The organism is Pseudomonas typographi (genome assembly GCF_014694385.1).
Lineage (GTDB): Bacteria > Pseudomonadota > Gammaproteobacteria > Pseudomonadales > Pseudomonadaceae > Aquipseudomonas > Aquipseudomonas typographi.
Window position 1 is genome coordinate 171,254 of sequence record NZ_JAAOCA010000001.1, and the last position, 115,343, is coordinate 286,596.

Sequence of the window (115,343 nt, forward strand, 5' to 3'; positions counted from 1 at the left end):
GCCGCCCTGGTGGGCGCCGACGGCCTCGGCAAGCCGGTGGTCAACGCGCTGAACACCGCCGACATCGCCCTGGGCTTCGAGGCGGGCCTGGCCATCGTGTTGCTGGCGATCATGCTCGACCGCATCTGCAAACAGCGGGATGCCAAGATAGGAGGTGACGCATGAGCATCATCCGCTTCGAAGATGTCGACGTCATCTTCTCCGACCGCCCCAAACCCGCGCTGGAGCTGCTCGACAAGGGCTTGTCGCGGCCCGAGATCCTCAAGCAAACCGGCCTGGTGGTTGGGGTCGAAAAGGCCAACCTGGAAGTTAACAAGGGGGAGATCTGCGTACTCATGGGCCTATCCGGCTCGGGTAAGTCCAGCCTGCTGCGCTGCATCAACGGCCTGAACACCGTGAGCCGGGGCAAGTTGTTCGTCGAGCACGAAGGCTCGCAAATCGACATCGCCAATTGCTCGCCGGCCCAGTTGAAGATGATGCGCACCAAGCGCATCGCCATGGTGTTTCAGAAGTTCGCCCTGATGCCTTGGCTGACCGTACGCGAGAACATCAGCTTCGGCCTGGAGATGCAGGGCCGCCCGACCGAGGAACGGCGCAAGCTGGTCGACGAAAAACTCGAGCTGGTGGGCCTGACCCAGTGGCGCAACAAAAAACCCGACGAACTCTCTGGCGGCATGCAGCAGCGGGTGGGCTTGGCCCGGGCATTGGCCATGGATGCCGACATCCTGCTGATGGACGAGCCGTTCTCCGCGCTCGACCCGTTAATCCGCCAGGGCCTGCAAGACGAGTTGCTGGCCCTGCAGAAGCAGCTGAACAAAACCATCGTGTTCGTCAGCCACGACTTGGACGAGGCCCTCAAGCTCGGCACTCGCATCGCCATCATGAAAGACGGCAAGATCATCCAGTACAGCAAACCTGAAGACATCGTGCTAACCCCGGCCGATGACTACGTGCGCACCTTCGTGGCCCACACCAACCCGCTCAACGTGTTGCGCGGCCGCAGTTTGATGCGCCCGCTGGCAGCGTGCACCGGCTCCGGAGGCGATGCACAACTGGACCCTGGCTCCGACAGCTGGTTGACGCTCTCGGAAAACGGCTACCTGCAAGGCGCCCGCCAAGGCACTGCACCGTTGGACATCCAAAGTTGGGCCAGCGGCCAAGCGGTGGAAGGCCTGGCTCGCCGGCCAACCCTGGTACAGGCCGATGTGTCCATGCGCGATGCCCTGGCTATCCGTTACCACACCGGCCACAAGCTGGTGCTGCACGACGACAACCGGGTGGTGGGCATACTCGGCGACAGCGAGCTATACCACGCACTGCTGGGCAAGAACATCGGCCAGGCAGCACCTGACGCCCCGGCCGAGTCGGTCGTGCCCCTGCGCAAGGTCAACTGACCCTCTATTGGCCTGCCCCGTCGCCCAGCCCCGCTGGGTGACAGGGCCCTTCTTCGGGCCATAACACGTGCGATGTTTCAGGCGTTCGCACGCGAATTGACGTCTGAATTTGCTGCCGGCGGTGGCCCTCGGCGGCAACAATCGCCCACCTATGCTTGTGCGGCCAACGGCCGCCACACCACACTAGCGCCCGCTTCGCAAAACGACATGCCGTGTCGTTTTTGTTATTTGAACGATCAATCAAAATAAATTAGACTGGCCCTCGCCAGTGCAAAGGCGCGCGCTTTTGCCAGGGCCACAGGAGAGCCCCATGCCAAAAGTTGGAATGCAACCGATCCGCCGCCAACAACTGATCGACGCCACCTTGCAGGCGGTGGACCGGGTAGGTATGGCCGAAGCGAGCATCGGGGTGATCGCCAAGACCGCCGGCGTGTCCAATGGCATCATCAGCCATTACTTCCAAGACAAGAACGGCCTGCTGTTCGCCACCATGAGCCATCTGCTCACGGAACTGGCGACCAAAACCGCCGAACGCCGCCGCGCCCTCAGCAGTGACAGCCCACGGGCCCACTTGCAGGCGATCATTGAAGGCAACTTCGACGCCAGCCAAGTGAACACCGCGGCCATGAAAACCTGGCTGGCCTTCTGGGCAGCCAGCATGCATCAGCCGGCGCTACACCGGCTGCAGCGGGTCAACGACCACCGTTTGTATTCGAACCTGTGTTGCCAGTTCCGCCGCGTGCTGTCTACCGAACACGCACGCAGCAGCGCCCGTGGCTTGGCCGCACTGATCGACGGCCTATGGCTGCGCGGAGCGCTGTCCGGTGACGCCTTCGACACCGCCCAGGCGCAGCGTATCGCCCTGGACTACACAGACCAACAATTAGCCAAGCGTCCCGCCTAGGCATCGCGACGGGCAGGCTTGGCCCAGTATCCACCGCCTAGCCCCCGCGGCCGGGCACCGACGCCTTGGGAGAACCACACATGGCCCGTTTCGGACTGCAAAAACTCTATATCGATGGCGGTTATACCGACGCCAGCGGCAGCGACACCTTCGACGCGATCAACCCAGCCACTGGCGAAGTACTCGCCAAGGTGCAGCGGGCGACCTCGGCGGATGTCGAGCGTGCGGTCAAGAGTGCCGAAAAGGGCCAAAAAGTCTGGGCCGCGATGACCGCCATGGAGCGCTCGCGGGTATTGCGCCGGGCCGTGGATATCCTGCGTGAGCGCAACGACGAGTTGGCCCAGCTTGAAACCCTCGACACCGGCAAGGCCTACTCCGAAACCCGCTACGTCGACATCGTGACCGGTGCCGATGTGCTTGAGTACTACGCGGGGTTGGCGGTGGCCATCGAGGGCGAGCAAATACCGCTGCGCGACACCTCTTTCGTTTATACCCGCCGTGAACCGCTGGGCATCACCGCCGGTATCGGCGCCTGGAACTACCCGATCCAGATCGCCCTGTGGAAGTCCGCGCCCGCCCTGGCGGCCGGTAACGCGATGATCTTCAAGCCCAGCGAAGTCACCTCGTTGACCACCCTGAAGCTGGCCGAGGTCTACACCGCCGCCGGGCTACCCGCCGGCGTATTCAACGTACTGACCGGCAGCGGCCGCGAAGTCGGCACCTGGCTGACCGAACACCCGCAGATCGAGAAAGTCTCGTTCACCGGCGGCACCGACACGGGCAAGAAAGTGATGGCCAGCGCCTCGAGCTCGACCCTCAAGGAAGTGACCATGGAGCTGGGCGGCAAATCGCCGCTGATTATTTTCGATGATGCCGACCTCGACCGGGCCGCCGACATCGCCATGATGGCCAACTTTTACAGCTCCGGGCAGGTGTGCACAAACGGTACCCGTGTGTTCGTGCCGGCGGCCCTGAAAGCGACCTTCGAAGCCAAGCTGCTGGAACGGGTGCAGCGTATTCGGGTAGGCGACCCACTCGATGAAAACACCAATTTCGGCCCCTTGGTGAGCTTTGCGCATATGGAAAGCGTGCTGGGCTACATCGCCAAGGGCCAGCAAGAAGGCGCGCGCCTGCTGTGTGGTGGCGAACGCCTGACCGCCGGCGCCCTCGGCCATGGCGCCTACGTGGCACCTACCGTGTTCACCGACTGCCGGGACGAGATGACCATCGTGCGCGAGGAAATCTTCGGCCCGGTGATGAGCATCCTCAGCTATGAAACCGAGGCCGAGGCCATCGCCCGCGCCAACGCCACCGACTACGGCCTGGCCGCTGGCATCGTTACGCAAAACCTTACCCGCGCCCACCGCGCGATCCACCAGCTTGAGGCGGGTATCTGCTGGATCAACGCCTGGGGCGAGTCGCCCGCGCAAATGCCGGTGGGCGGCTACAAGCAGTCGGGGGTGGGGCGCGAGAACGGCATCGTGTCGCTGGCGCAGTACACCCGGGTCAAGTCGATCCAGGTCGAGTTGGGCGATTACGCGTCGGTGTTCTAGCCAGCCACCGGCGGCGCACTGAATTCACCTCGTTAACCGGGGCCCCGCGCTAGGGCTCCGAGGGAGCCCTTATGCCTGAAGAATACGATTACATCATCGTCGGTGCCGGTTCGGCCGGTAACGTGCTCGCCACGCGCCTGACGGAAGACCCCGACGTGACCGTGTTGCTGCTCGAAGCGGGCGGGCCGGATTACCGCGCGGACTTTCGCACCCAGATGCCAGCGGCGTTGGCCTTCCCGCTACAGGGCCGGCGCTACAACTGGGCCTACGAAACCGAACCCGAACCGCACATGAACAACCGCCGCATGGAATGCGGGCGCGGCAAGGGCCTGGGCGGCTCATCGCTGATCAACGGCATGTGTTACATCCGCGGCAACGCCATGGACTACGACGGCTGGGCCAAACTGCCAGGGCTGGACGACTGGACGTACCTGGACTGCCTGCCTTACTTTCGCAAGGCCGAAAGCCGCGACATCGGCCCCAACGATTGGCACGGCGGCGATGGCCCGGTCAGCGTTACCACGCCCAAACCCGGCAACAACCCGTTGTTCAACGCCATGATCGAGGCCGGCGTGCAGGCGGGTTACCCCCGCACCGACGACCTTAACGGCTACCAGCAAGAGGGTTTTGGCCCCATGGACCGCACGGTCACCCCCGCTGGCCGGCGCGCCAGTACCGCACGGGGCTACCTGGACCAAGCCAAGCAACGCAGCACGCTGACCATCGTGACCCACGCCCTGGCCGATCGCATTCTATTCGACGGCAAGCGTGCCGTGGGGGTGAGCTACCTGGTGGGCACCAGCAACATGCCCCAGCAGGCCCATGCGCGCCGGGAAGTGATCGTGTCCAGCGGCGCCATCGCCTCACCACAACTGCTGCAGCGCTCCGGGGTGGGCCCGGCGGCCTTGCTCGAAAGCCTGGACGTGCCGGTGGTGCACCACTTGCCGGGGGTCGGCGAGAACCTGCAAGACCATCTGGAAATGTACCTGCAGTACGCCTGCACACAACCGGTGTCGCTGTACCCATCGCTGCAGTGGTGGAACCAGCCGCCAATCGGCGCCCGCTGGCTGTTTCTCGGCAAGGGCATCGGTGCCAGCAACCAGTTCGAGGCCGGCGGGTTCATCCGCACCCGCGAGGCGTTCGAATGGCCAAACATCCAGTTCCACTTCCTCCCGGTAGCGATCAATTACAACGGCACCAAGGGCGTACAGGAGCATGGTTTTCAGGCCCACGTCGGCTCGATGCGCTCGCCCAGCCGTGGCCGTGTGCAGATCACATCCAAAGATCCGCGCCAGCACCCGAGCATTTTGTTCAACTACATGGCCACCGAACAGGACTGGCAAGAATTTCGCGACGCCATCCGCATCACCCGCGAAATCATGGCGCAACCGGCCCTGGACGCTTACCGGGGTCGCGAGATCAGCCCGGGGCTGGAATGCCAGAGCGATGCGCAGTTGGATGCATTCGTGCGCAACCATGCCGAAACCGCCTACCACCCGTCTTGCTCCTGCAAAATGGGCACCGACGAGATGGCCGTGGTCGACGGCCAGGGCCGGGTGCACGGTATGGAAGGGCTACGGGTGGTCGACGCGTCGATCATGCCGATCATCGTGACCGGCAACCTGAATGCGCCGACTATCATGTTGGCCGAAAAGATCGCCGACCGCATTCGCGGCCGCCAACCGTTGCCGCGCAGCACCGCCCGCTACTACGTGGCGGGTGACGACCCGGTGCGCAGCAAGCCGCAGCGCGAGGCCGCGGCCTGACCCAGCCACTCAGGCATCCTTCACCCCGAGCAGGTACAGCACACCATCGAGCCCCAGGGTCGAGATGGCCTGCTGTGCTGACTGGCGAACCAGGGGCTTGGCGCGAAACGCCACGCCCAACCCGGCCAGGCCCAGCATCGGCAGGTCGTTGGCACCGTCGCCCACAGCGATGGTTTGTTCCAATGACACCCCCTCCTTGGCCGCCAGCTCACGCAGCAAATCGGCTTTACGCTGGGCATCGACGATCGGCTCGATGGCCACGCCGGTGCATTTGCCGTCGACCACTTCCAACTCGTTGGCGAACACATAGTCGATGCCCAGGCGCGCCTGGACCTGCCTGGCAAAGTAGCTGAACCCCCCGGACAAGATCGCGGTCTTGTAGCCCAGCCGATGCAGGCCGGCGAACAGTTGTTCGGCACCCTCGGTCAGGCGCAGCGAGGCGCCAATCGCATCGAGCACGCTCACGTCCAGCCCTTTGAGCAGGGCCAGGCGCTCCTTGAAACTGGCGCGAAAATCCAATTCACCGCGCATGGCACGCTCGGTGATCGCCGACACCTGCTCGCCAACCCCAGCCGCCTTGGCCAGTTCGTCAATGACTTCGGCCTGGATCAGCGTGGAATCCATGTCGAAAACCGCCAGCCGGCGGTGGCGGCGCTGCAGGGTGTCGGCTTGCAGGGCGATGTCCATCCCCAGTTCGCTGGCCGCGGCCAGCAGTTCGGCACGCAGCGCTTCGGCATTTTCGATATCGCCAGCCAGGGCCAGTTCTAGGCAGGCCTTCTCGCCCCCCTGCGCAGGCGGCACAGCCGACAACCGCTCGATGCCTTCTAACTGCAAGCCGTGGGCGTGCACGATGGCCACGGCCTTGGCCAGTTGCGCGGCCGACACCCGCCGCGACAACAGGCTAAGCACATGCTTGGGCGCGGTTTGCTCGGCCGCCCAGGCGGCATAGGCGCCACCATCCAGTTCACGGGCGTGTACCTGCGCCGTGGGGGCGGCGGCCTGCAATGCCGCCACCAATGGCCGCTCGTCGCCCTGTTCGAATTGCACCACCAGGCCCACGACGCTGTCGCCGAACACGCAGGCACTGCGTGCGTCGAGCACGCTGGCCGGCGCCGCAGCCAACGCCATGGCCACGTTGCCGGCCAACGCACCACACTGGCTGGCCATGATGTTGATCTGGACGATTCGAGCCAAGACGCACCTCATTTGCTAAAAAAACCGCATTCTACCCAGATTCAATGCCCGGCGGCGCTTTGACGCCCCCAGGGCGGTCGTTATACTGCGCAGCACATTCCGGCCAGAGAACCGCGCAGTGAATCGGCCCACACCTGTCAAAAACGATAATTTCTTCCTGCTGATCTTCCGCGCCCTGCGGCACCGCCGCACTCCGATCGCACTGCGAGTGGCCAGCCACAACGTCATCCTGGTGGCGGTGGCTTTGCTGATCTACGCCTGCGTGATGGGCCTGCAGTTCAAGCAAGCCATGCACGACCAGGCCGATGCGGTGGGCGAGAGCCTGACCGCGCAAACGGCGAACTCGGCCACCGAGCTGCTGGTGTCCAACGATATCCTCAGCCTCAACGTGCTGCTCGGCAACTTGGCGAAGAATCCCCTGGTGGCCCACGCAGCCATCTACAGTGCCGATGGCCGCACCATCGCCGAAGCCGGGCAAAAGCCACGGCCCGGGCTGTTGACCATGGCCGGGGGGGTATACGAAACCAAGATCAACTTCCAGGACGTGAACACCGGCGTGCTGCGCGTGAGCCTGAACATGGACCAGTTCCAGCAGCCGATGACCATCAGCCTGCAAAGCATGGGCATCCTCAGCGTGATACTGCTGGCCCTGTCGCTGGCCTTCAGCCTGCGCATCGGGCGCAACATCACCTTGCCGTTGCTGCAACTGCGGGTATGGCTGCGCGACCTGGACCCGTATACGCCAGGGGTCGACCGCCAGGACGAAATCGGCGACCTGGCCCGCCATCTGCAAAGCAAATTCGCCGCGCCCATGCCAGAACCAGAACCAGAACCAGAACCGGTACCAGAACCAGAGCTGGAGCAAGACGACGAAGACGGTGCCGCCCCCCCGGCCAACGCCAAGCCGGCATTTGGCAGTAAGCCGCCGGTGCAACGGCAGGTGCGCGCCGAGGAAGACGATGAAGACGATGCGGCGTTCGCAGACCTTGGCAGCTTCGACGACGATACGCCGCCGCCCCTGCCCCTGCCCCGTGCCGCCAGCGCTGCCCCCGCTATGGCCAAGGCGCCGCAGCATACGGCGGTATTGGCCGTGCAACTGGGCGGCCAGGAGCAACTGCGGCGTTTGCCGCGTACGCGCCTGGTGGAATTGCTCGAGCGTTACCGCGACGTGCTGGACCAGGCTGCGTCGTTGTACCAAGGCGTAGTCCACACCCTCAGTGATGGCAGTTCCCTGGTGCTGTTCCACAGCGACGACAGCGGCGATGATTACCTCACCAATGGCCTGTGCTGCGGCGAGCTGCTGCGTGCACTGGGCCACCAGCTGCAAATCGATGTGGCCGACAGCGGCATCACCTTGCAGTTGCAACTGGGGCTGATGCTGGCCGGCGACCTGCATGGCATCAACCAGGCCGACTTGCTACTCACGGAGCCTGCACAGGCGGCGCTGGCCCTGTCCCAGCACAGCCGCAACCTGTTACTGGTCGAGCGCCAAGTCGGCGAAGACAGCCTGATCCGCCAGCGCGCGCGTATCCGGCCCATCGCCAGCCCCGAGGGCGCCTGCTGCGTGGAACGGCTGTTGGAGCCCTACCCCTCGCTGCTGGAACGGCAACTGGCACGGATGTCGGATCGGCGGTAGCTAAGGGGGGTGCGCCAGCGCCGCCATGGCGCAGGGCGTTTAAGGATGGTCTGAAATAGCCCGATGTTTCTGACCGCTTTCAGCATCTGCTGATTTAAAAAATTGCGAATCGCCCCAGAAACGTTCAAACCATTCGCATGTCTGCTGTCTTCAGCCGCCATGAGTGAACCATGGCGGCCATTTCCCGCATTACGGACGCACCTCTCCTGCTGTGGCCAGTAACTGTCGGCGCGCCATCCACAGGTTCGACAGGGCGAACAGCGTGATCATCTGCACCGTGTTCTTCACCAACCCATGAAAGCGAACCTTGGTGTAACCGAACTGGCGTTTTATCACTCGAAACGGGTGCTCAACCTTGGATCGTGTCTGAGCCTTGGCCTTCTCGATCTTGCGGAGTGTTTTGTACAAGATGGTGTGTTTCCCATGCTTCTCGTACGTACTATGCCGCGCGGCAATCTGCCAAATGACTTGTCGGCCTTCATGCTCGGAGCGCTTTTCAACGCCTGTATAGCCCGCATCTGCTGACACCATGTTCTCTTCGCCGTGCAGCAATTTGTCGACCTGGTGACGTCCGCGACATTCGCAGCGGTGACGTGTACGTGGTGCACCAGGCCTGACTCGACATCGACGCCAATGTGAGCTTTGGCGCCGAAGTAGTACTGGTTGCCCTTCTTGGTCTGGCGCATCTCGGGGTCGCGCTTGGCGTCCTTGTTCTTGGTCGAACTCGGGGCATGGATCAGTGTGGCGTCGACGATGGTGCCCTGGCGCAGCGACAGGCCCTTGTCACCCAGGTAGCCGTTTATCACACCCAGAATCCCGGCGGCCAGCTCATGCCTCTCCAGCAGCCGACGGAAGTTGAGAATGGTGGTTTCGTCCGGAATGCGCTCCAGGCTCAGTCCGGCAAACTGGCGCAGGATGGTCGTCTCGTACAGCGCTTCTTCCATCGCCGGATCGCTGTAGCCGAACCAATTCTGCATCAAGTGCACCCGCAGCATCGCCATCAACGGATACGCCGAATGGCCACCTTCGCCCTTCGGATAATGCGGCTCGATCAATGCGAGCAACCCCTTCCATGGCACAACCTGATCCATCTCGATCAGGAACAGCTCTTTACGGGTCTGCTTGCGCCTGCCGGCGTACTCGGCGTCGACGAAGGTCATCTGCTTCATCGGGATACTCGGCAACAGGTCGTGCTGTGGATTTTGGCAAAACCAGGAAGCCCTTTTCAGAGTTTCTCCTTATGGGTGTGCCAAATTATCAGTAAATTCAGTATTATATGTTTTTTGGATTTCTTAGTTCGGCGTACTCCTGCCGCTCCTGACTTGTTAGTGCATGTCTGGCGTTGTGCAGCATCCTTGCCTTGGCCGGTGTTTTGACCATTCAGATAACAAGACCAAAGCGAACAACGATGGCAGCCAGTCGTCTGTCCATGTGAAGAGTCAGGATGCCAACAGCAAAAAATAGGCTACGGCCTGCGGCGGCACGACAGCAGGTCTACTGACTGTCGCTTCTGTCAACAACGTGCCTGCCGCTGGGTTGACGTGTGCCCCTTTACTTTCACGCCTTCGCAATCTCCGGCGCCAGCAGCCATTCAGCGCTGTCATTCCAAACGTCCATGTGGGTGATCTTGCCGTCACGCACTTCGAACCGATCCAGATAACGATTCCCCGAGAAACTGCGGCCGTCCGGCCATTCGCCGAACAGTGTTCCATTGGAATACACCACCGTGTGGTCGCCCCGGTCCATCCAGTCGAAATTCCCAAGGGCCTTCTTGACCCAGGCGTAGCGCGAGCCGTTGAAGGCGGTGACCGCCTGGGGAGTGGGCATCGCCCGGCCTCCGGTAAACGTAATCTTCACATCCTCACTCATGAACGTCGCGGCGCGGACCGGATCCGGCGCCATGGAAGCCTCGAGGAAACTGCTAACAATCTGTACGTCTTTATTGATATCAACCATCGTATTAACTCCTGACTCGAAGGATGTCCGGTGACCGTGAATGCCTCTGCTTGGTGCAAACCGCTTCGTTTTGGCGCGCAAAACTGGGTCTTTTACGGCGAAATCAGCGGTTTCAAAGGTGCATATGACTGGCATCCTACTTGCTAGCAATAAATATGCAACTGCTAGCAATCAGGAGAATAAATATGGCCACCCGGCTTCCAAACCTGCAACGTCTGCTGTTCCCCGTGGCTGCGGCAGTCACACTTTCTCTCGCGATGTTCGGTGGCGCGCAAGCGGTCGAACCTCCGATCAAAGTCGGTCTGGTCGCCGCATTGTCGGGTCAGTCGGCCAAATCCGGCGAAGCCCTGACGCGCGGCCTGACCATGGCCATCAATGAAGTCAACGCCAGCGGTGGCGTGCTGGGGCGTCAACTGGAGCTGGTGCGTCGCGATGACGAAAGCAACCCGTCCAAGGGCATGCTTGCCGCCCGCGAGCTGGTCCAGCGAGAAAAAGTCACCGTGCTGTTTGGTGGTCTGGATACGCCGGTATCGCTGGCCATCGTACCGCTGGCCAATCAGATGAAAGTCCCGTTCATGGCTATTTGGGCGGCGGGGACGAAAATCACCGAGAACGGCGCAGCCGATAATTACGTCTTCCGGGTGTCCGCTGTCGATGAACTGGTGGACGAAGCGCTGGTGAAATACGGCGTCGACAACGGCATGAAGAAGCCGGGGATGATCCTCATCAACAACCCATGGGGCGAATCCAACGAGGCGGGCTTCAAGCGTGCGCTGGAAAAACGTGGCCTGGCCAATGCCGGGGTCGAACGCATTCAAGACAGCGATCTGGATGTCGTGCCACAACTGACCCGCCTGAAAAACGCTGGCGCCGACACCCTGCTGATGGTCGGCAACGTCGGGCCTTCGGCGCAGGTGGTCAAATCCCTCGACCGCATGGGCTGGGACGTGCCGGTGGTTTCCCACTGGGGCCCGGCCGGTGGCCGATTCGGTGAACTGGCAGGTCCGAGCGCTGCCCGGGTGCATTTCATCCAGACCTACGTGTTCACCGAGCACAACAGCGCCAAGGGCGACGCACTGCTGGCGGCCTTGAAAACGGCTTATCCGCAGATCAAGACCCTGGCTGACGTCACGCCGGCCGTGGGCATTGCCAATGCTTACGACGCGCTGCATCTGGCCGTTCAAGCCATCGAAAAAGCTGGCAGCACCGAAGGCCCGGCCGTACGCGACGGGTTCTACGCCATCAGCGACTACGACGGCTTGATCAAGCACTACCAGCAGCCGTTCAGCGCAACGAAACATGATGCGTTGGGCCCTGACGACTACATCTTCACGCATTTCGTCAACGACCAGATCGTACCGCTCAAGCCGCAGGAATAAGCCATGTTCACCGCCGCCATCATCACCGGGCTCGGCCTGGGCAGTATGTACGCGTTACTGGCGTTGGGTTTTCACCTGACCTACGTCGTGTCGCGCACCGTCAACTTTGCCCAGGGCAGCGCCATGATGGTCGGCGCGGTGCTGGGCTACACGTTCTGCATCACGTGGGGCTGGTCATTCTGGCTGGCCCTGCCGCTGACGCTAATTCTCTGCGCGCTGTATGGCCTGGCGATCGAGCGTTGGCTGGTGCGGCCGTTTCACAGCCGGGGTTCGCAGGCCTGGCTGATGGCAACGGTAGCCGGCGGCATTCTGGTGGACAATCTGGCGCTGTTCACCTTCGGCAAGGAGCCTCGCCAGTTCGAGAGCAGCCTGCTGAGCATGAACGTCGAGCTGTTCGGCAGCAATGTCGGCGCCCTCCAATTGTTGATTCCGCTGGCTGGCGCGGCCATTGCCCTGGCGTTGTACCTGGTACGGCGCTATACCCGGCTGGGCAAGGTGCTGGAAGCCTGCGTGCAGAATCCCCGCGCAGCGATGCTGATGGGCATCAACGTCAACCGTGTGGTGGCCATCGCCTTTGCCGTGTCCACGGCATTCGCGGCTGTCGCGGGCCTGCTGATTGCGCCGCTGTTCAGCGTGAACGCGGAGATGGGCATGTTGTTCGGCCTCAAAGCCTTCGCGGTTGCGATTCTCGGCGGCATCAGCAGCGCAGGCGGTGTGTTCGCCGCCGGGCTGCTGTTCGGCCTGGCCGAAGCGTTGATCACCTTGTACTTCGGCTCTGCATTCACCCAGATATTCACGTTCGCGCTTGTCATTCTGGCGCTGGCGATTCGTCCCAACGGTCTGTTCGGCAGCCAGGCACTGGTGAAAGTATGAACAACCTTAAAACCCTGGCCGCTCCGGTTTTCATTGCCCTTCTCGCAATCGTCTGTGGCGTCATGGCGTTCACGCTGGACAGCTACTCGTTGCTGGTCTTCACCCTCTGCGCCCTGGCGGCGGTGGTGGGCGTGGGCCTGAATATCCTGATTGGCCTGAGTGGGCAGATTTCCTTCGGGCATATCGCCTTCTACGCCATCGGCGCCTACGTCTCGGCGCTGTTGACCATGGCTGGCTGGCCGTTGTGGCTGGCCCTGCCCATCGCCGGTGTTGTCGCGGGCCTGATTGGCGCGCTGTTGGCGATCCCCGCCCTTCGGGTCAGCGGCCCGTACCTGGCGATGATCACCATCGCCTTTGCCTTCGTGGTGCATCACAGTCTAATCGAATGGCGGGGTGTCACGGGCGGGTCCAATGGCTTGATGGGTATCCCGCTGCCGGAATTCGCCGGGGTCGATCCGACGATTCTGCTGGCCCTGTCGGCCGCCGCGCTGATGATCGGCGCGCTGTTGTTCTACCAGCGCCTGAGCCACAGCCGTTGGGGCAAGGCCATGCGCGCCGTGAAAGCCTCGGAAATCGCTGCGCGCTCACTGGGCTTCAACCCGGTCATCAGCAAAACCCTGGCGTTCGCCTTGTCGGCGGCCCTGACTGGGCTGGCGGGCGGTTTGCTCGCACCGCTGCTAATGTTCATCAACCCTGAATCCTTTCCATTCTCCCAGTCCATTCTGTTTGTGCTGGCGGTGATTGTCGGCGGCAGCGGCATCCTCTTCGCGCCGCTGATCGGCGCACTGCTGATCGTACTGGTGCCGGAACTGTTGTCGGATTTTGCCGAATACCGCTTGCTGATTTTTTCCGTGCTCCTGCTGTTGGTGCTGTGGATCGCGCCCAACGGCTTGCTGGGCGCCCTCGCCCGGCGCTGGATCAAACCGGAACGCTTGCTGCCCCCGACACAGATCAATCAGGCACTTATCGCCGCGCATTTACGCAGCCGTGGCCCGTCTTCTGGGTTGCGGGTCACCGATATCGGCATTCGCTTCGGCGGCGTGCAGGCCGCGCAAAATGTCAGCCTGCATGCACCCGCGGGCAGTATCACCAGCATCATCGGCCCCAACGGTGCGGGGAAAACCACGGTGCTGAACATGATCAGCGGGTTTTACGCGCCGGACAGCGGCCAGATCGAGCTGCAACAGCCGCTGGCCGGCCTGCCCGCCTGGAAAAGCGCCCGGGCCGGGATCGCCCGCACGTATCAAACCACCCTGCTGTTCGGCGAAATGTCGGTGCTCGACAACCTGCTGGTGGCGATGCAGAAGGGTCGCCTCGGTCTGCCGTTCAGCCGTGCAACCGAGGCGCAGCGCAGCCTGGCGCTGGACTTGCTGGCACTGGTGGGCTATCGCGGCGAAGTGAACATTGCCGCCGAGGATTTGCCCCACGTGGATCGCCGCCTGGTCGAAATCGCGCGGGCACTGGCGACGGCGCCTGCGGTGTTGTTGCTGGATGAACCGGCAGCGGGCCTCAGCCGTCGCGACACCGATGATCTGGCCGTACTGCTGCGCACGCTGGCGGATTTTGGTCTCACGGTGATTCTGGTCGAGCACGACATGGCGATGGTGATGGCGGTGTCCGAGCATTTGTTGGTGCTGGACGCGGGCAAGCCGATTGCGTCCGGGCCACCGGCTGAAATACGCCAGAACCCGCAGGTGATCGCCGCGTACCTGGGCGGCACCGACTATCAGGCTACGCCCCGTGCGCAGGACTGGGACGGCAGCCGCGATGCGCGTCTGTACGTCAAGGATCTGGTCATCGATTACGGCGCATCGGCGGTGGTCGACAAAGTCAGCCTGCTGGTCAATCCGGGCGAGTTGGTGGCGATTCTCGGGGCAAACGGCGCGGGTAAATCCAGCATCCTGCAATGCCTGGCGGGCCTGCATCGCGCCAGCGGCGGCGGCATCCTGCTGGACAACGAAAACATCGAACACGCCAACGCCGGCACCATTGCCGCAAAAGGCCTGGCACTGGTCCCGGAAGGCCGTCAGGTTTTCCCTTATTTGAACGTGCGCGACAACCTGTTGCTCGGGGGTTATTCACGCCGTGAAGCCTTCGATGCCGACGCTGAAATCGAGGCGATCCTCACACGCTTCCCGCGCCTGCGGGACCGCATCGACAACCCGGCCGGGCTGCTTTCCGGTGGCGAGCAACAAATGGTCGCGGTGGGTCGAGGCCTGATGGCCAAACCCAAAATCCTATTGCTCGATGAGCCGTCGCTCGGCTTGTCGCCCGCCATGATCGGCGAGCTGTACGACGCGCTGGCCGCGCTGCGGGACGAAGGCGTGACCATCCTGCTGGTGGATCAGATGGCCAACCTGGCGCTGCAAGTGGCAGACCGCGCTTATGTGCTGGAAACCGGGACCATCGTCAAAGCCGCCAGTGCCGCAGAATTGCGCGACGACAAAGAACTCGCTGCGGCTTACCTCGGTGAAGGAGTCAGCGTATGAACGCTTTGAAGATCATTAATGCGCGGTTTGGCGACGACGATGGCCACTGCGAGTTGTACGTCGAGAACGGCCACTTCGTTGCGGCCTTGAGCGCGGCCGCCAGCCACTGTGAAACCCTCGATCTGCATGGCCAGCTCGTCATGCCCGGCCTGATCGAAACCCACATCCATCTGGACAAGGCCTGCATCATGCAGCGCTGCCACCTGCAGGAAGGCACGCTGGCTGAAGCGGTGGCCCAGACCCGAGCAGCGAAAGCCGGGTTCACCGAAGAGGATGTTTATCGGCGCGGCGCTCAGGTGCTGGACAAGGCGATCGTACAAGGCACGACGCACATGCGCACCCACGTCGAACTGGACCCGCAGATCGGCCTGACCGGCTTCAACGCCATTCGCCGTTTGCAGGCCGATTATGCGTGGGCGATCAGCCTGGAAATCTGTGTCTTCCCGCAGGAAGGTTTGCTGAACAATCCGGGGACTGAAGTGCTGTTGTGTCAGGCACTGGAAAGCGGCGCCACGGTTCTCGGCGGCTGCCCGTACATGGACAGCGACCCGCACGGGCAGATCCAGCGCCTGTTCGAACTGGCGACGCGTTACGACTGCGACCTGGACCTGCACCTGGATTTCGATCTGAACCCCGAAGGCATGACCGTCATGGAAGTCGCACGCTGTACGCAGCTGCATGGCTGGGGCGGACGCGTGACCATCGGCCATGTGACCAAGCTCTCCACTTTGCCCAAGGCGCCGCTGACGGTATTGGCCCTGCATCTGGCCAAGGTAGGCGTGCAGGTCACCTGCCTGCCGAGCACCGATTTGTTTCTGATGGGGCGCGAGGCGTTCCACAACAAACCCCGAGGGCTGGCGCCACTTGCGCATCTGCAGGCGTGCGGCGTGACCTGTTCGGTGTCCACCAACAACATCGGCAACCCGTTCACGCCCTATGGCGATGCTTCGCTGATCCGTCAGGCCAACCTGTTCGCCAACGTCAGTCAGATGGGCACGGTGTCGGAGCTGCTGCAATGCCTGGCCTGGGTCTCCAGCGAATCGGCACGCCTGCTGAGGCTGACCAATTACGGCCTGCTGCCAGGCTGCCGCGCCGACTTCATCGTTTTCGACGCGCCCTCGCCTGCCGCCGTGATCGCCGAGATCAGCGCGCCGTTGATGGGATTCAAGGGGGGGAGGCAGACGTTTAGTCGCCCGGTGGGGAAGTTGTTAAAACCCTAGCAGAAGGGAATTTCGCCTTTGATTCTGGCCGGAGACTTGGCAACCGTGCCCCTGAGCCGAACGCCGTCTTAGTGTAGAAGCGCGCTTGCCCGCGATTGCGTTGTAGCAGCGGATGCATCAGTGACAGGACGATTGCCATCGCGGGCAAGCGCGCTCCTACACCAGCAGCAAGCTTCAAGCTGAGAGCCGCAAGTCCGTACAGCATCGCGAGCAAGCCCCCTCCCACAAGCTCATGCCGCGCAATTGTGGGAGGGAGCTTACTCGCGAAAAGGCAATCAGGCGACCCAGATCACACAGCCCTCGACGCCGGGGTCAGCCTGCTGCTTCTGCCGAAGGCGTGGAAGCGTGGCTTGTGCCGCGATCTGCCGGTACCGGCAGCAAACCTGTCAACGCCGTATCACCTGACACACCGCGATCGAAGTCTCGCGCTGTATCAATCACTCAACGCCTCCTTGAGGTTGAACTCCCCGGACACGCGTTCTTCCAGCGCCAGCTGCCGTTCCAGTTCGTCCAGGTGTTCCAGCATGACCGCGACGGCCTTGGCGTTATCGCCTTTTTCAAGCGCGGTGATGATGTCCTGATGTTCATCCGAAGCACAGGACGGCACGTCGTTACGCTGATACAGCGCCACGATCAACGAGCTGCGCACCATCAGGTTGCCGAGGATATCGCTGAGCACGGTATTGCCGCTGATCTCGCCGAGCAGCAGGTGAAATTCACTCAGCTCGCGGACGATGGCGCGGCGGTCGGTACCGCTGGTGGCTTTGCGCTCGTTGTTCATATGGGTGGTGATGCGCGACCGCTGTTTGCGCATGACGGCCGGGGTGATGGCCTCTACAATCGCCCGTTCGATGGCGCGACGGGCACTGAAAATATCTCGCGCTTCCTTGGCCGTTGGCTGGGCAACCATGGCGCCGCGATTGGCTTCGATGGTCACCACTTTCTGCATCGCCAGCCGCTGTAGCGCTGCCTGCACATGATTGCGGTTGGCCTGCAAGGTTTCGACAATCTGGGCTTCGACCAACCGGGTGCCAGGCGGCAGGCGATGCTGCGCGATAGCCTTGAACAGCGCATCGGCGATACGTTGCACCTCAAGCTGCTTGGCGGTGACAGTGCTCAACCCCATCCTTTCCTCTGTTGTCCAGAAAGCCTCATGCCAACACACACGGCTGCGGGTGGCGGGCAATCGGCGGCATTATCCGCCAGCCGCCCGCACGCGGCAAATACACGGTTCATGATCAGCCCGCCTGCCCAACGCCGGTGCCCTCGCCGCGCGGATCATGCATGGCTCGGCGCACACCGTCGGTATCGATGGCGATGACCCCGGCGTGGCCCGTCATGGGGCTGCGGGCAGGAATGATTTCCACCTCATGCCCCAGCGCCGCAAGGCCCTCAATCGTCGTGGCGCTCATGTCGCCCTCCAGCTTTAGATTGTCGGTGCTGTCGAAAAAGCTGCGGCCCAACAGAAAGCGCGGGGTCTGCAGGGCCAGATCGATGGGCTGCTGATAGTCGATCAGCTGGGTCGCCAGCACTATCTGCGTCTGCGGCTGGCCATCGCCCCCCTGCGTGCCGAAGAACCAGCGCCGACCATCGTCCGCAAGGTAGCAGGACGGATTGAGCGTGTGCGCCGGACGCTTGCCGGGCGCCCAGCCGTTGACGTGCTCAGGTTTGGCGTTGAAACCTGCCGCGCGGTTCTGCCACAGCACACCGGTATCACCGAGGATGCAGCCCGAACCGAAGTCGTGAAAAAGGCTCTGGATCAAGCAGGCCGTCCGACCCTGGGCATCCGTCGCGGCCATCCACACCGTATCGGCGGAACGCCCCGGCTCGTTCCACGGCGCGGCACGCTGATCATCGATGGCATCGGCGTAATGCCGGATCTGCGCGTCGTCGAGACTGGCGGCAAAATCCCAGGGATTGATCAGCGGGTCGCACAACTGCTCATTACGTCGCAGCAGGCCCTGTTTGATGGCTTCAACCAGATAGTGGTAGTAAAGCGCGCTTCCGTTGCCGACCTGCGCCAGTGGCTTGTGCTGCAGCGCGGCCATGGCCTGCAACGTGTAAAGGCCCTGGCACGGCGGCGCGACGTTGTAGAGTCGGCCTTCGCGGTAACGTACCGAAATCGGTGCGATTTCGTGGGCCTGCGTGGCGGCGAGATCGGCCGTCGTCAAACCGCAACCGAGCTGATCGAATGCCTCGCCGAACGCCTGGGCAAGTTTGCCGGTGTAGAAATCCTCGACACCGTGCTTTGCCAGATGACGGAGGGTGTTGGCCAACTCTGGCTGACGCAGCGTATCGCCCTCGCCTAGCCAGCGCCCATCGGTCTTGCACAGACGGTGCAGGTCCGGTAATTGCTCGATCAGTGGCCGACGCAGGGTTTGCCAGAACAGTTGCGACTGCGAAATCGGGACGCCCGCATCTGCCACGCTCGCGGCGTCTTCCAATAGGTCGGCCCAACCCAGCCTTGAGTTCCACTCGTGGCGACTGATGTTCGCCGCCGTCTGCCAACTCGCCATCGCACCCGCCGTGCTGGCGACCGACGCCGGACCCCGCACGCTGATGGCGCCGCACTCAGGCAAACGCTGCCCGGCCTGGCCGATCCCCACGATGGTGCGCACCTTGCTGTCGTGGATCATCCAAAGGGCATCCCCGCCCAGACCGGTCATGTGGGGGAACACCGCTGCCAGCATGGCACTGGCCGCCAGCATCGCATCGATGGCGGTGCCGCCCGCGTCGAGAACCCGCATCCCTGCGGTACTTGCCTGGGCATGGGGCGTGCAAATCACGGCACGAGTGGACGTAGCGATCATGGTATTGAGGCCTTTCCTTTGCTAGCTATCTGGATGTTAATTGTTAGCAAAGCAAAAAATATGCCTCCTCCCGCACGTCAGCCTGGAGACCATGCCCCGGGGGCCCGCGACTACTCACCCTCGATCCGCCGGCGCCAAGTGGCAGCTGCCGTTACGTCAGTGCGTCGAACGCTTCGGGCTGAATTGCTCCCTGCAGAGTCCGAACAAGCAGCTAGGGATGGTCTGAAGTAACGGCCTATTTTTCGGCGACTGGGCCATCGGCGCTTTCAAAAACCACAGCTGCTCAAAATCGGTCAAATCTGCCGACCACTTCATGTTTTTTGCTGCTGCGAGTGCCTCGTAGCAGCCATTTTCCCCATTACGGATGCACCTCTCCCACGCCGCAGAGCAAATGTCGACGCGCCATCCACAGGTTTGACAAGGCGAACAGCGTCACCATTTGAGCTGTGTTCTTCACCAAGCCCCGGAAGCACACTTTGGTATAACCAAACTGGCGCTTGATCACCCGAAATGGATGCTCAACCTTGGCGCGAACCTGAGCTTTGGCTTTCTCGATCTTGCGTATCGCTTTGTACAATACGCTGCGTTTTCCATGTTTTTTGTGGCTGCTGCGCCTGGCAGCAACCTGCCAGATGACTTTGCGTCCCGCATGTTCTTTGCGCTTCTCGACACCGGTATAGCCCGCATCAGCGCAGACCACGTTCTCGGTGCCGTGTAGCAGTTTGTCGACGTGGGTTACATCCGCGACGTTGGCCGCAGTGACCACCACACTGTGCACCAGCCCTGAGTCCTCGTCGACTCCAATGTGAGCTTTGGCGCGGAAGTAGTACTGGTTGCCCTTCTTGGTCTGATGCATCTCGGGGTCGCGCTTGGCGTCCTTGTTCTTGGTCGAACTCGGGGCATGCATCAGTGTGGCGTCGACGATGGTGCCCTGGCGCAGCGACAGGCCCTTGTCACCCAGGTAGCCGTTTATCACACCCAGAATCCCGGCGGCCAGCTCATGCCTCTCCAGCAGCCGACGGAAGTTGAGAATGGTGGTTTCGTCCGGAATGCGCTCCAGGCTCAGTCCGGCAAACTGGCGCAGGATGGTCGTCTCGTACAGCGCTTCTTCCATCGCCGGATCGCTGTAACCGGACCAGTTCTGCATGAGGTGAACCCGCAGCATCGCCATCAACGGATACGCCGGACGGCCGCCTTCGCCCATCAGGTAATGCGGCTCGATCAATGCGAGCAACCCCTTCCATGGCACAACCCGGTCCATCTCGATCAGGCACAGCTCTTTGCGGATCTGCTTGCGCTTACTGGCTTACTCGGCATCGGCGAAGGTCATTTGCTTCATCATCGAAAAGCTCGGCGATTGATGTCCCGGGATTTTGCCAAATCGGGAAGTCTTTTTCAGGATTTCCTTAAGAGAAGAGAGCCAACGTGCTCATGGCTGTGTAAGCACGGCCCTGCGCGCTATTTAACGTTCGACAGGCGCCGCTGCGTGAATGGTCTGTTGCCGGCCGAGGCGAGCCGCGGCAGCAAAAGGCACCGTCAACATTGTGCAGCTAACTTCTGGACCACCACACTAGAACCTGAACACTTCCATATCCGTCCTGATCGGCGTGGCCAGGGGGATTTTGGGTTTTTCCGGCGTATCACCCTTGCGCGCTTGCGCCTGGGCCTTACGCGAACCGTCGGCCACGGCCGGTTGGTTGGCCAACGGCTTCAAGGCAGCGCTCAATTGCTCGGCCAGGCGTTGCAACAGCACACCCTGCGCCTGTACTTGCGCCGCCGTGCCGCCGGCGTGCTTCTCTTCCAGGTGGACAATCTTGTTGTCACGCACCTGGCCGCGGCGGTCGATCAGGCGCCACTGTGCATCCAGCACCGCAGGCTGGCCCTTGCCGGAGTCCAGGCGGGTAATCGACAGCAGCACTTGTACGTCAGGTGTGAAGTTGCTGGCGGTGGGCGCCAGCATCACCCGCTGGCTGTCGAGCCGCCAAGCGAGTTGGCGCAGCAGTAGCTGGTCGATGTCCGCCGACAGGCTACCGGCCCAACGGCCATCGGCCGAGGCGGTCAGGCTACCGTCGTTCTGGCGCTGCAGCAGGGTTTCCCGCTGTAGGTAATCGGCCACCGAAACCGGGCCCAGTAGCACGGCCATGCCGGCCTGCTTGGGTTGGCCGGGGTTACCGGAGTCGAGCTGGTAGAGCGCGGCAGGCTGGCGAACGCTGCAACCGGCAAGCCCCAGAACCCCTGTGAGCAACAAAGCGATTGGAAGGCGCAAGAAAGTCATCATTCCATCCAGGCGGCCAATACGAGAATGCCGCGGTAACATGCACAGATTAAAACTACACAGCGAGACGATACGCCGCGACAGTGGCATATTGTCCGTGAATGTACCGCATTTCTCCAGTACCAGACGCCGATTAGGCCGCGCGAAAGATTATTTTCGTGCAGCCCAGGGGCGCAGGCTATCCATTTGCCGGTTCGACCGCCATTGCATCGACGCGCTGGAAACCCCGCGGCAGTTTATTGCCACGGCGGCCACGCTCACCTTTGTAATGTTCAAGGTCGGCGGGTTTCAACGATAGGGTACGCTTCCCAGCTTGCAATACAAGGCTCGCACCTTCGGCGATTACCGTAAGGTCGGTCATGTATTCCTCACGGCTGGCGACGCGCTCACCGGCGATGCCGATGATCTTGTTGCCCTTGCCCTTGGCGAGTTGGGGCAGGTCGGCAATGCGAAAAACCAGCAGTCGCCCTTCGCTGGTTACCGCGGCGAGCCAGTCTTGCTCGCGGTTGGCCAATGGCCGCGGCGGCATCACCTTGGCGCCGCTGGGCAGGCTCACCAAGGCTTTGCCTGCCTTGTTCTTGGCTTGCAGGTCTTCGCCTTTGGCTACGAAGCCATAGCCGGCGTCGGAGGCAACCACATACAGGCCATCGTCATCGGGCATCAATACGCATTCGAACTGCGCGCCCGGCGGCGGCGCCAGCCGGCCCGTCAATGGCTCGCCCTGGCCACGGGCAGACGGCAACGTGTGCGCGGCCACCGAATAGCTACGCCCGGTCGAGTCGATGAACACCGCAAACTGATTGGAGCGGCCCTGGGCGGCGGTCTTGAAGCCATCCCCGGCCTTGTAGGACAGCCCGGTGGCGTCGATGTCATGGCCCTTGGCGCAGCGCACCCAGCCTTTTTCCGAGAGCACCACGGTCACAGGCTCAGTGGGCATCAGCTCGTTGTCGGCCAGGGCCTTGGCCTCGGCACGCTCGACGATCGGCGAGCGACGGGCGTCGCCGTAGGTCTTGGCATCAGCCAGCAGCTCGTTGCGCATCAGTTTTTTCAGCTTCGGTTCACTGGCCAGCAACGCCAGCAACTGATCGCGCTCCCGGGCCAGCGCCGCTTGCTCGTCGCGGATTCGCATTTCCTCAAGCCGCGCCAATTGCCGCAGGCGGGTGTCGAGGATGTAGTCGGCTTGCACCTCGGACAAGGCGAAACGCTCGATGAGCTTGGCCTTGGGATGCTCCTCGGTACGGATGATATGGATCACTTCATCCAGGTTGAGGTAGGCCACCAGCAAACCTTCGAGCAGGTGCAGGCGGCGCTCGACCTTGTCGAGGCGGAACTGCAGGCGCCGGCGCACCGTGCGCATGCGGAACTCAAGCCACTCCTGCAGCAGCGCGCGCAGGTTCTTCACCTGCGGCCGGCCGTCCAGGCCGATAATGTTGATATTGACCCGGTAGCTGGTTTCCAGGTCCGTGGTGGCGAACAGGTGTTGCATCAGCCCATCGACGTCAACCCGGTTCGAGCGCGCGATGATCACGATGCGGCAGGGGTTTTCGTGGTCCGATTCATCCCGCAGGTCGGCCACCATCGGCAGCTTCTTGGCCTGCATCTGCGCGGCGATCTGCTCGAGCACCTTGGCCCCGGACACCTGATGCGGCAACGCGGTGATCACGATATCGCCGTCTTCGACGCGGTACACCGCGCGCATACGCACCGAACCGCGTCCGTTTTCGTAGAGTTTCAGCAGTTCGCTGCGCGGCGTGATGATCTCCGCTTCGGTCGGGTAGTCCGGGCCGGGGATGTGCTCGCACAGTTGTTCGACCGTGGCCTTGGGCTCGTCGAGCAGGCGCACGCACGCGGCAGCCACTTCACGCAGGTTATGCGGCGGTACGTCGGTCGCCATGCCCACGGCGATGCCGGTGGTACCGTTGAGCAATATGTTGGGCAAGCGTGCCGGCAGCACCGCCGGTTCGTCCAGCGTGCCATCGAAGTTCGGCACCCAATCCGCCGTGCCCTGGCCCAGTTCGCTGAGCAGCACCTCGGAATAACGCGACAGCCGTGCTTCGGTGTAGCGCATGGCGGCGAACGATTTCGGATCGTCCGGCGCACCCCAGTTGCCTTGGCCGTCGACCAGCGTATAGCGATAGCTGAACGGCTGGGCCATCAACACCATGGCCTCGTAGCAAGCCGAATCGCCGTGGGGGTGGAACTTACCGAGCACATCACCCACGGTACGGGCCGATTTCTTATGCTTGGCGTCGGCATCCAGGCCCAGTTCGCTCATGGCGTACACAATGCGGCGCTGCACGGGCTTGAGGCCATCGCCGATGTGCGGCAATGCCCGGTCCATGATCACGTACATCGAATAGTTGAGGTAGGCCTGTTCGGTGAAGTCAGCCAGCGAGCGGCGTTCCACACCGTCCAGGCTGAGATCCAGGGAGTTGCTCATGCAAGCCTCATTGGTTCAGGTTCTGGCGCAGCAGCAGTGTGCCGCCGCGCTGGGTAAATTCAAGTCGTTTCAACGCGCTCATGCCCAGCAGCACCGTATCGTCGCCCAGGCCGGGAATCACTACCGCGCTCACCCCAGCCAGGTGGATGTCGCCTACTTGCAGCTCGCGCAAGCGGCTGCGAAAGCCTTCGACCCGGCCATTGGCCGTGCTCAACACCACGGGCAGGCCCTTGGCCAAGCCAAGTTCACGGGCTACCCCCTCGGGCACCGCCACCTCGGTGGCGCCGGTATCGAGCATCAACATCACCGGGCGGCCGTCTATCCGCCCGCTGGCAACAAAATGCCCCTGGCGATTGGCTTGCAGGCTGACCTGCACATACCCCTGGCCGTGGGTAGACGCTACCACAGGGTTGGGGTTTTCCTGGTGCCGTTCCCACTGGCCAAAGAACCGCGTGGCCAGGAACAGCCCCGCGCCCCAGGCGATAACCAGCAGCAAACGGCCCGCGCGCCGGCCCGGCGGGGCGGCCGTCATGGCGAGGCCATCCAGCCACCCGGCGGGGCGGCGAAACGCCAGACCACCGGGCGCTGCTCACCATCGTTACGCGGCTGTTCGTTGTTGTCGGTACCCACCCAGGCGCCCTCGGCGTCCACCGCCAGCGCTTCGGTCAGGCCGTAGGGCTGATGGTACTGCCGTGCCGGCACCCGCGCCGTGGCGGCGAACGACCAACAGGCCTCGACGTCGCTGCTAGTGGTATCCCGCCGGCAGATACGGTAGGCATTGCGTTCGAGGGTGAACAACTTACCGCGGTACAGCGCCAAGTCGGAAAAATCCAGGTGCAACGGGAAACGTTGCGCCAGGCCCGTGGGCGCAAGCTGCTCGCCATCCTCGCTGAGCAACACGCATGGCCCGTCGCACCCCCAGCGTTCGCCGTGGCGCACCAGGCCGACCAGGCCCCGGCGCTCACGTTCGGCGGCTAGCCACAGGCGGTCACCGCCAGGCGCCACCGCCAACCCTTCGAAAATAGCGTTGAAGTTTTGCAAAAGGCCGGCGTGGCGGGCTTGTTGCACCACCTGGGGGTCGATGGCAAGCCAACGCGCAGGCCCGCTGGGCGGCACCTGCAACACCGCGGCATGCGCCTCGCTGACCAGGTAGGCGTTTTCGGCCTGGTCGCAACTGATGCCCTCGAAGTCGTGCGCGCCGCCGCGCACGAAACCGGCCGCCCAGGCAGCGAGGCGTATGTTCCAGGCCAAGCCGCTGGACGGCGGTTCGGGCACCTCGAAGCGCCGCGGCTCGGCTTGCCATACGGCGTGGGTGCGGTCGAAGCGGTAGATGCGGTCATCGTCGCGGTCCGACTCGCCCCACAACTGGCCGCCACACAGCGCAAGGCCCGACAGGTTGCCGCTGGGCATGCCATCGATCGGGTGCTCCGCCACCAGCTCAAGCTCCAGCGGCTCTGCCCGGGCCAACGGCACCAGGGCGAGCAACGCGCACAGCAGGGCGACCCATGGCGTCAAACGAGCACCTCGGCCAGGTTGCCCTTGGATTCCAGCCAGTTCTTACGATCACCCGCGCGTTTTTTGGCCAGCATCATGTCCATGATCTCGCGCGTGGGTTCGGGGTTATCCAGCGCCAACTGCACCAGGCGCCGAGTGTTCGGGTCCATGGTGGTTTCACGAAGTTGCGGCGGGTTCATCTCGCCCAAACCCTTGAAGCGCGTTACCTGGGGTTTGCCGCGCTTTTTCTCGGCCACCAGGCGGTCGAGAATGCCATCGCGCTCGGCTTCGTCCAGCGCGTAATAGATGTCCTTGCCCAAATCGATGCGGTACAGCGGCGGCATGGCGACATACACATGCCCCGCCTCTACCAAAGGCCGGAAGTGCTGCAGGAACAGCGCGCATAACAGCGTTGCGATGTGCAGGCCATCGGAGTCGGCGTCGGCGAGGATACAGATTTTACCGTAGCGCAACTGGCCGAGGTCCGCGGCGCCTGGGTCCACGCCGATGGCCACGGCGATGTTGTGCACTTCCTGGCTGGCCAATACTTCGTTGCCATCGACTTCCCAGGTGTTGAGGATTTTCCCGCGCAGCGGCAGGATGGCCTGGAATTCTTTGTCGCGGGCCTGCTTGGCCGAACCGCCGGCCGAATCGCCCTCGACCAGGAACAGCTCAGCCCGGGCCGGGTCCTGGCCAGCGCAGTCCGCCAGTTTGCCGGGCAGTGCCGGCCCCTGGGTGATGCGCTTGCGCTCGACCTTTTTGCTCGCTTTCAGCCGCCTGCCGGCGTTGCTGATCGCCAGCTCCGCCAGTTGCAAGCCCAACTCAGGGTGCTCGTTGAGCCACAGGCTGAAGGCATCCTTGACCACGCCGGCGACGAACGCCGCCGCCTGGCGTGACGACAGCCGTTCCTTGGTTTGGCCGGAGAATTGTGGGTCTTGCATCTTGGCCGACAGCACGAAGGCGATGCGCTCCCATACATCTTCCGGGGCCAGCTTCAACCCCCGCGGCAGCAAGTTGCGAAATTCGCAGAACTCGCGCATGGCATCGAGCAGGCCCTGGCGCAGGCCGTTCACATGGGTGCCGCCCTGGGCCGTGGGGATCAGGTTAACGTAGCTTTCCTGCACGCTCTCGCCGCCTTCGGGCAGCCACAGCAGGGCCCAATCGACCGCCTCTTGGTTGCCGGCCAAGCTGCCGCAGAACGGTGCCAGCGGCAACCGGGGGTAGTCGGCCACCGAATCGGCCAAGTAGGAGCGCAGGCCGTCTTCGTAGTGCCACTCGACTTTTTCGCCGGTGCCTTTGTCTTCGAAGCTTACCGCCAGGCCCGGGCACAGCACCGCCTTGGCCTTGAGCACGTGCTTGAGGCGGCTCACGGAAAACTTGGGCGAATCGAAATACTTTGGGTCCGGCGCAAAATACACGCTGGTGCCGGTATTACGCTTGCCCACGGTGCCGATCACTTCGAGGTCGGTAGCCTTGAAGCCATCGGCAAAAGTCATTTGGTACTCGTTGCCATCACGCTTGACGCGTACCCGCACCTGGGTGGACAACGCATTGACCACCGAGATGCCGACCCCATGCAGGCCCCCGGAGAACTGGTAGTTCTTGTTGGAGAACTTACCGCCGGCGTGCAGCTTGGTCAGAATCAGCTCTACCCCCGATACGCCCTCCTCGGGGTGGATATCCACCGGCATGCCGCGGCCGTCGTCGGTCACTTCCAGGGAGTGGTCGGCATGCAGGACCACCTCGATCGCACGGGCGTGCCCGGCCAGGGCTTCGTCGACACTGTTGTCGATCACTTCCTGGGCCAAGTGGTTGGGCCGGCTGGTATCGGTGTACATGCCCGGGCGTTTGCGTACCGGGTCGAGGCCCGAGAGGACTTCGATGGCGTCTGCGTTATAGGCGCTAGCGCTGGGGTTGGCCATGGGTCTCGTCGTCATAAGGTTTAAATCATTGAAAAGTCAATGCCCCGGCAGCGTTCCGGAGCGATACCGGCCATGGCCAGCAGCTCGGGTAAACGCTGGCCGAAGCCTTGGTAGCCATGGTCCCCGCCCGCTTGCACGTCGACCACGCAGCCTTGGTAAAAGCGCTCGGCATGGCGATAGTCAAGGGTTTCGTCGCCCGCCTGCAACCATACGCGGATCCGCCCGCCACAGGCCGGTGGTGCGACTTCCAGTTCGGCCAAGGCGGTAATGTGATCACGGGTAAGCTCCCAGGTTTCGCCGCTGTAGAGGTTGCGCTGGGTGCCCAAGGCGCCGTCGAACAAGCGGTGGGGGTTGACCGCCGGGTTGACCAGCAGCGCCTGCAAGCCATGCCGTTGCGCCAAGTGGGTGGCATAGTAGCCCCCCAGCGAACTGCCGACCAGCAATGGCGCACCACCCAATGTTTCAATGGCGTGCTCAAGCTGGCCCATGGCCTGGCGCGGGTGGTGATGCAACGCCGGCACCTGAACCTGCCCGGCCATGCCCAACAGGGCCATGGCGGTGCTGAGCTGCTGCGCCTTGCGCGAGGCTGGCGAACTGTTAAGGCCGTGGATGTACAGTATGCCCATCAGTGGCCACTGCCGCCGGGGTGTTGGCTGAACTCGAACCCCGGCAGCCGCACCACGCCTGTTTCCAGGTTGCCATCAGGGTGCAGGCGCAACCAACGGTAGCCTGGTGCAATGCGGTCCAGGGCGAAAGCCTCGGCGCGCGGGGCGAACTGAATGCAGGTCGAGGGCGAGGCAAGCAGGCGCACGCCGTTGCGCAGGGTGTCCCATTCCTGGTGGACGTGCCCCCAGAGGATGGCCCGTACTTGCGGGTACCGGTCGGTCACCTCGAAAAATTCCCCGGCGTTGCGAAGGCCGATGGGCTCCATCCAGGCGCAGCCGATTGAGACCGGGTGGTGATGCAGGCAAACCAGGTGGTGGCGGCTGGGCTCGTCGGCCAGGGCATCCTCCAGCAAGCGCAGTTGGTCGGTGGACAATACCCCCGGTATCGAGCCCGGCACCGTCGAGTCGAGCATCACCACGCGCCAGTTACCCATATCGGTCACTGGGTCGAGCAGTTCGCGTTCGCCGTAGAGCTGCTGCATCACTGCGGGTTCATCGTGGTTACCAGCAAGCCAGCGTTTCGGGGCCTTGATGCACGCGGTCGTCTGGGCAAAGCGCTGGTACGACGCCGCCGTGCCATCCTGGGACAGGTCGCCGGTGGCAAGCAGCAGGTCGATGGCGGGCAGTTCGGCGAGCGCCTGGCGCACCACCTGTTCGAGGCTGGCAGCGGTGTTCATGCCGTGCAACGTGCCGTCTTCTTCAGCGAACAGATGGCTGTCGGTCAGTTGTAGCAACAACACCGAGTCATCGGGGGTCGCGTAAACGTTCGGCAAGGCCGTCTCCCATGGGCGAATGTGCTGCGATTATGGTGCGCACAGGCGAAACCGGCAAATGCTTGGGTGGTAGCCTGCGGCGCGGCCCGGCCCGGGTGTGCGGCGTTTGCCGTGTTGGCCAGGTGCTACCTGACCGTTTCGTACTCGTGGCCGCAGGCCAGGCAGTGGCTGAGCCATTCGCCGAGGAACAGGTTGAGCTGGGCTTTTTCGTCGGGCTGGTGCATGGCCGCATTGGGGTACGGGTAGATGCTGCGAAAGCGCCGAGTATGCTCGGCGCCGATAACCTCGGCCATGCGCGCATCGTGGTAAACCTGCACTTCCATATGGGGTACCGGCAACCACGGCAGGCCGTGTTGCTGGCTCACCCACAAGGTACTGGTATAGGGGCCAGCCTGGGCGACCTCGATCACCAGCACGCCGAGCATCTGGTCGGCTTGGCTGATGGCGATACGGCGCGAACGCTGATCGACGCGCATGCCGGGCAGCAGGCGCATCAAACGTGCGTAATTGGCCTCGCAGGCCGCTTGCAACCCGGCCAGGTCGACCCGGTAGCGTTCGCGCAACAGATTCACTTCCACATCCCCCTTACTTCGTCGCGGTTAAGGGCCAACCATTGGATGGCAATGATGGCCGCCGCGTTGATGATCTTGCCGTCGCGCACGGCCTGCAGCGCGTCCTCGAACGGCCAAACCTTCACGCGGATGTCTTCGCCTTCTTCTTCGAGGCCGTGCAGGCCGCCAGCCTGGCTACTGTCGCATTGCCCCAAGTACAAATGCACGTATTCATCGCTACCGCCGGGCGACGGAAAATACGAAGTGATGGGCCACAACCGCTTCAGTGCAAGCCCAGCTTCCTCTTCCGCTTCGCGGTGCGCAACCTCCTCGGGTGGCTCGCCGGGCTTGTCGATCAGCCCGGCGACCATCTCGATCAACCACGGGTTGGCGACCTTCTTCATAGCACCGACGCGAAACTGCTCGATCAGTACCACCGCATCGGCAGCCGGATCATAAGGCAGCACACACACCGCGTCGTGGCGCACGAATAGTTCACGGCTGACCTGCCGGCCCATACCGCCCGCGAACAGCTCGTGGCGCAGGTACAGCCTATCGACCTTGTAAAACCCCGTGAAGCAGTTTTCGCGCTTGTCGATCTCGACCTTGCTCGGTACGGAGTGGGTCGCGTCTGTCATGGCATTCCTCGTATCTCGCATGGGGTTTGGCATCCTATCGCGCCCGCCGGCCTTACGCAGCACCTGGGCGGCAAACGGCAGGTTAGACAGTGTGTGTAGGGCAGGTGCGCGGATAATTCAAGCGCGAGTGTGGTGTTTCAGCCATTGGCTACACCCTTTTTAACGCATCAGCGCTTGTGCGAACGGTTGGGCCACCATACAAGGCTGGTCGCGAACTGAGGGTGCCGTTTATAGTCCAACCACGATCTTTGAAGCCGAAGGACTACCATGTCGCTGTCGAAATGCTTTGCCCTGGCCCTTATTGCCTTGGCCCTGGGTGCTTGCCAGAGCCTGTTCCAACCCGACTACGACAAGCCGCTACCGGCGCAACGTGACGCTTGGGAACACATCAAGCCTGGCTGCGACAGCGCCGACTGCCCACTGGTGAACGTCGACGCCGTGCGCTTTCCCAGCGAGCCAGCGCTGGATGGGCAGATACAACAGCGCCTGCTCGGCATGGCTGGCGTACACCCCACGCCACCAAGCCTGCAGGCATTCGAACAGCAGTTTCTGGCCAGCGCCCCGCCCCGCTCTGCCACCTACTTGCAGGCCAAGGTACGCGAACAGCATGACGGCTTGGTGATCGTGGAGCTTTCGAGCTACCTCGACCAAGGCGGCGCCCATGGCGCGCCTGGGCGCGGGTTTATTAATTATTCACGGGCCCAACACAAAGCGCTGGGCCTGGGCGATATGCTCGTACCCGGGCAAGAAACCGCCTTTTGGCTGGCCGCGCAAGAGGCCCACCGGGGTTGGCTGATCAACACGAAATTGGACCAAGATGCCGGTTTCGTCAAGCAGTGGCCGTTCCAGAAAACCGAGAACATCGCCTTGACCCAGGCGGCCGTGGTGCTCAAATACGATGTGAGCACGCTGGCGCCCTATGCACTGGGCCACATCGAACTGGCCATCCCCTACGCACGCCTAAGTGGCGTCATCAAACCCGAGCTGGTGCCGGCGCGCGGTTGAAAGCGCGGCCCAGCAAGGCGTAAAGCACGCCGGCAAGCAGCAGCGAGGGCAGCGTAGCTCCTACGTCGGGGTAAACGTTGGCCAACACCTGGTAGGTGGCCACCCCGCCCGCCCACGCCAGCAACGCCGGCCAGCCGAAGGCCCGCAGGGCTTCACCGGCTTGGCGCCGGCGCAGCATGAAGTGGTCCACCAGCACCACGCCGAACAGCGGTGCGAACACCGAGCCGATCAGTAGCAAGAAGTTCTGGTATTGGGCCAGCGGCGCGAAGGCGGCGATCAGGGTGCACAACACACCAATACCCAGTGCCAGGTGGCGTACCGCCAGTTTGGCCAACAGGCCTACCGACACGGCAGCCGAATGAATATCGGCAAACGCGTTTTCAGATTCATCGAGCAGGATCAACAACAACGGCACGCCCAGGCCAGCACCGGCCAGTGCCAGTAACAAGGCGTTGGCCTCGCCGCTGGGGGCGAACGCCAGGGTGTAGGCGACGCCCAAGCCCATCAGCCACAGGTTGCCGAAGAAGAACCCCAGAGCGGTGCCACCAAAGGTGCTGCGCGCGCTACGGCCGAAGCGCGAATAGTCAGCGATCAGCGGTAGCCACGACAGCGGCATGGCGATGGCAATGTCGAAGCCGACCGCCAGCGGCAGCGAGCCATCGCCCCCCTGTTGCCACAGGGTGTGAAGGTCGGCCCGGTACAGCAGGTTGCCCGTCAGCCACAGGCATGCCGCCAGCAGCAGCCAAATCCCCCATTTGCGCAATACCCGGCGCACGAAGGTCAAGGGCCCGGCCACCGCCAGCCAGGTGACCAGGGCACCGAATAGCAGCGTCCAGGCCAGTGGCTGGGCCAGTACCGAATGCTCGCCGAAAGCCTTGGCGCCCAACAGGCTGGCGGCATCGCGCATCACGATGATTTCGAAGGCGCCCCAACCCACCAGTTGCAGCAGGTTGAGCAGCGCCGGCAGTGCCGCACCGTGCCGGCCCAGGCTCTGGCGCAGCGCGGCCATGGCCGACAGGCCGGTATCGGTGCCGACGGTGCCAGCGCTGGCCAGCAGCAGCACACCCACCAGGGTACCGAGCACGATGGCCAACAACCCTTGCGCCAGGCCCAGGCCCGGCGCCAACAGCGCGCCGGTTTGCAACACCATCAGGCCAACGCCCAAGGAAAACCAGAGGGAAAACAGGTCGCGCCCGCCCAGCACACGCTGGTCGGTGCCAATCACGGCATTGGGTGAATAGGAAACTGGGTTCATGGCGGTCTCTTGAAAAAATGAACAAGGCGGCCGGGCAGGCGGGGTCCCCTGCCCGGTGGGCGTCATACCTTGCGATACAACTGGCTGCCTTCCTGCTTGAAGCGCTGCGCCTGTTCACGCAAGCCTTCCTGCACGGTGACGTCGACACTGTCGATGTGCAGGGTGGCGGCGTACTCCCGCACCTGCTGGGTGATTTTCATCGAGCAGAACTTCGGCCCGCACATCGAGCAAAAGTGCGCCACCTTAGCCGACTCCTTGGGCAAGGTTTCATCGTGGTAGGCCCGCGCGGTGTCAGGGTCCAGGCCCAGGTTGAATTGGTCTTCCCAACGAAATTCGAAGCGCGCCTTCGACAGGGCGTTGTCGCGGATTTGCGCGCCGGGGTGGCCCTTGGCGAGGTCGGCGGCATGGGCCGCGATCTTGTAGGTGATGATCCCGGTTTTCACGTCGTCTTTGTTCGGCAAGCCCAGGTGCTCCTTGGGCGTGACGTAACAGAGCATGGCGCAGCCAAACCAGCCGATCATCGCCGCCCCGATGCCCGAGGTGATGTGGTCGTAGCCCGGCGCGATGTCGGTGGTCAGCGGGCCGAGGGTGTAGAACGGCGCCTCGTCGCAGCACTCGAGCTGTTTGTCCATGTTCTCTTTGATCAACTGCATGGGCACATGGCCTGGGCCCTCGATCATGGTTTGCACATCGTGTTTCCACGCCACCTGGGTGAGTTCGCCGAGGGTTTCCAGCTCACCGAACTGCGCCGCGTCGTTGGCATCGGCAATCGCCCCAGGGCGCAAGCCATCACCCAGCGAGAAGCTCACGTCGTAAGCCTTCATGATTTCGCACATCTCATCGAAGTGCGTGTACAAAAAGTTTTCTTGGTGGTGCGCCAAGCACCACTTGGCCATGATCGAGCCGCCACGGCTGACGATACCGGTCACCCGCTTCGCGGTCAGTGGCACATAGCGCAACAACACGCCGGCGTGCACCGTGAAGTAGTCCACGCCTTGCTCGGCTTGTTCGATCAGGGTGTCGCGGAACAGCTCCCAGGTCAGGTCTTCGGCAGCCCCGCCGACTCTTTCCAGCGCTTGGTAGATCGGCACGGTGCCGATCGGCACCGGTGAGTTACGGATGATCCACTCGCGGGTTTCGTGAATGTGCTTGCCGGTAGACAAGTCCATCACCGTATCCGAGCCCCAGCGAATGCCCCAGGTCAGCTTGGCCACTTCTTCTTCGATCGAAGAGCCCAGCGCACTGTTGCCGATGTTGCCGTTGACCTTCACCAAAAAATTGCGGCCAATGATCATCGGCTCAAGTTCGGTGTGGTTGATGTTGGCCGGAAGGATCGCGCGGCCACGGGCGATCTCCTGGCGCACGAACTCGGCGGTGATTTCTTTGGGCAGGCTGGCGCCGAAGTTATGCCCGGGGTGTTGCTCGGCCAGCAGGCCGGCGGCGCGGGCTTCCTGTAGCTTCATGTTCTCGCGGATGGCAACGTACTCCATCTCGGCGGTGATGATGCCTTTGCGGGCATAGTGCATTTGCGTCACGTTGGCACCGGCCTTGGCCCGGCGTGGGTTGTTCATATGGGCGAAACGCAGCGCCGCCAAGGCCGGGTCGGCCAGGCGCTGCAGGCCAAAATGGGACGACAACCCGGCCAGGCGCTCGGTGTCGCCGCGGCTTTCGAGCCAGCCCGAACGCACATCGGCCAAGCCCTTGCGCACGTCGATGGTCACGCTTGGGTCGGTGTAGGGGCCGGAGGTGTCGTACACCAGCACCGGCGCGTTGATTTCACCGCCAAAGTCGGTGGGGGTAACATCCAGGCTGATGGCCCGCATAGGTACGCGGATATCGGGGCGAGAGCCCTGTACGTAGATTTTTTCCGAACGCGGAAACGGCTGCACCGATTGCCGATCGACCTCGGCCGACTCGCTCAGGGCGGCAACGTATTGTTTTTGACTCATTTCAGGCTCTCCAAACAGCACCAGCAGGTGGGCCGGGGTGAACCTGAACGGAGTGTGGCGCTAGGCAGCAGCGTGCCGGGCCGGATGGAGCGCGTGCACGCATCCGGGGCCCAACACAAGAGGGCTCGCCGGAAAACGAGCAATCTTGTTCCCTACGCAGGCATCAACCTGATCAGGTTCAACGGGATCCGGAATCATCCGATCTCAGCCTCTTACCCAAGGCACCCCGACAAGAACAACCGGCAGTGTAGTCAACCCTGGGCGATAACGCCATCGGCCGGGATAGATCCGCCGCGCCCGTGGTCGGACACAACGGCGCCACGTATATTCGGGCCAGCATTGGCATTGGGGATCAAAGGAATGTTCAAGTTTCGCGGCGTGTTATTGGCTATGGGCCTGCTGGGCAACGGCTTACCGTCGGCGTACGCTGCCCCTGCCCCGCCAATGGCTAGCCAAACCGACCTGATGAGCGTGTATCGCCAAGCCGCCGACAATAATGCCGACCTTGCCGCCTCCCGGGCCGATTATGCCGCGCAGGTCGAAGCCGTGCCGCAGGCCCGCGCCGGGCTGCTGCCGAACCTATCGGCCGGGGCCGACGTGAACGACACCCGGCAAAAGGTACCGATCAACAGCGACGACTACATCGCCAACCGCAGCGGCACCAGTTGGCGCGCTACCCTGAGCCAGCCTTTGTTCCGTGCCGACCGCTGGTTTCAGTTGAAGGCTGCCGAAGCCAGCAATGAGCAGGCCGCGCTGCAGCTCTCGGCCACGGAGCAGAACCTGATACTGCAAAGCGCCGAGGGCTACTTCTCGGTATTGCGCGCGCAAGATGACCTGGCCACCGCGCGGGCCGAGGAAGAAGCCTTCAAACGCCAATTCGATCAGGCCAGCGAGCGCTTCAACGTCGGGCTGACCGACAAGACCGACATGCTGCAGTCACAGGCCAGCTATGACACTGCCCGGGCCAACCGGTTGATCGCCGAGCGCCAGGTGCAGGATGCCTTCCAGGCCCTGACCACCCTGACCAACCGCGACTACACGGCCCTGCAAGGCATCGTCCATACGCTGCCGGTGCTGCCACCGGTGCCCAACGATGCCCGCGCCTGGGTCGACACCGCCTCCCAGCAAAACCTCAACCTGTTGGCGACCCGCGCGGCCATCGACGCGGCCGAGCAGACCCTGCGCCAGCGCAAGGCCGGGCATGCGCCCACCCTCGACGCCGTGGCCGAATACCAGCGCGGCGACAACGATAACCTCGGCATGAGCAACCCGGCCCCGCGCGATGGCGAAGTGTACGGTAGCGACGTGACCCAGCAGACCATTGGCCTGCGCTTGAACATCCCGCTGTACAGCGGCGGCATGACCAGCTCGCAGGTGCGCGAAGCCAGCCAACGCTTGAACCAGGCCGAATACCAGCGCGAAGGCATGCGCCGCCAGGTAGTGGAGAACACCCGCAACCTGCACCGTGCGGTGAACACCGACGTGGAACAGGTTAAGGCCAGGCGCCAGTCGATCGTGTCGAACCAGAGCGCCGTGGAGGCCACCGAAATCGGCTACCAGGTAGGCACCCGCAATATCGTCGACGTGCTCGATGCCCAGCGCCAGTTATTCGCTTCGGTGCGCGACTACAACAACAGCCGCTATGACTACATCCTCGACAACCTGCGCCTGAAGCAGGCCGCCGGCACCCTCAGCCCGGGCGACCTGCAACAACTCGGGCAGTTTTTAAAGCCCGACTACAACCCGGATAAAGACTTTTTACCGCCCGACTTGGCGCAAGCGGCGCGGGCGTTGTTGCAACCCGTCACGCCAAGCAAGGCCGGCCCAGTGCCGGGGGCCGCGCCAACGCGCAAGTAGGCGGGTATGTCGCAGGCGCCGGGTTGAACGCTTGTGGCAACGCAGCGGGGGGCAGCCCCGTACCCTGCGTTACAGCAACTGGGCAAGCGCCCCCAACAGCCGCCGTAACGCCCCCTGGTTGGCCCGCATCACCGCAAGCCCCGCCGCGCTCATGCGCTCGGCAACCTGCGGCAGTTCGATAAGCTCACGCACGGCGCTTGCCAACTCGTCGGCGTTATCCACCACCTTCAGCCCATGGGCCTGCTGCAGTTGCGCGGCGATGTCGAGGAAGTTGAACAGGTGCGGGCCGGTGAGCACCGGCCGCGACAGCGCCGCAGGCTCAAGCAGGTTATGCCCGCCCGTGGCGACCAAACTGCCACCGACGAAGGCGATGTCGGCCAGTGCGTAGTAGAACAACAACTCCCCCATGGTATCGCCCACCAGCACCTGGGTAGCGGCCGTAACCGGCTGGTTGGCCGAACGGCGCACCTGTGCCAGGCCTGCTTGGGCCACTTGCCTGGCCACAGCCTCGAAACGCTCAGGGTGGCGCGGCACCAGTATCAGCAGCGCGTCGCTGTGGGTCACCAATAGCTGGCGGTGCGCCGCCAGGACCACGGCGTCTTCGCCCTCGTGGGTGCTGGCGGCTATCCATACCGGCCGCGCCCCAGCGTGCCATTGCTCGCGCAATTCGGCGGCGCGGGCGGGCAAGGCGGGGTCGATGGCCAAGTCGAACTTGATCGAGCCCGTCACCTGCACAGCGCTGGGCCGCGCGCCCAGAGCCAGGAAGCGCTCCGCCTCGGCTTGGGTTTGCGCGGCGATCAAGCTTAAGCTTGCCAGCATCGGCCGGGTCAATTGGGGAAAGCGCGCATACCCCTTGGCCGAGCGCGCCGACAGCCGACCATTGGCCAGCGCTATGGCAATGCCACGGCGCGCGCACTGGTGGATGTAGTTCGGCCACAGTTCGGTTTCCATCACCACGGCCAAGGCCGGTTTGGCCTGGTCGAGGAACCGTCGCGCGGCCCAAGGAAGGTCGTAGGGCAGGTAACAATGCTGCACGCGCGGTTCATCGGCGAACATCGCTTGGATGCGTTGCGAACCGGTCGGGGTCATGCAGGTGATCAGCACCGTGCGCTGCGGGTATTCAGCCAGCAATGCCCGCACCAAGGGCGCCGCGGCGATGCTTTCACCCACCGACACGGCATGCAGCCACACCCCGCCCGGGCGCAGCAGGGGTAACCCAAAACCGAAGCGCTCGCCCACCCGCAGGCGATAGGCCGGCGCCTTGCGCCCCCGCCACCACAGGCGCAGGGCGATAAACGGCAAGCCCAGGTGAAACAGCAAGGTATAGAGGCATCTGTTCATGGCGCCGGAGTGTACCCGAACGGCTGAGTGTGGGGCGAACCCGCTGGGGATTAGCCGATCACTTCCAGGTGCGCCGCGAACCGTTGCGCCAGCCAACTGGCAACCGGGCCCAATGGCTCGTCGCGGCGCCACAGCAGCTCGACCACCAAGGCAGGGGGCAAGCAGTCGCTACGCAGTTCGACCATGCGCCCGGCGTAGGCCGGGTACTGCACCACATGCCGCGGCAGCCAAGCCCAACCCAGCCCACGAATCAACCACTCGGCCATGGCATAGAAGCTGTCGGCACGCCACACCTGGGGGCTGGCCGGCTCACCGCCGGCATAGCCACTGCTGGGCAGGGTAATCAGCAACTGGCGGTGCTGGGCCAATTCGCGGTAGCCCACGTGCTGCAGGGCAGCCAGCGGGTGCCCCACGGGGCAGGCTGTGACCATTTCCACACGGCCTACGGCGCGCCGTTCCAGGGCCTGCGGCATGCGCTCATGGCTGAAGGCCAGGCCCAGGTCGACCTCCCGCGCCAAAAGCTTCGCCACCACGGCGCCCTGCGCCGCACTGGTGAGCCGCACCTCCAGCAATGGGTGGCGCGCGGCCAACTCTTCGAGGCTGTCGAGCACCGGTTGGTAGGGCATGGCTTCGTCGTGGGCCAGGCGCAGGCGCGATTCATGCCCTCGCGTCAGGGCCAGGGCACGGCCATCCAGGCGCTCGCATTGGCGAAGCAGCTCACGGGCCTCCTCGAGCAAGCTACTGCCGGCATCGGTCAGTTGTGGATGGCGGCCACTACTGCGGTCGAACAGGGTCACGCCAAGGTCCGTTTCCAAGGCCGCCACGGCGCCGCTGATGGCCGATTGAGCCTTGCGCCGCGCACGCGCCACGGCCGAGAAGGAGCGCCGTTCGGCCACCTCGACGAAGAGGCTGATGTGTTCCAGGTTCCACGGCCGGTTGCCCATATGGCCTATCTCCCTAACAGATAGGTAATGACTTTACCCCACCTGGCGGCCCGGTAGAATCATGGCCTTATTCGCGAGGGCACTACCATGACCGCTTACCTCTACCTGGCCATCGCCATTGTTGCCGAAGTCATTGCCACCTTGTCGATGAAAGCCATCAAAGGCCTGAGCACGCCCGTACCGCTGCTGCTGGTGGTACTGGGCTATGGCACGGCGTTCTTCATGCTGACCTTGGTGATGCGCGCAATCCCGGTGGGTGTCACCTATGCGATATGGTCGGGCATGGGCATCGTACTGGTGAGCCTCGCCGCGGTGTTCATCTACGGGCAAAGGCTCGACCTGCCGGCGATGCTAGGGCTCGCCATGATCGTGGCGGGGGTGCTGGTGATCCAGGTGTTCTCACGAACGGCCGGACATTGACCATTAGCTTGGTATACTCGCCCCTGGCAAAACTGATCGAGATTGCTCCATGGCATCGGCTGTAACCACAGATGTGCTGATCGTCGGCGCCGGCGTGGCGGGGCTTTGGCTCAACGCGCGCTTGCGCCAGGCCGGCTATTCGACCGTGCTGGTGGAGCACGCCAGCCTGGGTGGCGGGCAAACGCTGAAATCACAGGGGATCATCCACGGCGGCACAAAATACGCCCTGCACGGGGCCCTCACCGGTGCCTCGGAGGCGATCGCCGATATGCCTCGGCGCTGGCGCCAAGCCCTGGCAGGCACCGGCGAGTTGGACCTAACCGGCGTTCGTGTGCTGTCCGAGGCCCATTACTTGTGGTCGCCAGGCACCTTGGCCGGCAACCTCAGCAGCTTTTTCGCTAGCAAGGCCGTGCGTGGCCGTGTCGATGCGGTCAAGGGTGAACAGTTACCGCCGGCGCTACAGCACTCGCGTTTCAAGGGCAAGGTTTACCGGCTGGCCGAACTGGTGGTCGATGTACCCAGCCTGGTGGCCCGCTTGGCCGAGCTGGCGGGCCCCAGCCTGTTGGCCGGGCAACAACTGGCGCCGCTGTACGAGGGCCAGCGGTTGGCCGGCCTGGTGGTCGATGGCCGGCCTATCCGGGCCCAGCGCGTGGTGCTCAGCGCCGGTGCCGGCAGCGCCGCACTGCTGGCGGCCCTCGGCGTGGTAGAGCCTGCCATGCAGCGGCGGCCGCTGCATATGGTCATGGCCAAGGGCGCCGCGCTCAAGCCGCTGTACGCACACTGCCTGGGCGGTGGGCCCAAGCCACGCCTTACCGTGACCACCCACCCGGCGGCCGATGGCCAGTGGGTGTGGTACCTCGGCGGCGATATCGCCGAAGCCGACGGCGTAGCCCGTGAACCGGCCGCGCAGATCGCGGCCGCACAGCGTGAGGTGGGCCAACTGCTGCCCTGGCTCGACATTCACGCGCTGCACTGGGCCACCTTGCGGGTCGATCGCGCCGAACCCGCGCAGTCGGGCCTGGTGCGCCCAGACAACGCTTTTCTGGCCGAGCAAGGCACCTTACTGGTTGGTTGGCCGACCAAGCTGGCCCTCGCACCGGACTTCGCCGACCGGGTATTCGCCAGCCTTGAACGCGGTGCCATCACCCCGCAACAACACCCGCCGCTGCCCGAATGGCGTCGCCCAGCGCTAGGGCAAACGCCGTGGGAGCAATTACTGCCATGAGCCTGCCAACCCTGCACGATCACTACCGCCGCCTCGGCGCCCAAGGCCCGCGGGTATCGCCGCTGGGCCTGGGCACGGTCAAGCTGGGCCGTAATCAGGGGGTGAAATACCCCAGCGGCTTCACGCTACCCACCGACGACGAAGCACGGATGCTATTGCGCCAGGCCCGTGAGCTGGGCATCAACCTGCTCGACACCGCACCGGCCTATGGCACCAGCGAAGCGCGGCTGGGCCCGCTGCTGCGTGGCCAGCGGGATGCCTGGGTGCTGGTGAGCAAGGTGGGCGAAGAGTTCGCCGGTGGGCAGTCGAGTTTCAACTTCAGTGCTGCCCACACCCGTTTCTCCGTGGAGCGGAGCCTGCAAAACCTTGAAACAGACCGGCTAGACTTGGTGTTGGTACATTCCGATGGCCATGATTTGCGTATCCTCGAACAAGAAGGTGTGTACGAGGCACTGGCCGAACTCAAGCGCGAGGGCAAGCTCCTCGCCTTCGGGTTTTCCGGCAAAACCGTAGCCGGCGGCATCAAGGCGTTGGAACGCGGCGATTGCGCCATGGTCACTTACAATCTGAACGAACAAGCCGAACGGCCGGTGATCCAACATGCACTGGCACAGGGCAAGGGGATTCTGGTGAAAAAGGCGCTGGCCAGCGGCCATGCCTGCCTGGCCGGGCAAGACCCGGTAAAAGCCAGTTTTCAATTGCTGTTTGGCGAGCCGGGGGTCACCAGTGCTATCGTCGGGACCATCAACCCCGTGCACCTTGCCCATAATGTAGCCACGGCCGCCGCCGTGCTGGCCGGTTAGCGCAGGCTGGCACGGCGCGCTTAGCCGCCGCGCCGGTACCCCGCACGCCCACCGAGCGCAGCCACTTTTCGTATAAGCCCGAAGGTGCGCGGCTCTACAAGGAACCCTTATGCCGCGTACCCTCAGCCGCAAGAACCCTGGCAACTTCAAAACACTGCCCCTGTTCGTCGAAGCCACCCCCGAAGCCCTCACCTATCAAAGCATCGGCATGCCGATCAATTTCAGCCAGACCCTGGAGCGGCGCCAACAGATCGACGTCGATGACCCGGAACATTTTTCGGTAGAACTGGCCAACCTCGGCGTTTCAGTACGCCTGACGCTGGCCTGGCAAGGCAACGACTACTGGGTGCTGGTTCGCCAACGCCGCGAAGACCGCGGCGACGTGGTGCTAAAACTGATTTCGGGCTACGTGCCGGCCCATGAGTTGAACCTGCCGCTGCACACCGCCGTGCAAGAGGTGGCCGAGGAGTGCTTGTTGCAAACGCCGGAGGGGTGGCTCAATGGCCGCTTCAAAGACACCTGGCTGCCGACCCCCTACGCCCAGACCCTGCGCTACCGCGAAAGCCCCGCCTTCGACCTCAGCCCCCGCGCGGGGGCGGCACGCACCGTGCGTTGCGGCGGCCTGACGCTGATCGAAAAGCCCCGCGCCTACGTGCACCTGCCCACCGCGTCGCTGCAGGTGGTTTACGACCTTCGCCTGGAAGTGCCCCGTGAGGCTCGTGTGCTGAGCCTCTACCATGTCGATGAGCGCCTCGAAAAAGACCAACTGGTGACACGCCTGAACCCCAACCGCCCCGATCTTTACCTGGTCCCGCTCAAGGACGGCAAGCCCGTGCCTGAGCTCTACACCTTGAAAAAGGGGGAACTGCACCCGGCGCCCACGCGCGGCCTGTATTTGGCCGAAAGCTTCGCGGCACAAGACGGCTGGGTCGTGCGCGAAGAACGTATCAAATGGCGCGATTGGCTACACCGCCAAGGGCTGGCAGTGCAGAGCCCGCAAAAAAGTGGGTTGAAGAAAATCACCCACCGTGCGCGAGCGTTGATACGCTTGGCGCGGCATAAAATGTGATGCCGGCAAAGATAACATCGTGAATTCGTTAACCAAAGGCTTGGCCATATCAGGCTGTTTTGCCATACCCGCGCTTTTATTCGCCTATGCCGCGTTGGGTGCTGAACGGCCCGGGTACCCGGAAGACCCCGAGGCCATACCCGCAGCGTTCACTGCCACGTTGCTGCTAGCTACCTGCGGGCTGGGCGCATGGCTATGCCTGGTGCTCCGCGCAGCGGTTCACCCACGGGCGCCGAAGCCGGGCTGGGCGAAAATGCTCCGCAAGGTGCTGTATGCACCTGGGTTGCTCCAGCCACTTTTGGGGGCGGTGCTGGCGTACGACTTGGTATTGGATACAACGACCGGCCACTTGGCCCTGGTTGCATTCGCGCTGGCCTTCTGCGTGCTCGCTCGCCTTTGGATCAGTGCCTCCACGGCGGGCCCTTAGTTTTCCGGGGGCAATTGCTTATCCACCCAGGTGCGCGCCCGGGCAAAAAAATGGAAGTAGCGGTTCTCTCGCTTGCCCATCCCGCGTTTGGGCGAGAACGACTCCTGGGCAAACCCCCCATGAATCCGCACCCTCGACGCCGTCGTCGGCATGGTGCACACCTTGGCACCGGCTTGTTGCAGCACGAACTTGAGTAACCGCTCCGAGTGCAACTTGCGCCCGGTGGCTTCACAAAAGCGAAAAATATGTTCAATGCGGTTGCCATAGGCTTCGTAAACGTCCTGCCCGCAAATGGCGAAACGATCGTTAAGCCCACCCCACCATTGCCAATCGGGAATATACACATTCGCGCGGCGGCCCCGCGGGCGGCCGAATACGTAGCCCGGCAGTGGCGTGTGGTAAAAATTGTCTGGCCTTACGAACACCACGAAATCCGGGGCGAAGCGCGCCACCCGCTGCGTCACGCAGCGTAACGAGTGAAGTTGGTAGATCAGGTTTCGAATAGACGCATGCTGGTCGCCCCAGGTATCCCCTTGGGCCTTGATCCGCTCGAAATCCCACCGTTCCAACACGCCATCAGTGGTTTCAAGCACGCCCTCCATGCTTTGGAACACCGCATAGTTATCGGGGCTAAGCTGCCCGGCCTCGCCCGAGCGGGGGTTTTGAATTTCGTCGATTTTATAAAGGTGATAAAACTGCGCTACCTGGCTGTTGGCCGGCAACTGGGCCAGCACGTTGCGCTCGATCGACGGGAAGCAAATATCCGAGTTACGGGGGATTCCAAAAAAAGCTACGGCGACCTTCAGCACGAGTCAGATCCTGAGCAGTTGATTAACGGCCGCTACCGGCCCATACCGGGCTGGCCTATCGGCGCCGCCATAGCTGCCACCAGCGCTTTTGGCGCTGGAGCCCGACCCTGATGATGTTGGCACTGCGCAGCCACGCCCGTTCGTAATCCCACGCATGGCCGCCCCATAGTTTTCCCGCCTCGTCGGAAAACCCCAAGGCCATCAATGCATAATCGTACCCGGGCAGGCTACGCAGTGCATCGAACAGCACCAGGGCGTTGAACCCGGTGGAGGGGCCCACATAGCGCTTGCCGCCTGGCCGCTCTACCGGGTAGTTCCATAACGGTGGCAGCGGAATACGCTCGCGGAACACGCTAACACCCGGTAACGGGCAAAGGGCTTCGGTACAGCCTACCAGGATGCTGAAGCAACGATCGCTACGGGGGTGAAACCAGGGTTGGATAGCGCCAGGCAGCGGTAAGCCAAAGAAGTAATGATCCGGCGCGTTGAAGCCATGCACCACAACATTGACACTGTGCGGCGTCAGCAATTCGGCCTTCAGGCATTTGTTGAAACTCACCACCACATCATCGCTGCCGATACCCAGCGCTTGCAGGTCCGCAGCGGTGATGGCCGGGTTATTGGCGACCAACACCACGCGGGGCGCCTTGAGCAAGCACGCCTTCAGCGCTGGGGAAAAACAGTTGAAAACATCCTGGTCGCCGCCCGGCAGCGCGCCAGCTGGCATGCCAGCGTGGTCCGTGGTCATGGTGACTCCGGCACGCTCATGCCGTAGCGCAGCTTTACCCACAGCCTGGTGGCCAGCGACGGCCGCCGCCAGGCCCGCAATGGGCGCTGTATGTGCTCGGCCAGGTCACGCCCGACACGGGCAAAGCAATAATGCGCTTGGGCAAACGCCTGGCCATTGGCGGCAATGGCCGCGGCCTTTTCAGGCTGACTTTGCAACCATTGCAGTTTTTCCAGTGCCTCTTGCTCGCTGCGGTAAAACACAACGTTGTGCAAATCTTCGAAGCCCAAAAGCGCGTCTTCTTCACCTTGGCTCCATGCCAGCAACACACAACCGCACGCCATGGCCTCGAAGTTCTTGATCATGAACTCGCCCATGCCGATATCGGCGCTGACGAATACCTTGATGCGGTTCAAGGTCTGAAGATACTCCGCGCCTGATTCGGTGCGCGTGACCAACATACCGGTGTGCCGCGCCAACGACTCCAGCAATGCTTTACGTTGGGCGTATTCCTTGCTTTTCAGGCTGCCCAGAAAACCGATGGGAATATCCCGGGTTAATTGAAGGTTGCGCAGCAGGTGCTCGTCGTACCCTTTGGAAACGAATACGGCATCGATACCTTCAGCCTGCATCCGGCGCGCCACCAGCGCACCGGAAACCAATGCCCGGCAGTTGGGAAGGCGCTTATATACCCGGGAATACACCTGGCGGTATTTGCTGCCGGCCATGTAGTTCTGATAAGCATCATGCTCCAAGAACACCAGCCCGGGTATGCAGCTAAGCGCCGCCATTTGTGGGGCAAGCCGCTTGATCCGGGAAAAAATCACCACACGGTCGAATTGTTCGTAATGAGCGGCCGCCAGAAAAGCCCCCAGGCGCATCTGCTGCGCCTTGCTCAGGCGGTGGATAACGCACGCGTCGCAATGCTGCTGCACGATTTCGTACAAGCGGTCCAGAATGACGCGTTGCTCATCCATCACCAGTAGCATGACTTTCATGGGTTTACGTGCCACCTACTGCCCGTGCCGATCAAGGTTCGGTCACCCTGCATCAATGGTTGCGAATCTTCTCGACGATCGACGTCGTCGAGCTGTTTTCCACCAGCCCCAGCACCTTCACCGTGCCGCCATAGCCGGTGACGATGTCGGCACCCACCACCTGTTCCATCGAATAATCGCCGCCTTTTACCAGCACGTCGGGGCGCACATGGGCCAGCAGGTTCTCTGGGGTATCTTCCGAAAAGCTGATCACCCAATCCACCGCCCCCAGGCCCGCCAGTACGGCCATGCGCCGGTCAACGCTGTTGATTGGCCGGCCCGGGCCTTTCAGGCGGCTGACCGAGGCGTCGTCGTTCACCGCGACGATCAGCCGGTCACCTTGCGCGCGGGCCTGCTCCAGGTAGGTGACATGCCCGGCATGCAAGATATCGAAGCAGCCGTTGGTGAACACGATGCTTTCGTTGTGCGCACGGGCATCGTCGATGGCCAGCAGCAATTGCCCAAGGCTGAGTACACCGCGCTCGGAGCCCTCTTCGCGCTGGATCGCACGGCGCAGCTCCGGTGCGCTGATGGCCGCAGTGCCAAGCTTGCCCACCACGATACCGGCTGCCAGGTTGGCCAGGGCTACCGCGTGCGGCAACTCCTCACCGGCCGCCAAGGCCGCCGCCAAGGTGGAAATCACCGTGTCACCGGCACCGGTGACGTCGAATACTTCACGGGCGCGGGCCGGTAAGTGCAGGGCGGGCTGGTCGGGGCGCAGTAGGGTCATGCCGTGCTCACCGCGGGTCACCAACAACGCGCCCATGTCCAGTTCGCTCATCAACCGCGCGCCCTTTTCCACCAGCTCCGCTTCGTCGGCGCAGCTGCCGACGATGGCTTCGAACTCGGTGAGGTTAGGGGTAATCAAGCTGGCACCGCGGTAGATGGTAAAGTCCTTACCCTTGGGGTCGGCCAGCACGGGAATGTTCTTCGCCCGGGCGGCAGCGATCAGTTTCTGGTGGTTCTTCAAGGCGCCCTTGCCGTAATCCGACAGGACCATGACCTTGACACCTTCCAGCAGGCCGTCCACTTGGCTGGCCAAGGCCAAGGGGTCGGTGGCGAACGCCTCTTCGAAGTCGATGCGCAGCAATTGCTGGTGGCGGCTCATCACCCGTAGTTTGACCACGGTCGGCTGGTGAGCAATGCGCTGGAATACGGCCTTTACGCCCGCGGCCTTGAGGCTGTCAGCCAGGCTGTCGGCGGCCTCGTCCGCGCCCGTAACACCGACCAGGGAAGCAGGGGCGCCCAGCGCGGCGATGTTCAATGCCACGTTGGCCGCGCCACCGGGCCGGTCCTCGATCTGCTCCACCTTGACCACGGGCACCGGTGCCTCTGGGGAGATACGCGAAGTACCGCCATGCCAGTATCGGTCGAGCATGACATCGCCGACCACCAGAACCGGAGCCGAGTCGAATCGCGGCATGGATAACTTCATGGGCAACCCACATACAAAATGAACAGAGCGCGCGATATTAACACAGCGTTTGCCGCAAGCTGCGCCCAGCGCGCGGCAACCACGGCGCTGGGCTTACCGGGGTAGATCGCGCACCCAAAAAAGCTCGTGCCGACGCACCGCCTTGCGGAAAAACTCATCTTCGCCGGTCGCCGGCCAGCGGCGCCCCGCCAGCGCCCACTGCACCCAACGGCGAAGGCGCCGCTTGAACGGCAGCGGGCCCTGCAGGTCATGTTGCATACGCAGCGCCATAGCCTTGTCCAACTGCACCTGCGCCGCCAGCAGCGGGCTCCACAAGTGACCGGCGGCAGGCTCGTCGATGGCCGGCGGCAAAGTGATCCCGGCACCCGCGGGGCCCATCGGCCAACGGTCGTTGTCATGCAAATGGTTGGCATACAACAGCGCGACGCTCGGTTTCCATGCGCTCAAGGCCATGGCCTGGGTCAGGGCCTGGGTGGTACAGACATGGTCGGCGTGGGGGTCGAATCGGGGGTGCGGGGTAACCACCACCTCCGGCTGAAAGTGTTCCAGCAGCCCTTGCAGGTCGGCGACCAGGTTATTCCACGTGGGCTGCCCGTCGGCGTCGGCCGCCAGCCGTACCGGGTTATGCTGGCGGGCGCCGCGTACGTCGAACTCGCCCGACTCCATTGAACCGAACGGCGTGGCAGGTGCTTGCGCCATCGCCGGCAAGCGCAAGCAAAAGTAACCCAGTTGCACGCAGCGCTCGGCCGGCACACCGCCCCACAACGGCACTGCCAGGCTGTCCCAGGTGCGCAAGCGCCCTTTGAGGCGGGCCGCCTGCTGCGCATTCAAACCCAAGCCCCGATAGGCCTGCGCCTCGATCTCGCCTTGGGTCACGGTGACGATGCAGGCGTGCGCGCAGCGGCTATAGAGCCCAAAGGCTGCCAGTTCGGCGTCGTCGGCATGGGGGGCCAAGACCATCACCCGTCGCGTCGCATAGTCGGGGTTGCTAAACACGTACAGCAACCCCTGCGCCGGTAACCGGCAAAAGCGCCCGCGCAGGCTCAACGCCCCGGCTTGCAGTGCTTCGCGCTGGCCAGACAGGTTGAGATAACGCCGGCCCGTCACCCCCCGTTCAAACGTTTGTGGGTCATCGCCTATCCGTACATAAGGGTCCAGCCAGCGCCCTAACCATGTGGCCTTGAGGGTAACCTCCAGCACCAGGGTTTCACCTGGCGCCAGGGGCTCACTGAGGGTGAGCTTCGGGCCTAACGTGACGGTTTGCTTGGCCGCTGTGTGCGAAAAGTCATAGGTATAGTCGTCGCCGGGCCGGTAAAATAGGTGGTCGGCAAACCACGCCTCATGCGCGAGCCAGCCCAGCGCCGCGAGCAAGGGCGCTGCCCACCAGGCTACCAGCACACCTACCGCCACCAGCACCAGCACAGCGGCAACCAGGTACAAGCGCTTGCTGCGCCGGTGGGCTTTAAGCAGTAACTGTTTACGTTCGGCCATGGTTGGCTACACCTGATATACCGGTACGCTGTGGCACCAGCGGCCTTTATATTCACGGTCGGCCCGGCCAAACGAATAGCGCAGCGGTTTGCCCAGGGCGCGCGCCGCCTCCCATTCGCTTTGGGTATTGACGAAGCTCAGCACACTGCCGGGGCTGAACTGGCGGCTTTGCGGGTCGACACCGCCGTTGACATATTCCAACGAAACCCAGCGTGGGGCTTGAACCTTGTACAGAATTTGAATCGCGACCGGCTCCGAATCGATCTCGGCCATAAAGCCAGTCATGAACTCACGCAATAGCGCGAAAACCTCGGCCAATCGCTCCTTTCCAGGGGCGGCACACTGCCAACGCCTGAAGAATAACTCGGCGTACATGTCAGCCAGTTGCTCGGCAGAAAAATCATGCACCGGGCGCAACACGCCACCGGCCTCTTCGAGCATACGCTGCTCGCGCCGTTGGTTATAACGGAACTTCTTGGTGTAGTCCTCAGGCGCGCGGGCCAGCGCCAAGCCATCGCGTTGCTGGGTAAGGGTTGTGAAACACGTGGCATTGAGCTGCGAGACATAACGCGCCCGCTGGCGCATTGGCACCTGCGTGCCTTCGGCCACCGGCAGGATGACTTCGGCATTACCCAAGTCGAAAAGCCCACGCCGCCCTTGGCGCTTCAATACCTGTTTAGACAGCGCGAGGTGGCGGCCCCAACACGGCAGGGCGGCGACCACCCTACCCTCGGCCTCCCACCCCAAATACCGCACTGGGATCTCGGCCAGCGCGGCCAGGCGCTCCACCACGTGGGGGTGGGTCGCCACACTGCCACCGTATTGGCTCCAGGCGTGCGTATAGGCCGCGGCGTCGATAACCACCCACCCCCTTTCGCGCCATGCCCGTAACGCATTCAACATAGGTCGGCGGCCCGGCCCGGTACGGCCTCAGGGGCCTCTTCGAATTGTTTGGCGTGCAACCGTGCGTAATACCCATTCATCGCCAAGAGCTCTGCATGGGTACCGCGCTCGACAATCCGGCCCTCATCCATCACCAGGATCTGGTCGGCTTTTTCGATGGTGCTCAAGCGGTGTGCAATCACCAAGGTGGTCCGGTTCTTCATCACTTCATCCAGAGCGCTCTGGATATGCCGCTCCGACTCGGTGTCCAGGGCCGACGTCGCCTCGTCGAGAATCAACAAGGGCGCATCCTTGAGCAACGCCCGAGCAATGGCCAGCCGCTGGCGTTGGCCGCCGGACAACAGCACGCCATTTTCGCCTACCAGGGTCTGGTAGCCCTGGGGCATTTTTTCGATGAATTCGTCGGCATAGGCAGCGGCGGCGGCACGCTGTATATCGGCAAGCGGTGCGCCCGCCAGGTCGCCATAGGCGATGTTGTTCGCCACGGTATCGTTGAACAGCGTAACCGCCTGGGTGACCAATGCGATATGGCGGCGCAGGTTGCGCAGGCGATAATCCTGGATCTCTATGCCATCGAGCAGTATCTGGCCCTCGCTGTGCTGGTAAAAGCGCGGCACCAGGTTAGCCAGGGTCGACTTGCCGCTGCCCGAGCGCCCCACGAGCGCAACCAATTGCCCGACCTCTGCCACAAAGCTGATATCGCTCAGCACGGGTTTTTCCGTGCCAGGGTATGTGAAGCTCAAACCGCGCACTTCGAGCCGGCCAGACACCCGCTCCCGCTCGGCTGTTCCGGCGTCGGGCTCCGGCGGCTCGTCCAACTGCTCAAAGATGCTTTCAGCCCCGGCCACGCCTTTTTGGATAGTCGAACTGACCTCGGACAACTGCCGGATAGGCTTGGGTAAAAGCCCCGCCATGGTGATATAGGCAACCAGGTCGCCCGGCGACGAATCACCACGTAAATACAGCACCAGAAACATCACCACCGCCATGGCCGAATAGGTGACCAACTGCAGCATTGGCGTATAGACCGCACCCGTTTTGGTCAACTTCAGTTGTTTGTCCGAATTGCTCTGGCTGGCGTTTCGAAAGCGTGTTTGCTCGTACTGTTCGCCGCCAAAACTGCGGACCACGCGAAACCCTTGAATCGTTTCCGAGGCCACGTGGGTCACATCGCCCATGGCCACCTGGATTTTCTTGCTCTGCTTGCGAAACTTGCGGCTGGTGCTGGTGACCATCAGGCCAATCACCGGCAAGATAGCCAGCATCACCAAGGTTAACTTCCAGTTCATCCACAGCAGCGAGACGAACAGAAAAACCACGGTCATGCCCTCGCGAATCACCACTTTGATCGCATCGGTCGCGGCACCGGTGACCATGGTGACATTAAAGGTGATTCTAGAAATCAGATGGCCCGAGTTGTGGTTATCAAAGTACCGCGTGGGCAACTTCAGTATCTTATTGAATAGCAGCACGCGCAGGTCATGCACCAAGCCCAGCGACACACGCGCCAGAAAGAAATTACCCAGGTAAGAACCCACCCCCTGCCAGGCGGCAATCAGGATGATCATCAGGGGAACGGCCTGCAATAGCTGCAAGTTCGGCAAGTAGGGGGTATCGGCGAACAGCTTGGCGCCTGGGTTGGCCAGGCCGTCGACGAAGTACTTCAAAATATACGCCAGCATCGGCTGGGTGGAGGCGAAAATAAGAAAGCCGACGATGCTCAGCAGGAACAGGCCAATGTAAGGGCGAACGTAGGTTAGCAGGCGCAGGTAAATCTTGAGCGTGGATGGAGCACGGGGTGTGGGGCTGCTCATGGGTTTCCGTTACATGACGTCTTGAAACGGCGATGGTAACACACCCCGCAGGGCGCCCAAATGGGGGGGCCGGCAGCCCCGCGCCGGCCAATTCGGGTAAGATGGGCGGCTAATTACGGGAACGATCAATGCAACCACTCAACCATAGCGCTTACCTTGCCCTGCGCGAAGGGGCAACCGTCATCGAGGCCGACGGTACGGGTGAAAAGGTGCTGCAATTGCCCGATGGCCGTTTTCTGAAACTGTTCCGACGCAAGCGCCTGGTGACTTCGGCGGCACTGTTTCCTTATGCCCAGCGCTTTGCTGACAATGCAAGGCGCCTCGGTGATATGGGGATCGCTACCCCACAGGTGGTGGCGGTTTATCGGGTCAAGAGCATCGAGCGAGACGCGGTTTATTATGAGCCGCTGCCCGGCAAAACCGTTCGCCAACTGATGCACAGCCCTGGCCAGGCCGAACCGTTGCGCCGGCAATTCGGGGCGTTCGTTGCGCAGTTACATACCCACGGGGTGTACTTTCGCTCGCTTCACCTGGGCAATGTCATCCTCACACCGCAAGGCGGCATGGGCTTGATCGACATCGCCGACCTGAATTGCCAATGGCGCACGCTCAGCGCCAGCAAGCGCCTGCGCAACTTCCAGCATATGCTGCGTTATGCCCATGACCGCGAATGGTTGCGAGGCACCAATGCCGGGCATACCTTCCTCGAAGCCTACCAGCAGGCACTGCCCAGCAGCCGCCCGTATACCCGTTTACTCAGCACGCTCGGTGCGCTGTTTGCGCCCAGCGCTTAGTGCCCGATCACCACCACGGCGTCGCCCTTGCGGTTGGCAAAGTGGGCAAGCACCTTTTGCTGATGCTCGACCAACCAGGCGCGCAGCCATGGCTCGTTGCCGCTAGCCTCGATAACGAAGTACTGGTACCCCTGGGCCTGGTCGGTATTCATGACCGCCTCGGGGGTGGCTTCGTCCACCTTATAGCCTCGGCCGGCATAATAGGCGATGCGCCCGTCCTGGTAATAAATAGACGCCTCGCGGGGTGTGTGGCCCGCTACCCAGTGGCCGGCTTCAACGTAGTGGGTTTTCTGCGCGCTCAATGAAATCACGTTACCTATCATCACCAACACACCTAACCCAATAAGGGCCTTGCCCAAGCGTGGGTAATGGCTGGCAAACATACTCATCGCCACTGCGAGCAGCGGCACGGCCAGCAAAATTAAAAAGCTCAGGTAACGGCCGTTGACAAACTGCATGCGAATAAAAAACAGCATCAGGATACACAGATACAGCAGGCCGGTAATGGCCGCGACCCTGAAGTCCCGCCAGTACACCTTGAACGCGTACCAAGGGCGCGGGCTCAAGAAGGCCAGGGCGAAGGGGCCCATCAAGCCTATGCATTTGATCAACAACGACCCGCTAAGGCCGATGAAGATAATTCGGCCGGCTTCGTTGGCCGAGTACTTGTTGATCAGCGACGCTGCAAACTGCTCAGACAACTGATGGAACGCGCCGAACATGGCCGCCGGCCGTACCAGCTCTACGTAATACTCCCACCGGCGTACCGGTACGTCGCCCAATGCCAGCACCAGCAGGCCGCCCATAAGCGCAGCCGCCGCGGGCGCCCATAGCATCTGCAACAAAAGGCGCCGCTGCCGTGGCTCAATAACATCGGGAAGGCGCCACAGCACCATGGCCAGCACCAGCACCAGCGCCTCAAGGCGAAACAGGCTGGCCAACGCAATGGCGAGGTAGATAGAGCCGGCCAACCACCAGCCGCCGTGTTTCTGCCAGCGCATCGCCAGCCATAAGGCAAGCACGCAAAAGAACCAGAAGCCGGACTCACGGATGATATCGCCACGGAACTGATTGACCGCGGGCATCGCCAACACCACCAGGCAAGCCCAATAAGCGGCCTGCCGAACCCGCTGGCGCACACCATCGACCACCAGGGCGCAAGTGCCCGCCAAAAACAGCGTCGACCAAAGATAAGCACAGGCTTCCAATGGCAAGCGAAGCACCCTATGGGTGCCGGCCAGCAGCAGGGAATACCAAGGCCAATCGAACACGCCCCACGCGGCGCTGGCGTCGTGATCGATAACCTGCTGCGCGATGTCCAGGTAAAAAGCGCCGTCTCGGCCAACCGTTACAACGCCCATGATCGCAACAAACGAGAGGAAGACGCTGCCAAAGAAAGCTAAAGGCACCGGCTGCAGGCGCCTCGCCAGCGGCCGCGCACAGCGGCCCATCCCGTTCGCCATACCGGCTAAGCGCATAAAATCAAACCTTGGGTAAATGGCACCAAACGCTGTGCGAACTGGCCCGCCTCAACGCGGCGGGCGCTGCGGGAGGGGGCCCAGGGGAATCGAACCGGGCACCCGTGCTTCACTTGAACAGGCACCGGATGGCTTTGCGGGTGTAAGACCAACGCTTGGCCGAGTACAGGTCGGCACGCAGCGCCTGAATATAGAACGCTTTGGCCTTCTCATATTCGCCCGCGCTGTAGCAATCGCGAAACAGCGACAGGTAGCGTTGCGCGATGAAGGCCTTGCGCAGGTCATGAAACTCTGCCGGCATGCGCATGGCGTGAAACACTTCGTCAACCATGCCTATGCCGGCGGCGAGGCTTTGCTTGAGGTCGTGGCGCATGCTGCCTGGGTGTTTGTATATCAATGCCAGCGGTTGGTCGAGTACGGTGCACGGAAAGCGCGCCAGCACTTGAGCGAACACCGGGATATCTTCAACGTTGCGCAGGTGCTCCGGATAGTTGCCCGGCACAAATACGTCACGATGCATCGCGCAGGCACCATTGGCCAGCGAAACGGTTTTGTCTATCAGGTAACCGCGCACCCGCTCCCTGGGCGTTGCCGGTAACGGCTTCACGGTATGCAGTATCCGGGTGTGGTTCTCCAGCACCGACCAATGGCTACCGATGATCAGCCGGCTATTGGGGTTGGCTTGAATATGCGAGGCCAGCACACCCAGCGCGCCGGGCGCCATTTCGTCATCGGCGTCTAAAAATACCAAGTACCGGCCACGGGTTTCGGCTATTCCGCGATTGCGCACCGAAGACAAACCACCGTTGGGCTTGTGAAGCATGCGAAAGCGCCCCCCATGCTCAGCCCATAGCTGCTGCAGTACACGGGGAGTAGCATCGGTGGAGCCATCATCGATGACCAGAAGCTCGGTGCCGGCATCCAGTTGCGCCAGCACCGAGTTCACCGCCCGGGGTAATAGATCGGCGTAGTTATAAGCAGGTATAACGACGCTGATCAGCACGCTAGCCGAGCTCATACCCATCCGCACCATCCTTGACCACCAGGATGTCTTCCATTATCAGATACTGAAGGTCCGAACCAAAGAACATATTCAACGCGTCGGTGGGCGAGCAAATCATTGGCTCGCCGCGGCGGTTGAGCGAGGTGTTGAGCGATACACCATTGCCGGTGAGGTCTTCAAGTGCCTTCATCATGTCATAGTAGCGCGGGTTGTACTCACGCTTGAGCACTTGTGCGCGGGAGGTGCCATCTTCATGGACCACTTCCGGCACCCGGGTTTTCCATTCGTCGTTCACCTCGAACGTGAAGGTCATGAACGGTGCCGGGTGGTCGACCCTGATCATCTGCGGCGCCACGGTGTCGAGCATCGATGGGCAGAAAGGCCGCCAGCGTTCGCGGAACTTGATCTGCTCGTTGATGCGATCAGCCACGCCCGGCACGCTCGGGCAACCGATGATCGAGCGGCCGCCCAGCGCACGCGGGCCAAACTCCATGCGCCCTTGGAACCAGGCCACCGGGTTGCCATCGACCATGATCTGGGCGATGCGCCGCGGCACGTCATCGAGCTTGCGCCAGGCCGGTGCGTTAGGGTGGCGGGCGCAGGCGGCGATCACATCTTCGTTGGAGTAGGCAGGGCCCAGGTACACATGTTCCATCTTCTCGACCGGCACGCCGCGGGCGTGGGAGGCATAAGCCGCCGCACCCACCGCGGTACCGGCGTCGCCAGACGCCGGCTGCACGAATAATTCCTTTACGTCGGGGCGGGCGATGATCTTCTGGTTAAGCTTCACGTTCAGCGCGCAGCCACCGGCGAAGGCCAGCTTGCCGGTTTCCCTGAGAATGTCGCCCAGGTAGTGGTCGATCATCTGCAGCGCGAGTTTCTCGAACAGCGCCTGCATGCTGGCCGCGTAATGCACGTAGGGCTCGTCGGCGATGTCACCTTCGCGCTTGGGGCCCAACCATTCGATGAGCTTGGGCGAAAAGTAAAAGCCCTTGCCGTTTTCCTTGTAACGGCGAAGGCCGATGACGTTGGCGTAGTCGGTGTTGATCACCAATTCGCCATTCTCGAAACTGGCCAGGCGCGAGAAGTCATACTGGCTGGCATCGCCGTAGGGCGCCATGCCCATGACTTTGAACTCGCCATCGAGCATTTCGAAACCGAGAAATTCGGTAATCGCGCCGTACAGGCCGCCCAGCGAATCCGGGTCGAAGAACTCCTTGATTTTATGGATCCGGCCGTTCTCACCGTAGCCAAAAAAGGTGGTGGCGTACTCGCCCTTGCCGTCGATGCCCAGGATCGCGGTTTTTTCCGTGAAACCCGAGCAATGGTAGGCACTGGAGGCGTGGGCAAGGTGGTGCTCGACCGGCTCGATCTTCACTTTTTTCGCATCGAAACCCAGTTGTTCCAGGCACCATACGATTTTGCTGCGGTAGCGCTTGTAGCGGCGGTTGCCCATCAACAGCGCGTCAAGCGCGCGATCCGGGGCGTACCAATAACGTTTGGCATAATGCCAACGGGCCTTGCCAAACAGGCTGACAGGCGCGAAAGGGATCGCGACCACATCGACATCGCTGGGCTTGATGCCTGCGTGTTCCAGGCAGAACTTCGCTGACTCATAAGGCATGCGGTTCTTTGCGTGTTTATCCCTTACGAAACGCTCTTCTTCGGCGGCGGCGATGAGCTTGCCGTCGATGTACAGCGCAGCGGAGGGGTCGTGGCTCAGGGCGCCGGACAGGCCAAGGATCGTCAATGCCAAGGTTAAGCCTCTTCGAACACAGATCGGTTTGAATCGAAAACGGGCGAGTATACCAACTCGGGCAGGCCCGCACACGTCAACGCCGTAACCTAACTTTAAACCCGTGCAATCGCAGGTAGTAGTTATCGCATACCTTCAGCCCGGCTGGCTGTGAGACAGAAGCACTTTAGCCACGGAGCCATCCGCCATGCCCTACACCGAAGCCCTTGAGCAACTATATGCGCTGGACAGAGCCCTAGCCGCCGGCCTAAACGCCGCGCCGGATCTATGGGCCACGCTGGCGCAGCGGCTGGCCGATGCGGTGCCCGCTGAGCTGGCCCAAACACCGCCCGATGGCCTGTACCTGGCCGATGAGCCGCTGACCGCCTGGGTGGCCCGGCGCATCGCCGACCCCGGCGCGATACTCCCCGCACAGAGCACACGGCTGACGGCTCAAGGTTTCATAGCGGTCAACGAGGGAGGCCACCATGCCCTGGTGCGCTTTATCGAGGTGTTCTGCCCTGATGCGCGCCAGCTTTGGCTAGACAACCTGACCCGCTACTGGGCCTACCAGCCAGTGGCAGGGCGGCCACGCCAGCAGTGGTTGGCCGAGCGGCTGCGCCAGCAGTGGCAGGCCCAACTGGAGCTGCGCGAAACCGCGCAAACGCTGGCAACGCCGGCATTGGCGCTGGCGCGCCGCGCCATGGATGGCATCGAGCCCTGGAAGGGCCAAATTGAACTCGGGCGCCATCGCCACAGGGTTGCACTGCCCGGCGCATTCGTGCTGGCCGCCACGGACCCGGCCGTTACCGCCGCGCAGCCTTGCTTGTTGTCTACCCTGGCGTGGGGCTGGGAGGCCTTCGACAGTTGGCCGGCGCTGTGGCAGGAACTGGCCGAGCGGCTCGAAGATGACCTGCAGGGCCCGGCACTGGTGAGCAGCCTGGCGCCGGACGATTACCCTATTGGGCGTGCCGCCGAACACCTCGGTTTGGCGCCACGCAGCCGGCCGCTGTTCACCGAGTTGGCGGCCTCGCTCATCCGCCGCCAGTACGCCGCGGCTCAGGCTGCCTGGCCGCAGGCGCTTGAGCCGCTCGGCCGGGGGGACATGGTCGAGGCCAACCAACGCTTGGCCGATGCCTTGCCGTTGGCGCCGCTGTTGTCTAGCCAGGCCATTCGGCAAACCCATTTCGTGACCTTGGTGGAAAAAAAGGCCCCGGCCTGGCTAACTCGGTTGAACCAGGACGAGCGGGTCATACTGCTGCGTAGCATGCTTGAGCTGCGGGTCGCGACAATGAACGCCTTGGGGCCCCGAATGCTTACACTGGACCAGTTCAACGACCCGGTTCACTTGGAGCAATTCACCCGTGAACAGCTGCGCACGGCATTGCGCAGCCACGGCATCACCCACGCGCCGGATGCCATTTGGATCACCACGGTGGCTGCCCGCGCAGTGGGGCCGATCATCAACCCTGGCCAGCCGACCGGCTCTTCGTATATCCCCGGCGCGGTGCTGGAAAGCGCTGGCGGTACGGTGGAACTGGTGCCTACCCGGCAGAGCCTGATGCAGCTTGCCCTGACCAACATAAGCCCCGCGAATTGGGACTACCTGCTGACCGCCACCGTGCAGGATGAACAAGGCCAGGCCATCCCCGGGTTGCGCGGGTCCACGGCGCGCAAGATCGTTCGCCAGATCAATGTAGCCCAGCGTTATGGCGCGTACCTAACCAGCCAACTGCGTACCGGCCCCCTAGGGCAGTGGCGGCGCACGACCTATGCCCGCCTGTTGAAGGCCAAAATGCGCTATGAAGGGTTGCGCGCAGGCTTTCGCCGCCACCTGCCATCGCGGGCACTGCACCCTTGGATTACCGCGCTGCTCCATTACCCCTGGCGCCCTCATGGCACCACCGAGGCCAGCCGGCCGCTGCACAGTTGGCAATTGGTGCTACGCGGCACCCCCGTGCACGGCGTGTACCTGATAGGCCCGGAACCGGACAACACCCCCACGCCGGTCTTGCTGTATGCGCCTGACAACCCCACCCGGCGGCATTGGATGCTGTTTGCCGACCGCCAGACCTTCACCCGCCAATGGCTGGGCGATGAGCGTGTGAAAGAGTACCTGATACGGCGCACCGCACTGGCCGAGCACCCAGCGCTGCGCCGCCTATTCAACGGCCGCGGCGTCCATAGCCACATCGAAGCCGTCCTCACCCGCGGCAGTTTTTTCGGCCACGCCTACCAGTCGGAAACGCGCCTGATCATCGCCAACGCCGATGCCATGTCGGTGAGCAATGCCGAGGTGAACCAGGAAGTGATCACCGAAGCGACCCTGACCTTGATAGAACTGTTGTCTGCGGTATTACCGGCCAAGGTTACCGGGCCGCTGTCGCTGGCGCGCGCCGCATGGGCCGGGGTGCAGTTCTGGCAGAGCGTGCAGGCCGAAGAAAGCATCGACATGCAGCTTGCGCATGTGGCGGACATGCACGCGCACCTGCTCGAAGGCGCCATTGCGCTCAGCTCAAACCCCCTGATGAGCAAAGTGATGCGCAGGCTGCCACTGAATGTGGGTGTTCCAATCCACAGCCATTACGCGGCCAAGCACAGCAATACTCAACTTAAATACAAACTCAGCTCGGCCAGCCAGGCTGCCAGCGGAAGCCGACAGACACGTCATGGCACCAGCGACTATTACATCGAGGATGTGTTCGGGCGCAGGTACGAGGTATTGAACGACGGCGAACACTGGCGCGTGGTCGATGCACGCAACCCTGGCGCCCCTTTCAAACCGGTGATCCAGCAAGGGCCCGGCGGTGAATGGGAGATCGTGGACTTCTCGCTATGGAAAGGCGCGCTGCCGCATATTCCAGCGCTGCTGGATCGGTTGGCGAGCCCCGCAAGCATAGGCAATTTGCCCAATGGGCAGGTGAGCCCATTGGCGAACGGGCATTACCTGCGGCTGGGCCAACGGTTGATCGAGGTGCGCCCTAGCGTGTTGCCCGGCCGGTATACGACGGTCATTCCCCCGGCCAAACGCAGCGAAGCCACATTGACGGTGCTGTGGCGCTGGTCGGCCTCCACGGCGACCTGGCAAGCCAAAGCACGGCTACACGCAATGAGCACGCGGTGGTTCGACCTACCGCACTAGTGTGGTGTTTCAGAAGTTCGCACCAGAATTGACGCGTGAACTTTGTGGTCGGGCAAGGCGCCGTGACGCGTCATAGCAGGGCTATGGCGAGGAGCGGCAACGCAGCCCGGCAGCAAAAAGCATCGTCAAGATTGTGCAACGAACGTCTGAAACGCCACACTAGCTTACCCCAGCACTTGCTCCAGGCGCTGGCGCAGGGCGCTGCCTTCGGGCCAGTTGCGCAAAAAGCGCTCGACGTCGCGGCGGTGCGCCTTGGCGAACGCTGCCGCACGGGTGTGATACTGCAGCGCATCCAAGTCGATGAGTGCCCATTGCCCACGGTGCCAGAACAGGTTATGCCCCTTCAGGTCGCCATGGCTGATGCGTTCGCCCGCCAACCTGGCAAACAGCGCCTGCATCGCTACCCATTCGGCTTCAGGCACGTCGCCGGTTTGCTCGTAGGGCGCCCACTGTTCGAGGATGTCGGGCCCTTCGAGGTATTCGGTGACCAACCATGCGCGCCCGCGCAGGCCCAACACTCGGGCCTCGCGGACCGCCAGGGGCATCGGCGTGGCAAACCCCAAAAACGCCAGGCGATGCCCGGCCAACCACGAATGCCACGCGCGGCTGGGCCGCCAAAAGCGCTTGAGCCAGTGGGCCAACCCTTTGATGTTGTACCGCTTGATGATCAGCGGCCGGGTACCGGCCTGCACGCGGGCGACCGTGGCGGCGCCTCCGGTTTTGTACAGGTGCCCCTGTTCGATCAACGTATCTGCGCCTTCGAGCACCGGCAGCAAGGCGGCCTGTTCGGTGCGCCGTATTGCCTGCAGCCCGGCCAGGCCACGGCTCACGCTGAACAGCGTACAATCGCGGCCAGCTTTGCCCAGGTAGTCCCGCAGCCGCCAGCGGCGGACGCTGGCAATGTGCTTGTGCAAGGCCTCCAGCGGCAAGGCGTGTTCGCTGTTGGCCAGCAGATAATGAACGAGCAGTTCTTCTGTGAACGGCTCCAGCGCTGGCGGTAACTGGGCGAAGAACACCCCGAGGTTTGCCAGCACGCGCTCGCGCGACAGCGGCTGGCCGGGCTGTTCGGCACGGATGCCGGCGCCGTCGATCACGTACAATTGGCCGCCGCTGCGCAACAGGTTGTCTAGGTGTAGGTCTTGCTGCCAAAGGCCCTTCAGGTGCATGCGCGCCATGGCGCCCAACGCTTCGGCCAGTACATCGATTTGTGCATCGGCCAACAAGGGCAGGCTGGCCACCTCGGCCCAGGCATCGCCCAAACTTTGCACCGGGTCGAGCAGTTCGAACAACAGCCAGCCGCCCTGCCCCTCTTGCAAACCGTCGGCGACCAGCGCTGGGGTGGCCAAGCCCTGCGCCTGCAGCAGCCGCACCCCGTCGCGCTCGCGTTGGAAGTGCCGCGCCGCCTTCGGCCCTACCAACAGCTTGGCCAGCACCGGCTTGCCGCGCCACACCGCCGCGCCCACGTAGCGCTGGCCGGGCAACACCCGCAGCAGGTTCAGCAGTTGCAACGGCGCGCTGCCGGCACCGTCGGCCAGTTCCACGGCCAGGGGCAACTCCGGCTCGCGCCCGGCCCGTTGCAGTTCGCCCAAGCGCATCAACGTGCCTCCTTGTGCTGGCGCCGACGCGTCAACCGGGCGAGCCAGGCGCCTACGTCCGGGCCTGGCGCGGGGCGTTGCAGGTAGGCCGCCAGCAACAGGCGCACATCCGCCTCAGCCCACATTGGCGCGCGGCGCAGCAAGGGCTCCAGGTCACGCACGCGGTCGCGCTGGCCGAACAGCAAGGGCCGTGTTTTTTCCAGGTCGATCAAGCAAGCATCGAAGCGCCCGGCCTGCTCGCGCAGGAAAATATGCTTGGGATAAAAGCAATTGTGCACCTGCCCCGCACCGTGCAGGGTGCGCGCCAGCTCGCCTACGGCCTGGAGGATGGCGGCGCGCCCCTCGGCCGCCAAATGCTGCCAACGTTCGTTGTACCATTCCAGGTCAGCCCTGCCATCCAAGGCACGGGTCATCAGCATGGCCTCGGTGCCACCGGCGGCCGCGCGCTGCCCAAAGAACACCGCATCGAGCGCCGGAATGCCACGCTCATGGTAAAGCCGGATATTACGAAACTCGCGGGCGAACGTGGGCTCGCCCCATGGGCGGCGCAAAGTGCGGGTGAGGTAGCCGCTCTGGCGCTTGAGAAAAAACCCGTGCCCTTCCAGCTCCAGGCGGCATACGCTGCTCCAGCCTCCGCGGCCGGTGTTGGGCTCATCGACGGCGGCCAGTTCCAGCCCCCACAATGCCTGGAACGTGTCCAGCCGATGGCGGGCCAGCAGCTCGCGGTCGCCCGGGCCGATAAAAACCTTCATTCCCGCCCCTCGAAGAAACTCACGATGTGCCGTATCCGTTTTTTGTCAGAAGGATTCAGCCGGCGGCGCCGCCGATACTGCAGGTAAAACCGCAGACGCTGGGTACGCGACAGGTGATACTTGGCCACCTTGTCGAGGCAGGCCAGGTCCTTGGTGATGCGGTAACGCAGCATGAAGCCCCACCAGAACGCCCCATTGGGGCAATCGATGAAATGCACCACGTCTTCGTCATCGACCAGCAGGTTGCGCCACTTCAGGTCGTTGTGGGTGAAATGATGATCGTGCATCACCCGGGTGTAGCGCGCCACCTGCTCGCTTACACGGCGTAGCCAAGTGCGGTTGCGCAAGCGCACATCATGCTGGCGGGCGAGGTGTTCGAGGTCTTCGGTGCGCGGCAATTCACGGGTGATCAACGCCCCACGGCCAAAGGCCATGCCGTCCCGCTCCAAGCCCCAGGCGACGATTTCGGCGGTGGGGATGCCCCACTTGGCAAAACGCTTGAGGTTCTGCCATTCAGCACGCACCCGCGGGTGCCCAAGGTAGCGGCGCAGGCCACGGCCAGCGCCGACGTAGCGCTTGACGTAATAGGTTACGCCGGCCAATTGCAGGCGAATCACCTGGGACAGCGCGTCGCGGGTCAGTTGCTCGCCCTGCAGTGCGAACACCGCCTCGAGGCTGCCAAAGGCCTCGGCCAAGTGCGCGTAGCCCGGCTCCAGCGTCCAACCTGCCATCAGAGCGCATCCCCGTAACGCTGTTTACGCGCATACAGCTTGGCCGCCCGGCGCTCGAGCCGCGCCAGCAGGCGGCCCTCCTCAGCCAAAACCTGGCGCAGCGGCTGGCGGAAGTACCCGCGCAAAAAGCGCAGCTTGTCGCGGCGGGTCAGGCCAATGTCGAGCGCCGAGAAATACAGCGCCGCCAAGTCTTTGTCGCGCCAGCGGCGCGGCGTGGCGGCGCGGGTCTGGGCACGGTGCAAGTCGATCACCGACAGCCTGAACCCGTCGGCGCGCACGGGCGTATCGGTGTGCAGCAAAAAGTGGCAGATGTAGCAGTCACGATGGTTCACCCCGGCGCGGTGCATGCCGCCCACCATCCGCGCCACCTCGGCGACCAGCGCGTGCTTGAGCGCCAGCGGCGGCGGCGACGTGCGCCAGTGCAGGCTGTAGTCTTCCAGGCTGATGGTCGGTGCCAGCTCTTCGGTAATGATGAACGAATGCTGGCGCGCCGGGTTGTACCCGCGTTCGCCATACGCCACGGCGGTCATGGTGGCGATGCCGGCTTCGGTCAAGCGGGCGATGGCGACGTACTCCTGCCTTGCGCCCAGGACCGGCGCCTTGACGCTGGCGAGGTTCTTGGCCACCTCGGCCCAGCCGATGCCACGGTGGATCTTGACGAAATAGCCCTTGCCGGCCACCTCGGTGCGCAGCGTGCGGCGGCCTTCGAGTTCGCGGTACACCTCACCCTGCAGGCCCTCCACCGCCACGAATGGGTCGCGCCCGGCCCACAGCGCGGCGAACGGCTCGGCCAGCATCAGTTTCATTGGCCCGGCCCCGCAAGGATCACATCGGCGGCCCGCTGGGGCATGCTGTACAAGTCGGCGCTGGCCGCAAAAGCCAAGCCGTTGCGCGCCCAACGTGCGCGCGCGGCGTCATCCTCGAGCATCTGTGCCAGGTCACGGTTCAGTTGAGCCTGTTCGAAAGGCTCTGCGAGCACCCGGCCGCTGTCGGCCTCGGCGATGTAATGGGCATAGCCGCATACGGCGCTGGCGAGCACCGGCAAACCCGCTACCAACGCCTCGAGCAATACGGTGCCGGTGTTTTCGTTATAGGCCGGGTGCAGCAGCAGGTCGGCACCGAGCAGAAAGCGCGGGATGTCCGGGCGGCCCTTCATGAACGTCACCTGCTCGCCCACCCCCAGTGCCGTGGCCTGTAACTGGAACACCTTGGGGTCGTCCTGGCCGATCACGAACAGCCGGGTACGCGCGCGCAACGGGGCCGGTAACGCTGCCAGCGCCTTGAGGGTGCGGTCGGTGCCCTTGGTCTTGAAGCCCGAGCCGATCTGCACGATGAGGCGGTCTTGCTCGCGCAGTTTGAATTCTCGGCGAAATTCTTCACGGATCGCTTCGGCGTCAGCCGGGCGCCGGCGATCTTGGGCGATACCCGGCGGCAACAGGTGAAAGCGCCCTGCCGGGGTACCGTAATGCTTCACGAACAACGGTTGCTGCACTTGGGAGATCATTAGAATCTGTGTTTTCGAGGTGGGGGCGAATACCGCCCGCTCATACTCGGCAAAGTGCTTGTAGCGGCCGAAGTAGCGGTAAAGCGGGTTACGCAGTGTTTGCGCCTTGTCTTCGAAGCAACCATCGGCGGCGTAATACACGTCGAGGTTGGGCATTTTGTTGAAGCCTACCACGCGGTCGACCGGCTCGCGCGACAGGTCGCGGGCTATCCATTGGGTAAGCTTCTGGTTACGGCGGTGGTTGAACAAGGCCCTGACCGGGACGATGCGCACGTCGAAGCCCGGCGGTATGTCGCCTTGCCAGATCGGCGTGTAAACGCGAATGCAGTGGCGACGGCGCTGGCACTCCAGGGCAATGCGCATGAAGTCACGCTGCAAGCCGCCAAAGGGGAAATACTTGTAAAGCACGAACGCCAATTGCATCAACGCGGGCCCTCTGCCAGCAAAAGCGTGCTCAGGCGGCCGGCCACACGCTCGGGGTTCACGCGGGTGAAGCACAGCGGCCATTCGCGCTTGGGGTCATGCCGCGCGAGGTCGTCAGGCGTGGCCATGTAGGTGCACTGCTTCTGCAGGCAGGGTGCACAGGGTTTCCAGTCACTGGCCAAGTGCACCTGGGTTTTGCCATAGGCGCCGGTAAGGCCCGGGTTGGTCGGCCCATACACCGACACCGTAGGCACATCCAGGGCGGCGGCCAAGTGGCCAAGGCCGGTATCCACCGCCACGCATGCCCGCGCCTGCACCAATACGCCAGCGACACCCGCCAGGTTGAGCTTGGGCAGCACCTGTACGTTGTTCATACCCGCTGCGATGCGGTGGGCCCGGCGGAACTCTTCTTCGTTGCCCCACGGCAAGCGCACGCCGATGTTCGCCAGGCGCAAGCGCTCGGCCAATTCGCGCCAGTACACCTCTGGCCAATGTTTGGTGGCCCAGGTGGTGCCGTGGAGGAACACCACGAACGGCGCAGGGTTGGGGATGGCCAACAAGCGCGACCGGTTGAGCCCATACTGGCCCGGGCCCGGTGGCAGGTCGTAACCCAGCGCCAGCGCGAACAACAAGCGCAGGCGCTCCACTGCATGTTGGCCACGCGCCACCGGCACCTTGCGATCGTAGAAGCGTGCGGCAATCGGTTCGCGCGCCGAGCGCGCGTCCATCCCCGCCACCGGGGTGTGGCCCCCCCGGGCCCGGAACGCCGGGCCGTTCACGTAGCAGGTCAGCCAAGCGCTTTTGAACAAACCCTGGGCGTCGAGCACCAGGTCGTACCGGCGCTCGCGCAGGCTGGCCTTGAACGCTTTCCATTCACCGCTTTTGTAGGTTTGCCAGAGGTGCTTGCGCCACCGGCGGATGGCCACCGGTATGACCTTGTCGACCGCCGGGTGCCAGGTAGGCAGCTCGGCAAAGCCCTCTTCGACCACCCAATCGAAACGGATACCTGGGATGGCGCGGGCGGCGTCGGTCAGGGCCGGCATGGCATGTATCACATCGCCGAGCGATGAGGTTTTTATCAACAGTACCCGCAATTTCAATCGACCCCGGCCAAGAGGTTGACGGGTACCGGCCCTTCGGCTTGGCGCAACGCCTCGATGACCCGTTGCGGGTCGAGCAGGCGCAGGCAGTTGTAGTGGCCAAAGCGGCAGGTTCGGTCGAAGCAGGGGCTGCAATCCAAGCCCAAGCGCACAACGCTGACCTGATCGGCCAGCGGCGGGGTGAAGGCCGGCGAGGTAGAGCCATATACCGCCACCAGCGGGCGGTTGAGCGCCGCGGCCACATGCATCAGGCCCGAATCGTTCGCGACCACCGCCTGGGCGCAGGCCATGAGGTCAATGGCCTCGGCCAGGGCGGTTTCGCCACACAGGTTCACCGACTCTTCGCGCAGCCCAGGGATCAGCCGCTCACGAATAGCCTCACCGACCGGGTGATCTTTTTTCGAGCCGAAGATCCATACCTGCCAGCCCTGGCGGATGCGCTCCTCGGCTACCGTGGCGTAATGCTCGGCGGGCCAGCGCTTGGCCTCGCCGAACTCGGCTCCCGGGCACAGCGCCAGTACCGGGCGGTCCAGTACCAGGCCGAACGTACCCAGGGCGGCGGCTTGGCTGTGGGCGTCGATCTGCAAGCGCGGCGGCGGGTACGGCTGGGGCAGTTGCACCCCCGGCGGGTAGGCCAGGGCCATGAAGCGCTCGATCATCAGTGGGTAGCGCTGTTTGTCGAGCTGGCGCAGGTCGTTGAGCAGCCCATAGCGGTACTCACCGCGCCAGCCGGTGCGTTTGGCGATGCCGGCAAAGAACGGCACCAGCGCCGACTTGAACGAATTGGGCAGCACGATCGCTTGGTCGTACTGGCCCTTGAGCTGGCGGCCGATGCGTCGACGGCTGGCCAGGTCGAACACGCCATGACCCAGCGGAAAACTCAACGCAGCGCGCACCTGCGGCATGCGTTCGAGGATCGGGCGGCTCCAATCAGGGGCGAGCACGTCGATGTGGCACTCGGGGTGCACCTGTTTCAGGCACTGGAACAGTGTCTGGGCCATCACCATGTCGCCGACCCAACTGGGCCCGATGATCAAAATTCTCATAGGTTTCCAGAAATACCCGCGCTAGCCGAGCCCAAGCCCGGCCCAGATTCGCATCACCGTGCGCCGCTCGGCCGCGAACTGGTCGCCCGGCACTTTCGACGGCTGCTTTTGCAGGGCCTGCCGGTGCGCGGCGGCACGGTAGGCCTTATACGCCTCGCGCAGTTGTTCGGCATCACCGCCTGGCAACAACCCGGCCTGCTCCAGGCCTTCGAGGATGCGGATGTTGTCGGTGTAGCGCAGCAACGCCGGATGCGCGCCGGACCACGCCAAGGCCGCGTATTGCACCATAAATTCGATATCGACGATACCTCCGGCGTCCTGCTTGAGGTCGAAAGCGGCCTGCGCCTCGAACGCATGGGCACCGCGCCCGGCCTCGGTCGCGCGGGTGCCGAGGTTGGCGCGCATCTTCGCACGCATCTGGCTCACCTGCTCGCGCAGCGCCGCCTGATCGCGGGGCTGGCCCAGCACCTGGGCGCGGACCCGCTCGAACCCGCTGGCCACCTCGCTGTCGCCCACCAACACACGGGCGCGCACCAGCGCCTGGTGCTCCCAGGTCCAGGCATCGTGCAACTGGTAGCGCTCGAAGGCACCCAGCGAGCTCACCAACAGCCCCGCGGCGCCGGAGGGGCGCAGGCGCATGTCGACGTCGTAAAGCTGCCCGGAGTTGGTTTGCGCAGTAAGCAGGTGAATGATGCGCTGGCCCAGGCGGGTAAAGAACTGCGCACCATCGATGGGCTTGGCGCCATCGGTTTCGGCTTGGGGGTCGCCCTCGTGGATGAACACCAGGTCCAGGTCCGAACCGTGACCCAGCTCGACGCCACCGACCTTGCCATAACCCACGATCACGAACGCCGGCGCACACAAGCTGCCGTCGGCCCGCAACGGTGTGCCGTGGCGGGCCGTGGTCTGGCGCCAGGCCAACGCCAGCACCTGTTCCAGAATAGCTTCGGCCAGCCAGGTGAGGTAATCGCTGACCTTCATCAAGGGCAATGTGCCGGAGATTTCCGAGGCCGCCACCCGCAGGCTGTGGGCCAACTTGAAGTGGCGCAGCGCCTCCATTTGCTGCTCCAGGTCGTCTTCTGGAATGCGCGCCAGGCGTTCGCGCAATTCGGCCTTCAGTTCCGGCGCCTGCGGCGGGTTGAGCAAACGCCCTTCATTGAGCAGTTCATCGAGCAACAGCGGGAACCGCGCGATCTGCTCGGCGATCCAGGGGCTGGCGGCGCACAGCGCCAGCAGTTGGCGCAGCGCACCGGGGTTTTCACTGAGCAGCACCAGGTAAGCCGAGCGCCGCGCCACCGCCTCGACCAAAGGCAGTACCCGGTCCAGCACCCGGTTCGGGTCTGGGTGTTCCGCCGCCTGGGCCAGCAAGCGTGGAATGAACGCATCCAGGCGTTCGCGGCCGATCCGTTGCATCGCGCGCAACACGCCACTGCCGCGCAGCTCCGCCAATTGCCGGAATGCCCGCTGTGGGTCGGCAAAGCCGGCTTGTTGCAACTGCCGGCAGGCCGCTTCTTCGCCTGGGCTGTCTTCCCACAGCGGTAGCCACCCACCGCCAGCGACCTCTTCGCAGCGGCCCCCGGCCTCGTCGCCGGGGTCGGCGATCACCTGGTGAAAATGCCAGGCAATGCGCTCGCGCCAATGCATCAACTGTTCGTGGAAAGCCTCCCAGGTCTCGTAACCCAGCATTACCGCCACCCGCGCTTGGTCCCTGGCACCTTCCGGGAGCATTTGCGTCTGGCGGTCGGCGATGGCTTGGATGGCATGCTCGGTGTAGCGCAAAAATTGGTAACCCTCGCGCAATTCAGCCACCACGGCCGCCGGCAGGTAACCTTGGCCCTCCAGGGTGGCCAACACGCTAAGCAGCGGCCGTTGTTGCAGGCTCAGGTCGCGCCCGCCGTGAATCAACTGGTACGCCTGGGCGATGAATTCGACTTCGCGAATACCACCCGAGCCCAGTTTGATATTCCCGGCCATGCCCTTGCGCCGTACTTCTTGCTGGATCAACTGCTTCATGGTGCGCAGCGCTTCGATCGCCGAGAAGTCCAGGTAACGCCTGTACACGAACGGGCGCAGCATCTGCAGCAATTGCTCGCCTTGCTCGGCAGCACCGGCCACGACCCGGGCCTTGATCATGGCGTAACGCTCCCAGTCGCGGCCCTGGTCCTGGTAGTACTGCTCAAGCGCGTTGAAACTCAGCACCAGCGCCCCGGCAGAACCATACGGGCGCAGGCGCATATCCACACGGAATACGAAGCCGTCGACGGTCACCGGGTCCAGCGCCTTGATCAAGCGCTGGCCCAGGCGGATGAAGAATGCCTGGTTGTCGAGCGCGCGCTTGGCGCCCACGGTTTCGCCCCCCTCTGGGTAGGCGAAGATCAAGTCGATGTCGGACGACAAATTCAGCTCACCGGCACCCAGCTTGCCCATCCCCAGCACCACCATGGGTTGGGCTGTACCGCTGCGCTGGCCAGTGGGTACACCGTATTGTTCGCAGTGGCGCGGGTATAACCAACGATACGCCTCATCTATACAAGCATCGGCAAGTTCAGACAGGTCACGGCAGGTTTGCGCAAGGTCGGCCTGGCGGGTGAGGTCGCGCCAGATGATCCGTACCTGCTGGCGGTTGCGCTGCTGGCGCAAGGCGCGGCCCAATTCCTCCTCATTGGCGGCTTGGGCAACCGCCGTAGCCACTTGCGCGCGCAACTCACCGGGGGCCATAGGCCGGTCCAGGTCGCCACTGCCGACCAAGCCCAGCAGCAGTTCGGGGCTGCGCCGGACCTGCTCGGCAACGAAATCGCTCAGGGCCAGCACCCGGTCGAACGCCGCCCAACGTGCCGCGCTCCACCCCGCCACCGCGGGCCCGTCGCTTGCGTTGGACGCCTCGCGGGACGCCTCGCGGAACGCCTCGCGCTGGCTATTGACCAACCCGTTGAGTGAAGGGGGAACGGCTATCAGCGCTGGGAGGCTCATGGTCTATCCTTGAAGCCGCGAACCCCGGCGTTTTGAGACGAAAAATGCACCGCAACAGCGAACCCGACTGTCGAACAAAAATTAAAGATTGCGCAAAATGAATGAAATTTGGCAGTACGCATCAATAACGACCTTATAGAGACTTATTTTTAACCCACAGGATCGATTATGCTCACAACCCGCCGATGCCCGAGAGGCAATCGCCTGTAGTTTTACTACTGCCCCCGCCATCCGGATGCATGAAAAGCGAATTGATTTGTAGTAAAACTACAGCCCCGCCGGGCCAACCTCCGGTAATCCAAGAATTCATGTCGTCTGCCCACAAGGCCAGTCGCAAACTCAGGTCATCGATTCTGGTGGCCTTTCCGCCCTGGAGCAAGCCATGCAAGACCTCGATCCCGTCGAAACCCAGGAATGGCTGGACGCGCTGGAGTCGGTTCTCGATAAAGAAGGCGAAGACCGTGCTCACTATCTGATGACCCGTATGGGCGAGTTGGCAACCCGCAGCGGTTCCCAGTTGCCTTACGCCATCACCACGCCATACCGCAATACCATCCCCGTCACCCACGAAGCACGCATGCCTGGCGACCTGTTCATGGAACGCCGCATCCGTTCGCTGGTGCGCTGGAATGCCTTGGCCATGGTCGTTCGCACCAACCTCAGGGACTCGGACCTGGGCGGACACATCTCCAGCTTCGCGTCCAGTGCGACGCTGTACGACATCGGGTTCAACTACTTTTTCCAAGCCCCGACCGAGGAGCATGGCGGCGACCTGGTGTTCTTCCAAGGCCACGCTTCGCCCGGCATCTATGCGCGCGCCTTCATGGAAGGCCGTATCAGCGAAGGGCAAATGGACAACTTCCGCCAGGAAGTCGGCGGCAACGGTTTGTCGTCCTACCCACACCCTTGGCTGATGCCCGATTTCTGGCAGTTCCCGACCGTGTCGATGGGCTTGGGGCCGATCCAGGCGATCTACCAGGCCCGCTTTATGAAGTACCTGGAAAGCCGAGGCTTCATCCCTGCCGGCAAGCAAAAGGTTTGGTGCTTCCTGGGCGATGGCGAATGCGACGAACCGGAATCGCTGGGTGCCATCTCCCTGGCTGGCCGCGAAAAGCTCGACAACCTGATTTTTGTCATCAACTGCAACCTGCAGCGCCTCGATGGCCCGGTTCGCGGCAATGGCAAGATCATCCAGGAACTGGAGGGGGTCTTCCGCGGCGCCCAGTGGAACGTCAACAAGGTGGTCTGGGGGCGCTTCTGGGACCCGTTGCTGGCCAAGGACACCGACGGCCTGCTGCAGCGGCGCATGGACGAAGTGGTCGACGGCGAGTACCAGAACTATAAGGCCAAGGACGGTGCGTTCGTGCGCGAGCACTTCTTCAACTCGCCCGAGCTGAAGAAAATGGTCGAAGACCTCTCCGACGACGAAATCTGGAAGCTCAACCGCGGCGGCCACGACCCGTACAAGGTCTATGCGGCCTATCACGAGGCGGTCCACCATAGCGGCCAGCCGACAGTGATCCTGGCCAAGACCATCAAGGGTTACGGTACCGGTGCCGGTGAAGCGAAGAACACCGCGCATAACACCAAAAAGGTCGATGTAGACAGCCTGCGCAAATTCCGCGACCGTTTCGACATCCCGGTGCGCGACGAAGACCTGGAAAAACTGCCGTTCTTCAAGCCCGAACAAGGCAGCGCCGAGGCCCGTTACCTGGCTGAGCGCCGCGCCGCGCTGGGCGGCTTCGTGCCGCAACGCCGCGCCAAGAGTTTCAGCGTGCCCACCCCACCGCTGGACACCCTCAAGGCTATTCTCGACGGCTCTGGCGACCGCGAAATCTCCACGACCATGGCCTTCGTGCGGGTGCTGTCGCAGTTGGTCAAAGATAAAGACATCGGCCCGCGCATCGTGCCGATCATCCCGGACGAAGCCCGTACCTTCGGCATGGAAGGCATGTTCCGCCAGTTGGGCATCTATTCCTCGGTCGGGCAACTTTACGACCCGGTCGATAAAGACCAGGTGATGTTCTACCGCGAAGACAAAAAAGGCCAGATCCTCGAAGAGGGCATCAACGAAGCGGGCGCCATGTCGTCGTTCATCGCCGCCGGCACCTCCTACAGCACCCACAATCAGCCGATGCTGCCGTTCTACATCTTCTATTCGATGTTCGGCTTCCAACGTATCGGCGATTTGGCTTGGGCGGCCGGCGACAGCCGTACCCGCGGCTTCCTGATCGGTGGCACCTCCGGGCGTACCACGCTCAATGGTGAAGGCCTGCAGCACGAAGACGGCCACAGCCACCTGATGGCGGCGACCATTCCGAACTGCCGCACGTATGATCCCACCTACGGCTATGAACTGGCGGTGATCATCCGCGAAGGCATGCGCCAGATGACCGAAGAGCAGCAGGACGTCTTTTACTACATCACCGTGATGAACGAGGCGTATCACCAACCTGCCCTGCCCGAAGGCGCCGAAGACGGCATCATCCGCGGCATGTACCTGCTTGAGGAAGACACCCGCGAAGCCTCGCACCACGTGCAGTTGCTCGGTTCCGGCACCATCCTGCGGGAAGTGCGCGAAGCGGCGAAAATCCTGCGCGAGCAATACAATGTCGGTGCCGACGTATGGAGCGTCACCAGCTTCAACGAACTGCGCCGTGACGGCCTCGCCGTGGAGCGCGCCAACCGCCTGCACCCAGGCGAGAAACCCGCGCAAACCTATGTAGAACAGTGCTTGGACGGGCGCAAGGGCCCTGTCGTCGCCTCTACCGACTACATGAAGCTGTACGCCGAGCAAATCCGCCAGTGGGTACCGACCCGCGAGTACAAAGTGCTGGGCACCGACGGTTTCGGCCGCAGCGACAGCCGCAAGAAACTGCGTCACTTCTTCGAGGTAGACCGCCACTTCGTGGTTCTGGCAGCCCTGGAAGCGTTGGCCGACCGCGGTGATATCGAACGCAAGGTGGTGGCCGAGGCCATCGCCAAGTTCGGCATCGACCCCGACAAACGCAACCCGCTGGACTGCTAAGGAGAACCTTCATGAGCGAACTCATTCGCGTACCCGACATCGGTGGTGAAGGCGAGGTCATCGAGATCCAGGTTAAAGTTGGCGACCGTATCGAAGCCGAACAAAGCCTGGTGACGTTGGAATCCGACAAAGCCAGCATGGAAGTGCCGGCACCCAAGGCCGGTGTAGTCAAGGCAATCAAGGTCAAGGTGGGCGACCGCCTCAAGGAAGGCGACGAACTGATCGAGTTGGACGCCGAAGGTGGCAGCGCCACCACCGACGCCCCCCCTGCCGCCACGCCCAATGCGTCCAACGGCGTGGACGAAGCCGACCAAACGCGCCCCTCCGCACCGGCATCGGCGCCGGCCAGCGCCCCGTCGGCCGGCGGCGCGGCACAAGAGGTCAAGGTTCCCGACATCGGCTCGGCGGGCAAGGCGCAGGTGATCGAGGTCCAGGTCAAGGTGGGCGACCGTGTCGAAGCCGACCAGTCGCTGATCACCCTGGAATCGGACAAAGCCAGCATGGAGATCCCCTCCCCTGCCGCCGGCGTTGTTGAAAGCATCAGCGTTAAGCTCAATGACGAAGTGGGCACCGGCGACCTGATCCTGGTGCTCAAGGGCGAGGGCGCCGCCGGCGCCCCGGCAGCGGCCGAAACGCCCCAACCGGCCGCGCAAGAGCAGGCCACTGCTACCCAGGCGGCCGCGCCGGCAGGCGATAGCGTCCAGGAGATCAAGGTTCCGGACATCGGCTCGGCGGGCAAGGCGAAGATCATCGAAGTGTTGGTCAAGCCCGGCGACACCGTCGAAACCGACCAATCGCTGATTACCCTGGAATCGGACAAGGCCAGCATGGAGATCCCTTCGCCGGCGGCAGGTACTGTCGAAAGCGTTGTGGTCAAGCTCGAAGACGAAGTAGGCACCGGTGACCTGATCCTCACCCTCAAGGTCGCCGGCGCAGCGCCCGCTGCCACTGCCGCCCCCGCTGCGCCGGCGGCTGCCGCGCCAGCACCAGCCACGGCGCAAGCAGCCAAACCTGCCGCGGCAGCCCCAGCTACCGCCCCGGCCGCTTCCGGCGCCAAGGTGCACGCCGGCCCCGCGGTGCGCCAATTGGCGCGCGAGTTCGGCGTGGACCTGGCGCAAGTCAGCGCCACCGGGCCCCATGGCCGCGTGTTGAAAGAAGACGTGCAAGCCTACGTCAAGTCGGTCATGACCCAAGCCAAGGACGCCCCGGCCACAACTGCGGGCGCCGCAGGTGGCGCGGGCATCCCGCCGGTCCCAACCATCGACTTCAGCCGCTTTGGTGAAATCGAAGAAGTGCCGATGACCCGCTTGATGCAAGTGGGCGCCGCCAACCTGCATCGCAGCTGGCTGAACGTGCCGCACGTGACCCAGTTCGACCAGGCCGACATCACCGAACTCGAGGCCTTCCGCGTGGCCCAGAAGGCCGTGGCGGAAAAAGCCGGGGTGAAGTTGACCGTACTGCCACTGCTGCTCAAGGCCAGCGCTTATCTGCTCAAGGAACTGCCGGACTTCAACAGTTCGCTGGCCCCAAGCGGCAAAGCCTTGATCCGCAAAAAGTACGTGCACATCGGTTTTGCCGTGGACACCCCCGATGGCCTGTTGGTGCCGGTGATCAAGAACGTCGACCAGAAGAGCTTGTTGCAACTGGCGGCTGAGGCGGCTGCATTGGCCGAGAAGGCACGCAATAAAAAGCTTTCCTCCGACGACATGCAAGGTGCCTGCTTCACGATTTCCAGCCTCGGGCACATTGGCGGTACCGGCTTCACGCCGATCGTCAACGCGCCGGAAGTCGCGATCCTCGGCGTTTCCAAGGCTACCCTGCAGCCGGTTTGGGACGGCAAGGCATTCCAACCACGCCTGATGTTGCCGCTGTCGTTGTCGTATGACCACCGGGTAATCAACGGTGCCGCCGCCGCACGCTTCACCAAGCGCTTGGGTGATGTGTTGGCCGACATCCGTACGATGCTGCTGTAAGCCCCCGCCGGGGTGCTGCGCAAGGCACCCCGGCACTGTGTTGAGCGGCTACGCTCACACCTCTAACCGCCCTTCCCCGGGCGGTTTTTTACTTACCACCGCCACTACAAGGGATCAGATGCCTGGAAACCCTTTGGCCGCCGTTGTTTTTGCGCAAGCGTGCCGCGCTGTTGCGCATCAGCGCACCGCACGTCGGCTAAACTCACCCCAGAAGCGCAACCGTGGGTGAAGAAAACCCTGTAGCCGCCGATAGAGTACAGGCACTACGCCACCGTATTGCTTGTCAGCGCCCGCGCCATGATGCAACCTTGACCAATGCGGTGCCCAAACAACCCGCCGGTTAGCGACCCGTACTTTTGAAGTGAGCACTCGATGAAAAGCCAGCCGGATGCGGCCACGCGCATGGCCGCCGAGGTAGTGACGCAGTTACCGGCGCCCTCGCGCCTGGGTATGCTGCGTTTCGAGCGCCTTCATGAGCCCAATTGGGCGCTGCTGTATCTGGACCCGAACTGCGAACGCGAATTTGGCTTACCCGCCTCGGAACTGTGTGCACTGATAGGCTCACCCTATGCGAGCCTGATGGAACCGCAAGCGCGCTACCAACTACACGACGCCATCGAGCAACAACTGGGCGCCCGTGGCTATTATTCGGTGCGTTATACCCTACATGCCGCCGCAGGCCCACTGACCCTCTTGGAGCTGGGCGAAACCTATCGCCAGCATAATCGCCAACTGCTGCGCGGCTACCTGGTGGTGGTGGACGATGCGCTGGGCACAAGCCTGGGCGCCGAAGCAGCGCCGGCCGACAGCCATGCCGGGCGCCTACAGTTGGCCCTGGCGCTGAACCAGCGCGCCCAGCAAGCGCAACTGCAGCATTTGGAACGTGTGCGGGCCCAACAAGATCTGATCCTGCGCCTGGCCCGCCAGCGCTATGTTACCCAATCCCCGTTGCTTGAAGCGGCCGAGTTGATCACCCGCAACGCCTGTGAAATCTACGGGATCGACTGCGCCAGCCTTTGGCATCTGGAGGGCAAGTGGTTACTGCCGATCACCAGTTGGTCGGCCGAGCAGCAGCAGTACAGCGTACCTGAGGCGATCGATGGGTCGCTGTTTCCCGACTACCTCAGCACGCTGCACAGCAGCCGCGCCATCGACGCTGACAATACCCCTGGCGACCCGCGCACCCATGAGCTGGCCGAATGCCTGGCGCGGCGCAACATAACCGCCATTCTCGATGCCAGTGTGCGGGTCGACGGCCAAGTCGTAGGGGTACTGTGCCTGGAGCAGCATGGTGTGGCTCGGCCCTGGCAATCCGATGAAGTGGCCTTCGCCGGCGAACTGGCTGACCAATTCGCCCAGGTGATCACCAGCCAGACCCGCCGGGCCGCCACCAGCGCCCTGCACCTGTTCCAACGGGCCGTGGAGCAAAGTGCCAATGCCTTCTTGCTGGTCAATTGCGAGGGCATCGTCGAATACGTCAACCCCAGTTTCACCGCTATCACGCAGTACAACACCGACGAAGTACAAGGCCACCGGCTGGCAGAATTGCCCGCCCTGGAGAACCTCAGCGAGCTGTTGTTCGAGGCGCCCTCGGCGCTGGACAAAAGCAACAGTTGGCAAGGTGAGTTCAAGAGCCGGCGGAAAAACCTGGAGCCCTATTGGGGGCAGTTGTCGATCTCCAAGGTATTCAACGAACAGCGCGAGCTCACCCACTATATCGGCATCTACGAAGACATCACCCAGGCCAAGTTGGCCCAACAGCGCATTGAGCGGCTGGCCTACACCGACAACCTCACCAATTTGGGCAACCGCCCGGCGTTCATCCGCACCCTCGACGAGCGCTTCGGCCGTGAGGGTAGCCCACCGCTGGCGCTGATGTTGGTAGACATCGACAATTTCAAGCGCATTAACGATAGCCTTGGCCACCAGACGGGCGACAAACTGCTGATCAGCCTGGCCCGGCGCTTACGCAACAGCCTCAGCCCCTCCGGCAGCCTGGCCCGTTTCGCCAGCAACGAGTTCGCGGTGCTGCTGGACGACACCAGCCTTGAGGCAGGCCAGGAAATCGCGACCCAGGTACTCAAAACCCTCGACAAACCGATGTTCGTCGATAACCAACTGATCAACGTCACCGCTTCGGTGGGTTTGGCCTGTGCACCACTGCATGGCCTGGACCCGCAAACCCTGATGAAAAACGCAGGGCTGGCGCTGCATAAGGCCAAGGCCAACGGTAAGCACCAGGTGCAGGTCTTTACCGAGGCCCTGCACGCCGAGGCGAACTACAAGCTGTTCGTTGAAAACAACCTGCGCCGCGCCCTGGCCCAGAACGAATTGGAAGTGTTCTACCAACCCAAGCTGTGCCTACGCAGCGGGCGCCTGCTTGGCATGGAGGCGCTACTGCGCTGGAACCACCCCGAACGCGGTATGATCCGCCCGGACCAGTTCATCAGCGTGGCCGAGGAAACCGGGCTGATCGTGCCCATCGGCAAGTGGGTGGTGCGCCAGGCCTGCCGCATGGGCAAGCAGCTCACTGCCGCGGGGTTTGGCCCGTTGCAGGTGGCGATCAACCTCTCCCCCAAGCAGTTTTCCGACCCGGACCTGGTGGCCTCGGTACGCACTGTGCTCGAAGAAGAAGAACTGCCGCCACACCTGCTGGAACTGGAGCTGACCGAGGGGCTGCTGTTGGAAGCCACCGAAGGCACCCGCCTGCTGCTCGGGCAGCTCAAGGGCCTGGGGCTATCGCTGGCCATGGATGATTTCGGTACCGGTTACTCTTCGCTCAGTTACCTGAAAAAATTCCCAATCGATATCATCAAGATCGACCGCAGCTTCATCCGCGACATCCCGGATAACCAGGATGATATGGAAATCACCTCCGCGGTGATCGCCATGGCGCATAACCTCAAGCTAAAAGTGGTCGCCGAAGGCATCGAGACGGCGGAACAACTGGCCTTTTTACGCCGACACCGTTGTGACGTGGGCCAGGGTTACCTATTCGACCGCCCTATCCCCTCCCAAGATCTGGTAACCGCGCTGCGCCGCTACCCCAAGGGCCCAAACGGCTGATAACCCAGCGCGGTGTTTCACAAGTTCGCACTCTAGCGCACACTAGGCGTCTATCGTTTCAGACTGCATGCTTCAAAGGAGAAGGCCATGGTCCTGCGTTCGGAAATCCTGGTGAATAAACACCAACTGCCCACCGCGCAACAAGCCTTGCCCGGCCGCGACACCCCGATGGCCGTGCCGGCCGAACACTTCGTCAACGGCCATCGGCTGCAAGCACCGTTCCCCGAGGGCACCGAGGTGGCTTATTTTGGCTTGGGGTGTTTTTGGGGCGCAGAGCGCCGCTTGTGGCAGCAACCCGGCGTATACAGCACTGCCGTGGGTTATGCCGGCGGCTTTACCCCAAACCCCACCTATGAAGAAGTGTGTTCAGGGCTCACCGGCCACACCGAGGTGGTGCTGGTGGCCTTCAACCCTGCGCAAACGAGCTACGAGCAACTGCTGAAAGTGTTCTGGGAATCCCATAACCCTACCCAGGGCATGCGCCAGGGCAACGACATCGGCACCCAGTACCGCTCGGTCGTTTACTGCGCCAACGAAGCTCAACTGCACGCCGCCTTGGCCAGCCGTGAGCTATACCAAGCGGAGCTTACCAAGGCCGGGGAAGGCACCATCACCACCGATGTGGAGATGGCGCCAAGGTTTTATTACGCTGAAACCTACCACCAGCAGTACTTGGCCAAGAACCCCGCAGGGTACTGCGGCATCGGTGGCACTGGGGTTTGCCTGCCAGCGTGAGGGTCGCCAGCCGGTAGCGGCTAGCCGTTTTCGGCTATCACCCATTCCATATGCCAACTTGCGCCGGTTTGCCCAAGCGTGGCAACCAGCCACGGCATCAGTTGCTGCAGTTCGCCTTCAAGCCCCCACGGGGGGTTGGCGATGGCCAGGCCAGAACCATTGAGGCTTTGCGGCGTGTCCCGCGGGTGCACCAGCAGCTCAACCGTCAGCAGCTTGGGCGCGCCGGTGCTGGTCAACGCCTGGTGGAAGCGGCGCAACGGGCGTACGTCGTCCTTGATGGGGTACCAGATCGCGACGATGGTCTGGCGCATTCGCGCGATCGCTTCTTTCATCGCCGTGGCACAGCGGGTAAGGTCGTCCACCTGCTCGAACGGCGGGTCGATCAGCAGGATCGCGCGCTTTTCGGCCACCGGCAGCAGGGCCCGCGGCACATGCCAGCCTTCACCCAGGTGCACGGTCACTCGTGGGTCGCGCTGGTAGTTTTCCTTGAGCAAGCGCCCGTCTTCAGGGTGTTTTTCATTGAGCAGCACGCGGTCTTGCTGGCGCGCCAGGCGCCGCGCCAATTCCGGTGAGCCCGGGTAGTAACGTAGCTGGCCATCGGGGTTGAGTTTACGCACCAGATGTAGGTAACCGGCGGCGGCCTCGGGCACCTGTTCGCATGGCCAAAGCCTGCCAATACCCTCCAGGTATTCGCCCGTGCGGGCCGCTTGGCCTGCCTGTAGGTCATACAGCCCCAGGCCGGCGTGGCTGTCGAGGTAGGCGAACGGCTGTTCCTTGCGTGAAAACAGGGTGATCAGCCGGGTCAGCAGGATATGTTTGAAAACATCGGCATGGTTGCCGGCGTGAAACGCATGACGGTAGTTCATGAAGCCTTCTATCGGCCCGGCGTTGCCGGATGGGGAAGTAAACGGTGCAGGTGCGCCAGTTTACCCTCGCCAAGGGCCCGCACCAATGGCCGCGGGCCCACCGGTATCAACGGCTGGCTTGGCGCCAGGCCTTGTCGGCCGCTTCGAAGCGTGCCACCAGCGCAGGGCTGCGCCCTTCGAGCAGGCTGCCCACCACAATGGCCAACGTAGCGGCAATGAAGCCCGGGATGATTTCATACAAGCCCAGGCCAAAGCCGCCTTGCTCTTTCCAGGCCAGCACGGTTACCGCGCCGCATACCATCCCCGCCAGGGCGCCGTAGCGGGTCATGCCCTTCCACAGCAGCGACAGCACCACCACCGGCCCGAACGCGGCACCGAAGCCGGCCCAAGCATAGCCAACCAGTTCCAACACCTGGCTGTTCGGGTTGGCCGCCAAGGCGATGGCGATAAGGGCCACCAACAGCACCATGCTGCGCCCTACCCACACCAGCTCACGCTGGGAAGCGTCCTTGCGCACGAACTGGCGGTAGAAATCCTCGGTGAGCGCGCTGGAGCACACCAACAACTGGCAGCTCAGGGTACTCATCACCGCGGCGAAGATCGCCGACAGGATCACGCCGGCCACCCAAGGGTTGAACAGCAACCGCGACAGCTCCATGAACACCCGCTCCGGGTTCGCCGCCACCGCGTCGCCCAGGTGCGGGTTGGCGGTAAAGTACGCGACCCCGAAGAAGCCCGCCGCACAGGTACCGATCAGGCACAGGCTCATCCAGGTCATGGAAATGCGCCGGGCCTGAGTGATCGACTTCACCGATGCGGCAGCCATGAACCGGGCCAGGATATGCGGCTGGCCAAAGTAGCCCAAGCCCCAGGCCAGCAGCGAGATGATACCGATGAAGGTCGCCCCTTGCAGCACGTCGAAGTGCCCAGGTTGCGCCTCTTTGATCAGCGCCAGGGAGGTTTCCGTGCCGCCGGTCGCCAGCACCACCACCACCGGCGTAAGGATGAGCGCGAAGATCATCAGGGTCGCCTGCACGGTGTCGGTCCAGCTCACCGCCAAGAAGCCGCCCAACAGGGTGTAGGCAATGGTAGCGGCGGCGCCGGCCCACACGGCGTACTCATACGGCATGCCGAAGGTGGTTTCGAACAAGCGGGCACCGGCGACGATGCCCGACGCGCAATAGATGGTGAAGAACACCAGGATGACCAGCGCTGAGATCACGCGCAACAGGCCGCTGTGGTCGTTGAAGCGGCTGGCGAAATAGTCCGGGAGCGTCAAGGCGTCGCCGTTATGTTCGGTATGCACCCGCAACCGCCCCGCCACGATCAGCCAGTTCAGGTAGGCACCGGCTATCAACCCCACGGCGATCCAGCCTTCGGACAGCCCCGACATGTAGATGGCACCGGGCAGGCCCATCAGCAGCCAGCCGCTCATGTCCGAAGCACCCGCGGACAATGCTGTGACCACCCCGCCCAGGCGGCGCCCACCGAGGATGTAATCCGAGAGGTTGCGCGTGGACCGATAGGCTACCAGGCCAATCAGCACCATCACCGCGATGTACACCATAAAGGTGATCAATGTTGGATTGCTAAAACTCATGTAGCGGCACCCTCTTGTTATAGGCAGGGTGCGGCTAAGGTTGCACCCGAGGGTGGCCATCCTAGGGAATGAGACAAATCCAAGACAACCGCTTAAGGGCTAAAACATCCCTTTCCTACAAACAATTCAGATCTTTCCCATAACAAATTGTGTCTAATCGGCGGATTTTGTCGCCAACTTAGCGTCCAGTTGCCGCACATCGGCCTGCGACCCAAACTCAATACCGCTTGAAAATAACGGTTGCACCTAGTTGCACCCGGCGTGTCACACCGCTACTCTTTTGCCACGAAGTAGCCAGTGCCTGCATGAGGATAACGATATGGCGACCACCACCCTTGGGGTCAAACTTGACGACCCGACCCGCGAGCGCCTCAAAGCTGCCGCGCAATCCATCGACCGCACGCCCCATTGGCTGATCAAGCAAGCCATCTTCAGCTACCTGGAGCGTATCGAAGGTGGCGCCAGCCTCGACGAATTGGGCCGCAGCGCCCCGCGCGAGGCCGATGACAGCGCCGAAGCGCCAGCGGACGCCGGGCACCAGCCGTTCCTGGAGTTTGCCGAAAGCATCCTCCCGCAATCGGTACTGCGCGCAGCCATCACCGCGGCCTACCGCCGCCCCGAGCAAGAAATGCTGCCTATGCTGCTGGAGCAGGCACGCCTGCCGCAGCCCATGGCCGCGGCGGCCAGCAAAATGGCAGCGGGCCTGGCCGAGAAACTGCGCAATCAAAAGAGCGCCGGTGGCCGTGCCGGGCTGGTGCAGGGGCTGTTGCAGGAGTTCTCGCTGTCATCCCAGGAGGGCGTGGCGCTGATGTGCCTGGCTGAAGCACTGTTGCGCATCCCAGACAAAGCCACCCGTGACGCGCTGATCCGCGACAAGGTCAGCAACGGCAATTGGAAACAGCACCTGGGCCAAAGCCCATCGATGTTCGTCAACGCCGCCTCGTGGGGGCTGCTGATCACTGGCAAGCTGGTGTCGACCCACAGCGAAGCGAACCTGACCTCCTCGCTCAGCCGGCTGATCGGCAAAAGCGGCGAGCCGGTGATACGCAAAGGCGTAGACATGGCCATGCGCCTGATGGGCGAGCAGTTCGTGACCGGTGAAACCATTGGCGAAGCGCTGGCCAATGCCGCGCGTTTCGAAAGCAAGGGGTTCCGCTACTCCTACGACATGCTCGGCGAGGCGGCCTTGACCGAAGCCGACGCGCAAAAGTACCTGGCGTCCTACGACCAAGCCATCCACTCGATTGGTAAAGCTTCCCACGGCCGCGGTATCTACGAAGGCCCAGGCATCTCGATCAAGCTGTCGGCCTTGCACCCGCGCTATAGCCGCGCACAATACGAGCGGGTAATGGACGAGCTTTACCCACGCCTGCTGTCGCTGACCTTGTTGGCCAAGCACTACGACATCGGCCTGAACATAGACGCTGAGGAAGCCGACCGCCTGGAGCTGTCGCTCGACCTGCTCGAGCGCCTATGCTTCGAGCCCGCGTTGGCGGGCTGGAACGGCATCGGCTTCGTGATCCAGGCCTACCAGAAGCGCTGCCCCTACGTAATTGACTACGTGATCGACCTGGCCCGGCGCAGCCGCCACCGCTTGATGATCCGCCTGGTGAAAGGCGCGTACTGGGACAGCGAAATCAAACGCGCCCAAGTTGAGGGCCTGGAGGGCTACCCGGTGTACACCCGCAAGGTGTATACCGATGTCTCTTACATCGCATGCGCCCGCAAGCTGCTGGCCGTGCCCGAAGCGATTTACCCGCAGTTCGCCACCCACAACGCCCATACACTTTCAGCCATCTACCAACTCGCCGGGCAGAACTACTACCCTGGCCAATACGAGTTCCAGTGCCTGCACGGCATGGGCGAGCCGCTGTACGAGCAAGTGGTGGGCAAGGTCGGTGAAGGCAAGCTGGGCCGACCGTGCCGGGTCTATGCGCCGGTGGGTACCCATGAAACGCTGCTGGCCTATCTGGTGCGGCGCCTGCTCGAGAACGGCGCGAACACGTCTTTCGTCAATCGGGTCGCCGATCACTCGTTGTCGATCCAAGAACTGGTCGAGGACCCTGTACTGGCCATCGAACGCCTCAGCTCCCAGGAAGGCGCCGTGGGCCTGCCACACCCCCGCATTGCGCAACCGCGCGAACTTTATGGCAGTGAGCGGGCCAATTCGGCCGGTATCGACCTTGCCAATGAGCACCGGCTGGCTTCACTTTCCAGTGCGCTGCTGGCTACCGCCCACAACGACTGGCAAGCAGGCCCGCTACTCGGCTGCGAGGTATCGCCCGGCACCGCCATGGCGGTACTGAACCCCGCAGACCACCGCGACGTCGTGGGCCATGTCCAAGAGGCGAGCCTCGACGATGTGAGCAACGCGTTGCAGGCCGCGCAAATCAATGGCGCCATATGGCAAGCTACGCCACCTGCCGAGCGGGCCGCGATCCTCGACCGCGCCGCGGACCTGATGGAAGCACAAATCCAACCGCTGATGGGCTTGTTGGTACGCGAAGCCGGCAAAACCTTTGCCAACGCCATCGCCGAGGTGCGCGAGGCGGTGGATTTCCTGCGCTACTATGCCGCCCAGGTGCGCGATGATTTCACCAATGACAGCCACCGCCCATTAGGCCCGGTGGTGTGCATCAGCCCGTGGAACTTCCCCCTGGCGATTTTCAGCGGCCAGGTGGCTGCGGCCCTTGCCGCCGGCAACCCGGTATTGGCAAAGCCCGCCGAACAAACCCCGCTAGTGGCGGCGCAAGCGGTGCGTATTCTTCTGGAAGCGGGCATTCCTGCAGGCGTATTGCAGTTGCTGCCAGGCCGGGGCGAAACCGTTGGCGCTGCCCTGGTGGGCGATGAACGGGTCAAGGGTGTGATGTTCACCGGGTCCACCGAAGTGGCGCGCCTGCTGCAACGCAATATTGCTGGGCGCCTCGATGCCCATGGCCGGCCGATTCCGCTGATCGCCGAAACCGGCGGCCAGAACGCAATGATCGTCGACTCCTCGGCGCTGACCGAACAGGTGGTGATCGATGTGGTGTCCTCGGCCTTCGACAGCGCCGGGCAGCGCTGCTCGGCCTTGCGGGTACTGTGCCTGCAGGAGGACAGCGCCGACCGCGTGATCGAAATGCTCAAGGGGGCGATGGCCGAGGCGCGGCTGGGCAACCCGGAGAACCTGGCCGTGGACATCGGCCCGGTGATCGACACCGAAGCCAAGGCGGGCATCGAAAAGCACATCCAGGGCATGCGCGACAAAGGCCGTAAAGTGCACACATTGGCCCGGGTGGTAGGCGAAGAGAGCAAACGCGGCACCTTCATTGCCCCAACGCTGATCGAACTGGACAGCCTGGATGAGCTTAAGCGGGAAATTTTCGGCCCGGTGTTGCATGTGCTGCGCTACGCCCGCAAAGACCTGGATGCGCTGATCGAGCAGATCAACGCCACTGGCTACGGGCTTACGCTGGGCGTGCACACCCGCATCGACGAAACCATCGCCAAGGTGGTGGAGAACATCAACGCGGGTAACGCCTACGTCAACCGCAACATCGTCGGTGCGGTGGTCGGGGTGCAACCCTTCGGTGGGGAGGGGCTGTCCGGTACCGGGCCAAAAGCCGGTGGCCCGCTGTATCTCTACCGTTTGCTGGCCACCTGCCCTGGCGCGGCGGCCAGCCGTTCGCTGGCGCGGCGCGACCACGGCCAACCCGACGCCCGCTTGCAACAACGCCTGCTGGCGCCGCTGGAAGCCTTCAAAGATTGGGCGGCCAGCCAGCAGAACGATGCGCTGGTGGCGCTGTGCGAGCGCTTCGCGGCCCAGTCGCAAGCGGGCTTGAGCCGGCTGTTGCCGGGGCCGACCGGCGAGCGCAACAGCTACACCATCCTGCCCCGTGAGCACGTACTGTGCCTGGCCGACAACGAAAACGACCTGCTGGCGCAATTGGCGGCGGTACTGGCGGTGGGAAGCCAGGCGGTGCTGCCGAACGACGAGTTGGCCCACGCGGTACGCCGCCGGCTGCCGCAGGAGGCCGCGGCACGCATCCACCTGGCGAGCGATTGGAACAAGGGCGACACAGCGTTCGATGCGGTACTGCACCACGGCGATTCCGACCAAGTGCGCGCCGTATGCGAACAGGTGGCGCAGCGCAGCGGCCCGATCGTTGGCGTACAAGGGCTGCCCCGCGGCGAAACCGACATCGCCCTGGAGCGGCTGGTGATCGAGCGGGCCCTGAGCGTCAATACCGCAGCGGCTGGGGGCAATGCGAGCCTGATGACCATCGGCTAACGCCCGCGCCGTGGCTTGGCTATGCCGGGCCACGGCGACAATGGGGCGACCATTCGGCAGCCGGAAACAAGCGTTCCAGCAAGGCTGGGTTGCCCAGCCGTTCGGCATACGCCGCGCGGTCGAACAGGCTCCCGGTGCGCAGGTCGTAAATCGGCCTGAACCCAGGCTTGGCCGCCGGCCCCCTGCAACCGGCGAGTCACCCACTTCAGCATCGCGCGGTGGTCGGCAAAGCCGTGAAAGGCCGGGGCGGCCGAGGGCGTGTAGAGGATGACGCGGCCGCCTCCGGCTTGGAGGGTAAACAGCCAAGCGGCACCGCCCAGGTTGAACTGCGTCACGGCCACCGGGGTTGCCGGCGCCGAGGCTGCCAGGGCGGGAGCCTTCACCGGCAAGTTTGGCCCGGTGCCCACGTATTGGCGTAAGAACTGGCGGTCGCCCTCAGCCAGCTCGCCCTGCTGGGTCGCCCGTTCGGCCTCGGCTAAAAAGGCCACCTTGGCCAGCAGCCTGAAGTCTGCCGCGTGCCCCGCCCAGACAAACAATCGTAGGCGGCTCGGCGCGCCATATCGTGCAGGTCTGGCCACGCCTTCATGTACCGCCGGGCGACCGCGGCAACCTTACGGGCATCACCAAACGGGCGATGCTGTTCTCGAACTCGAGGTGGCTGGCCGTCATTTTTCACATCGTGTGGATTTTCAAATGGATGTTCATTGAGCAACAGCAGCACGGCCCGGGGGCGTAATTAGGTCTGGCCCCGGCACCGCCCGAGGGCCGTTGGGGCAGGAGTATCTACCACCGCCCACCGTTACAGCCGGCGTTCAATGAGCACCTATTGACCGGAAAGGAAGCCTTGCAATGACGACTGGCCTTGAACATCTACAGCACAGCCTCTTGTGCCTGGGCGATGCCCGCGCGGTTTCGGATATCGCCCGGCGCTACCTCGACGCTTGGCCCGACATGCACACACTGGCCCGCAAGGCAGCGGCCGGCTGCCTGCGCAAGCACACCGGCCAGCGGTTGAACCCCGATAAGGTCTGGTGGCACCGTTTCGAGGGCGCGAGTACCAGCTCACACAGTTTCACCGGTTGGCAACATGCTGGGCCGCCAGCAGCGTCCATGCGCTTCACCGAGTTGCTGTTGCGGCGTTTCGACGAAGGCTTCCAGGCCGCGCCGGATACCCTTGACCTGTACAACGGGTTCTATTATCAAGGCCCAGGCGCCCGGCTGTACAACGAACATAACGAAGTGGCGCTGCTGCCGAGCACAGTGATGGCCGACCTATGGGCGCTGGATTTCGCCACCCTGGTCAGGGCGCGCACGCAGCGGTTCTGGGCCGAACGGCGGGGCGACTTTCTGTTGCTGGCTAAAGTGCAGATGCTGGCTGCGATCACCCAGGCGCTGCGCCAAGGCCACCTGCAAGCTATTGATCGCGAGCATCTATACCGTTACATCGGCCTGGACCCGCACCAACCGTTAACACTTGCAACGTTAAAAACGGCCACGCCCAGCGAGCCGCTGGCCATCAAGCACTACGTGCTGGGCAACCACGGGCATATGTTCACCTTGCAGGCGCCAGGCGGCCGCGTGGTGCTTTACACCCCCACTGCAAGCCCTGTGCTGCGCGCCTTCGCAAGCCCCGCCCACCTGGTGCGTGGGGTGGCCGTACATTTGGCCTCGCCCCAGGGGCAGGCTTGGGTAGACGCGCTCTATCGGTTCGACGACGCCAGCACTGCCCAAATGCGAAGCCACACGCTGGAGGAACTGCGTGCCCACATCGGTACGCCCCACGCGCCCACCTGGCCGTTCGGTATAGCCACGGCACTCACGCAGGATGTGTTCGCCGAGCTTGCAGTGGTCAGCCAGCAAGACATGCAGACCAGCCAAACCGCATTGGTCAGTAACGCCGACCTGCGTAAAGCGCTGTGGCGCGGCTACCTGGGCGCATTCATGCAAGTGGTCGGCGGCCTGGCACCGGCCGCGTGGCCCTTTAGCTTGGCGTTGGTCGGCGCCGGGGTGGCCCGCTTGGCGCTGGATCTCGACGCACGGGGGCGGGCCCGCTCGGCCGGCGCGCGCAGCGATGCACTGCTGGCGGCCGTCACCGACGCGATCGCCATCGCGTTCGGGATGGCAGACATTGCTTTCGGGGTTCAGGCATTGCGTTTGCGCGCGCCGCCCCATGAACGTTTGACTTCGATTGCCCACTGGCAACCCGTCGAGTGGCCCGCCGAGGGCGCGGTCGAGGTCGAAGCCACCGGCCACCCGGCCTTGCCCTCACCGCAGCGAGGCCCAGGGCTGCTGGGGGGCATTAGCGTCTCGGCCAAAGGCCAAACCTGGATAGAACTGGCGGGCCGGCCCTATCGGGTGCGCTACAGCGCGGAACTTCATACATGGCTGGTGGTGCGGGCCGATGCACCCTTCGCCTTCGCGCCGCTGCGCCCGGTGCGGCTGAATGAAGCCGGGCAGTGGCAATGGCTGGGGGTACCGCGGCTTGCCGGTGGCGTGCCCGGCGGCCTGGAACAGGCCACTTCGCCGTTCTGGGACTTCTACATGCAACCCGACCCTGAGCTGAGCGAGCAGATTTCATGCTGGGTTGCAGAACGCCAACGGGCGGTACTGGATGCCGCGAGCATAGCGGAAATCGCCCCCGAAGCGGACCCGCTGTTCGACGAGCACGACTATGAATATGTGCTGGCTGGCGGTGCCCGGCACTATACCTATCGCCAGGGCGGCCAGTATTACAACAACCTGCTGCACATCTACAGCGATGAAATGACCCAGGCCAACCACCTGTTTCGCTTTGGCATTACCTCAGCGTTCGAAGTAGGCGACGGCGACATGCACGCTTACATCGAACGGTTGTGCGATTCGTTGGCGCAGTTGCCGCGCAGCAATACCGCCTCGCTCTGGCGCGGCGGGCATGCCAGCCGCAACACCTCTGGCCTGCACCTGCGCAACGGCGCAAGGGTTGCCGGCGACATCATGGTCAGCACCGATCTCACGTCATTCACCGAAAACCCGTACGCCCTGCGGGACTTCGTCGCACCCCGCCAAGTGGTTGGCATCGAGCGTGTCGAGAACGTGTTCGACGAAACCTCGGTGATCTACGAGCTGCCATACCAGGGCTATCAGAGCGGCGTTCCGATAGCCCCGTTGTCGCAGCAGGAGGGCGAAGCCGAAACGCTGTTTTTGCCAGGCCATTGCTTCCGGATCGAATCGGTCCAGGAAATCCACCAACCGGCGTATAGGTTTATCTGGGTCAAACTGCGTGAAGTGAGCCACCCCGGCACCGGCCCGATTTACGACCTGCGTACCGGCGCGTTATTCGACCGTGCGATCTATGCGGCACGCATCAATAACGAGGCGCTGGTAGAGCGTTTGTTCCCGCAGTCGTTGTGGAGCGGCCAGAGCCTTTGACAGAGGCAGCAATACACAGGTTAGAATCGGTTGGCACGATCCATGCTGGTTTGCCCTTCAGGAGTTTCCTCTTTTGACCGCCACCGCCATCAACAGTCTGTTCCTGATCGGTGCGTTGCTGGTCGGCGCAAGCATTTTGGTCAGTTCGCTGTCCTCGCGCTTGGGCATTCCGATCCTGGTGATCATCCTCGCCGTCGGCATGGCCGCCGGCGTGGATGGCGGCGGGATCATTTTCGATAATTTCCCGCAGGCCTACCTGGTGGGTAACCTGGCCTTGGCGGTGATTTTGCTCGACGGTGGCCTGCGCACCCGCGTGGCCAGCTTCCGCGTGGCACTGTGGCCGGCGCTGTCACTGGCCACTATCGGCGTGCTGATCACCACCGCCCTGACCGGCTTGCTGGCGGCATGGCTGTTCAATCTGAACCTGATCCAAGGCTTGCTCATCGGTGCCATCGTCGGCTCCACCGACGCTGCCGCGGTGTTCTCGCTGCTGGGCGGCAAAGGCCTGAATGAACGGGTGACGGCCACGCTGGAAATCGAATCGGGCAGCAATGACCCGATGGCGGTGTTTCTCACCGTGACCCTGATCGACATGCTCGCTACCCACCAAACGGGCCTGCATTGGAGCTTGCTCGGGCATTTGCTGCGCGAGTTCGGCATCGGCGCGGTACTCGGCCTAGGCGGCGGTTGGCTGTTGCTGCAATTGGTCAACCGCATCAACCTGGCCCATGGGCTGTACCCGCTCTTGGTGATCGCTGGCGGGCTGGTGGTGTTCGCCCTGACCAACACCCTGCACGGCAGTGGTTTTCTCGCGGTATATTTGGCCGGTTTGGTCTTGGGTAACCGCCCGATTCGCAGCCGCCACGGCATCCTGCACATGCTCGACGGCATGGCGTGGCTCGCCCAGATCGGCATGTTCCTGGTGCTCGGGCTGCTGGTCACCCCCCACGACCTGCTGCCCATCGCCCTGCCGGCCCTGGGGCTGGCGCTGTGGATGATTCTCTTTGCGCGGCCGCTGTCGGTGTTCGTCGGGCTGCTGCCGTTCAAGGCCTTCCATGGCCGCGAGAAAGCCTTTATTTCCTGGGTGGGGCTGCGCGGCGCGGTGCCGATCATCCTCGCGGTGTTCCCGCTAATGGCGGGGCTGCCGCAAGCGCAACTGTATTTCAACCTGGCGTTTTTCATCGTGTTGGTGTCGTTGTTACTGCAGGGCACCAGCCTGCCATGGATGGCCAAGTGGTTGAAGGTCACTGTACCGCCAGACCCAACACCGATTTCCCGTTCGGCCTTGGAGGTTCACCCCACCAGTGAATGGGAGCTGTTCGTGTACCGGCTGGGCGCCGAAAAATGGTGCATCGGTGCCGCGCTGCGGGAACTGAAAATGCCCCATGGCACGCGTATCGCCGCGTTGTTTCGCCAGCAACAATTGCTGCACCCCTCAGGCAGTACGGTGCTGGAAGTGGGCGATGTGCTCTGCGTGATTGGCCATGAGCACGACCTGCCGGCGCTGGGCAAGTTGTTCAGCCAGGCACCCCAGCGCGGCCTGGACCTGCGCTTTTTCGGCGATTTCGTGCTCGAAGGCGATGCCGAACTGGGTGCGGTATCGGCGTTATATGGGCTGCAGCTCGACGGCCTCGATGCACAAATGCCGCTGTCGCGCTTCATCGCCCAGAAAGTCGGCGGGGCGCCGGTGGTAGGCGACCAAATCGAATGGAACAAGACAGTGTGGACCGTGGCGATGATGGACGGGAACAAGATCGCCAAGGTGGGCGTCAGATTCCCGGAAGGAACCCGACCGGGCCCCGGCTTGTTCCTTTAAGATGCCCTTATTTCGAGCCCTGCCGCCCATACCATGCCTACTTTGCGCTCTTTGTTCGGCGCAGCCCTGTTGGGGCTGTGCCTGACCAGCCACACCGCCCAAGCGGCTGACCCGCCCAGCGCCGGTGCCGTTCAGCAAAACCTTGATCACATCGCCGATCGCAAGCTCTCCGACACGGACCAGAAGGCGCTGGAACAGGTGCTGGAACAAACCCTATCGTTTTTAGGCAGTGCCGACGACTACACCAAACAACTGGCCAGCACCAAGCAACAAATCGCCGATGCCCCGCGCCAAACCGATGATAACCAGCGCGAACTGGCCCGGCTGAGGGCCAGCAGGCCAGTGCCGGTGGCCCAGCGTTATGCCAACCTGAACGTGCCACAGCTCGAACAGGTGCTGGCTGACCATGGTACCGAACAGGGCAACCTGCAAAAGCAACTCGCCGATGCCAACAGCCTGATCATCACCGCGCAAACACGCCCGGAGCGCGCGCAAAACGAGATCAGTAACGCGCAAACCCGCATCCAACAGATCAACGGCACCCTCAAGAGTGGTAAAGACGGCGGTAAAACGCTCTCGGCCGACCAACGCAACCAGTACCTGGCCGAGCTGGCGTCGATCAACGCACAGATCGCCCTGCGCCGCCAGGAGCTCTCGGGCAACAGCCTGCTGCAAGACTTAGGTAACAGCCAGCATGACCTACTGCTCGAGAAGGTCGGCCGGCTTGCCCAGGAAATCCAAGACCTGCAGTCGTTGATCAACCAAAAACGCTTGGCGCAGTCGCAGCAAACCGTTACCGAGCAAGCCGCCGAAGCACAGAAGGCCGGCGGCAGCAGCCTGTTGGCCACAGAAAGCGCCACCAATGTGCAATTGTCCGATTACCTGTTGCGCAGCACCGACCACCTCAATGAGCTGACCCAACAGAACTTGAAGGTACGCCAGCAGCTCGACGCCCTCAACCAAACCGACCAGGCGCTCGATGAGCAGATCGACGTGCTCAAGGGCAGCCTGCTGTTGTCGAAAATCCTCTACACCCAAAAGCAAGCGCTACCGCACCTGAAAGTCGACCGCAACCTTGCCGACCAGATCGCCGACATTCGCCTGTACCAATTCGATGTGAGCCAACAACGCGAGGCCCTGAACAGCCCGGCAGGCTATGTAGACAACCTGATTGCCAACCACCCGGCCGAGCAACTGACACCAGCCTTGCGCAAAAGCCTGATAGACCTGGCTGCGACCCGCGTGGACCTGCTCGAACGGCTGAACCGCGAGCTGGCGGCGCTGCTCAACGAGTCGATCAACCTGCAACTGAACCAAAAGCAGTTGCTCGATACCGCCCAAAGCCTGCGCACCACCCTCGACGAGCAGATGTTCTGGATCCCCAGCAATAAACCACTGGACTTCGAATGGTGGGCGGCGGCGCCCAAGCGGCTGGCGGCGCAGTTGGCCACCCTGCCGTGGCAGGCGAGCGTGGCCCAATTAAGCGACGGCCTGGCGCAGCGGCCGTTGTTTTTCTTGCCGCTGTTATTATTGATCGGTGGCTTGTTGTGGCGGCGCAAGTACCTTTACGGCAAGCTCAACCAAGTGCACAGGGACGTAGGCCACTTCAAGCGCGACAGCCAATGGCACACGTTACTGGCGATTCTCATCAATATTTTGCTCGCGCTGCCAGTGGCGCTGGCCCTGGCGCTGTGTGGCCTGGCCTTGCAGATCGACGCCCGCGGCCAGAACGCGAGCCTGGGGGCGGCCTTGCTGCAGGTCGCCCAGGCTTGGCTGGTGTTCTACACCGCCTACCGCATCCTGGCCCCGGGCGGCGTGGCCGAATTGCATTTTCGGTGGGAAAAGGCCCAAGTCGAGTTCCTGCGTAATTGGGTGCGCCGGCTGGGGTTCGTGGTGCTGGCGCTGGTGTCGGTGGTGGCGGTCGCGGAACTACAACCGGCTGCCTTGGCCGACGATGTGCTCGGCATCGCCGTGGTGCTGGCGTGTTTCGCCCTGATGGCCTGGCTGCTCAGCCGGCTGCTGCTGATCAGCCCCACCCACGGCAGCGCCTCGCTGTTCCGACGCTTGGTCGGCATCGCCTTTACACTGCTGCCGGTGGCACTGTTCGTGGGCGTGTGCTTTGGCTATTACTACACCGCGCTCAAGCTCACCGACCGGTTGATCGCCACGCTCTACCTGCTGATGGCCTGGTTGGTGATCGAGGCCATGTTCGTACGCGGCCTGAGCGTGGCGGCGCGGCGCCTGGCCTACCAGCGGGCCCTGAGCAAGCGCCAGGCGGCCAAGGAGAACGGCGACGGCGACCTGGTAGCCGAGGAACCCAAGCTGGACATCGAGCAGGTCAACCAGCAATCGTTGCGGCTGATTCGCCTGGCGCTGCTGGGTACCTTCATCGCTGCGCTGTATTGGGTGTGGGCCGACCTGATCACGGTGTTCGCGTACCTGGACAACATCACCCTGTACGAATACACCAGCGGCACCGGGACCAATATGAGCAGGGTGCCAATCAGCCTGGGCGACATGTTTGGCGCATTGGTGGTGGTGGCCATTACCTTCGTATTGGCCGGCAACCTGCCGGGCTTGCTCGAAGTCTTCGTGCTGTCCAAACTCAACCTCAAGCAAGGCAGCGCCTACGCCACCACTACCCTGCTGTCCTATGTGATCGCTGGCGTCGGTTTCGTGTCCACCCTTTCGACCTTGGGCGTGAGCTGGGACAAACTGCAATGGCTGGTGGCGGCGTTGTCGGTGGGCCTGGGGTTCGGTATGCAGGAAATCTTCGCCAATTTCATTTCGGGCATCATGATCCTGTTCGAGCGGCCCGTGCGTATCGGCGACATCATCACCATCGGCAACCTCTCCGGCACCGTGAGCAAGATCCGCATCCGCGCGACCACGATCACCGACTTCGACCGCAAAGACATCATCGTCCCGAACAAAACGTTTATCACCGGGCAATTGATCAACTGGTCACTGACCGACACCATCACCCGCGTAACGCTCAAGCTGGGGGTGGATTACGGCTCGGACCTGGACTTGGTACGCAAGCTACTGCTGCAGGCCGCCCATGAAAACCCCAGGGTGCTCAAAGACCCTGGGCCGATCGTGTACTTCCTGAACTTCGGCGAAAGTAGCCTGGACCATGAGCTGCGCATGCACGTGCGCGATCTGGGCGACCGCAACCCGGTGCTGGATGAGATCAACCGCTTCATCAACAGGGAGTTCAAGGCCAACGGCGTGCACATCTCGTTCCGCCAGGTGGAGGTGTACCTGAAGAACACCCAAGGTGGCGAGTATAGGCTCACACCCGTAGACAAAGGCCCCCAAGCCGATCCATCCTGACCGCTGACCCGAACCCCGGCGCCGCCATGAAATCGCTCGACGAACTGACCTTCGACAACCGCTTCGCCCGCCTGGGCGATGCCTTCTCCACCGAGGTGCTGCCCGACCCGGTCGATGCACCGCGGCTGGTGGTGGCCAGCGAAGCGGCCATGGCCTTGCTCGACCTGGCCCCCAGCGAGGCCGCCACGCCGCTGTTCGCCGACGTGTTCAGTGGCCATAAGCTTTGGGACCACGCCGCGCCCCGGGCGATGGTCTATTCCGGGCATCAATTCGGCAGCTACAACCCGCGCCTGGGCGATGGCCGTGGCTTGCTGTTGGGCGAAGTGGTCAACGACGCCGGCGAGCATTGGGACCTGCATCTGAAAGGCGCCGGGCTCACCCCCTACTCCCGCATGGGCGATGGCCGCGCGGTGCTGCGCTCGTCGATACGCGAGTTCCTCGCCAGTGAAGCCCTGCATGCGCTGGGCATACCCACCACGCGTGCATTGTGCGTAACGGCCTCCGACACCCCGGTGTGGCGCGAGAAACAAGAACGCGCCGCCATGTTGCTGCGCCTGGCGCCCAGTCATGTGCGCTTTGGCCACTTCGAGTATTTTTACTACACCCGCCAGCATGAGCAACTCTCGGCGCTGGCCGACCATGTGCTGGCGGCGCACTTCGCGCCCTGCCTGGAACAGAACAACCCGCACCAAGCGATGTTCACCGCCGTGGTAGAGCGCACGGCCGAACTGGTTGCCGGGTGGCAAGCCTATGGTTTCAACCACGGCGTGATGAACACCGACAACATGTCGATCCTGGGCTTGACCTTCGACTTTGGCCCCTATGCGTTTCTCGATGACTTCGATGCACACTTTATCTGCAACCATTCCGATAGCACCGGCCGCTATTCATTCAGTAACCAGGTGCCGATTGCCCACTGGAACCTCAGCGCACTGGCGCAGGCGTTGAGCCCGTTCGTAGAGGTCGATGCGCTGCGCGCGGCGCTGGAGCTGTTCTTGCCGATCTACCAAGCCAAGTATCACGACCTGATGCGCAAGCGCCTGGGCCTGAGCACGGCTGAAAGCGACGACCCTGAACTGTTCGGGCGCCTGCTGCAGTTGATGCAAAACAGCGCCGTAGACTACACGCTGTTCTTCCGCCGCCTCGGCGAGCTGCCGGCCGAGCAGGCCCTGCACGCATTGCGCGACGACTTCATCGACCGGCCAGGTTTCGACCAGTGGGGCGCCGCGTTGCTGGCCAGGCTCGCGCGCCAGCCGAACGAGACCCAACCGGCGCGCCAGGCACGGATGCAGGCGGCCAACCCGCTGTACATCCTGCGCAACTACTTAGCGCAAACCGCCATCGAGGCGGCCGAACAGGGTGATTACACTGAAGTTCGGCGCCTGCACGCGGTGCTCACACGCCCCTTCGAAGAACAATCGGGCATGCAGCACTACGCCCAACGGCCCCCGGACTGGGGCAAACATCTGGAAATCAGTTGCTCCTCCTGACACAGTTGCCACCCGGTTACGCCACTGGGCTATGATCGCGACATCGACGAACCCGGGTGTTTGCGCTTCATGGCCACGAAGTCTTTGCGGCAAACCCTGCGCCGGCTATGGGCGCGGGACAAATTCAGCTACAGCATCCGTGTATTCATCGCCCTGACCGGCAGCATGGCTTTATGCTGGTGGCAAAACGAGATGCACCTGCTGATTTCGTTGTTCCTCGGCATTATCGCCAGTGCGTTGGCCGAAACCGACGATAACTGGCAAGGCCGCCTCACCGCGCTGCTGGTCACATTGCTGTGCTTCAGCATCGCGGCGCTGTCGGTAGAGCTGCTGTTCCCCTACCCCTGGTTGTTCGTGGTCGCCCTGGCCCTGGCAGCCTTTTGCCTGACCATGCTCGGTGCCCTGGGCGAGCGCTATAATGCTATCGCCTATGCCACATTGATTTTGTCGGTGTACACCATGATCGGCGTGGACCAACGTGGCGGCGAGGTCGCTGATTTTTGGCGAGAGCCCATGGTGCTGGTGGCCGGTGCCGCCTGGTACGGCCTGCTGTCGGTGCTGTGGCAGGCGCTGTTTGCCAACCAACCGGTACAACAAGGCCTGGCACGGGTGTTTCGTGAACTGGGCTTGTACCTGAAAATCAAATCGTCGCTGTTCGAGCCGATTCATGGGCTCGACGTCGAAGGCCGCCGCCTGGAACTGGCCAAGCAAAATGGCCGGGTGGTGGCGGCGTTGAACGCTTCGAAGGAGATCATTCTGAACCGCGTGGGCAGCAGCCGCGCCGGCGCCAAAACCAGCCGCTACCTGAAGCTGTACTTCCTGGCGCAGGATATCCATGAACGCGCCAGCTCCTCGCATTACCCGTACAACGCCTTGGCAGAGGCGTTCTTTCACAGCGATGTGCTGTTCCGCTGCCAGCGCCTGCTTCGCCAACAAGGCAACGCCTGCCAGCGCCTGTGCGAAAGCCTGCAATTGCGCCAGCCGTTCGTTTACGACGAAAGCTTCGCCGAAGCACTGGGCGATTTGCATGCTTCGCTCGAACACTTGCGCATCCAAAGCAACCCTGCCTGGAAAGGTTTGTTACGCTCGCTACGGGCGTTGGCCAATAATTTGGCGACCCTCGACCGCCTGCTCAGCGACGCCAGCAACCCCGACGCGCTGGCCGAAGCCAGCGACAGCAGCCTGCTCAACCGCGCACCGCAAAACCTTAAAGAGATCCGTGCACGCATCCGGCAGAACCTTACGCCGACCTCGCTGCTATTTCGCCATGCGTTGCGCCTGCCGCTGGCGCTGGTAGTGGGCTATGGCGTGCTGCACCTGATCCACCCCACCCAGGGTTACTGGATCATGCTCACCACCCTGTTCGTATGCCAACCTAGCTACGGTGCCACACGCCGCAAGCTCGGCCAGCGCATCATCGGCACGGCCATCGGCCTCACTGTCGGCTGGGCGTTGTTCGATCTGTTTCCCAGCCCTTTGGTGCAATCGATATTCGCGGTGGCGGCAGGGCTGGTGTTCTTCGTCAACCGCACCACCCGCTACACGCTGTCTACCGCGGGCATCACGTTGATGGTGCTGTTTTGCTTCAACCAAACCGGCGACGGCTATGGGCTGTTCCTACCGCGGCTGTTCGATACCTTGGTCGGCAGCCTGATCGCCGGCATGGCGGTGTTCCTGTTCCTGCCCGACTGGCAAGGGCGCCGGCTGAACAAGGTGCTGGCCAGCACCCTGGCGTGCAATGCGCAGTACCTGCAACAGGTGCTGGGGCAATACGCCAACGGTAAGCGCGACGACCTCGCCTACCGGCTCGCCCGGCGCAACGCCCACAACGCCGATGCAGCGCTGTCGACCACCCTGGCCAACATGCTGCTCGAACCTGGGCATTTTCGTAAGGAAGCCGATATTGGCTTTCGCTTCCTGGTGCTCTCGCACACCCTGCTCAGCTACCTCTCAGGCCTCGGCGCGCATCGTGGCGGCGACCTGCCCGAACCGGCTCGCCAGCATCTGATCAGTGACGTGGGCGCGCGCTTGGTGGGTAGCCTGCAGGCCATCGCCCAAGCCCTGGCCGAACGCCGCCCGATACAGGTGCAGGATGAGAACGAACAACACTTGGCCGACACACTGGAACACATGCCTGATGACGTGGATGAAACCCAGCGCTTGGTACAGGCCCAACTGGCGCTTATTTGCCGGCAGTTGCCGCCACTGCGCAATTTGGCGGCGCATTTGGTAAAGGACGAGGCAGAACGGGCGGTAGCGCCAGCGGCGTAAACGGGCGGCCGAAGCGTTGCTACAACCCATGCGCCTCGATCAACCGATCGATACTGCCGTCTACCTTCATCTGCGCGATCGCCTGGTCGAATGCGTCAACGATCTTCGGAAAGTCGGGGTTCTTGCGGCTGACCAGAATATGCAACGGGTTTTCGCTCAAGGGCGGCCCGACGAACCGTACCTGATCGCGCAATGGCTCCCAGCGCAAACAGTAACGCGCCACGTATTCATCTTCCAGGGCCATGTCGACACGCCCAGCCAGTAACATGCTAAGCCCTTGGGCAAAGTTACGCACAGGAACCTTATGCAGGGCATCATCGGTGTCGAAGGCGGCCGAGTAAGCGTAGTCACGCACCACGGCGATGGAATAGCCATACAATTGGCTCAGTTGGCCATCGAATGCAATCTTGGCCGTTCTACTGGCCAGCAGGCGAATGCGGTTGACCCAATAAGGCTGCGAAAACTTGCCGGCCCGCGTGCGCGCTTCGTTGTACCAAGCATCGACCAACACATCGTAGCGGCCCGTTTCGATACCTTGCAGGGCACGCGCCCAAGGCACTTGTTCATAGGTGGTCGCATAGCCGGCGCGCCCCAAGGCCTGGCTCACAATCTCGGTGGCCAGGCCTTTGCCTGCATTTTTTTCATCGGTAAAGGGGGGCCAAGGGTCTGCCACCAGCCTTAGGGTTTGTGCCGCTGTAGGTGCCGCCAACCCTAGCAACACCAGCAGCAAATAACAGCCTCGAAGCAATCGCCACATGCCCGACTCCCATCCAGGGGAACAGCCTTTCAGCACACGATGACACAAAAGCCCGAAGCAAATAATGGCCTTTTAACATCGACGTCGCGAATGGAGCCTACTTTTCCACCTGCGACATGGGGTAATCCAATACCTGGCAAATGTTTGCCAGGTTACGTTCGACCCAGCGTGGGTCTATGGCGCCCCAATCCTTGATCCGATAACGCCCGATGTGATTGCGGCTGCCGCCGGCCTGCTCGAATTCGCATTCAATATCCAACTCGGCCAGGGCTGCGATCGTGTCTTGGGCGGTGCGCCGTGGCATGCCGGTGGCTTCCATCAGGGCCGGCACGCTGCAAGCCCGGCCGCTGCAGATAAGATAGGCCACGTACAGGCGCCGGTAGAAGCTGGTGCGGGTCTTGCTGGTTTGCATGTAGGTTTCCTTAAGCTCAGGTTGCGAAACCGACACTGAGCGCGGTCAGGTACACACGTAAGTCGAACTCCAATGGGTGGTACCCCGGCTGCATGTGCTCGCACAACTGGTAAAACGCCTTGTTATGATCCGCTTCGCGCAGGTGCGCCAGCTCGTGCACCACGATCACCCGCAAGAACTCAGGGGGCGCCTGGCGAAATAACGCGGCGATACGGATTTCCTTCTTGGCTTTGAGCTTGCCCCCTTGAACCCGCGACACCGCGGTGTGCAAGCCCAGCGCACGGTGCGTGAGGTCAAGGCGGTTATCGAACAGCACCTTGTCGACGGCGGGCGCCGATCGCAAAAAGCGCTGTTTGAGTTCGCTTACATAGGCATACAGCGCTTTATCGCTCTGTACCGCATGCTGGCCAGGGTAACGCTGGGCCAGGTAATCGCCGAGCCGGCCCTGGGCGATAAGCTGGCGCACCTGTTGCTGAAGGTGCTCTGGGTAAGCTTGCAGGTACTTCAACGGCGGCATGGCGAAGGCCTCAGGTACAGGCCAGCCAGTTTATCGCCCAAGCGAGGCGCGGGCGAGGGGCCAGTCGAATGTGGCGGAAAACTGCCCAGCTTCGTCGGCGGTCATGGGCCGCGCCACCAGGAACCCCTGAACGAATTCACAGCCATTGAGCTCCAGCCAATGGCGTTGCTCCTCGGTTTCCACACCTTCGGCGATCACGCTGATGCCGTAGGCTTGGCACAAACCGATCAACTGGCGGGCGAGCTCGGCGTCACGCCGTGAACCCGGCAGTTTGGCCACCAACTGGCGGTCGAGCTTGAGCGTGTCGATCGGCAAGTCGCGCAGCAGGGCCAACGAACAGTGCTCGGCGCCGAAGTCGTCCAGGGCGATACGCACACCCAGCCCACGCAGCAACAACAACTGCTGGCGCGCTTCGGTGAGGTTGTGCAGCAACGACGGCTCGGTGATCTCGATTTCGACCTGCCGTGGCACCAGCCCATTCATGGCCACGGCGCGCTGCAGTTCCGAAACCAGGTTAGGCATGCTGAACTGTGCGTTACTCAGGCTGATACTCACCACCACATCCTGGCCAAACGCTTGTGCCCAGCGACGCCGCTGGGCGGCCGCTTCCTGGTAAATCCAGGTTGCCAGGCGGCTGATGAGCCTGGCCTCCTCAAGCAGCGGAATGAATAGCCCCGGTGGCACATCGCCCACACTGGGGTGGCACCAACGCAGCAGGGCCTCAAAGCCGCGCAACTGGCCATCGACCAGTGATACCTGCGGCTGGAACACCAGAGAGAAGTCGTTGTGCTCGATGGCCTCGCCGACGCTGTCTTCAAGCAATAACCGCGAGCGCGCGCGCACGTTCAAGTCTTGGTCGTAGTAACGGTATTGCTGCTTACCCGCTTGCTTGGCGGCATACATGGCGATGTCTGCGGCGCGCAACAAGTGGTCAAGGGTGGTGCCGCATTCAGGGTAGGTGGCGATGCCGATACTCAAGCCCAGGTTTACCTCTATGCCGTCTATTTCATTGCAAATCAGTACCCGCTCAAGGATTTTTTCCGCCACCTTGGCGGCTTGCTCGGGGTAATCGAGAGTGTCGAGCAGGGCGGTGAACTCATCGCCCCCCATGCGCCCGATAATATCGTAGGGGCGCAGGCACTCCTTGAGTTGCCCGGCCACCCAGCGCAGCACGCGGTCGCCGGCATCGTGGCCATGGCTGTCGTTGATGCGTTTAAAGCCGTCCATGTCCATATAGAGCAAGGCTTGGCTCTTGTCGGGCCGCTCGTTGCGAAGCAGTGCGCTCTCCACCGTTTGGTGAAAACCGCGGCGGTTGAGCAAGCCGGTCAGCGGGTCGGTGACCGCTTGGTATTCCAACTGCTTGTGCAGGTTACGCACCACAGACATGTCTTGCACGGTAATGACCATCGCCTTATCCCCGGCCAGCGGGGCGCACGACAACGACACCGGCAGCGATTCGCCCACGTAGGTGCGCAGCACCGCGTCATGCACGCGGTGGATATCCTGCAGGGTGTAGGCGCGGAAAAACTCCGACTCATGCCAACTATCTACCGCCGGCTTTTCGATGAAGTCGAGCAAGCGCGCGCTTTGCAGCTCGTCGATAATGGCCCCGAGCAAGCGTGAGATAGCCGGGTTGGCAAAGCGGATGTTGCCAATTTCATCGACCACCAGGATACCTTCGGCGGCGTGCTCCAGCACCGAGGCATTAAAGGCCCGCGCCGATTCGAGATCGCGGCTAAGCCGTTGCAACTGCTTGCGGCTGCGCTGTTGGTCCAGCAGGGCTTGTACCTTGGGCTTGAGCACCTGCGGGTCGAACGGCTTGAACATGTAGTCGACCGCCCCACTGGCATAGCCCTTCAGCACGGCGGCCTGGGTTTGCTCATTGGCCGTGAGGAAGATGATCGGCGTAAGCCGGGTACGTTGGCTGCCACGCATCAACCGGGCCACCTCGAAACCATCCATGCCGGGCATTTGAACATCCAGCAGCACCAGGTCTACTTCGTGCTGCAGCAACATCCCCAGCGCTTCGACCCCCGAGGCCGCAGTGACGACTTCCCACTCCTGGCGCTCAAGCAGAGCACGCATGCTGAGTAGGTTCTCGGGGTAATCGTCAACGATCAATAAGACCGACCTGTCTTCAGCCGGATTCAACTGCGCGCATTCCATGCTGCTACTCAAATTGTGGTGGCCTGCTGCCACGTGCTAACCATGGCTACAGACAGCCTAGACCGCGTTTGTTCACCCCGCCGAGAAAAAAAAACAGGGCATTACACCCACGCCGACTAACGGTCTGTTGCTGAAACAGGTGTAATCAAAGGCTTACAGTGCGCCGACAAACGGTTGACGTCAATAGTTAGACGCCGCGAATAAACCGTGTATCTTTCACACCACATGCAGGCAGCAGCGTTTTCAGCGCCGGATAGCGCGGAACTTTTTAGCCATCAATGACCCCTCTTACGAAGGTGAGCATCATGATCGACCTGACAACTTGGAACCTGAGCGTACCTGTCGGCAGCCCTGCCATTATTATCGACACCCCGGCGCTGGCCAGTGGCTACAAAGATGAGTATTTCCACGCCGACTCCGGCAGCCTGTTCTTTTGGGCGCCTGTCACCGGCTCGGTCACCAAGAGCGCCAAATACCCCCGCTCCGAACTGCGTGAAACCTATGCCGACGGCAGTGTGCACAACTGGAAATTCCCTGACGCCGACAACATGCTGCGCGCCAGCCTGGCCGTCAACCAAGTGCCCTCCAGCGGTAAAGTGGTGATCGGGCAGATCCACCAATACGGCAGCAACGAGCCCCTGCTCAAGGTTGAGTACCAGTACAAAGAAAAAACCAAGCTGGGCAACATCGTCGCCAAGTTGCGCCCAACGCCTGACCAAGACGAACCTACCGTTATTACCATTGCCCAGAATGTGCCGATGAGTACCCGCTTCACCTACACCATTCACCTCGGCCCTGGTGGCACCTTGATCGTCAATGCGGCCAACTACCAGTGGAGCACCAAGCTCGACAGCGCCTGGAAGGTGAAAGACTTGTACTTCAAGGCGGGCGTTTACACCCAGGACAACACCGGTTATGCCACCGAAGGCGGCCAGGTGACGTTTTACAAGCTCAGCGCTGAGCACGCGGCCAAAACTGCCGCCGTGGCTGGCCTGTAAAGCAACGTAAAAAGGCGGCCCCCGCGGGCCGCCTCCCTTGTGCCCAGCCATGCTGGGCTTTTTTTTGCCTGGATATCAATAAGGTGTCTCAGGCGTTGGCTGCATCCTTATGAAGGTGCCTTTGGCGACCGGGCGCGTTGCCCGGCAACCACATTCACGCATCAATGCTTATGCCAACGCCTAAACTACCCCACTAGCTGACCTTGGCGTTCAGCTCCCCTCTGGCATAACGCTCGAACATGACGTCCAGCGACAATGGGCGGATCTTCGACGCATGGCCCGCAGTGCCAAACGCTTCATAACGGGCGATGCACACGTCGCGCATGGCGGTCACGGTTTTGGCCAGGTACTTGCGGGGGTCGAACTCACCAGGGTTCTGCGCCATGAATTGGCGAATGGCACCGGTGGACGCTAGGCGCAGGTCAGTGTCGATGTTCACCTTGCGGACGCCATGCTTGATACCTTCGACGATCTCCTCGACCGGCACGCCGTAGGTTTCCTTGATGTCGCCGCCGTACTCGTTGATGATCGCCAGCCAATCCTGCGGCACCGACGAGGAGCCGTGCATCACCAGGTGGGTGTTGGGGATGCGTTTGTGGATTTGCTTGATGCGGTCGATCGACAGCACGTCACCCGTAGGGGGCTTGGTGAACTTGTAGGCGCCATGGCTGGTGCCGATGGCGATGGCCAAGGCGTCGACCTGGGTCTTGGCCACGAAATCGGCGGCCTCTTCCGGGTCAGTCAACAATTGGCTGTGGTCCAGCGTACCTTCGGCGCCCACGCCGTCTTCTTCGCCGGCCTGGCCTGTTTCCAACGAGCCCAGGCAACCCAATTCACCTTCCACGCTCACGCCACAGGCGTGGGCGAACGCCACGGTTTGTTGGGTCACGCGCACATTGTAGTCGTAGTCGGAGGGGGTTTTGCCGTCGGCCTTGAGCGAGCCGTCCATCATGACCGAGCTGAAGCCCAGTTGAATGGAGCGTTGGCATACATCCGGGCTGGTGCCGTGGTCTTGGTGCATGACCACCGGAATGTGCGGAAACTCCTCGACGGCTGCCAGGATCAAATGGCGCAGAAAGGGAGCGCCCGCGTATTTGCGGGCACCGGCCGACGCTTGCACGATCACCGGCGAATCCGTTTTATCAGCGGCTTCCATGATCGCGCGCATCTGCTCGAGGTTGTTCACGTTGAACGCCGGCACGCCGTAGCCGAACTCGGCCGCGTGGTCCAACAACTGGCGCATGCTAATCAGTGCCATGGTGTGTTTCTCTCCCGCTCCAGGATCATTTATTCGTGCAGTCGAGCCCATTCGGGCCGCTGCCGTTCATGCCTTTCAATTCGTCGGCCGGCTTATGCCAGCCATTACCTCATGGCGCTTTGCAACCCCGACCGATAAGGTCGTTGGTCGCGACCCAGTACACCAACCCCTCTTCACCGCGAATATTGAATGCCAATACGCCATCGCTGAATAACGTGCCCTGCCCGGCGCTGGGCTCCGCCACCAGGTCGTAAACCTGTTGGCTACCACCCAGGCGCAGCGACACCCGGTCATGGGCCGCCGAGGTGTAAAACCAATCGAATGTCGCCTGGCTATCACATACCCAAGTGATCGAGGGCGGCGCACTGGCGGCTTTTGAGCCAAACCCTGCACAGCCAACCAATAACGCACAACACAACAGGCCAGCAACACCCTTCATGGTGTCTCCTATTCCAGCGCTTTGTTCCCAGAAGGGGCCGAAACCCGCCTGCCAGCCGTTTCGGTTAAGTTACTGCGACTCACAATTCTGCATTTTGTTGCCGCCTCCGGTCGGGTCGCCGGTTGCAGCGGTTTGCACCCGCTGGGTGTCCTGGCTGCTGGGCGTATCAACCGACGCCGGGCTGAACACTTCACAGGTTTTTTCCCGATCACCGCCAAACAACGAACATCCTGACAAGGCTAGGCACCCGGCCATTACCGCCACGGTTACTTTCATAGTGAGCTCCTTTCACGAAACGTGAGTAACGTTGACCATGCAGACCACAGCCAAGGCCAGGGGTTGCTAAGGGCAACCACTGCCAGGTGCTTGATTTTCCGGGTCGTAACGTTCCAGGGCTTCTTGGCCCTGGCGTTTATTGATCACCGGTGCCGTTTCGGCCTGCCAACCCGCTTGGTAACAGCCACCCTTGCTCGGCGACTGGTCAGGCGTGGGTTGCGGCGGTACTTCAGCCGGCGTGCTCGAACAGCCGGCCAGCAACCCGGCCAGGGCGAACGATGCAAAGCGCTTGTTCATGGCGATCAGGCCTCGGCCCGCTGCTCCAGGATTGCCACCGCTGGCAGCACCTTGCCTTCGACGAATTCGAGGAACGCGCCACCGCCGGTAGAGATGTAGGAGATCTGCCCACCAACGCCGTATTTATCGATGGCGGCCAAGGTGTCGCCGCCACCGGCGATGGAGAAAGCCGGGCTTTCGGCGATCGCTTTGGCCAAGGTTTGGGTACCGCCACCGAACTGGTCGAATTCGAATACCCCAACCGGGCCGTTCCACAGGATGGTTTTGCACGCCTTGAGCAGCTCGGCGAACTGCGCCGCGGTTTGCGGGCCGATGTCGAGGATCATGTCGTCTTCGGCCACCTCATCGATACCCTTGACGGTAGCGGCCGCGTCTTGCGCAAATTCCTTGGCCACCACCACGTCTACCGGCAGCGGCACCTTGACCTTGGCGGCGATTTCCCTGGCCGTGCCGAGCAGGTCTGGCTCATACAACGACTTGCCCACCTTGTGCCCGGCGGCCGCCAGGAACGTGTTGGCGATGCCACCGCCGACGATCAACTGGTCGCAGACACCACTCAAACTGTTGAGCACATCGAGCTTGGTCGACACTTTGGACCCTGCCACGATGGCCGCCATCGGTTTGGCTGGGGCCTTCAATGCCTTGCCCAGCGCATCGAGCTCGGCCGCTAGCAAGGGGCCAGCGGCCGCCACCTTGGCGAACTTGGCCACACCGTGGGTGGAACCTTCGGCACGGTGTGCAGTGCCGAAAGCGTCCATCACGAACACATCGCACAGGGCGGCATACTGTTGCGCCAGCTCATCGGCATTTTTTTTCTCGCCCTTGTTGAAGCGCACGTTTTCGAACAGCACCACGTTGCCCGGCGCTACCTCGACACCGCCCAGGTAATCGGCCACCAGCGGTACGTCACGGCCCAGGGCCTTGGCCAGGTATTCAGCCACCGGTTTGAGGCTGTTTTCGGCACTGAACTCGCCCTCGGTGGGGCGGCCCAAGTGCGAGCACACCATGACTGCGGCACCTTTTTCCAACGCCAGCTTGATGGTCGGCAGCGCCGCAAGAATGCGCGCGTCGCTGGCCACCTTGCCGTCCTTTATCGGAACGTTGAGGTCTTCGCGGATCAGTACGCGCTTACCCGAAAGGTCCAGGTCAGTCATCTTCAACACAGTCATGTGTCAGTCCTTAGGCATTCTTTGAGTTGGGTTTGACGATGCTCAGCCAATGCGCCGCGACATCGAGCATGCGATTGGCAAAACCCCATTCGTTGTCGAACCAAGCCAGCAAGTTCACCAGCCGGGGGCCGGAAACGCGGGTTTGGCTGGCATCGACGATGGCCGAATGCGGGTCGTGGTTGAAGTCGCAACTGGCGTGCGGTAACTCAGTATAGGCCAGCAACCCCTTGAGCGAGCCCTGGGCGGCGGCCTCTCGCAACACCTGGTTGACCTCGCGCGCATCGGTGTCACGCCTTACCTGCAGGGTAATGTCCAGGCAAGACACGTTGACCGTCGGTACGCGTACCGCTTTGGCCTGTATTCGCCCAGCAAGTTCCGGAAGCAGGCGCTCAATACCGCGGGCCAGCCCTGTCGACACCGGGATCACCGATTGGAATGCCGAGCGTGTGCGGCGAAGGTCCTCGTGGTGGTAGGCGTCGATCACAGGTTGGTCGTTCATCGCCGAGTGAATCGTGGTAATGGACGCATATTCCAGGCCCAACGCCCGGTCGAGCAGGCGTAACAGCGGCACCGCGCAGTTGGTGGTGCATGATGCATTAGACAACAGCCGCTCGGCACCGGTAAGGCTGTGCTGGTTAATGCCGTAGACCACTGTGGCGTCTACATCCGCCTCGCTGGCCATCGGCTGGGAGAACAACACCCGTGGCACGCCGGCAGCCAGAAAGCGCTCACCGTCGGCACGGGTGTGCCAAGCGCCGGAGCACTCCAGCACGAGGTCCAGCCCCAAGGCCGCCCAGTCGATGCCTTCGGGTTCGGCGCTGCGCAGCACGCGCAAGCGGTCGCCGTGGACGCGCAGCGCATCGCCGTCGATGCTCACCGCGCCGGGAAAGCGGCCATGGGTGGAGTCGAAACGGGTGAGGTATTCAAGGCTTGGCAGGTCGGCCAGGTCGTTGAGCGCAACGACCTCTATACCGTCCCGTTCGCCACGCTCGTAGAGCGCACGCAGTACGCAGCGGCCGATGCGGCCATAACCATTGAGGGCAACTTTGAAAGGGCGCGTAGGGGGCATTGAGCGAACTCGGCAAAAGAATCGGCCCCCTCGGCGGCTTCGAGCCGCCGAGGGGGGCGCATTAGTCTTCCAACAACTCGTTCGCGGTGGCCAGCAGGTTGCCCAGTGTGAAACCGAACGCTTCGAATAGCTGGTCGGCCGGCCCCGACTCGCCGAACGTGGTCATACCAATGATGCGGCCTTCCAGGCCCACGTACTTGTACCAGAAGTCCGCATGGGCGGCTTCGATGGCGATACGTGCGCTCACCTCCAGGGGCAGCACGGCCTGTTTATACGCCGCATCCTGGCGGTCGAACACACTGGTGCTGGGCATCGACACCACGCGCACCTGGCGGCCCTGGGCGCTGAGCGCGTCGAACGCCTGCACGGCCAGCCCTACCTCGGAACCGGTGGCGATCAGAATCAGCTCCGGCTCACCGGCGCAGTCCTTGAGCACGTAAGCGCCCTTGGCCACATCCGCCAGTTGTTCGGCGCTACGGGCCTGGTGGGTGAGGTTTTGCCGAGAGAAGATCAAGGCCGAGGGGCCGTCGTCGCGCTCGATGGCGTATTTCCAGGCGATCGCCGACTCGACCGCATCGGCCGGGCGCCATGTATCCAGGTTCGGCGTGCCCCGCAGGCTGGCCAACTGTTCGATGGGCTGGTGGGTGGGGCCGTCTTCGCCCAAGCCAATGGAGTCGTGGGTGTACACGTACAGCACGCGCTTTTTCATCAGCGCCGACATGCGCACCGCGTTGCGCGCATACTCCATGAAAATCAGGAAGGTCGCGCCGTAAGGCACGAAGCCGCCGTGCAGGGCGATACCATTCATGATCGCGCTCATGCCGAACTCACGCACGCCGTAGTGCAGGTAGTTGCCGGCGGCATCCTCGGCGCTCACGCTTTTGCAGCCCTTCCACAAGGTCAGGTTGGAGCCGGCGAGGTCGGCCGAGCCGCCGAGCAATTCAGGCAACAGCGGGCCAAAGGCATTGAGCGTGTTCTGGCTGGCTTTACGGCTGGCGATGGTTTCGCCCTTGGCGGCGACTTCGGCGATAAAGGCGGCGGCTTTTTCGCTGAAGTCCGCCGGCAGCTCACCGCTCATGCGGCGGATCAATTCGTTGGCCAGTTGCGGGTGCGCGGCCGAATAGGCCGCGAAACGTTGGTCCCACTCGGCCTCGGCGGCAGCACCCTTCTCGCGGCCGTTCCACTCGTCGTAGAGGGCTTGAGGGATCTCGAACGGGCCGTACTTCCAACCGAGTTTTTCGCGGGTCAGGGCGATTTCATCGGCACCCAGCGGGGCGCCATGGCACTCTTCCTTGCCCTGCTTGTTCGGCGAGCCGAAGCCGATCACGGTCTTGCAGCAAATCAGTGTTGGCTGCTCGCTTTTACGCGCGGTTTCGATGGCAATCTTGATTTCGTCGGCGTCGTGGCCATCGACGTTACGGATCACTTGCCAACCATAGGCTTCGAAACGCTTGGGGGTATCGTCCCGGAACCAGCCTTCGACCTCGCCGTCGATGGAAATGCCGTTATCGTCATAGAAAGCGATCAGCTTGCCCAGGCCGAGGGTACCCGCCAACGAGCACACCTCGTGGGAGATGCCTTCCATCATGCAGCCGTCACCGAGGAACGCGTAGGTGTAGTGGTTGATGATGGCATGCCCGGGGCGGTTGAATTGTGCTGCCAGCACTTTCTCGGCAATGGCGAAGCCCACGGCATTGGCGATGCCCTGCCCAAGCGGGCCGGTGGTGGTTTCAACACCTGGCGTATAGCCGTATTCCGGGTGGCCGGGGGTGCGGCTGTGCAACTGGCGGAAGTTCTTCAGGTCGTCGATGGAAAGGTCGTAACCGGTCAGGTGCAGCAGGGAGTAGACCAGCATCGAGCCATGCCCGTTGGACATGACGAAGCGATCACGGTCAACGAACGCGGGGTTGGCCGGGTTGTGCTTGAGAAAGTCATTCCACAGGACTTCGGCGATATCCGCCATCCCCATGGGGGCGCCAGGGTGCCCGCTATTGGCTTTCTGAACGGCATCCATGCTCAGTGCACGGATGGCGTTGGCACGCTCACGACGGCTGGGCATCGTTTGTCTCCACTAAATAGATGAAACGGCAAAGGCCGGCATTTTCCCTCACAGGCCCGGTTGGGGGCAATCGGAGATGACCCCGTGGGGTCAGTGTATCGTTTCAGCGACCATACCCCTAACGCTCTGTATACGCTTAAGCGGGCAATGCCCGCGCAGCGAACAAGGCTATATCAAAACTTATTGATATAGCCCTTGCGAAGGCCCTCAGTGGACTCTAGACTGCCTGCCCTATGAGCTTACGCATTCCTTCGATCCGCCACGAACCCTTCGACGAGCTGTCGGCCCTGGCCAAGGCCGGTGGCGACCCGTTGCGCCTGAACGTGCTCAGGGCCCTGGCCCACGCGTCGTTCGGCGTGCTGGAGCTGGCGCAGATATTCGACATAGGCCAATCGGGCATGAGCCACCATTTGAAGGTGCTGGCCCAAGCGGGCTTGGTGGCCACGCGCCGCGAAGGCAACGCAATCTTCTACCGGCGTACACTGCCCGAGCGCAGCCAGCTAGGGGGGCGCCTGCACCGGGCGTTGCTCGAAGAAGTCGACGCCCTGGCCCTGCCAGCCGAGGCCCAGGGGCGTATTGCCGTGGTCGAGGGCCAGCGCGCCGCCACACGCAAGGATTTCTACTCGCGCATGGAAGACAAATTCCGTGCCCAGCAGGCATTGATCGCCGGCTTGCCGCAATACCGCGACAGCCTGTTGGCCCTGCTCGACGAGCGCACGTTCGGCCCCGGTGCCACCGCGCTGGAGGTTGGCCCCGGCGACGGTGGTTTTTTGCCAGACCTGGCGCAACGCTTCGAACGGGTCACGGCACTGGACAACGATGCGGCCATGCTTGAAATGGCCCGCGCCCAATGCCGCACCCACGGGCTGGCCAATGTCGAACTGCAATTGGCCGATGCACTGGGCGAGCTGCCGCTGGCCGCGGACTGCGTGGTGCTGAACATGGTGCTGCACCATTTCAGCGACCCGCGGCGCGCCCTGCTGCGCTTGGCAGGCCGCGTGCAACCCGGCGGCAGCCTGCTGGTGACCGATTTATGTAGCCACAACCAGGATTGGGCCAGGGAGGCCTGCGGAGATCTCTGGTTGGGGTTTGACCAGGAAGACCTGGCCCGCTGGGCCACCGCTGCGGGCCTCGTGCCCGGGGAGAGCCTCTACGTAGGCTTACGTAACGGTTTCCAGATCCAGGTCCGCCATTTTCAGCGGCCGGCTGGCGACACTCACCATCGGTAACATCAGGAACCCCTTCAGATGAGCGAATACTCCATTTTCACCTCCGAGTCCGTGTCCGAAGGGCACCCGGACAAAATCGCCGACCAGATTTCCGATGCGGTGCTCGACGCCATCATCAGCCAGGACAAGCACGCCCGCGTCGCGGTCGAAACCCTGGTCAAGACCGGTGTGGCCATTGTCGCGGGCGAAGTCACCACCAGCGCCTGGGTTGACCTGGAGCAGATCGTTCGCGACGTGATCTGCGACATCGGCTATACCAGCTCCGAGGTCGGCTTTGACGGTGCTACCTGCGGCGTGATGAACATCATCGGCAAGCAGTCCCCCGACATCAACCAGGGCGTAGACCGCGCCAAACCTGAAGACCAAGGCGCCGGTGACCAGGGCCTGATGTTCGGTTACGCCAGCAACGAAACCGACGTGCTGATGCCCGCCCCGATCCGCTTCTCCCATGCGCTGGTCGAGCGCCAGGCGGACGCGCGCAAATCCGGCCTGCTGCCATGGTTGCGCCCAGACGCCAAATCGCAGGTCACCTGCCGCTATGAAGGCGGCAAGGTGGTGGGCATCGACGCGGTGGTGTTGTCTACCCAGCACAACCCGGAAGTGAAATACGGCGACCTGCGCGAAGCGGTGATGGAGCTGATCGTCAAGCACAGCCTGCCGGCCGAACTGCTGCACAAAGACACCCAATTCCACATCAACCCTACCGGGCAGTTCATCATTGGCGGCCCGGTGGGCGACTGCGGCCTGACCGGGCGCAAGATCATCGTCGACAGCTACGGCGGCATGGCCCGCCACGGCGGCGGCGCATTCTCCGGCAAAGACCCCTCCAAGGTCGACCGCTCGGCCGCCTACGCCGGCCGCTACGTGGCCAAGAACATCGTCGCCGCCGGCCTGGCCGACCGCTGTGAAATCCAGGTGAGTTACGCCATTGGCGTGGCCCAACCCACCTCCATTTCGGTGAACACCTTCGGCACCGGCAAGTTGCCCGACGACAAGATCATCCAACTGGTGCGCGAGCATTTCGACCTGCGCCCGTATGCGATTACCCGCATGCTCGATTTGTTGCACCCCATGTACCGGGCCACCGCGGCTTATGGCCACTTTGGGCGTAACCCTTACGAGTTGACCGTGGGCGACGACACGTTTACCGCATTTACCTGGGAGAAAACCGACCGCGCTGAGGCACTGCGGGCTGCGGCCGGGCTATAACGCCTCGGCGCTGGGCAACGACAGCGCCTTCACTACACGGTTGAAGGCGCGCATGGTAGCCCAAGCAGAGGCAGCACGAAGTCCAATACGGCAACATATGGTAAAAAACCTTCCTCCCAGGAAGGTTTTTTGCGTTCTAGGCTTTGGTTTCCTCCCGTTGAGCAAGGATGCTCGAACATGGCCCGGGCTTATTCCATTGGCCTCATACTGCTGTGCTGGGCCTTCGCCGGGCCAGCCCCGGCTTGCCCACCCTGGAACCCTGAACAGGCACGGGAGCAATTGCACGCGCTGGACATGCAATTGCGGCAATGGCAAACCCGCTACCACCGCGACGGCATGGCCGATATCGCCGATGAGCTCTACGACCAAACCCTATCAAGGTTCACTGCCTGGCGCAGCTGCTTTCCGGGTGTACCCTTGGCGCCCCAAGCGCCGTTGGCCACCGCCAGCGGCCCGCTACGCCACCCGGTGGCCCACACCGGCGTGCATAAACTCAAGGATGTCGAGGCGGTGCGTGCCTGGCTCGCCGGGCGTGAGGGTGTATGGGTTCAACCGAAGGTCGATGGTGTGGCGGTCACGGTCATCTACCAACAAGGCCGGCTGGCCAAGGTCATCAGCCGCGGCGACGGTCATGCTGGCCAAGACTGGACCACCAACGCCCGCCAGGTCGGCGGCCTGCCCGCGCGCCTGGCCGAGCCTCGTTCCTTGCTGTTGCAGGGCGAGCTGTTCCTGCGCATGGCCGGGCACGTTCAGGCGACCGAGGGTGGCCTGAACGCCCGCAGCCTGGTCGCCGGGTGGATGGCACGGCAGCAACCGCCACCGGCGCTGGCCCAGGTCGATTTTTTTCCATGGGACTGGCCCGAGGGCCCGGCAACCCTACCTGGGCGCCTCAGCGAATTGGCCGCGCTGGGTTTCACGCTGCCGCAAGCGTACAGCCAGCCGGTCACCGACGCCGCCCATGCTAGCCTATGGCGAGAGCGCTGGTACCGAGCGCCATTGCCCTTCGTCACCGATGGGGTGATTCTGCGCGACAGCCTACGGCCTGCGGCCGACCAATGGAAAGCACAGCCGCCCTATTGGATAGCGGCCTGGAAATACCCACCCCAGCAGGCACTGGCCACCGTGCGCGGCGTGACCTTCGAAACCGGCCGTACCGGCCGGGTCACGCCCGTGCTGGAGCTTGAACCGGTACGCCTGGATGATCGCACGGTACGCCGGGTAAGCCTGGGCACGCTCGCGCGCTGGCAGGCACTGAACGTGCAGCCTGGCGATCATGTCGCCGTCGAACTGGCCGGCCAAACGATTCCCCAGGTGCATAGCGTGGCCTGGCGCTCGCCGCTGCGCCAGCGCGTCGAAGCGCCCACCGCCCAACTTGGGGCGTTGAGCTGCCGGCGTGCAGCGGCCGGTTGCGAGGCACAATTGCTCGCCCGCCTGCAATGGTTGGCCAAACCCGCACAACTCGACCTACGCGGTGTGGGCCCGGCCACATGGCGGCGCCTATTGGCGGCCAACGCACTGCCGCACTTGTTCGCCTGGCTCGACTTGGACAGCACCACCCTCCCGGCCATGCCGGGGTTCGGTGAGGTGACCGCGGCGAAGCTCGCCGCGCAGTTCGCCAACGCTCGGCAAGCCGGGCTGCACCGCTGGCTGCGGGCCATGGGGTTGCCCCCCACCGGTGGCGCCAGCCTGCCGAACGACTGGCACGCGTTGGCCGCCCGTTCGGCAAGCGATTGGGCAGCGCAAAGTGGAATCGGCCCAGTACGAGGCAGCGCATTGGAGGCCTTTTTCAAACACCCGGACACGCAAATGCTTGCCAATTACCTCTCAAAAAAGGGCTTTTCGGAGTTTTCACTATTGGAAAGTCCTCCTAATATCTAATCCAATAGCAACCCTTTTCCTACATCCCGAGGTGTTGTCCATGAAACGCTGTTATGCGTGGTGGTTGGCAGGCCTGTGCCTGGCCACACCTGCGGTAGCCGCCGCGGCCGAACCGGCCACTGGCTGTGCAGCCAAGCGCCAGAGCCTGCTCAACCAACTGGCCGACGCCAAGGCGCAGCACCATGGGGCTCAACAACGTGGGCTGGAAAAGGCACTGAAAGAGAACACCGAGCACTGCACCGACGCCGGCCTACGGGCAGAACGAGAAGCCAAGGTGCGGGCCGCCGAGAAAAAACTCAACGCGCGACAGCAAGAACTGGCCGCCGAAAAAGACCCCGAAGACATTCCCAAACGCCAGGGTAAACTCAAAAACGCCGAGCGCGAGCTTGCCAATGCCAAAGCCGAACTCAATCGCTGATCCGGCGAACCCTTCGCCCGGCTAACGGCCCGGCGCCGCAACTTGAAATCGTTACGCCATCGCTGGACCTCGGCATTTTTTTACGATTCGGTCCAATAGGGCCTTTGCCTTCAGAGCCTGCGGAGCCTTCATGAGATGCACCCCGGTTTTACTGCTGATCGCCAGCATGGGTAGCGCCGTGCTAGCGCTCGCCAATGCCCCCGAACCAGCTAAAGGTTGCGCCGAGCAGCCACACCAAAAACAACCCGGTTGCGTTGACAGGACCTTGCACAAAGCGCGGAAAACCACGGTGCTCAGCGCCAAACGTGAAGTCAGCCAACGCCAGGCAGACCTGAGCAATGCCATGAAAAAAGGCGACCCTGAGCGGGTCGACCAGGGCAGGGAGCAGTTGGCACGGGCGCGCAAAGCGCTGCAGCAAGCCGTGGACGACCTAGACCGGTAAGCGCCGAGGCAAGCCCAGCAGTTATGCGGCCACGAAGAACACACTCACCACCAGGCACAGGCCCACAAACCACACCAGTGAACGCAAACGCGCCCAGTCGCCGAGGTAGCAGGCAATGTAAACCAGGCGGCTGATGATGAAGGCCACGGCCAGCGCATCGAGCGTGCCTTGTGCAGCGCCGCCGGCCAGGTGCCCGATGATCACCGCGGCGGCGAAACCGGGCAGTATCTCGAAGCTGTTCAACTGCGCGGCATGCGCGCGGCGCGGCAAGCCCTCAAGGCTATCGAGGAACCCACGCGGGTCATGGTTGGCCCGGCGATTGTAGCGCCCGCTGGCCACCTTGGCAGTAACGGTACATAGGTACGGCAAAAGGATCGCTACCAGCACGCATCCATAGGCGACGGTCATCGACCAAACTCCATAAGCGCAAGGGCCTTCACAATACGCTGTTTCGCTCCCTGGCCGCAGCCCGCCGCGCCACGGCGGCCGCGAACACATCACTGCCACTGACCAACAAGATGCCGAGCATCACCAATACCGCGCCCAGTAAAAAACCCGGCTCGACCTGTTCATCGAGTAAGAGCACGCCCATCAGGATACCCAGCAGGGGCGTAAGAAACGATAACACCCCCAGCCGTGAAGCGAGGTAACGCCCCAGCAGCCAGAACCAGGCCAAAAAGCTGGCGAAGCCGACCACCAACGTTTGGAAGGCCAGGTTCAGCCAGGTGCTGGCCACCGGCTCGAATGCCAGTTGCCCGGTGAAGGCCGCCGCGCCCACCAGCAGTACGAAAGCCGCAGCCAGTTGATAGAACAGAACTTGCCCTGGCTTTAGCTGCACCAGCCGCGTACAGCGCATGGTTACCGTGGTCGCCCCCCAGGCAACTGCGCCCAACAGGCCCAATGCGTCGCCGTACAGCATAGCCCCTGGCGCCTCGCCCACACCGGCCATGGCGCGCGCGGCGAACGCCGCCACCACGCCAGCGAATGCCACCCCGATGCCCAGCCATTGCAGCGGCTTGAGCCGCTCGGCCGGCAGCACCCAGTGCAGCCCGATCGCCGCGAAAATAGGCGCGGTGTACAGGAAAATCACCATATGCGAGGCGCTGGTATAGCGCAGCCCCTCACCCACCAGCATGAACTCCAGGGCGAACAGCCCCCCCACCGCCAACCCCAAGCGCCATATCCCATCGCGCAGCGGCAGGCCCTCACGCTTGAGGTACAGCAACAAGCCCACCAACACCGCCGCCCCACCCGAGCGCAAACCGATCTGCATCACAGGCGCCACCTGTTCGGCGGCCACCTTGATCGCAACCTGCTGCAGTGCCCAGATCGCGCACAGCACTACCATCCAACCGACGGCTTGCCCATCCAAGGGTTTCACAACGCTCACTGCCTTACCTCACACCGTTACGGCTGGCTATTGTGGCCTTAATCACGCCCATTGGCACGCGAACAGGCCCGTATGTGCCCCGGCGCGTGCAACCCCTCGCCCCGTGCGGGGTCCATGTGCCTCAGGGCCGGCCAATGCCATCCCACTTATGGCGCGCCGTTATCGGGCGCTTGTTTCAAATTATTGAACGGGACGTCGCATGCTGGAAATCGTAGCCACCTTCATCTGCCTCACCACCTTGCTGACCTACGTGAACTTTCGGTTCATCGGCCTGCCGCCCACCATCGGCGTAATGGTCACAGCGCTGTTGTTCTCGTTGATGTTGCAGGGCTTGAGCCTGATGGGTTTCCCAGGCCTGGAAGGCCGTGTGCATGACTTGATCAGCCAGATCGATTTCAATGACCTGCTGATGAACTGGATGCTCTCGTTCCTGCTGTTTGCCGGCGCATTGCACGTGAACCTGGCAGACCTCAAGAGCTACCGCTGGCCAATCGGCCTGTTGGCAACCTTCGGCGTAGTGATCGCCACCGCCGTGATCGGCAGCTTGGCGTATTACATTTTCGCCATGTTCGGCTGGCACGTGAGTTTCCTCTATTGCTTGTTGTTCGGCGCGCTCATTTCGCCCACCGACCCGATCGCCGTGCTGGGCGCGCTGCGTACCGCCAATGTGTCCAAGCCGCTGAAAATGACCATCGTCGGCGAAAGCCTGTTCAACGACGGCACCGCCGTGGTGGTGTTCACCGTGCTATTGGGCATCGCGCAGTTGGGCGAGGCGCCCTCGGCGG

At 62.8% G+C, this 115,343-nt stretch carries 87 protein-coding genes, 2 pseudogenes and 1 riboswitch (2 of these 90 running past the window's edge); of the genes and pseudogenes, 36 read left to right on the plus strand and 53 right to left on the minus strand.

Going from position 1 to position 115,343, the window contains the following annotated elements:
• The 5 genes from choW to betA form a co-directional block, all read left to right on the plus strand.
• Window positions 1–165 carry the end of a choline ABC transporter permease subunit gene (choW, locus tag HAQ05_RS00795; protein WP_190416677.1) on the plus strand. It extends 681 nt beyond the left edge of the window, so 165 of the gene's 846 nt are visible here — the last part of the coding sequence; its start codon lies off the left edge, out of view; its stop codon occupies window positions 163–165.
• Window positions 162–1,394 carry a choline ABC transporter ATP-binding protein gene (gene choV, locus HAQ05_RS00800; protein ID WP_190416678.1) on the plus strand — a complete coding sequence of 411 codons (1,233 nt, stop codon included), beginning with the start codon at window positions 162–164 and terminating at the stop codon, window positions 1,392–1,394. Before choW ends, choV begins: the two co-directional genes overlap by 4 nt.
• Window positions 1,395–1,704: 310 nt before the next feature.
• On the plus strand, window positions 1,705–2,298 hold the full coding sequence (gene betI, locus HAQ05_RS00805; RefSeq protein ID WP_190416679.1) for a transcriptional regulator BetI: 594 nt from the start codon (window positions 1,705–1,707) through the stop codon (window positions 2,296–2,298).
• Window positions 2,299–2,378: 80 nt separating this feature from the next.
• Window positions 2,379–3,851 carry a betaine-aldehyde dehydrogenase gene (gene betB / locus HAQ05_RS00810; RefSeq protein WP_190416680.1) on the plus strand — a complete coding sequence of 491 codons (1,473 nt, stop codon included), beginning with the start codon at window positions 2,379–2,381 and terminating at the stop codon, window positions 3,849–3,851.
• 71 nt (window positions 3,852–3,922) lie between these two features.
• Window positions 3,923–5,617, plus strand: coding sequence for a choline dehydrogenase (betA, locus tag HAQ05_RS00815; RefSeq protein ID WP_190416681.1), 1,695 nt, complete (start codon window positions 3,923–3,925; stop codon window positions 5,615–5,617).
• Between the two features lie 9 nt (window positions 5,618–5,626).
• Here the strand turns inward: betA and serB are convergent, their stop codons facing one another.
• The gene (gene serB / locus HAQ05_RS00820; protein ID WP_238934982.1) at window positions 5,627–6,811 is read right to left on the minus strand and encodes a phosphoserine phosphatase SerB; all 1,185 of its coding nucleotides are present in this window, start codon (window positions 6,809–6,811) and stop codon (window positions 5,627–5,629) included.
• Window positions 6,812–6,929: 118 nt separating this feature from the next.
• Between serB and HAQ05_RS00825 the strand changes: the two genes are divergently transcribed.
• Window positions 6,930–8,447, plus strand: coding sequence for an AhpA/YtjB family protein (locus HAQ05_RS00825; protein ID WP_190416682.1), 1,518 nt, complete (start codon window positions 6,930–6,932; stop codon window positions 8,445–8,447).
• A gap of 189 nt (window positions 8,448–8,636) precedes the next feature.
• On the opposite strand, the gene HAQ05_RS00830 is transcribed toward HAQ05_RS00825, so the two are convergent.
• Both HAQ05_RS00830 and HAQ05_RS00835 read right to left on the minus strand, forming a co-directional pair.
• Window positions 8,637–9,616 (minus strand): IS5 family transposase gene (locus tag HAQ05_RS00830; protein WP_238934983.1). Its coding sequence is split into 2 segments (ribosomal slippage): window positions 8,637–9,013 and window positions 9,013–9,616, totalling 981 coding nucleotides; the frame shifts between segments, so codons are not numbered across the junction.
• A gap of 388 nt (window positions 9,617–10,004) precedes the next feature.
• Window positions 10,005–10,403: a nuclear transport factor 2 family protein gene (locus HAQ05_RS00835; RefSeq protein WP_190416683.1), complete on the minus strand. Its 399-nt coding sequence runs from the start codon at window positions 10,401–10,403 to the stop codon at window positions 10,005–10,007.
• A gap of 185 nt (window positions 10,404–10,588) precedes the next feature.
• On the opposite strand from HAQ05_RS00835, the gene HAQ05_RS00840 reads away from it, so the two are divergent.
• Genes HAQ05_RS00840 through HAQ05_RS00855 form a run of 4 tightly spaced genes read left to right on the plus strand, consistent with a single transcriptional unit; the run spans window position 10,589 to window position 16,364 of the window.
• Window positions 10,589–11,782: an ABC transporter substrate-binding protein gene (locus HAQ05_RS00840; protein WP_190416684.1), complete on the plus strand. Its 1,194-nt coding sequence runs from the start codon at window positions 10,589–10,591 to the stop codon at window positions 11,780–11,782.
• 3 nt (window positions 11,783–11,785) lie between these two features.
• Window positions 11,786–12,655, plus strand: a complete 870-nt coding sequence (locus HAQ05_RS00845; protein WP_190416685.1) for a branched-chain amino acid ABC transporter permease — start codon at window positions 11,786–11,788, stop codon at window positions 12,653–12,655.
• Window positions 12,652–15,144: a branched-chain amino acid ABC transporter ATP-binding protein/permease gene (locus tag HAQ05_RS00850; RefSeq protein ID WP_190416686.1), complete on the plus strand. Its 2,493-nt coding sequence runs from the start codon at window positions 12,652–12,654 to the stop codon at window positions 15,142–15,144. Before HAQ05_RS00845 ends, HAQ05_RS00850 begins: the two co-directional genes overlap by 4 nt.
• Complete coding sequence (locus HAQ05_RS00855) at window positions 15,141–16,364, plus strand: amidohydrolase family protein (RefSeq protein ID WP_190416687.1); 1,224 nt, start codon at window positions 15,141–15,143, stop codon at window positions 16,362–16,364. Before HAQ05_RS00850 ends, HAQ05_RS00855 begins: the two co-directional genes overlap by 4 nt.
• Before the next feature lie 433 nt (window positions 16,365–16,797).
• Here the strand turns inward: HAQ05_RS00855 and HAQ05_RS00860 are convergent, their stop codons facing one another.
• The 12 genes from HAQ05_RS00860 to HAQ05_RS00915 all read right to left on the minus strand — a co-directional run bounded on the left by HAQ05_RS00860 (window position 16,798) and on the right by HAQ05_RS00915 (window position 29,932).
• Window positions 16,798–17,490 (minus strand): GntR family transcriptional regulator, encoded by a 693-nt coding sequence (locus HAQ05_RS00860; protein ID WP_190416688.1) that lies wholly within the window; start codon window positions 17,488–17,490, stop codon window positions 16,798–16,800.
• A gap of 112 nt (window positions 17,491–17,602) precedes the next feature.
• Window positions 17,603–19,174 (minus strand): gamma-glutamyltransferase family protein, encoded by a 1,572-nt coding sequence (locus tag HAQ05_RS00865; RefSeq protein ID WP_190416689.1) that lies wholly within the window; start codon window positions 19,172–19,174, stop codon window positions 17,603–17,605.
• 358 nt (window positions 19,175–19,532) lie between these two features.
• Complete coding sequence (locus tag HAQ05_RS00870; protein WP_338050077.1) at window positions 19,533–20,462, minus strand: IS5 family transposase; 930 nt, start codon at window positions 20,460–20,462, stop codon at window positions 19,533–19,535.
• 282 nt (window positions 20,463–20,744) lie between these two features.
• The gene (locus HAQ05_RS00875) at window positions 20,745–21,452 is read right to left on the minus strand and encodes a PqiC family protein (protein ID WP_190416690.1); all 708 of its coding nucleotides are present in this window, start codon (window positions 21,450–21,452) and stop codon (window positions 20,745–20,747) included.
• Window positions 21,453–21,627: 175 nt separating this feature from the next.
• Complete coding sequence (parC, locus tag HAQ05_RS00880) at window positions 21,628–23,889, minus strand: DNA topoisomerase IV subunit A (protein ID WP_190416691.1); 2,262 nt, start codon at window positions 23,887–23,889, stop codon at window positions 21,628–21,630.
• Window positions 23,890–23,896: 7 nt separating this feature from the next.
• Window positions 23,897–24,421: a retropepsin-like aspartic protease family protein gene (locus HAQ05_RS00885; RefSeq protein WP_190416692.1), complete on the minus strand. Its 525-nt coding sequence runs from the start codon at window positions 24,419–24,421 to the stop codon at window positions 23,897–23,899.
• On the minus strand, window positions 24,418–25,404 hold the full coding sequence (locus HAQ05_RS00890) for an esterase-like activity of phytase family protein (protein WP_190416693.1): 987 nt from the start codon (window positions 25,402–25,404) through the stop codon (window positions 24,418–24,420). Before HAQ05_RS00890 ends, HAQ05_RS00885 begins: the two co-directional genes overlap by 4 nt.
• Window positions 25,401–27,305, minus strand: a complete 1,905-nt coding sequence (gene parE, locus HAQ05_RS00895; protein WP_190416773.1) for a DNA topoisomerase IV subunit B — start codon at window positions 27,303–27,305, stop codon at window positions 25,401–25,403. The genes HAQ05_RS00890 and parE overlap by 4 nt, the downstream gene beginning before the upstream one ends.
• Before the next feature lie 20 nt (window positions 27,306–27,325).
• On the minus strand, window positions 27,326–27,931 hold the full coding sequence (locus tag HAQ05_RS00900; RefSeq protein WP_420825728.1) for a YqiA/YcfP family alpha/beta fold hydrolase: 606 nt from the start codon (window positions 27,929–27,931) through the stop codon (window positions 27,326–27,328).
• Window positions 27,931–28,743: a 3',5'-cyclic-AMP phosphodiesterase gene (gene cpdA, locus HAQ05_RS00905; protein ID WP_190416694.1), complete on the minus strand. Its 813-nt coding sequence runs from the start codon at window positions 28,741–28,743 to the stop codon at window positions 27,931–27,933. Before cpdA ends, HAQ05_RS00900 begins: the two co-directional genes overlap by 1 nt.
• 125 nt (window positions 28,744–28,868) lie before the next feature.
• Entirely contained in the window at window positions 28,869–29,321 is a 453-nt protein-coding gene (locus tag HAQ05_RS00910; RefSeq protein ID WP_190416695.1) for a DUF1249 domain-containing protein, read from the minus strand.
• Window positions 29,312–29,932 (minus strand): NUDIX domain-containing protein, encoded by a 621-nt coding sequence (locus HAQ05_RS00915; protein WP_190416696.1) that lies wholly within the window; start codon window positions 29,930–29,932, stop codon window positions 29,312–29,314. The genes HAQ05_RS00910 and HAQ05_RS00915 overlap by 10 nt, the downstream gene beginning before the upstream one ends.
• Before the next feature lie 267 nt (window positions 29,933–30,199).
• Between HAQ05_RS00915 and HAQ05_RS00920 the strand changes: the two genes are divergently transcribed.
• Window positions 30,200–30,937 carry an RsiV family protein gene (locus tag HAQ05_RS00920; protein ID WP_190416697.1) on the plus strand — a complete coding sequence of 246 codons (738 nt, stop codon included), beginning with the start codon at window positions 30,200–30,202 and terminating at the stop codon, window positions 30,935–30,937.
• On the opposite strand, the gene cytX is transcribed toward HAQ05_RS00920, so the two are convergent.
• Window positions 30,906–32,192, minus strand: a complete 1,287-nt coding sequence (gene cytX / locus HAQ05_RS00925; protein ID WP_190416698.1) for a putative hydroxymethylpyrimidine transporter CytX — start codon at window positions 32,190–32,192, stop codon at window positions 30,906–30,908. The genes HAQ05_RS00920 and cytX overlap by 32 nt on opposite strands.
• Window positions 32,193–32,254: 62 nt before the next feature.
• Window positions 32,255–34,141, minus strand: a complete 1,887-nt coding sequence (gene thiC, locus HAQ05_RS00930) for a phosphomethylpyrimidine synthase ThiC (protein ID WP_190416699.1) — start codon at window positions 34,139–34,141, stop codon at window positions 32,255–32,257.
• Window positions 34,142–34,273: 132 nt separating this feature from the next.
• Window positions 34,274–34,380: riboswitch (TPP riboswitch) on the minus strand.
• 121 nt (window positions 34,381–34,501) lie between these two features.
• Here thiC and HAQ05_RS00935 point away from each other — a divergent pair.
• Window positions 34,502–35,998: a TolC family outer membrane protein gene (locus tag HAQ05_RS00935; protein WP_238934984.1), complete on the plus strand. Its 1,497-nt coding sequence runs from the start codon at window positions 34,502–34,504 to the stop codon at window positions 35,996–35,998.
• A gap of 69 nt (window positions 35,999–36,067) precedes the next feature.
• Here the strand turns inward: HAQ05_RS00935 and waaA are convergent, their stop codons facing one another.
• Window positions 36,068–37,339, minus strand: a complete 1,272-nt coding sequence (waaA, locus tag HAQ05_RS00940; RefSeq protein WP_190416700.1) for a lipid IV(A) 3-deoxy-D-manno-octulosonic acid transferase — start codon at window positions 37,337–37,339, stop codon at window positions 36,068–36,070.
• 50 nt (window positions 37,340–37,389) lie between these two features.
• A complete protein-coding gene (locus tag HAQ05_RS00945; protein ID WP_190416701.1) occupies window positions 37,390–38,283 on the minus strand; it encodes a LysR family transcriptional regulator in 894 nt (297 codons plus the stop codon).
• 87 nt (window positions 38,284–38,370) lie between these two features.
• Between HAQ05_RS00945 and HAQ05_RS00950 the strand changes: the two genes are divergently transcribed.
• The 5 genes from HAQ05_RS00950 to HAQ05_RS00970 all read left to right on the plus strand — a co-directional run bounded on the left by HAQ05_RS00950 (window position 38,371) and on the right by HAQ05_RS00970 (window position 42,227).
• Window positions 38,371–38,703, plus strand: coding sequence for a DMT family transporter (locus HAQ05_RS00950; protein WP_190416702.1), 333 nt, complete (start codon window positions 38,371–38,373; stop codon window positions 38,701–38,703).
• Between the two features lie 49 nt (window positions 38,704–38,752).
• The gene (locus tag HAQ05_RS00955) at window positions 38,753–39,928 is read left to right on the plus strand and encodes an FAD-dependent oxidoreductase (protein ID WP_190416703.1); all 1,176 of its coding nucleotides are present in this window, start codon (window positions 38,753–38,755) and stop codon (window positions 39,926–39,928) included.
• Window positions 39,925–40,731, plus strand: a complete 807-nt coding sequence (locus HAQ05_RS00960; protein WP_190416704.1) for an aldo/keto reductase — start codon at window positions 39,925–39,927, stop codon at window positions 40,729–40,731. Before HAQ05_RS00955 ends, HAQ05_RS00960 begins: the two co-directional genes overlap by 4 nt.
• A gap of 109 nt (window positions 40,732–40,840) precedes the next feature.
• Complete coding sequence (locus tag HAQ05_RS00965; protein ID WP_190416705.1) at window positions 40,841–41,800, plus strand: metal ABC transporter ATPase; 960 nt, start codon at window positions 40,841–40,843, stop codon at window positions 41,798–41,800.
• A gap of 19 nt (window positions 41,801–41,819) precedes the next feature.
• On the plus strand, window positions 41,820–42,227 hold the full coding sequence (locus HAQ05_RS00970) for a hypothetical protein (protein ID WP_190416706.1): 408 nt from the start codon (window positions 41,820–41,822) through the stop codon (window positions 42,225–42,227).
• Here HAQ05_RS00970 and HAQ05_RS00975 read toward each other — a convergent pair.
• The 7 genes from HAQ05_RS00975 to msbA all read right to left on the minus strand — a co-directional run bounded on the left by HAQ05_RS00975 (window position 42,224) and on the right by msbA (window position 50,443).
• Entirely contained in the window at window positions 42,224–43,036 is an 813-nt protein-coding gene (locus tag HAQ05_RS00975; RefSeq protein WP_190416707.1) for a hypothetical protein, read from the minus strand. The two genes, HAQ05_RS00970 and HAQ05_RS00975, sit on opposite strands and share 4 nt — an antisense overlap.
• A 55-nt stretch (window positions 43,037–43,091) precedes the next feature.
• Window positions 43,092–43,784: a hypothetical protein gene (locus tag HAQ05_RS00980; RefSeq protein WP_420825729.1), complete on the minus strand. Its 693-nt coding sequence runs from the start codon at window positions 43,782–43,784 to the stop codon at window positions 43,092–43,094.
• Entirely contained in the window at window positions 43,781–44,761 is a 981-nt protein-coding gene (locus HAQ05_RS00985; protein WP_190416708.1) for a glycosyltransferase family protein, read from the minus strand. Before HAQ05_RS00985 ends, HAQ05_RS00980 begins: the two co-directional genes overlap by 4 nt.
• 52 nt (window positions 44,762–44,813) lie before the next feature.
• The gene (gene hldE, locus HAQ05_RS00990; RefSeq protein WP_190416709.1) at window positions 44,814–46,235 is read right to left on the minus strand and encodes a bifunctional D-glycero-beta-D-manno-heptose-7-phosphate kinase/D-glycero-beta-D-manno-heptose 1-phosphate adenylyltransferase HldE; all 1,422 of its coding nucleotides are present in this window, start codon (window positions 46,233–46,235) and stop codon (window positions 44,814–44,816) included.
• A 93-nt stretch (window positions 46,236–46,328) separates the two neighbouring features.
• On the minus strand, window positions 46,329–47,726 hold the full coding sequence (locus HAQ05_RS00995; RefSeq protein WP_190416710.1) for a PIG-L deacetylase family protein: 1,398 nt from the start codon (window positions 47,724–47,726) through the stop codon (window positions 46,329–46,331).
• A 6-nt stretch (window positions 47,727–47,732) separates the two neighbouring features.
• A complete protein-coding gene (locus HAQ05_RS01000) occupies window positions 47,733–48,629 on the minus strand; it encodes a GNAT family N-acetyltransferase (protein ID WP_190416711.1) in 897 nt (298 codons plus the stop codon).
• Window positions 48,623–50,443, minus strand: coding sequence for a lipid A export permease/ATP-binding protein MsbA (gene msbA / locus HAQ05_RS01005; protein WP_190416712.1), 1,821 nt, complete (start codon window positions 50,441–50,443; stop codon window positions 48,623–48,625). The genes HAQ05_RS01000 and msbA overlap by 7 nt, the downstream gene beginning before the upstream one ends.
• Window positions 50,444–50,571: 128 nt before the next feature.
• Here msbA and HAQ05_RS01010 point away from each other — a divergent pair, with 128 nt between their 5' ends.
• Window positions 50,572–51,237 (plus strand): BUD32 family EKC/KEOPS complex subunit, encoded by a 666-nt coding sequence (locus HAQ05_RS01010; protein WP_190416713.1) that lies wholly within the window; start codon window positions 50,572–50,574, stop codon window positions 51,235–51,237.
• Here the strand turns inward: HAQ05_RS01010 and HAQ05_RS01015 are convergent.
• The 3 genes from HAQ05_RS01015 to HAQ05_RS01025 all read right to left on the minus strand — a co-directional run bounded on the left by HAQ05_RS01015 (window position 51,234) and on the right by HAQ05_RS01025 (window position 55,474).
• Complete coding sequence (locus HAQ05_RS01015; RefSeq protein ID WP_238936434.1) at window positions 51,234–52,598, minus strand: hypothetical protein; 1,365 nt, start codon at window positions 52,596–52,598, stop codon at window positions 51,234–51,236. The two genes, HAQ05_RS01010 and HAQ05_RS01015, sit on opposite strands and share 4 nt — an antisense overlap.
• 226 nt (window positions 52,599–52,824) lie before the next feature.
• Window positions 52,825–53,733, minus strand: coding sequence for a glycosyltransferase family 2 protein (locus HAQ05_RS01020; RefSeq protein WP_190416714.1), 909 nt, complete (start codon window positions 53,731–53,733; stop codon window positions 52,825–52,827).
• Complete coding sequence (locus HAQ05_RS01025) at window positions 53,720–55,474, minus strand: carbamoyltransferase family protein (RefSeq protein ID WP_190416715.1); 1,755 nt, start codon at window positions 55,472–55,474, stop codon at window positions 53,720–53,722. Before HAQ05_RS01025 ends, HAQ05_RS01020 begins: the two co-directional genes overlap by 14 nt.
• Before the next feature lie 187 nt (window positions 55,475–55,661).
• On the opposite strand from HAQ05_RS01025, the gene HAQ05_RS01030 reads away from it, so the two are divergent.
• Window positions 55,662–58,595, plus strand: a complete 2,934-nt coding sequence (locus HAQ05_RS01030) for a DUF6543 domain-containing protein (protein WP_190416716.1) — start codon at window positions 55,662–55,664, stop codon at window positions 58,593–58,595.
• 164 nt (window positions 58,596–58,759) lie between these two features.
• Here HAQ05_RS01030 and HAQ05_RS01035 read toward each other — a convergent pair whose 3' ends face one another.
• The 8 genes and pseudogenes from HAQ05_RS01035 to glnE form a co-directional block, all read right to left on the minus strand.
• On the minus strand, window positions 58,760–60,190 hold the full coding sequence (locus tag HAQ05_RS01035; RefSeq protein ID WP_190416717.1) for a lipopolysaccharide kinase InaA family protein: 1,431 nt from the start codon (window positions 60,188–60,190) through the stop codon (window positions 58,760–58,762).
• Window positions 60,190–60,942: a lipopolysaccharide kinase InaA family protein gene (locus HAQ05_RS01040; RefSeq protein ID WP_190416718.1), complete on the minus strand. Its 753-nt coding sequence runs from the start codon at window positions 60,940–60,942 to the stop codon at window positions 60,190–60,192. The genes HAQ05_RS01035 and HAQ05_RS01040 overlap by 1 nt, the downstream gene beginning before the upstream one ends.
• Window positions 60,939–61,673 (minus strand): lipopolysaccharide kinase InaA family protein, encoded by a 735-nt coding sequence (locus HAQ05_RS01045; protein WP_190416719.1) that lies wholly within the window; start codon window positions 61,671–61,673, stop codon window positions 60,939–60,941. Before HAQ05_RS01045 ends, HAQ05_RS01040 begins: the two co-directional genes overlap by 4 nt.
• Entirely contained in the window at window positions 61,673–62,479 is an 807-nt protein-coding gene (rfaP, locus tag HAQ05_RS01050; RefSeq protein ID WP_190416720.1) for a lipopolysaccharide core heptose(I) kinase RfaP, read from the minus strand. Before rfaP ends, HAQ05_RS01045 begins: the two co-directional genes overlap by 1 nt.
• Window positions 62,476–63,600: a glycosyltransferase family 4 protein gene (locus HAQ05_RS01055; protein WP_190416721.1), complete on the minus strand. Its 1,125-nt coding sequence runs from the start codon at window positions 63,598–63,600 to the stop codon at window positions 62,476–62,478. Before HAQ05_RS01055 ends, rfaP begins: the two co-directional genes overlap by 4 nt.
• Entirely contained in the window at window positions 63,600–64,694 is a 1,095-nt protein-coding gene (waaC, locus tag HAQ05_RS01060; RefSeq protein ID WP_190416778.1) for a lipopolysaccharide heptosyltransferase I, read from the minus strand. Before waaC ends, HAQ05_RS01055 begins: the two co-directional genes overlap by 1 nt.
• 2 nt (window positions 64,695–64,696) lie before the next feature.
• Window positions 64,697–65,746, minus strand: a complete 1,050-nt coding sequence (waaF, locus tag HAQ05_RS01065; protein ID WP_190416722.1) for a lipopolysaccharide heptosyltransferase II — start codon at window positions 65,744–65,746, stop codon at window positions 64,697–64,699.
• A 21-nt stretch (window positions 65,747–65,767) separates the two neighbouring features.
• Window positions 65,768–68,584 (minus strand): annotated as a pseudogene (glnE, locus tag HAQ05_RS01070) (bifunctional [glutamate--ammonia ligase]-adenylyl-L-tyrosine phosphorylase/[glutamate--ammonia-ligase] adenylyltransferase); the annotation flags it as partial.
• 514 nt (window positions 68,585–69,098) lie between these two features.
• Here glnE and aceE point away from each other — a divergent pair.
• The 4 genes from aceE to msrA all read left to right on the plus strand — a co-directional run bounded on the left by aceE (window position 69,099) and on the right by msrA (window position 77,518).
• On the plus strand, window positions 69,099–71,744 hold the full coding sequence (gene aceE, locus HAQ05_RS01075; protein ID WP_190416724.1) for a pyruvate dehydrogenase (acetyl-transferring), homodimeric type: 2,646 nt from the start codon (window positions 69,099–69,101) through the stop codon (window positions 71,742–71,744).
• A gap of 11 nt (window positions 71,745–71,755) precedes the next feature.
• Entirely contained in the window at window positions 71,756–73,717 is a 1,962-nt protein-coding gene (aceF, locus tag HAQ05_RS01080; RefSeq protein ID WP_190416725.1) for a dihydrolipoyllysine-residue acetyltransferase, read from the plus strand.
• 372 nt (window positions 73,718–74,089) lie between these two features.
• Window positions 74,090–76,783: a putative bifunctional diguanylate cyclase/phosphodiesterase gene (locus HAQ05_RS01085; RefSeq protein ID WP_190416726.1), complete on the plus strand. Its 2,694-nt coding sequence runs from the start codon at window positions 74,090–74,092 to the stop codon at window positions 76,781–76,783.
• An 87-nt stretch (window positions 76,784–76,870) separates the two neighbouring features.
• Window positions 76,871–77,518: a peptide-methionine (S)-S-oxide reductase MsrA gene (gene msrA, locus HAQ05_RS01090; RefSeq protein ID WP_190416727.1), complete on the plus strand. Its 648-nt coding sequence runs from the start codon at window positions 76,871–76,873 to the stop codon at window positions 77,516–77,518.
• A gap of 20 nt (window positions 77,519–77,538) precedes the next feature.
• Here the strand turns inward: msrA and HAQ05_RS01095 are convergent, their stop codons facing one another.
• Together HAQ05_RS01095 and putP are read right to left on the minus strand one after the other, a co-directional pair.
• Window positions 77,539–78,384 carry a 23S rRNA (adenine(2030)-N(6))-methyltransferase RlmJ gene (locus HAQ05_RS01095; protein WP_190416728.1) on the minus strand — a complete coding sequence of 282 codons (846 nt, stop codon included), beginning with the start codon at window positions 78,382–78,384 and terminating at the stop codon, window positions 77,539–77,541.
• 106 nt (window positions 78,385–78,490) lie between these two features.
• The gene (putP, locus tag HAQ05_RS01100; protein WP_190416729.1) at window positions 78,491–79,984 is read right to left on the minus strand and encodes a sodium/proline symporter PutP; all 1,494 of its coding nucleotides are present in this window, start codon (window positions 79,982–79,984) and stop codon (window positions 78,491–78,493) included.
• 319 nt (window positions 79,985–80,303) lie between these two features.
• Between putP and putA the strand changes: the two genes are divergently transcribed.
• Window positions 80,304–84,254: a trifunctional transcriptional regulator/proline dehydrogenase/L-glutamate gamma-semialdehyde dehydrogenase gene (gene putA / locus HAQ05_RS01105; RefSeq protein WP_190416730.1), complete on the plus strand. Its 3,951-nt coding sequence runs from the start codon at window positions 80,304–80,306 to the stop codon at window positions 84,252–84,254.
• On the opposite strand, the gene HAQ05_RS29355 is transcribed toward putA, so the two are convergent.
• Complete coding sequence (locus HAQ05_RS29355) at window positions 84,251–84,832, minus strand: dermonecrotic toxin domain-containing protein (RefSeq protein WP_420825730.1); 582 nt, start codon at window positions 84,830–84,832, stop codon at window positions 84,251–84,253. The two genes, putA and HAQ05_RS29355, sit on opposite strands and share 4 nt — an antisense overlap.
• Before the next feature lie 271 nt (window positions 84,833–85,103).
• On the opposite strand from HAQ05_RS29355, the gene HAQ05_RS01110 reads away from it, so the two are divergent.
• The 5 genes from HAQ05_RS01110 (at window position 85,104) to yccS (ending at window position 96,575) form a co-directional block, all read left to right on the plus strand.
• Window positions 85,104–87,662, plus strand: coding sequence for a dermonecrotic toxin domain-containing protein (locus HAQ05_RS01110; protein ID WP_190416731.1), 2,559 nt, complete (start codon window positions 85,104–85,106; stop codon window positions 87,660–87,662).
• A gap of 73 nt (window positions 87,663–87,735) precedes the next feature.
• A complete protein-coding gene (locus HAQ05_RS01115; protein ID WP_190416732.1) occupies window positions 87,736–89,478 on the plus strand; it encodes a potassium/proton antiporter in 1,743 nt (580 codons plus the stop codon).
• A gap of 33 nt (window positions 89,479–89,511) precedes the next feature.
• The gene (gene mscK / locus HAQ05_RS01120; protein ID WP_190416733.1) at window positions 89,512–92,814 is read left to right on the plus strand and encodes a mechanosensitive channel MscK; all 3,303 of its coding nucleotides are present in this window, start codon (window positions 89,512–89,514) and stop codon (window positions 92,812–92,814) included.
• A gap of 26 nt (window positions 92,815–92,840) precedes the next feature.
• Window positions 92,841–94,304: a protein adenylyltransferase SelO gene (gene selO / locus HAQ05_RS01125; protein ID WP_190416734.1), complete on the plus strand. Its 1,464-nt coding sequence runs from the start codon at window positions 92,841–92,843 to the stop codon at window positions 94,302–94,304.
• A 69-nt stretch (window positions 94,305–94,373) separates the two neighbouring features.
• Window positions 94,374–96,575, plus strand: a complete 2,202-nt coding sequence (yccS, locus tag HAQ05_RS01130; RefSeq protein ID WP_190416735.1) for a YccS family putative transporter — start codon at window positions 94,374–94,376, stop codon at window positions 96,573–96,575.
• A 19-nt stretch (window positions 96,576–96,594) separates the two neighbouring features.
• Here the strand turns inward: yccS and HAQ05_RS01135 are convergent, their stop codons facing one another.
• The 4 genes from HAQ05_RS01135 to HAQ05_RS01150 form a co-directional block, all read right to left on the minus strand.
• A complete protein-coding gene (locus HAQ05_RS01135) occupies window positions 96,595–97,332 on the minus strand; it encodes a substrate-binding periplasmic protein (protein ID WP_190416736.1) in 738 nt (245 codons plus the stop codon).
• A 97-nt stretch (window positions 97,333–97,429) separates the two neighbouring features.
• Window positions 97,430–97,744 (minus strand): winged helix-turn-helix domain-containing protein, encoded by a 315-nt coding sequence (locus HAQ05_RS01140; protein WP_190416737.1) that lies wholly within the window; start codon window positions 97,742–97,744, stop codon window positions 97,430–97,432.
• Between the two features lie 16 nt (window positions 97,745–97,760).
• Window positions 97,761–98,261, minus strand: coding sequence for a M48 metallopeptidase family protein (locus HAQ05_RS01145; protein WP_190416738.1), 501 nt, complete (start codon window positions 98,259–98,261; stop codon window positions 97,761–97,763).
• 30 nt (window positions 98,262–98,291) lie between these two features.
• Entirely contained in the window at window positions 98,292–100,427 is a 2,136-nt protein-coding gene (locus tag HAQ05_RS01150; protein WP_190416779.1) for a putative bifunctional diguanylate cyclase/phosphodiesterase, read from the minus strand.
• A gap of 305 nt (window positions 100,428–100,732) precedes the next feature.
• Here HAQ05_RS01150 and HAQ05_RS01155 point away from each other — a divergent pair, with 305 nt between their 5' ends.
• Complete coding sequence (locus HAQ05_RS01155) at window positions 100,733–101,425, plus strand: polysaccharide lyase family 7 protein (protein WP_190416739.1); 693 nt, start codon at window positions 100,733–100,735, stop codon at window positions 101,423–101,425.
• 193 nt (window positions 101,426–101,618) lie between these two features.
• On the opposite strand, the gene fba is transcribed toward HAQ05_RS01155, so the two are convergent.
• The 7 genes and pseudogenes from fba to tkt all read right to left on the minus strand — a co-directional run bounded on the left by fba (window position 101,619) and on the right by tkt (window position 107,992).
• The gene (gene fba / locus HAQ05_RS01160) at window positions 101,619–102,683 is read right to left on the minus strand and encodes a class II fructose-bisphosphate aldolase (protein WP_190416740.1); all 1,065 of its coding nucleotides are present in this window, start codon (window positions 102,681–102,683) and stop codon (window positions 101,619–101,621) included.
• 109 nt (window positions 102,684–102,792) lie between these two features.
• Window positions 102,793–103,122 carry an MliC family protein gene (locus tag HAQ05_RS01165; RefSeq protein WP_190416741.1) on the minus strand — a complete coding sequence of 110 codons (330 nt, stop codon included), beginning with the start codon at window positions 103,120–103,122 and terminating at the stop codon, window positions 102,793–102,795.
• A gap of 69 nt (window positions 103,123–103,191) precedes the next feature.
• On the minus strand, window positions 103,192–103,398 hold the full coding sequence (locus HAQ05_RS01170; RefSeq protein ID WP_190416742.1) for a hypothetical protein: 207 nt from the start codon (window positions 103,396–103,398) through the stop codon (window positions 103,192–103,194).
• Window positions 103,399–103,464: 66 nt separating this feature from the next.
• A complete protein-coding gene (locus HAQ05_RS01175) occupies window positions 103,465–103,695 on the minus strand; it encodes an outer membrane protein assembly factor BamD (protein WP_190416743.1) in 231 nt (76 codons plus the stop codon).
• A gap of 5 nt (window positions 103,696–103,700) precedes the next feature.
• Entirely contained in the window at window positions 103,701–104,864 is a 1,164-nt protein-coding gene (locus HAQ05_RS01180; RefSeq protein WP_190416744.1) for a phosphoglycerate kinase, read from the minus strand.
• A 3-nt stretch (window positions 104,865–104,867) separates the two neighbouring features.
• Window positions 104,868–105,933 (minus strand): annotated as a pseudogene (gene epd / locus HAQ05_RS01185) (erythrose-4-phosphate dehydrogenase).
• A 61-nt stretch (window positions 105,934–105,994) separates the two neighbouring features.
• A complete protein-coding gene (gene tkt / locus HAQ05_RS01190; RefSeq protein ID WP_190416746.1) occupies window positions 105,995–107,992 on the minus strand; it encodes a transketolase in 1,998 nt (665 codons plus the stop codon).
• A gap of 233 nt (window positions 107,993–108,225) precedes the next feature.
• Between tkt and HAQ05_RS01195 the strand changes: the two genes are divergently transcribed.
• The 5 genes from HAQ05_RS01195 to HAQ05_RS01215 all read left to right on the plus strand — a co-directional run bounded on the left by HAQ05_RS01195 (window position 108,226) and on the right by HAQ05_RS01215 (window position 113,168).
• The gene (locus HAQ05_RS01195; protein WP_190416747.1) at window positions 108,226–109,221 is read left to right on the plus strand and encodes an ArsR/SmtB family transcription factor; all 996 of its coding nucleotides are present in this window, start codon (window positions 108,226–108,228) and stop codon (window positions 109,219–109,221) included.
• A gap of 18 nt (window positions 109,222–109,239) precedes the next feature.
• Window positions 109,240–110,430 (plus strand): methionine adenosyltransferase, encoded by a 1,191-nt coding sequence (gene metK / locus HAQ05_RS01200; protein WP_190416748.1) that lies wholly within the window; start codon window positions 109,240–109,242, stop codon window positions 110,428–110,430.
• A gap of 177 nt (window positions 110,431–110,607) precedes the next feature.
• Entirely contained in the window at window positions 110,608–112,308 is a 1,701-nt protein-coding gene (gene ligB, locus HAQ05_RS01205; protein ID WP_190416749.1) for an NAD-dependent DNA ligase LigB, read from the plus strand.
• 40 nt (window positions 112,309–112,348) lie between these two features.
• Window positions 112,349–112,726 (plus strand): DUF1090 domain-containing protein, encoded by a 378-nt coding sequence (locus HAQ05_RS01210; RefSeq protein WP_190416750.1) that lies wholly within the window; start codon window positions 112,349–112,351, stop codon window positions 112,724–112,726.
• Between the two features lie 130 nt (window positions 112,727–112,856).
• Window positions 112,857–113,168: a DUF1090 family protein gene (locus HAQ05_RS01215; protein WP_190416751.1), complete on the plus strand. Its 312-nt coding sequence runs from the start codon at window positions 112,857–112,859 to the stop codon at window positions 113,166–113,168.
• Window positions 113,169–113,189: 21 nt separating this feature from the next.
• Here HAQ05_RS01215 and HAQ05_RS01220 read toward each other — a convergent pair whose 3' ends face one another.
• Together HAQ05_RS01220 and HAQ05_RS01225 are read right to left on the minus strand one after the other, a co-directional pair.
• Entirely contained in the window at window positions 113,190–113,576 is a 387-nt protein-coding gene (locus HAQ05_RS01220) for an MAPEG family protein (RefSeq protein WP_190416752.1), read from the minus strand.
• 28 nt (window positions 113,577–113,604) lie between these two features.
• Window positions 113,605–114,558 (minus strand): EamA family transporter, encoded by a 954-nt coding sequence (locus HAQ05_RS01225; RefSeq protein WP_190416753.1) that lies wholly within the window; start codon window positions 114,556–114,558, stop codon window positions 113,605–113,607.
• Between the two features lie 199 nt (window positions 114,559–114,757).
• Here HAQ05_RS01225 and HAQ05_RS01230 point away from each other — a divergent pair, with 199 nt between their 5' ends.
• Window positions 114,758–115,343: the start of a cation:proton antiporter gene (locus HAQ05_RS01230; RefSeq protein ID WP_190416754.1), read on the plus strand. It continues 653 nt past the right edge of the window; the window shows 586 of its 1,239 coding nt (coding positions 1–586); its start codon is at window positions 114,758–114,760; the stop codon falls past the right edge of the window.

Coding starts and splice junctions, on each gene's coding strand:
- parE (WP_190416773.1), bottom strand. CDS start 27,305: ATGGCCAACCCCAGCGCTAGCGCCTATAACGCAGACGCCATCGAAGTC.
- fba (WP_190416740.1), bottom strand. CDS start 102,683: ATGGCACTGATTAGCATGCGCCAGTTGTTGGACCACGCGGCCGAGTTC.
- HAQ05_RS01145 (WP_190416738.1), bottom strand. CDS start 98,261: ATGCCGCCGTTGAAGTACCTGCAAGCTTACCCAGAGCACCTTCAGCAA.
- HAQ05_RS01045 (WP_190416719.1), bottom strand. CDS start 61,673: ATGGCAGGTTGGACGCTGGAGCCGGGCTACGCGCACTTGGCCGAGGCC.
- HAQ05_RS00855 (WP_190416687.1), top strand. CDS start 15,141: ATGAACGCTTTGAAGATCATTAATGCGCGGTTTGGCGACGACGATGGC.
- HAQ05_RS01110 (WP_190416731.1), top strand. CDS start 85,104: ATGACGACTGGCCTTGAACATCTACAGCACAGCCTCTTGTGCCTGGGC.
- HAQ05_RS00875 (WP_190416690.1), bottom strand. CDS start 21,452: ATGATGACTTTCTTGCGCCTTCCAATCGCTTTGTTGCTCACAGGGGTT.
- HAQ05_RS01175 (WP_190416743.1), bottom strand. CDS start 103,695: ATGAACAAGCGCTTTGCATCGTTCGCCCTGGCCGGGTTGCTGGCCGGC.
- HAQ05_RS01220 (WP_190416752.1), bottom strand. CDS start 113,576: ATGACCGTCGCCTATGGATGCGTGCTGGTAGCGATCCTTTTGCCGTAC.
- msbA (WP_190416712.1), bottom strand. CDS start 50,443: ATGAGCAGCCCCACACCCCGTGCTCCATCCACGCTCAAGATTTACCTG.
- HAQ05_RS01015 (WP_238936434.1), bottom strand. CDS start 52,598: ATGGGCGTTGTAACGGTTGGCCGAGACGGCGCTTTTTACCTGGACATC.
- HAQ05_RS01085 (WP_190416726.1), top strand. CDS start 74,090: ATGAAAAGCCAGCCGGATGCGGCCACGCGCATGGCCGCCGAGGTAGTG.
- yccS (WP_190416735.1), top strand. CDS start 94,374: ATGGCCACGAAGTCTTTGCGGCAAACCCTGCGCCGGCTATGGGCGCGG.
- HAQ05_RS00985 (WP_190416708.1), bottom strand. CDS start 44,761: ATGAAAGTCATGCTACTGGTGATGGATGAGCAACGCGTCATTCTGGAC.
- HAQ05_RS01215 (WP_190416751.1), top strand. CDS start 112,857: ATGAGATGCACCCCGGTTTTACTGCTGATCGCCAGCATGGGTAGCGCC.
- HAQ05_RS00950 (WP_190416702.1), top strand. CDS start 38,371: ATGACCGCTTACCTCTACCTGGCCATCGCCATTGTTGCCGAAGTCATT.
- HAQ05_RS01095 (WP_190416728.1), bottom strand. CDS start 78,384: ATGAACTACCGTCATGCGTTTCACGCCGGCAACCATGCCGATGTTTTC.
- HAQ05_RS01165 (WP_190416741.1), bottom strand. CDS start 103,122: ATGAAGGGTGTTGCTGGCCTGTTGTGTTGTGCGTTATTGGTTGGCTGT.
- HAQ05_RS00860 (WP_190416688.1), bottom strand. CDS start 17,490: ATGGGGTTGAGCACTGTCACCGCCAAGCAGCTTGAGGTGCAACGTATC.
- choV (WP_190416678.1), top strand. CDS start 162: ATGAGCATCATCCGCTTCGAAGATGTCGACGTCATCTTCTCCGACCGC.
- HAQ05_RS00850 (WP_190416686.1), top strand. CDS start 12,652: ATGAACAACCTTAAAACCCTGGCCGCTCCGGTTTTCATTGCCCTTCTC.
- msrA (WP_190416727.1), top strand. CDS start 76,871: ATGGTCCTGCGTTCGGAAATCCTGGTGAATAAACACCAACTGCCCACC.
- HAQ05_RS01040 (WP_190416718.1), bottom strand. CDS start 60,942: ATGAAGGTTTTTATCGGCCCGGGCGACCGCGAGCTGCTGGCCCGCCAT.
- cytX (WP_190416698.1), bottom strand. CDS start 32,192: ATGAACCCAGTTTCCTATTCACCCAATGCCGTGATTGGCACCGACCAG.
- HAQ05_RS01155 (WP_190416739.1), top strand. CDS start 100,733: ATGATCGACCTGACAACTTGGAACCTGAGCGTACCTGTCGGCAGCCCT.
- HAQ05_RS00845 (WP_190416685.1), top strand. CDS start 11,786: ATGTTCACCGCCGCCATCATCACCGGGCTCGGCCTGGGCAGTATGTAC.
- HAQ05_RS00840 (WP_190416684.1), top strand. CDS start 10,589: ATGGCCACCCGGCTTCCAAACCTGCAACGTCTGCTGTTCCCCGTGGCT.
- HAQ05_RS01135 (WP_190416736.1), bottom strand. CDS start 97,332: ATGTGGCGATTGCTTCGAGGCTGTTATTTGCTGCTGGTGTTGCTAGGG.
- HAQ05_RS00865 (WP_190416689.1), bottom strand. CDS start 19,174: ATGATCGCTACGTCCACTCGTGCCGTGATTTGCACGCCCCATGCCCAG.
- selO (WP_190416734.1), top strand. CDS start 92,841: ATGAAATCGCTCGACGAACTGACCTTCGACAACCGCTTCGCCCGCCTG.
- HAQ05_RS01055 (WP_190416721.1), bottom strand. CDS start 63,600: ATGCAATTGGCGTTCGTGCTTTACAAGTATTTCCCCTTTGGCGGCTTG.
- aceF (WP_190416725.1), top strand. CDS start 71,756: ATGAGCGAACTCATTCGCGTACCCGACATCGGTGGTGAAGGCGAGGTC.
- HAQ05_RS00960 (WP_190416704.1), top strand. CDS start 39,925: ATGAGCCTGCCAACCCTGCACGATCACTACCGCCGCCTCGGCGCCCAA.
- HAQ05_RS01170 (WP_190416742.1), bottom strand. CDS start 103,398: ATGAAAGTAACCGTGGCGGTAATGGCCGGGTGCCTAGCCTTGTCAGGA.
- HAQ05_RS01030 (WP_190416716.1), top strand. CDS start 55,662: ATGCCCTACACCGAAGCCCTTGAGCAACTATATGCGCTGGACAGAGCC.
- betA (WP_190416681.1), top strand. CDS start 3,923: ATGCCTGAAGAATACGATTACATCATCGTCGGTGCCGGTTCGGCCGGT.
- HAQ05_RS00900 (WP_420825728.1), bottom strand. CDS start 27,931: ATGGGCATACTGTACATCCACGGCCTTAACAGTTCGCCAGCCTCGCGC.
- HAQ05_RS00835 (WP_190416683.1), bottom strand. CDS start 10,403: ATGGTTGATATCAATAAAGACGTACAGATTGTTAGCAGTTTCCTCGAG.
- HAQ05_RS01180 (WP_190416744.1), bottom strand. CDS start 104,864: ATGACTGTGTTGAAGATGACTGACCTGGACCTTTCGGGTAAGCGCGTA.
- parC (WP_190416691.1), bottom strand. CDS start 23,889: ATGAGCAACTCCCTGGATCTCAGCCTGGACGGTGTGGAACGCCGCTCG.
- HAQ05_RS00935 (WP_238934984.1), top strand. CDS start 34,502: ATGTTCAAGTTTCGCGGCGTGTTATTGGCTATGGGCCTGCTGGGCAAC.
- thiC (WP_190416699.1), bottom strand. CDS start 34,141: ATGAGTCAAAAACAATACGTTGCCGCCCTGAGCGAGTCGGCCGAGGTC.
- HAQ05_RS00955 (WP_190416703.1), top strand. CDS start 38,753: ATGGCATCGGCTGTAACCACAGATGTGCTGATCGTCGGCGCCGGCGTG.
- HAQ05_RS00885 (WP_190416692.1), bottom strand. CDS start 24,421: ATGACGGCCGCCCCGCCGGGCCGGCGCGCGGGCCGTTTGCTGCTGGTT.
- betB (WP_190416680.1), top strand. CDS start 2,379: ATGGCCCGTTTCGGACTGCAAAAACTCTATATCGATGGCGGTTATACC.
- waaA (WP_190416700.1), bottom strand. CDS start 37,339: ATGAACAGATGCCTCTATACCTTGCTGTTTCACCTGGGCTTGCCGTTT.
- putA (WP_190416730.1), top strand. CDS start 80,304: ATGGCGACCACCACCCTTGGGGTCAAACTTGACGACCCGACCCGCGAG.
- HAQ05_RS01150 (WP_190416779.1), bottom strand. CDS start 100,427: ATGGAATGCGCGCAGTTGAATCCGGCTGAAGACAGGTCGGTCTTATTG.
- putP (WP_190416729.1), bottom strand. CDS start 79,984: ATGAGTTTTAGCAATCCAACATTGATCACCTTTATGGTGTACATCGCG.
- HAQ05_RS00920 (WP_190416697.1), top strand. CDS start 30,200: ATGTCGCTGTCGAAATGCTTTGCCCTGGCCCTTATTGCCTTGGCCCTG.
- HAQ05_RS00945 (WP_190416701.1), bottom strand. CDS start 38,283: ATGGGCAACCGGCCGTGGAACCTGGAACACATCAGCCTCTTCGTCGAG.
- metK (WP_190416748.1), top strand. CDS start 109,240: ATGAGCGAATACTCCATTTTCACCTCCGAGTCCGTGTCCGAAGGGCAC.
- HAQ05_RS00980 (WP_420825729.1), bottom strand. CDS start 43,784: ATGACCACGGACCACGCTGGCATGCCAGCTGGCGCGCTGCCGGGCGGC.
- HAQ05_RS01210 (WP_190416750.1), top strand. CDS start 112,349: ATGAAACGCTGTTATGCGTGGTGGTTGGCAGGCCTGTGCCTGGCCACA.
- HAQ05_RS00915 (WP_190416696.1), bottom strand. CDS start 29,932: ATGACAGACGCGACCCACTCCGTACCGAGCAAGGTCGAGATCGACAAG.
- HAQ05_RS00995 (WP_190416710.1), bottom strand. CDS start 47,726: ATGGCCGAACGTAAACAGTTACTGCTTAAAGCCCACCGGCGCAGCAAG.
- HAQ05_RS01035 (WP_190416717.1), bottom strand. CDS start 60,190: ATGCGCTTGGGCGAACTGCAACGGGCCGGGCGCGAGCCGGAGTTGCCC.
- ligB (WP_190416749.1), top strand. CDS start 110,608: ATGGCCCGGGCTTATTCCATTGGCCTCATACTGCTGTGCTGGGCCTTC.
- HAQ05_RS01195 (WP_190416747.1), top strand. CDS start 108,226: ATGAGCTTACGCATTCCTTCGATCCGCCACGAACCCTTCGACGAGCTG.
- betI (WP_190416679.1), top strand. CDS start 1,705: ATGCCAAAAGTTGGAATGCAACCGATCCGCCGCCAACAACTGATCGAC.
- hldE (WP_190416709.1), bottom strand. CDS start 46,235: ATGAAGTTATCCATGCCGCGATTCGACTCGGCTCCGGTTCTGGTGGTC.
- tkt (WP_190416746.1), bottom strand. CDS start 107,992: ATGCCCAGCCGTCGTGAGCGTGCCAACGCCATCCGTGCACTGAGCATG.
- HAQ05_RS01000 (WP_190416711.1), bottom strand. CDS start 48,629: ATGTTGAATGCGTTACGGGCATGGCGCGAAAGGGGGTGGGTGGTTATC.
- aceE (WP_190416724.1), top strand. CDS start 69,099: ATGCAAGACCTCGATCCCGTCGAAACCCAGGAATGGCTGGACGCGCTG.
- mscK (WP_190416733.1), top strand. CDS start 89,512: ATGCCTACTTTGCGCTCTTTGTTCGGCGCAGCCCTGTTGGGGCTGTGC.
- HAQ05_RS01140 (WP_190416737.1), bottom strand. CDS start 97,744: ATGCAAACCAGCAAGACCCGCACCAGCTTCTACCGGCGCCTGTACGTG.
- HAQ05_RS01010 (WP_190416713.1), top strand. CDS start 50,572: ATGCAACCACTCAACCATAGCGCTTACCTTGCCCTGCGCGAAGGGGCA.
- rfaP (WP_190416720.1), bottom strand. CDS start 62,479: ATGAAACTGATGCTGGCCGAGCCGTTCGCCGCGCTGTGGGCCGGGCGC.
- HAQ05_RS00965 (WP_190416705.1), top strand. CDS start 40,841: ATGCCGCGTACCCTCAGCCGCAAGAACCCTGGCAACTTCAAAACACTG.
- waaF (WP_190416722.1), bottom strand. CDS start 65,746: ATGAGAATTTTGATCATCGGGCCCAGTTGGGTCGGCGACATGGTGATG.
- HAQ05_RS01020 (WP_190416714.1), bottom strand. CDS start 53,733: ATGAGCTCGGCTAGCGTGCTGATCAGCGTCGTTATACCTGCTTATAAC.